The sequence below is a fragment of the Leptospira fluminis genome, from assembly GCF_004771275.1.
In the GTDB taxonomy this organism is placed as follows: domain Bacteria; phylum Spirochaetota; class Leptospiria; order Leptospirales; family Leptospiraceae; genus Leptospira_B; species Leptospira_B fluminis.
Genome location: NZ_RQEV01000007.1, coordinates 173,014 through 288,356, shown reverse-complemented (window position 1 = coordinate 288,356; position 115,343 = coordinate 173,014). Strand labels below are relative to the sequence as shown.

At 48.3% G+C, this 115,343-nt stretch carries 113 protein-coding genes and 4 pseudogenes (1 of these 117 running past the window's edge); 74 read left to right on the top strand and 43 right to left on the bottom strand.

Features of this window, described 5'->3' with window-relative positions; all coding sequences use genetic code 11:
- From hemB to EHO61_RS06635, 9 genes are all read left to right on the top strand, one after another.
- Nucleotides 1-638, top strand: partial view of a porphobilinogen synthase gene (gene hemB, locus EHO61_RS06675; RefSeq protein WP_167884823.1) — the 3' portion only. 310 nt of this gene lie to the left of the window's left edge; 638 of the gene's 948 nt are visible here — the last part of the coding sequence; its start codon lies beyond the left edge, outside the window; it ends in the stop codon at nt 636-638.
- Nucleotides 635-1,936 (top strand): glutamate-1-semialdehyde 2,1-aminomutase, encoded by a 1,302-nt coding sequence (gene hemL, locus EHO61_RS06670; protein WP_135812837.1) that lies wholly within the window; start codon nt 635-637, stop codon nt 1,934-1,936. The genes hemB and hemL overlap by 4 nt, the downstream gene beginning before the upstream one ends.
- 4 nt (nt 1,937-1,940) lie before the next feature.
- Entirely contained in the window at nt 1,941-2,867 is a 927-nt protein-coding gene (locus tag EHO61_RS06665; RefSeq protein ID WP_135812836.1) for a sensor histidine kinase, read from the top strand.
- Entirely contained in the window at nt 2,864-3,556 is a 693-nt protein-coding gene (locus EHO61_RS06660; protein ID WP_135812894.1) for a response regulator transcription factor, read from the top strand. Before EHO61_RS06665 ends, EHO61_RS06660 begins: the two co-directional genes overlap by 4 nt.
- The gene (locus tag EHO61_RS06655; protein ID WP_135812835.1) at nt 3,549-4,571 is read left to right on the top strand and encodes a uroporphyrinogen decarboxylase family protein; all 1,023 of its coding nucleotides are present in this window, start codon (nt 3,549-3,551) and stop codon (nt 4,569-4,571) included. Before EHO61_RS06660 ends, EHO61_RS06655 begins: the two co-directional genes overlap by 8 nt.
- Nucleotides 4,568-5,917, top strand: coding sequence for an oxygen-independent coproporphyrinogen III oxidase (gene hemN / locus EHO61_RS06650; protein ID WP_135812834.1), 1,350 nt, complete (start codon nt 4,568-4,570; stop codon nt 5,915-5,917). Before EHO61_RS06655 ends, hemN begins: the two co-directional genes overlap by 4 nt.
- Nucleotides 5,918-6,053: 136 nt before the next feature.
- On the top strand, nt 6,054-7,019 hold the full coding sequence (locus EHO61_RS06645; protein WP_135812833.1) for an LA_0442/LA_0875 N-terminal domain-containing protein: 966 nt from the start codon (nt 6,054-6,056) through the stop codon (nt 7,017-7,019).
- A gap of 99 nt (nt 7,020-7,118) precedes the next feature.
- Entirely contained in the window at nt 7,119-8,405 is a 1,287-nt protein-coding gene (gene hemG, locus EHO61_RS06640; RefSeq protein ID WP_135812832.1) for a protoporphyrinogen oxidase, read from the top strand.
- A gap of 22 nt (nt 8,406-8,427) precedes the next feature.
- Entirely contained in the window at nt 8,428-8,904 is a 477-nt protein-coding gene (locus EHO61_RS06635; RefSeq protein WP_135812831.1) for a DUF4870 domain-containing protein, read from the top strand.
- 16 nt (nt 8,905-8,920) lie between these two features.
- On the opposite strand, the gene hemH is transcribed toward EHO61_RS06635, so the two are convergent.
- Together hemH and EHO61_RS06625 are read right to left on the bottom strand one after the other, a co-directional pair.
- Nucleotides 8,921-10,030 carry a ferrochelatase gene (gene hemH, locus EHO61_RS06630; protein WP_135812893.1) on the bottom strand — a complete coding sequence of 370 codons (1,110 nt, stop codon included), beginning with the start codon at nt 10,028-10,030 and terminating at the stop codon, nt 8,921-8,923.
- Nucleotides 10,031-10,041: 11 nt separating this feature from the next.
- A complete protein-coding gene (locus EHO61_RS06625) occupies nt 10,042-11,169 on the bottom strand; it encodes a putative porin (RefSeq protein ID WP_135812830.1) in 1,128 nt (375 codons plus the stop codon).
- A 188-nt stretch (nt 11,170-11,357) separates the two neighbouring features.
- Here EHO61_RS06625 and EHO61_RS06620 point away from each other — a divergent pair, with 188 nt between their 5' ends.
- The 3 genes from EHO61_RS06620 to EHO61_RS06610 all read left to right on the top strand — a co-directional run bounded on the left by EHO61_RS06620 (nt 11,358) and on the right by EHO61_RS06610 (nt 13,689).
- Nucleotides 11,358-12,284: a ParA family protein gene (locus EHO61_RS06620; protein WP_135812829.1), complete on the top strand. Its 927-nt coding sequence runs from the start codon at nt 11,358-11,360 to the stop codon at nt 12,282-12,284.
- Nucleotides 12,268-12,969, top strand: coding sequence for a ParB/RepB/Spo0J family partition protein (locus EHO61_RS06615; RefSeq protein ID WP_135812828.1), 702 nt, complete (start codon nt 12,268-12,270; stop codon nt 12,967-12,969). The genes EHO61_RS06620 and EHO61_RS06615 overlap by 17 nt, the downstream gene beginning before the upstream one ends.
- Before the next feature lie 114 nt (nt 12,970-13,083).
- On the top strand, nt 13,084-13,689 hold the full coding sequence (locus EHO61_RS06610) for an NADPH-dependent FMN reductase (protein ID WP_135812827.1): 606 nt from the start codon (nt 13,084-13,086) through the stop codon (nt 13,687-13,689).
- Here EHO61_RS06610 and EHO61_RS06605 read toward each other — a convergent pair.
- Nucleotides 13,686-14,840, bottom strand: coding sequence for an acyltransferase family protein (locus EHO61_RS06605; RefSeq protein WP_135812826.1), 1,155 nt, complete (start codon nt 14,838-14,840; stop codon nt 13,686-13,688). The genes EHO61_RS06610 and EHO61_RS06605 overlap by 4 nt on opposite strands.
- 75 nt (nt 14,841-14,915) lie before the next feature.
- On the opposite strand from EHO61_RS06605, the gene EHO61_RS06600 reads away from it, so the two are divergent.
- Entirely contained in the window at nt 14,916-15,311 is a 396-nt protein-coding gene (locus EHO61_RS06600) for a Crp/Fnr family transcriptional regulator (protein ID WP_135768490.1), read from the top strand.
- Between the two features lie 40 nt (nt 15,312-15,351).
- On the opposite strand, the gene EHO61_RS06595 is transcribed toward EHO61_RS06600, so the two are convergent.
- Entirely contained in the window at nt 15,352-16,371 is a 1,020-nt protein-coding gene (locus tag EHO61_RS06595) for a GGDEF domain-containing protein (RefSeq protein WP_135812825.1), read from the bottom strand.
- Between the two features lie 143 nt (nt 16,372-16,514).
- On the opposite strand from EHO61_RS06595, the gene EHO61_RS06590 reads away from it, so the two are divergent.
- The 6 genes and pseudogenes from EHO61_RS06590 to EHO61_RS17395 form a co-directional block, all read left to right on the top strand.
- Entirely contained in the window at nt 16,515-17,279 is a 765-nt protein-coding gene (locus tag EHO61_RS06590) for an SDR family NAD(P)-dependent oxidoreductase (protein ID WP_135812824.1), read from the top strand.
- Nucleotides 17,280-17,291: 12 nt separating this feature from the next.
- Nucleotides 17,292-17,816, top strand: a complete 525-nt coding sequence (locus EHO61_RS06585) for a low molecular weight protein-tyrosine-phosphatase (RefSeq protein WP_135812823.1) — start codon at nt 17,292-17,294, stop codon at nt 17,814-17,816.
- Entirely contained in the window at nt 17,806-19,095 is a 1,290-nt protein-coding gene (locus tag EHO61_RS06580; protein ID WP_135812822.1) for an NAD(P)/FAD-dependent oxidoreductase, read from the top strand. The genes EHO61_RS06585 and EHO61_RS06580 overlap by 11 nt, the downstream gene beginning before the upstream one ends.
- 65 nt (nt 19,096-19,160) lie before the next feature.
- Complete coding sequence (locus EHO61_RS06575; protein WP_135812821.1) at nt 19,161-19,973, top strand: SDR family NAD(P)-dependent oxidoreductase; 813 nt, start codon at nt 19,161-19,163, stop codon at nt 19,971-19,973.
- Nucleotides 19,974-19,991: 18 nt separating this feature from the next.
- Nucleotides 19,992-20,414: an SRPBCC family protein gene (locus tag EHO61_RS06570; RefSeq protein ID WP_135812820.1), complete on the top strand. Its 423-nt coding sequence runs from the start codon at nt 19,992-19,994 to the stop codon at nt 20,412-20,414.
- 72 nt (nt 20,415-20,486) lie between these two features.
- A pseudogene (locus tag EHO61_RS17395) lies at nt 20,487-20,639 on the top strand (type II toxin-antitoxin system RelE/ParE family toxin); the annotation flags it as partial.
- Here the strand turns inward: EHO61_RS17395 and EHO61_RS06560 are convergent.
- On the bottom strand, nt 20,610-20,993 hold the full coding sequence (locus tag EHO61_RS06560; protein ID WP_210415310.1) for a helix-turn-helix domain-containing protein: 384 nt from the start codon (nt 20,991-20,993) through the stop codon (nt 20,610-20,612). The pseudogene EHO61_RS17395 and the gene EHO61_RS06560 overlap by 30 nt on opposite strands.
- An 83-nt stretch (nt 20,994-21,076) precedes the next feature.
- Nucleotides 21,077-21,148: a hypothetical protein gene (locus EHO61_RS17335; protein WP_246032041.1), complete on the bottom strand. Its 72-nt coding sequence runs from the start codon at nt 21,146-21,148 to the stop codon at nt 21,077-21,079.
- A gap of 105 nt (nt 21,149-21,253) precedes the next feature.
- On the opposite strand from EHO61_RS17335, the gene EHO61_RS17390 reads away from it, so the two are divergent.
- Together EHO61_RS17390 and EHO61_RS06550 are read left to right on the top strand one after the other, a co-directional pair.
- On the top strand, nt 21,254-21,388 hold the full coding sequence (locus EHO61_RS17390; protein ID WP_281276640.1) for a hypothetical protein: 135 nt from the start codon (nt 21,254-21,256) through the stop codon (nt 21,386-21,388).
- A gap of 124 nt (nt 21,389-21,512) precedes the next feature.
- Nucleotides 21,513-21,904: pseudogene (locus EHO61_RS06550) on the top strand (transposase); the annotation flags it as partial.
- Between the two features lie 241 nt (nt 21,905-22,145).
- On the opposite strand, the gene EHO61_RS06545 reads toward EHO61_RS06550, so the two are convergent.
- Both EHO61_RS06545 and EHO61_RS06540 read right to left on the bottom strand, forming a co-directional pair.
- The gene (locus EHO61_RS06545; protein WP_135812819.1) at nt 22,146-22,475 is read right to left on the bottom strand and encodes a type II toxin-antitoxin system RelE/ParE family toxin; all 330 of its coding nucleotides are present in this window, start codon (nt 22,473-22,475) and stop codon (nt 22,146-22,148) included.
- On the bottom strand, nt 22,465-22,674 hold the full coding sequence (locus EHO61_RS06540; protein WP_135812818.1) for a hypothetical protein: 210 nt from the start codon (nt 22,672-22,674) through the stop codon (nt 22,465-22,467). The genes EHO61_RS06545 and EHO61_RS06540 overlap by 11 nt, the downstream gene beginning before the upstream one ends.
- Nucleotides 22,675-22,905: 231 nt before the next feature.
- Here EHO61_RS06540 and EHO61_RS06535 point away from each other — a divergent pair, with 231 nt between their 5' ends.
- From EHO61_RS06535 to EHO61_RS06475, 13 genes are all read left to right on the top strand, one after another.
- Complete coding sequence (locus EHO61_RS06535) at nt 22,906-23,094, top strand: hypothetical protein (protein WP_135812817.1); 189 nt, start codon at nt 22,906-22,908, stop codon at nt 23,092-23,094.
- A 558-nt stretch (nt 23,095-23,652) separates the two neighbouring features.
- Nucleotides 23,653-24,018 carry a PLU-1-like domain protein gene (locus tag EHO61_RS06530; protein ID WP_135812816.1) on the top strand — a complete coding sequence of 122 codons (366 nt, stop codon included), beginning with the start codon at nt 23,653-23,655 and terminating at the stop codon, nt 24,016-24,018.
- A gap of 54 nt (nt 24,019-24,072) precedes the next feature.
- On the top strand, nt 24,073-25,167 hold the full coding sequence (locus EHO61_RS06525) for a DUF1574 domain-containing protein (protein WP_135812815.1): 1,095 nt from the start codon (nt 24,073-24,075) through the stop codon (nt 25,165-25,167).
- Nucleotides 25,168-25,404: 237 nt separating this feature from the next.
- Nucleotides 25,405-26,691: an LIC20035 family adhesin gene (locus EHO61_RS06520; RefSeq protein WP_135812814.1), complete on the top strand. Its 1,287-nt coding sequence runs from the start codon at nt 25,405-25,407 to the stop codon at nt 26,689-26,691.
- Nucleotides 26,692-26,710: 19 nt separating this feature from the next.
- Nucleotides 26,711-27,334: an LIC20036 family protein gene (locus EHO61_RS06515; protein WP_135812813.1), complete on the top strand. Its 624-nt coding sequence runs from the start codon at nt 26,711-26,713 to the stop codon at nt 27,332-27,334.
- Nucleotides 27,335-27,361: 27 nt separating this feature from the next.
- Nucleotides 27,362-28,372, top strand: coding sequence for an AAA family ATPase (locus EHO61_RS06510; RefSeq protein ID WP_135812812.1), 1,011 nt, complete (start codon nt 27,362-27,364; stop codon nt 28,370-28,372).
- A 1-nt stretch (nt 28,373) separates the two neighbouring features.
- Entirely contained in the window at nt 28,374-29,204 is an 831-nt protein-coding gene (locus tag EHO61_RS06505; protein WP_135812811.1) for a DUF58 domain-containing protein, read from the top strand.
- On the top strand, nt 29,201-30,067 hold the full coding sequence (locus EHO61_RS06500) for an LB_053 family protein (protein WP_246032035.1): 867 nt from the start codon (nt 29,201-29,203) through the stop codon (nt 30,065-30,067). The genes EHO61_RS06505 and EHO61_RS06500 overlap by 4 nt, the downstream gene beginning before the upstream one ends.
- On the top strand, nt 30,064-31,008 hold the full coding sequence (batA, locus tag EHO61_RS06495) for a VWA domain-containing protein BatA (RefSeq protein WP_135812810.1): 945 nt from the start codon (nt 30,064-30,066) through the stop codon (nt 31,006-31,008). Before EHO61_RS06500 ends, batA begins: the two co-directional genes overlap by 4 nt.
- Nucleotides 31,005-32,708 (top strand): VWA domain-containing protein BatB, encoded by a 1,704-nt coding sequence (batB, locus tag EHO61_RS06490; protein ID WP_135812809.1) that lies wholly within the window; start codon nt 31,005-31,007, stop codon nt 32,706-32,708. Before batA ends, batB begins: the two co-directional genes overlap by 4 nt.
- The gene (locus EHO61_RS06485) at nt 32,705-34,303 is read left to right on the top strand and encodes a BatD family protein (protein WP_135812808.1); all 1,599 of its coding nucleotides are present in this window, start codon (nt 32,705-32,707) and stop codon (nt 34,301-34,303) included. Before batB ends, EHO61_RS06485 begins: the two co-directional genes overlap by 4 nt.
- Nucleotides 34,300-36,129, top strand: coding sequence for a molecular chaperone HtpG (gene htpG, locus EHO61_RS06480; RefSeq protein WP_135812807.1), 1,830 nt, complete (start codon nt 34,300-34,302; stop codon nt 36,127-36,129). The genes EHO61_RS06485 and htpG overlap by 4 nt, the downstream gene beginning before the upstream one ends.
- Before the next feature lie 61 nt (nt 36,130-36,190).
- Nucleotides 36,191-36,715 (top strand): hypothetical protein, encoded by a 525-nt coding sequence (locus EHO61_RS06475; RefSeq protein WP_135812806.1) that lies wholly within the window; start codon nt 36,191-36,193, stop codon nt 36,713-36,715.
- On the opposite strand, the gene EHO61_RS06470 is transcribed toward EHO61_RS06475, so the two are convergent.
- The 4 genes from EHO61_RS06470 to EHO61_RS06455 all read right to left on the bottom strand — a co-directional run bounded on the left by EHO61_RS06470 (nt 36,696) and on the right by EHO61_RS06455 (nt 40,941).
- On the bottom strand, nt 36,696-37,193 hold the full coding sequence (locus EHO61_RS06470; protein ID WP_135812805.1) for a hypothetical protein: 498 nt from the start codon (nt 37,191-37,193) through the stop codon (nt 36,696-36,698). The two genes, EHO61_RS06475 and EHO61_RS06470, sit on opposite strands and share 20 nt — an antisense overlap.
- A 50-nt stretch (nt 37,194-37,243) precedes the next feature.
- Nucleotides 37,244-37,588, bottom strand: coding sequence for an STAS domain-containing protein (locus EHO61_RS06465; protein ID WP_135812804.1), 345 nt, complete (start codon nt 37,586-37,588; stop codon nt 37,244-37,246).
- The gene (locus EHO61_RS06460; protein ID WP_135812803.1) at nt 37,581-38,483 is read right to left on the bottom strand and encodes an NAD(+)/NADH kinase; all 903 of its coding nucleotides are present in this window, start codon (nt 38,481-38,483) and stop codon (nt 37,581-37,583) included. The genes EHO61_RS06465 and EHO61_RS06460 overlap by 8 nt, the downstream gene beginning before the upstream one ends.
- Nucleotides 38,484-38,559: 76 nt before the next feature.
- Complete coding sequence (locus tag EHO61_RS06455) at nt 38,560-40,941, bottom strand: SpoIIE family protein phosphatase (RefSeq protein ID WP_135812802.1); 2,382 nt, start codon at nt 40,939-40,941, stop codon at nt 38,560-38,562.
- Nucleotides 40,942-41,218: 277 nt separating this feature from the next.
- On the opposite strand from EHO61_RS06455, the gene EHO61_RS06450 reads away from it, so the two are divergent.
- Entirely contained in the window at nt 41,219-41,692 is a 474-nt protein-coding gene (locus EHO61_RS06450; RefSeq protein WP_135812801.1) for a hypothetical protein, read from the top strand.
- A 75-nt stretch (nt 41,693-41,767) separates the two neighbouring features.
- Here EHO61_RS06450 and EHO61_RS06445 read toward each other — a convergent pair whose 3' ends face one another.
- The 3 genes from EHO61_RS06445 to EHO61_RS06430 form a co-directional block, all read right to left on the bottom strand.
- Nucleotides 41,768-42,574 (bottom strand): acyl-CoA desaturase, encoded by an 807-nt coding sequence (locus EHO61_RS06445; RefSeq protein WP_135812800.1) that lies wholly within the window; start codon nt 42,572-42,574, stop codon nt 41,768-41,770.
- Nucleotides 42,575-43,165: 591 nt separating this feature from the next.
- Nucleotides 43,166-44,137: a P-loop NTPase family protein gene (locus EHO61_RS06435; RefSeq protein WP_167884822.1), complete on the bottom strand. Its 972-nt coding sequence runs from the start codon at nt 44,135-44,137 to the stop codon at nt 43,166-43,168.
- Between the two features lie 10 nt (nt 44,138-44,147).
- A complete protein-coding gene (locus EHO61_RS06430; protein WP_135812798.1) occupies nt 44,148-46,160 on the bottom strand; it encodes a protein meaA in 2,013 nt (670 codons plus the stop codon).
- Nucleotides 46,161-46,272: 112 nt separating this feature from the next.
- Here EHO61_RS06430 and EHO61_RS06425 point away from each other — a divergent pair, with 112 nt between their 5' ends.
- The 3 genes from EHO61_RS06425 to EHO61_RS06415 are packed head-to-tail and all read left to right on the top strand — an operon-like array spanning nt 46,273 to nt 49,785.
- Nucleotides 46,273-47,604: a hypothetical protein gene (locus EHO61_RS06425; protein ID WP_135812797.1), complete on the top strand. Its 1,332-nt coding sequence runs from the start codon at nt 46,273-46,275 to the stop codon at nt 47,602-47,604.
- Nucleotides 47,601-48,290 (top strand): class I SAM-dependent methyltransferase, encoded by a 690-nt coding sequence (locus EHO61_RS06420; protein ID WP_135812796.1) that lies wholly within the window; start codon nt 47,601-47,603, stop codon nt 48,288-48,290. Before EHO61_RS06425 ends, EHO61_RS06420 begins: the two co-directional genes overlap by 4 nt.
- Before the next feature lie 25 nt (nt 48,291-48,315).
- Entirely contained in the window at nt 48,316-49,785 is a 1,470-nt protein-coding gene (locus EHO61_RS06415; RefSeq protein ID WP_135812795.1) for a DUF2079 domain-containing protein, read from the top strand.
- Nucleotides 49,786-49,881: 96 nt separating this feature from the next.
- On the opposite strand, the gene EHO61_RS06410 is transcribed toward EHO61_RS06415, so the two are convergent.
- Nucleotides 49,882-50,313 carry a hypothetical protein gene (locus EHO61_RS06410; RefSeq protein WP_135812794.1) on the bottom strand — a complete coding sequence of 144 codons (432 nt, stop codon included), beginning with the start codon at nt 50,311-50,313 and terminating at the stop codon, nt 49,882-49,884.
- 855 nt (nt 50,314-51,168) lie between these two features.
- Between EHO61_RS06410 and EHO61_RS06405 the strand changes: the two genes are divergently transcribed.
- From EHO61_RS06405 to EHO61_RS06375, 7 genes are all read left to right on the top strand, one after another.
- Entirely contained in the window at nt 51,169-52,392 is a 1,224-nt protein-coding gene (locus EHO61_RS06405; RefSeq protein WP_246032034.1) for a sensor histidine kinase, read from the top strand.
- Between the two features lie 262 nt (nt 52,393-52,654).
- Nucleotides 52,655-55,156 (top strand): chemotaxis protein CheW, encoded by a 2,502-nt coding sequence (locus EHO61_RS06400; RefSeq protein ID WP_135812792.1) that lies wholly within the window; start codon nt 52,655-52,657, stop codon nt 55,154-55,156.
- A 5-nt stretch (nt 55,157-55,161) separates the two neighbouring features.
- Nucleotides 55,162-55,605, top strand: a complete 444-nt coding sequence (locus tag EHO61_RS06395) for a chemotaxis protein CheW (protein ID WP_135812791.1) — start codon at nt 55,162-55,164, stop codon at nt 55,603-55,605.
- Nucleotides 55,606-55,616: 11 nt separating this feature from the next.
- A complete protein-coding gene (locus tag EHO61_RS06390; protein ID WP_135812790.1) occupies nt 55,617-57,227 on the top strand; it encodes a methyl-accepting chemotaxis protein in 1,611 nt (536 codons plus the stop codon).
- Between the two features lie 22 nt (nt 57,228-57,249).
- Nucleotides 57,250-58,314 carry a chemotaxis-specific protein-glutamate methyltransferase CheB gene (gene cheB / locus EHO61_RS06385; RefSeq protein WP_135812789.1) on the top strand — a complete coding sequence of 355 codons (1,065 nt, stop codon included), beginning with the start codon at nt 57,250-57,252 and terminating at the stop codon, nt 58,312-58,314.
- Between the two features lie 11 nt (nt 58,315-58,325).
- Nucleotides 58,326-59,183, top strand: coding sequence for a CheR family methyltransferase (locus EHO61_RS06380; RefSeq protein ID WP_135812788.1), 858 nt, complete (start codon nt 58,326-58,328; stop codon nt 59,181-59,183).
- A gap of 1 nt (nt 59,184) precedes the next feature.
- Nucleotides 59,185-59,559 (top strand): response regulator, encoded by a 375-nt coding sequence (locus EHO61_RS06375; RefSeq protein ID WP_135768724.1) that lies wholly within the window; start codon nt 59,185-59,187, stop codon nt 59,557-59,559.
- A gap of 38 nt (nt 59,560-59,597) precedes the next feature.
- Here EHO61_RS06375 and EHO61_RS06370 read toward each other — a convergent pair whose 3' ends face one another.
- The 9 genes and pseudogenes from EHO61_RS06370 to EHO61_RS06335 form a co-directional block, all read right to left on the bottom strand.
- Nucleotides 59,598-60,401 (bottom strand): SDR family oxidoreductase, encoded by an 804-nt coding sequence (locus EHO61_RS06370; RefSeq protein WP_135812787.1) that lies wholly within the window; start codon nt 60,399-60,401, stop codon nt 59,598-59,600.
- Between the two features lie 26 nt (nt 60,402-60,427).
- Nucleotides 60,428-61,423 carry a catalase family protein gene (locus tag EHO61_RS06365; protein ID WP_135812786.1) on the bottom strand — a complete coding sequence of 332 codons (996 nt, stop codon included), beginning with the start codon at nt 61,421-61,423 and terminating at the stop codon, nt 60,428-60,430.
- A 127-nt stretch (nt 61,424-61,550) separates the two neighbouring features.
- Nucleotides 61,551-61,658 (bottom strand): annotated as a pseudogene (locus EHO61_RS17330) (DUF2283 domain-containing protein); the annotation flags it as partial.
- Nucleotides 61,659-61,671: 13 nt separating this feature from the next.
- A pseudogene (locus tag EHO61_RS06360) lies at nt 61,672-62,709 on the bottom strand (TIGR04388 family protein); the annotation flags it as partial.
- A 60-nt stretch (nt 62,710-62,769) separates the two neighbouring features.
- A complete protein-coding gene (locus EHO61_RS06355; RefSeq protein WP_135812785.1) occupies nt 62,770-63,327 on the bottom strand; it encodes a hypothetical protein in 558 nt (185 codons plus the stop codon).
- Entirely contained in the window at nt 63,302-68,065 is a 4,764-nt protein-coding gene (locus tag EHO61_RS06350) for a TIGR04388 family protein (protein WP_135812784.1), read from the bottom strand. The genes EHO61_RS06355 and EHO61_RS06350 overlap by 26 nt, the downstream gene beginning before the upstream one ends.
- Before the next feature lie 282 nt (nt 68,066-68,347).
- Nucleotides 68,348-68,818 (bottom strand): hypothetical protein, encoded by a 471-nt coding sequence (locus tag EHO61_RS06345; RefSeq protein WP_135812783.1) that lies wholly within the window; start codon nt 68,816-68,818, stop codon nt 68,348-68,350.
- Between the two features lie 103 nt (nt 68,819-68,921).
- Nucleotides 68,922-69,617 carry an MORN repeat-containing protein gene (locus EHO61_RS06340; RefSeq protein WP_246032033.1) on the bottom strand — a complete coding sequence of 232 codons (696 nt, stop codon included), beginning with the start codon at nt 69,615-69,617 and terminating at the stop codon, nt 68,922-68,924.
- Nucleotides 69,618-69,629: 12 nt separating this feature from the next.
- The gene (locus EHO61_RS06335) at nt 69,630-70,232 is read right to left on the bottom strand and encodes a tetratricopeptide repeat protein (protein WP_135812782.1); all 603 of its coding nucleotides are present in this window, start codon (nt 70,230-70,232) and stop codon (nt 69,630-69,632) included.
- 182 nt (nt 70,233-70,414) lie between these two features.
- Between EHO61_RS06335 and EHO61_RS06330 the strand changes: the two genes are divergently transcribed.
- The 5 genes from EHO61_RS06330 (at nt 70,415) to EHO61_RS17205 (ending at nt 73,548) form a co-directional block, all read left to right on the top strand.
- Complete coding sequence (locus EHO61_RS06330) at nt 70,415-71,098, top strand: hypothetical protein (RefSeq protein WP_135812781.1); 684 nt, start codon at nt 70,415-70,417, stop codon at nt 71,096-71,098.
- 8 nt (nt 71,099-71,106) lie between these two features.
- Entirely contained in the window at nt 71,107-71,709 is a 603-nt protein-coding gene (locus EHO61_RS06325; RefSeq protein ID WP_135812780.1) for a tetratricopeptide repeat protein, read from the top strand.
- Nucleotides 71,710-72,318: 609 nt separating this feature from the next.
- The gene (locus EHO61_RS06320; protein WP_135812779.1) at nt 72,319-72,579 is read left to right on the top strand and encodes a hypothetical protein; all 261 of its coding nucleotides are present in this window, start codon (nt 72,319-72,321) and stop codon (nt 72,577-72,579) included.
- Nucleotides 72,576-73,091 (top strand): hypothetical protein, encoded by a 516-nt coding sequence (locus EHO61_RS06315; RefSeq protein ID WP_135812778.1) that lies wholly within the window; start codon nt 72,576-72,578, stop codon nt 73,089-73,091. The genes EHO61_RS06320 and EHO61_RS06315 overlap by 4 nt, the downstream gene beginning before the upstream one ends.
- A gap of 28 nt (nt 73,092-73,119) precedes the next feature.
- Nucleotides 73,120-73,548 carry a hypothetical protein gene (locus EHO61_RS17205; protein ID WP_167884820.1) on the top strand — a complete coding sequence of 143 codons (429 nt, stop codon included), beginning with the start codon at nt 73,120-73,122 and terminating at the stop codon, nt 73,546-73,548.
- A 31-nt stretch (nt 73,549-73,579) separates the two neighbouring features.
- On the opposite strand, the gene EHO61_RS06310 is transcribed toward EHO61_RS17205, so the two are convergent.
- Both EHO61_RS06310 and EHO61_RS06305 read right to left on the bottom strand, forming a co-directional pair.
- A complete protein-coding gene (locus EHO61_RS06310; RefSeq protein ID WP_246032032.1) occupies nt 73,580-74,446 on the bottom strand; it encodes an Lp29 family lipoprotein in 867 nt (288 codons plus the stop codon).
- 141 nt (nt 74,447-74,587) lie between these two features.
- Nucleotides 74,588-75,832: a M48 family metallopeptidase gene (locus tag EHO61_RS06305; protein ID WP_135812777.1), complete on the bottom strand. Its 1,245-nt coding sequence runs from the start codon at nt 75,830-75,832 to the stop codon at nt 74,588-74,590.
- A gap of 95 nt (nt 75,833-75,927) precedes the next feature.
- Here EHO61_RS06305 and EHO61_RS06300 point away from each other — a divergent pair, with 95 nt between their 5' ends.
- The gene (locus EHO61_RS06300; RefSeq protein WP_246032031.1) at nt 75,928-76,632 is read left to right on the top strand and encodes an SOS response-associated peptidase; all 705 of its coding nucleotides are present in this window, start codon (nt 75,928-75,930) and stop codon (nt 76,630-76,632) included.
- 14 nt (nt 76,633-76,646) lie between these two features.
- On the opposite strand, the gene EHO61_RS06295 is transcribed toward EHO61_RS06300, so the two are convergent.
- On the bottom strand, nt 76,647-77,825 hold the full coding sequence (locus EHO61_RS06295; RefSeq protein WP_135812776.1) for an MFS transporter: 1,179 nt from the start codon (nt 77,823-77,825) through the stop codon (nt 76,647-76,649).
- Between the two features lie 145 nt (nt 77,826-77,970).
- Between EHO61_RS06295 and EHO61_RS06290 the strand changes: the two genes are divergently transcribed.
- Together EHO61_RS06290 and EHO61_RS06285 are read left to right on the top strand one after the other, a co-directional pair.
- The gene (locus EHO61_RS06290; protein WP_135812775.1) at nt 77,971-80,679 is read left to right on the top strand and encodes a hybrid sensor histidine kinase/response regulator; all 2,709 of its coding nucleotides are present in this window, start codon (nt 77,971-77,973) and stop codon (nt 80,677-80,679) included.
- 121 nt (nt 80,680-80,800) lie between these two features.
- Complete coding sequence (locus tag EHO61_RS06285; RefSeq protein ID WP_135812774.1) at nt 80,801-82,603, top strand: methyl-accepting chemotaxis protein; 1,803 nt, start codon at nt 80,801-80,803, stop codon at nt 82,601-82,603.
- Nucleotides 82,604-82,618: 15 nt separating this feature from the next.
- Here EHO61_RS06285 and EHO61_RS17200 read toward each other — a convergent pair whose 3' ends face one another.
- Nucleotides 82,619-82,795, bottom strand: a complete 177-nt coding sequence (locus EHO61_RS17200) for a hypothetical protein (RefSeq protein ID WP_167884819.1) — start codon at nt 82,793-82,795, stop codon at nt 82,619-82,621.
- Between the two features lie 191 nt (nt 82,796-82,986).
- Nucleotides 82,987-83,580 carry a TetR/AcrR family transcriptional regulator gene (locus tag EHO61_RS06280; RefSeq protein ID WP_425460337.1) on the bottom strand — a complete coding sequence of 198 codons (594 nt, stop codon included), beginning with the start codon at nt 83,578-83,580 and terminating at the stop codon, nt 82,987-82,989.
- Nucleotides 83,581-83,821: 241 nt separating this feature from the next.
- On the opposite strand from EHO61_RS06280, the gene EHO61_RS06275 reads away from it, so the two are divergent.
- Together EHO61_RS06275 and EHO61_RS06270 are read left to right on the top strand one after the other, a co-directional pair.
- Complete coding sequence (locus EHO61_RS06275) at nt 83,822-85,585, top strand: ArnT family glycosyltransferase (protein ID WP_135812772.1); 1,764 nt, start codon at nt 83,822-83,824, stop codon at nt 85,583-85,585.
- Nucleotides 85,582-85,923 (top strand): Cys-rich protein, encoded by a 342-nt coding sequence (locus EHO61_RS06270; RefSeq protein ID WP_135812771.1) that lies wholly within the window; start codon nt 85,582-85,584, stop codon nt 85,921-85,923. Before EHO61_RS06275 ends, EHO61_RS06270 begins: the two co-directional genes overlap by 4 nt.
- Before the next feature lie 32 nt (nt 85,924-85,955).
- Here the strand turns inward: EHO61_RS06270 and EHO61_RS06265 are convergent, their stop codons facing one another.
- Nucleotides 85,956-86,537 carry a lytic transglycosylase domain-containing protein gene (locus tag EHO61_RS06265; protein WP_135812770.1) on the bottom strand — a complete coding sequence of 194 codons (582 nt, stop codon included), beginning with the start codon at nt 86,535-86,537 and terminating at the stop codon, nt 85,956-85,958.
- Between the two features lie 147 nt (nt 86,538-86,684).
- Here EHO61_RS06265 and EHO61_RS06260 point away from each other — a divergent pair, with 147 nt between their 5' ends.
- Together EHO61_RS06260 and EHO61_RS06255 are read left to right on the top strand one after the other, a co-directional pair.
- The gene (locus EHO61_RS06260) at nt 86,685-88,994 is read left to right on the top strand and encodes a sensor histidine kinase (protein ID WP_135812769.1); all 2,310 of its coding nucleotides are present in this window, start codon (nt 86,685-86,687) and stop codon (nt 88,992-88,994) included.
- Nucleotides 88,991-89,659: an LIC_20245 family lipoprotein gene (locus tag EHO61_RS06255; RefSeq protein ID WP_135812768.1), complete on the top strand. Its 669-nt coding sequence runs from the start codon at nt 88,991-88,993 to the stop codon at nt 89,657-89,659. The genes EHO61_RS06260 and EHO61_RS06255 overlap by 4 nt, the downstream gene beginning before the upstream one ends.
- Here EHO61_RS06255 and EHO61_RS06250 read toward each other — a convergent pair.
- The 4 genes from EHO61_RS06250 to alr are packed head-to-tail and all read right to left on the bottom strand — an operon-like array spanning nt 89,656 to nt 93,611.
- A complete protein-coding gene (locus tag EHO61_RS06250) occupies nt 89,656-90,399 on the bottom strand; it encodes a hypothetical protein (RefSeq protein WP_246032040.1) in 744 nt (247 codons plus the stop codon). The genes EHO61_RS06255 and EHO61_RS06250 overlap by 4 nt on opposite strands.
- 5 nt (nt 90,400-90,404) lie before the next feature.
- Nucleotides 90,405-91,307 (bottom strand): DUF445 domain-containing protein, encoded by a 903-nt coding sequence (locus tag EHO61_RS06245; RefSeq protein ID WP_135812766.1) that lies wholly within the window; start codon nt 91,305-91,307, stop codon nt 90,405-90,407.
- Between the two features lie 10 nt (nt 91,308-91,317).
- Nucleotides 91,318-92,463 (bottom strand): lysophospholipid acyltransferase family protein, encoded by a 1,146-nt coding sequence (locus EHO61_RS06240; RefSeq protein ID WP_135812765.1) that lies wholly within the window; start codon nt 92,461-92,463, stop codon nt 91,318-91,320.
- A 14-nt stretch (nt 92,464-92,477) separates the two neighbouring features.
- Nucleotides 92,478-93,611, bottom strand: a complete 1,134-nt coding sequence (alr, locus tag EHO61_RS06235) for an alanine racemase (RefSeq protein WP_167884818.1) — start codon at nt 93,609-93,611, stop codon at nt 92,478-92,480.
- A 157-nt stretch (nt 93,612-93,768) separates the two neighbouring features.
- Here alr and EHO61_RS06230 point away from each other — a divergent pair, with 157 nt between their 5' ends.
- Complete coding sequence (locus EHO61_RS06230) at nt 93,769-94,269, top strand: DUF2505 family protein (protein WP_135812764.1); 501 nt, start codon at nt 93,769-93,771, stop codon at nt 94,267-94,269.
- A 29-nt stretch (nt 94,270-94,298) separates the two neighbouring features.
- On the opposite strand, the gene EHO61_RS06225 is transcribed toward EHO61_RS06230, so the two are convergent.
- Nucleotides 94,299-94,802 carry a hypothetical protein gene (locus tag EHO61_RS06225; protein WP_135812763.1) on the bottom strand — a complete coding sequence of 168 codons (504 nt, stop codon included), beginning with the start codon at nt 94,800-94,802 and terminating at the stop codon, nt 94,299-94,301.
- Nucleotides 94,803-94,991: 189 nt separating this feature from the next.
- On the opposite strand from EHO61_RS06225, the gene speD reads away from it, so the two are divergent.
- The 11 genes from speD to EHO61_RS06170 all read left to right on the top strand — a co-directional run bounded on the left by speD (nt 94,992) and on the right by EHO61_RS06170 (nt 104,305).
- Nucleotides 94,992-95,378, top strand: a complete 387-nt coding sequence (speD, locus tag EHO61_RS06220) for an adenosylmethionine decarboxylase (RefSeq protein ID WP_167884817.1) — start codon at nt 94,992-94,994, stop codon at nt 95,376-95,378.
- Between the two features lie 114 nt (nt 95,379-95,492).
- The gene (locus tag EHO61_RS06215) at nt 95,493-96,359 is read left to right on the top strand and encodes an S-adenosylmethionine decarboxylase (protein WP_135812762.1); all 867 of its coding nucleotides are present in this window, start codon (nt 95,493-95,495) and stop codon (nt 96,357-96,359) included.
- Nucleotides 96,360-96,368: 9 nt separating this feature from the next.
- Nucleotides 96,369-97,211, top strand: a complete 843-nt coding sequence (gene speE / locus EHO61_RS06210; protein ID WP_135812761.1) for a polyamine aminopropyltransferase — start codon at nt 96,369-96,371, stop codon at nt 97,209-97,211.
- Between the two features lie 2 nt (nt 97,212-97,213).
- Nucleotides 97,214-98,032 (top strand): orotidine-5'-phosphate decarboxylase, encoded by an 819-nt coding sequence (pyrF, locus tag EHO61_RS06205; RefSeq protein WP_135812760.1) that lies wholly within the window; start codon nt 97,214-97,216, stop codon nt 98,030-98,032.
- Between the two features lie 38 nt (nt 98,033-98,070).
- Nucleotides 98,071-98,532, top strand: a complete 462-nt coding sequence (locus EHO61_RS06200; RefSeq protein ID WP_210415309.1) for a YqaA family protein — start codon at nt 98,071-98,073, stop codon at nt 98,530-98,532.
- 73 nt (nt 98,533-98,605) lie between these two features.
- On the top strand, nt 98,606-99,898 hold the full coding sequence (locus EHO61_RS06195) for an NAD(P)/FAD-dependent oxidoreductase (RefSeq protein ID WP_135812759.1): 1,293 nt from the start codon (nt 98,606-98,608) through the stop codon (nt 99,896-99,898).
- A complete protein-coding gene (locus EHO61_RS06190) occupies nt 99,889-100,671 on the top strand; it encodes a DUF1365 domain-containing protein (RefSeq protein ID WP_135812758.1) in 783 nt (260 codons plus the stop codon). Before EHO61_RS06195 ends, EHO61_RS06190 begins: the two co-directional genes overlap by 10 nt.
- Nucleotides 100,658-101,956, top strand: coding sequence for an SAM-dependent methyltransferase (locus tag EHO61_RS06185; RefSeq protein WP_135812757.1), 1,299 nt, complete (start codon nt 100,658-100,660; stop codon nt 101,954-101,956). Before EHO61_RS06190 ends, EHO61_RS06185 begins: the two co-directional genes overlap by 14 nt.
- Nucleotides 101,953-102,450, top strand: a complete 498-nt coding sequence (locus EHO61_RS06180; protein WP_135812756.1) for a DUF2062 domain-containing protein — start codon at nt 101,953-101,955, stop codon at nt 102,448-102,450. The genes EHO61_RS06185 and EHO61_RS06180 overlap by 4 nt, the downstream gene beginning before the upstream one ends.
- 16 nt (nt 102,451-102,466) lie before the next feature.
- A complete protein-coding gene (locus tag EHO61_RS06175) occupies nt 102,467-103,258 on the top strand; it encodes a DUF1295 domain-containing protein (protein WP_135812755.1) in 792 nt (263 codons plus the stop codon).
- A gap of 15 nt (nt 103,259-103,273) precedes the next feature.
- The gene (locus EHO61_RS06170) at nt 103,274-104,305 is read left to right on the top strand and encodes an SAM-dependent methyltransferase (protein WP_135812754.1); all 1,032 of its coding nucleotides are present in this window, start codon (nt 103,274-103,276) and stop codon (nt 104,303-104,305) included.
- Nucleotides 104,306-104,340: 35 nt separating this feature from the next.
- Here EHO61_RS06170 and EHO61_RS06165 read toward each other — a convergent pair whose 3' ends face one another.
- The gene (locus EHO61_RS06165; protein ID WP_135812753.1) at nt 104,341-104,961 is read right to left on the bottom strand and encodes a TetR/AcrR family transcriptional regulator; all 621 of its coding nucleotides are present in this window, start codon (nt 104,959-104,961) and stop codon (nt 104,341-104,343) included.
- 90 nt (nt 104,962-105,051) lie between these two features.
- Between EHO61_RS06165 and EHO61_RS06160 the strand changes: the two genes are divergently transcribed.
- Entirely contained in the window at nt 105,052-106,635 is a 1,584-nt protein-coding gene (locus EHO61_RS06160; protein ID WP_135812752.1) for a phytoene desaturase family protein, read from the top strand.
- A gap of 51 nt (nt 106,636-106,686) precedes the next feature.
- Here EHO61_RS06160 and EHO61_RS06155 read toward each other — a convergent pair whose 3' ends face one another.
- The 5 genes from EHO61_RS06155 to EHO61_RS06135 form a co-directional block, all read right to left on the bottom strand.
- On the bottom strand, nt 106,687-107,442 hold the full coding sequence (locus tag EHO61_RS06155; RefSeq protein ID WP_135812885.1) for a hypothetical protein: 756 nt from the start codon (nt 107,440-107,442) through the stop codon (nt 106,687-106,689).
- 8 nt (nt 107,443-107,450) lie between these two features.
- Entirely contained in the window at nt 107,451-107,657 is a 207-nt protein-coding gene (locus EHO61_RS06150) for a hypothetical protein (RefSeq protein WP_135812751.1), read from the bottom strand.
- Nucleotides 107,658-107,762: 105 nt separating this feature from the next.
- Entirely contained in the window at nt 107,763-108,305 is a 543-nt protein-coding gene (locus tag EHO61_RS06145; protein ID WP_135812750.1) for a hypothetical protein, read from the bottom strand.
- A complete protein-coding gene (locus tag EHO61_RS06140) occupies nt 108,289-109,401 on the bottom strand; it encodes a KamA family radical SAM protein (protein WP_135812749.1) in 1,113 nt (370 codons plus the stop codon). Before EHO61_RS06140 ends, EHO61_RS06145 begins: the two co-directional genes overlap by 17 nt.
- A 274-nt stretch (nt 109,402-109,675) precedes the next feature.
- Nucleotides 109,676-109,996 carry a hypothetical protein gene (locus EHO61_RS06135; RefSeq protein ID WP_135812748.1) on the bottom strand — a complete coding sequence of 107 codons (321 nt, stop codon included), beginning with the start codon at nt 109,994-109,996 and terminating at the stop codon, nt 109,676-109,678.
- Nucleotides 109,997-110,156: 160 nt separating this feature from the next.
- On the opposite strand from EHO61_RS06135, the gene efp reads away from it, so the two are divergent.
- The 4 genes from efp (at nt 110,157) to EHO61_RS06115 (ending at nt 112,700) form a co-directional block, all read left to right on the top strand.
- The gene (gene efp, locus EHO61_RS06130) at nt 110,157-110,723 is read left to right on the top strand and encodes an elongation factor P (RefSeq protein ID WP_135812747.1); all 567 of its coding nucleotides are present in this window, start codon (nt 110,157-110,159) and stop codon (nt 110,721-110,723) included.
- Between the two features lie 116 nt (nt 110,724-110,839).
- Complete coding sequence (locus EHO61_RS06125) at nt 110,840-111,373, top strand: 1,2-dihydroxy-3-keto-5-methylthiopentene dioxygenase (protein ID WP_135812746.1); 534 nt, start codon at nt 110,840-110,842, stop codon at nt 111,371-111,373.
- Nucleotides 111,374-112,009: a methylthioribulose 1-phosphate dehydratase gene (gene mtnB, locus EHO61_RS06120; protein ID WP_135812745.1), complete on the top strand. Its 636-nt coding sequence runs from the start codon at nt 111,374-111,376 to the stop codon at nt 112,007-112,009. It abuts the gene before it with no gap.
- A gap of 7 nt (nt 112,010-112,016) precedes the next feature.
- Nucleotides 112,017-112,700, top strand: a complete 684-nt coding sequence (locus tag EHO61_RS06115; RefSeq protein ID WP_135812744.1) for an SDR family oxidoreductase — start codon at nt 112,017-112,019, stop codon at nt 112,698-112,700.
- Nucleotides 112,701-112,710: 10 nt separating this feature from the next.
- On the opposite strand, the gene EHO61_RS06110 is transcribed toward EHO61_RS06115, so the two are convergent.
- The gene (locus tag EHO61_RS06110; RefSeq protein WP_167884816.1) at nt 112,711-115,239 is read right to left on the bottom strand and encodes a histidine kinase N-terminal 7TM domain-containing protein; all 2,529 of its coding nucleotides are present in this window, start codon (nt 115,237-115,239) and stop codon (nt 112,711-112,713) included.
- Nucleotides 115,240-115,343: the final 104 nt, after the last annotated feature.

Genomic DNA, 115,343 nt, shown 5'->3' with positions numbered 1-115,343 from the left:
TATTTCTTTGGATAGACACCTGTCTTTGCTCGCTGACTAGCCACGGTCATTGCGGTTTGTTGGACAAGAAGGGCCGAATTGACAACGATAGTTCCGTTAAAAGGCTTTCGGAAATCGCACTTTGTTATGCGAATTCGGGAGCGGACGGAATTTCTCCTTCCGACATGATGGACGGAAGGGTCGCCAGTCATCGGAGAATTCTGGACTCGAACGGTTTCGAGCACGTTCCCGTCATGAGTTATTCCACCAAGTTCAAAAGCAATTTTTACGGCCCCTTCCGAGAAGCGGCAGAGTCGACTCCGGGGCACGGGGATCGTTCCTCCTACCAGATCGACGTACGTAACCGGGAGGATTCCCTTCTTTCCTCTCTCCGGGACGCGCAAGAAGGAGCCGATCTGCTCATGGTCAAACCGGGCATGACGGCGATTGACCTGATACGTCCCATCCGAGAGGCGACGGACCTTCCTGTCGGAGCCTACCAAGTCAGCGGGGAATACGCCTCACTGGCTCTTCTCGCGGAAAACGGTTTTTGTAAATTCGAGGACGCATTGCGGGAAACTTGGCAGGTATTTTCCAGGGCCGGGGCTTCCTACCTCATCACGTACGCGGCTAGACGCGGAAAGGAGATCCTCTCTTGAAATCATACGGTAGCTCGGAAGAGCTTTTTCTAAGGGCCAAGAAAGTGGTTCCCGGCGGAGTCCATTCGCCCGTCCGTTCCTTCCGATCCGTAGGGGGGACTCCGGTTTTTTTCCAAGCCGCAAAGGGTCCGTTGTTAACCGACGTTTCAGGTAAGGAATATTTGGATTATTGTCTGAGCTTCGGACCTCTTCTTTTGGGTCATAGGGATCCGGAAGTGGAGGAAGTCGTTCGGGAAACGGCATCTCTCGCTTGGAGTTTCGGAGCGGCGGAACCGTATTCCCTCGAACTCGCCGAGTGGATCGTCTCCCGGATTCCTTGGGTGGAGAAAATCCGCTTCGTAAATAGCGGAACGGAAGCCGTGATGAGCGCGTTACGCGTCGCTAGGGCCGCTACGGGAAGAAACAAGATCCTGAAGTTCGACGGTTGCTACCACGGGCATCTGGATTCTCTTTTGGTCAAAGCCGGTTCGGGCCTAGCGGGAGAGGCCTCTTCGGATAGCGCAGGCATCGGTTCCGAATTAATCGGCAATACGTTGGTTCTTCCTCTGGACGACGAGAGCGCCGTTGCGGAACTATTCGCCCGGGAAGGAAAAAACATAGCCGTCTTGGTTATAGAACCTTTGCCTGCGAATTACGGACTCTTAGTACAGAGGAAGGAATTCCTGCAAAAGATCGTGGAGATTGCCCGGAGTCACGGCGCCTTGGTTCTCTTCGACGAAGTGATCAGCGGATTTCGAGTGGGCTTAAGAGGTATGAGCGGCGAGCTGGGCATCCGACCCGATCTTGTCACTTACGGAAAAATCATCGGCGGGGGATTTCCCGTAGGCGCCTATGCGGGTCGCGCGGACTTATTGGATTTGGTCGCACCGCAAGGACCGGTATACCAAGCGGGGACTTTGAGCGCGAGTCCGTTCGGAATGAGAGCGGGATTGGCTACGTTGGTCAAATGCGAACGGGAAAACGTTTACTCCGTTCTGGAGGAGAGGACGAAACGATTGACGGACGGCTTGCTCGCGATCTTCCGAAAATACGATCCCGATAGCGACTGGTCCGTTACCGCGCACTCTTCCCTATTTTGGTTCCATCGGTCGACTCCTTCTCCGATCCGGACCGTCGATTCGATTCCGAACGGCCATAAGGAGGCCTTTGCGAACGTTTTTCATTTACTGTTGACTGAAGGAATTTATCTTGCGCCGTCCGGGTACGAGGTAGGCTTCACGAGTCTTGCTCATACGTCGGAGATTCTGGAAAAGACCTTCGATTTGGCGGAAAAGGCATTCAAAAAAAATAAAGTTTAATCCTATGTCCTTCTGGAAATACAAAAAAGTCGTACTGCCCGTAGCCTGGGTGCTCATTACCGTCTCTCTCGGGGCTTGGTGGCTTTTTTTGGGACTCCGTCAGAATCGAATGGCCACGGAATTCGCTGCCAGGCTCGGCAAGGAAGCCGAACGGGAAGTCCTGGATAAACTGGAACGTCAGAGTCTTATGATCAAGTTGGAAGGAACGTTCTTCCTTTTCATGCTCGTATCCGGAGGGCTGACCCTCGTTTGGTTGACGTTCCGCGAAGACAAACGTAACAAGTTGATCCACGACTTCTTCTCCACCGTGACCCATGAGATCAAGACTCCGCTGGCCAGTCTGCGTCTCCAAGTAGAGAGTCTCTTGGACGAGGGTTCCAAGACTGCCAGAGACAAATTGCTCCATCGTTTGCTCAAGGATTCGGTGAGAATAGAATCCCAGATGACCAAGGCGTTATACCTCGCTAGCTTGATGCGCTCGGAACGTCTGTATCTCGAAAGCACGGATTTAAACGATCTGGAACAAAGTCTTAGGGAAGACTGGACGGAATTGAAGTTGGTCACGGACTGGAAAGAAAAACGGGTCAGGGCCGATCGTAAGGCGTTGGAAAGCGTCTTTCGGAATCTTTTGGAAAATTCCCTCCAACACGGCCGAGCTACGGAGGTTCGTATCTCCTCCGAATCGGCTCCGAACGGAAGAGTGAGATTCATATTTGAGGATAATGGATCCGGATTTAAGGGGGATTCCAGATCGTTGGGACGTCCCTTCGTAAGGCACACATCCACCAGCGGAAGCGGAGTCGGTCTTTATATCGTCAAAAAACTGATAGAAAAGATGAGCGGAAATTTCGTATTGCGCCCCCGTCTTTCGGAAGGATTCCGTGCGGAATGGACCCTGCCCTCCACGGAAAAAAAGGTTCCGACGCAATGAGAGAGAAACTGTTACTCGTGGAAGACGATCGTTCTTTAGGAGAGACCCTAAAGGAGAGATTGGAAAAGGAAGGCTACGAGATCGTTTGGACCGTATCCGTCCAATCCGCGAAAGTATTGGCTATGGAAACGAAGCCGGATCTGGTGCTATTGGACGTGCGTTTGCCCGACGGAGACGGATTCGAATTGGCTGCGGAATTGCGGAGTCGCAAGGACTGCCCTCCTTTTCTTTTTCTTACGGCCCATTCCGGTGCGCCGGAAAGACTGCGCGGGTTCGAGCTCGGTGCCGAAGAGTTTATTCCGAAACCGTTCCATTTAAAAGAACTTTTGATCCGAGTGAGACACGTATTAGAATCTCATAAACATTCCTTTAGAGGAGCCAGATATTCCTACCGTGGCTACCTACTCGATTTTTCCGGATACGCGATCCGCTCCCCCGGAGGAGAGGAAGCCCGGCTCTCTAAAAGGGACTGCGCCCTTTTGAACCTCCTGGTGGAGGAAAGACATAGAACCGTGAGCAGAGATGAAATTTTAGACCGCCTTTGGGGAGAGGAAAAATTCCCCACGAATAGAACTATAGACAACTCCATTGTTCGTCTTAGACAAGCCTTCGAAGACCAGGGCGAAGACGCGATCCGGTCCGTAAGAGGAGTCGGTTACCAATGGACCGGAGATTTACAGGATGCCTAACCCGAAATTCGAAAATGCGTTGCGTTGCCTGCCCCAGACGGTGCCGCCGATCTGGATGATGAGGCAGGCGGGCCGTTACCATTCCCATTACCAGAATTTAAGAAAAAAGCACAGCTTCGAAGAGCTCTGTAAGGTCCCCGAGTTGGCCGCGGAGGTGGCCTTCGGTCCGGTCGACGATTTCGGTTTCGATACCGCCATTCTATTTTCCGATATTCTGTTTCCGTTGGAAGCTCTCGGGATGGGTCTAAAGTTTGGGGACGAAGGTCCCAAGCTGGGATGGCAACTCGTCGGTTTGGAAGATCTGAAACGGATGCATCCTCTGGAGCAGGCTGTGGATTTTATGGGATTCCAAAAAAAAGCGGTCTCCCTGACTAGAAAACGGATCCCGGAAGACCGATCCTTGATCGGATTCGTCGGCGGAGCATGGACCCTGTTTTGTTATGCGACCTTGGGAAAACACGACGGAAATCTGGTCCTTCCTAAAGTCTCTAAATCTTTGCGGGAAGGGTTCTACGAAAAAATCATCCCTTTATTGAAGGAAAATATTCGTCTGCAATTAGAGGGCGGTGCGGAAGTAGTGATGGTGTTCGATACTGCGGGTGGAGATTCTTCTCCGGGATTTTTCGACGAGGCGGTTTTGCCTCCTTTGAGTGAATTGGTGCGGGCCTTCCCCGGAAAAATCGGATATTACGCCAAGGCCCTACCCTCTCGGAGTCTTGAAGCTGTGAGGTCTCTTTCCGGGTTGCTTGGGTTCGGCGTGGATCACCGCTCGGACCTGACCGAACTGTTCGGAAACGGAAAACAATTCGTCCAAGGGAATTTCGACCAGGCTATGTTATTTCTGGATCCCGCGGACTTTAGGGCGTATCTTTTGGAATGGCTACGTCCTTTTCTGGATCTATCTCCGGAAAAAAGAGCCGGGTGGATCTGCGGTTTAGGTCACGGGGTCCTTCCCAAAACTCCGGAAGCGAATGTAAGAACCTTTGTAAAAACCGTGAGGGAGGTGTTTGCATGAAATCGCAAATCGACTTGATAGAAAAATACGACGTTCCGGCCCCACGCTATACCAGTTATCCGACGGTTCCTTATTGGGAATCCGATCCGAACCGGACGGAATGGTTGGAAGCGATACGCAGAAGGATCCTTCCGGAAGATTCGTCCATCGCGTTGTATCTGCACATTCCGTTTTGTGAAACCTTATGTTCTTTTTGCGGGTGTAACACATCCATTACGAAAAATCACGCGGTCGAAGAACCATATATAGCCACTTTGCTCGAGGAATTCCGCAACTATACCCGGGAAGTTCCCGAATTGACCAAAAGGGAATTGCGTGAACTTCACTTAGGCGGGGGCTCTCCCACCTATCTTTCCGAAGAGAATTTAAGAGTTTTATTAAATACAATTCTGGAATCCTGGAAGGTATCCTCGACTCCCGAATTTTCGTTGGAAGTGGACCCTAGACGGACACGTCTGACCCAGTTGGAACTACTGAAGGATTTCGGTTTCAAAAGAATCAGTCTGGGTGTTCAGGATTTCGACCCGGAAGTACAGAGGCTGGTCAATCGAATTCAACCCTTCGAGCTTACGGAAAAGATCACGAACGGAGCTAGAAAGTTGGGATACACGTCCGTGAATTTCGATCTTATTTACGGACTTCCCAGACAAACCAGCGAAAGCGTCCGCGCGACGATTTCCAAGACCTTGGAGCTACGCCCGGATCGTATCGCCTTTTATAGTTACGCTCATGTACCTTGGATCAAAGCCGCTCAAAGACTCTTTACCGAAGAGGATCTTCCGAAAGGTTCCGATAAAAGGGAACTCTACGAAATCGGTAGAGAGATGTTCCTGAATGCGGGATATAAGGAAATCGGGATGGATCATTTTGCCCTCGAATCCGATTCCCTATACTCCGCCTCCTTGGACGAAACGTTGCATCGCAATTTTATGGGATACACCACGAGACCGACGGATTTGCTTCTTGGCCTCGGGGTCTCGGCGATTTCGGATAGCTGGGATTGTTTCCATCAAAACGAAAAAATCCTGAAAAAATACCAACGCAGGATCCATGAAGACGGATTCGCACTTCTAAGAGGACATAAGTTGACTTCGGAGGATTTGGAACAAAGGGAGTTGATTCTCAAGCTTTCCACCGCCGGTCGTGTGACCGTTCCGGAAAAGATTTTCGACGAGGTGAAACTCTATTTGAGCGTCATGGAAGACGATAATCTAATCAGATGGGAAGGCTCCACCCTTGTGCTAACGGATTCGGGTAAGCCTTTTCTACGGAACGCGTGTACCGGTTTGGATTTGCGTTTGAGAAGAAAAGTTCCTGAAACGAAGGTTTTCTCTCAGTCCATCTGAACATTATCCGCCGCCCGATTGTCTTGTAAAATGGGGTTGGAATTGGCAATTTAGAGTTCGGAAATAAATTTTTTTCCGTCCAATATTCGGGGTTCCCGAATGCGAGATGCGCTTTTGCGGTTGCCAAGATTTTAGAATGGTTTTAATTACGTTTCGAAAAATTGTTTTCGTTTTGATCCTGCTTTTATTGCCGGCCGCGGCATTTCCGGTCACGATTCTTCTCCGGGAAGGCGGAAAAGTGCAAGGGGATTTGGTCACTCAAAACCAATCCACCGTGGTAATCCAGACGGAATCCGGCAAGAGAACGATTTATAAAAACCTTATACTCAAAGTTCTATATAGGAACGTCGGCGAGGACGAAGAGGAGAAAATCCGCATCGCCGAGGAAAAGAAAATCGCCACCGATAAAAGGGACGCGCAATTGCGCGAAGTCGCTAGGAAGCAACAGGTCCAGCAGCAGCTGGAGGACGCGGAACGACTAAAAAGGGAAGAAGCTCAGCGTCGTCAGGCCGAGGCGCCTGTGCAGGATGCCATAGATCCGAAAAAAGCGCTTTTTCGTTCCGCGATCCTTCCGGGTTGGGGTCAATTTTATAGTGATCGGAAAATGTTCGGAGTACTTTGGCCTACTTTGATGGCCGCTGCGGCTGTTGCCTCCTACGACAAATATAGAGTCTATCGGAACGCCATGAAGGACTACGGAACGATCGGAAATCCGTATTCCGAAACGGCACTCTTAGGAGGTGCGTTAGGAGTCACCACCTTCTACACTCCCCCTGTCCTTCCGGATCCGATCAGCCAGTATTACTTCGACCAGAACTACAACCTGATCCACCAGAAACGAGTGGAAGCCGATCGGGATTTTCAACATTATCAGGACGCTCTTTACGCTCTGGGTGCAATTTACGTTTTGAATCTTTTGGACGCGTATTTTTTGGCGGGGTATGGTAGGAATCTAGTCAAAGCATCCGATGGAAAAAGTTCCGGTATGATCCTATCCGCTCTTCCTTCCAATACGGGGATGTCGAATCTGGGATCCTCCGGTTCTTCCTCCACTTCCTTTTCGGAGACTAAATATACTTTCGGGTACCGCTTCACTTTTTGAGAAAAAGTTTGATATTTCTTAGTCTCCGATCCGGCGCTTTCCTCGAATCGGAGAGGGCAATGTTATTGCCAGAAGTTTCGAGGATTCTACCATGTATCCGTGGCGAAACAGATCCCAGATCAAGTCGTTATAGGAGCCGGATTTACCGGTCTTGTACACGCGTTCCTCGCATTGGAAAAAGGGGAATCCGTGTTGGTATTGGAAAAGAAGGATAGCACCGGCGGTTTGATCCATTCCGTCAGAACGGAATACGGAATCGTGGAGACTGCGGCGAACGGCATCCTGAATTCCTGGCAGTTGGAAAAATTGGCCGCACGTTTGGGTCTGGATCTACTCTTTCCGGATTCCGCAGCCCGAAAAAGATTCATTTTTGCGAACGGCAAACCCAGAAGGATGCCGTTGAGTTTTCCGGAAATATTGAGGATGTTATACGGATCTTTTTCCAAGCCTTCCAAACCGGAGCCGGGCGAATCCGTGCTCCATTGGGGCAAGCGGGTGTTAGGCGAAGCTGCCGTCGCTAAATTGCTGGAGCCGGCTCTCGGCGGCATCTATGCCGGAGATTTGGATGCGATGTCCGCGGAATTCGTCTTCGGGAAATTTCTACTCCAAGACCAAACCCTTTGGAAAAACATGATGGCCTATTCCAAGTCCATGAAGCTCCAACCGAAAGTATTGCCGGGAAGAAAAGGGACGGTCAGTTTTCGCGGAGGGATCGGCACTCTGATCGGAGCGTTGGAAGCGAGAGTGACCCAGGACGGGGAAATCCGCTACGACGAGGACGTGACAAACCTAAGAGATCTTCGGAAGAAATTCCCCGGATCTAAGATCACGATCGCTACGGGATTGAATTCCAGTCTGAGGATATTAAAGGGAGAATTTCCGGAACTAAAATCCTACCATGGAGTGCTGGAGCTCTTGCCCGTGGTTAGCGTGACTAGATTCGGAAAAGATTCCGTCCTCCAGGGAAAGAAAGGTTTCGGGATCCTCTTTCCTAAGGATCACAAGACGTTTTCCTCCGAATTGGGGGTGCGGGTGAGAGGGATTTTGTTGAACGATTTTATTTTCCCCAGCAGATCGGAAAAAGGGATACACTCCGAGACGTATATATACGGAGGAGCCGGAGACAGAGAGATTGCGACAAGGTCGGAGGACGACATCATCGGGATCGTAGAAGAGGATCGGAAAAAACTATTGCCGGAAAGTTCGGACCCCCTCAATCATTACGTGACCGTATGGAAGGAAGCTATCCCCGTTTACGGTCCTCAATTGTATTCTTTTAATAGGGAACTAGATCGCCTCCTGCCGCCGGAAATAAAAGTAGAAGGTAATTTCAGGCAGGGTATCGGTTTGAAATCGATTTTGGAACGGGCTTACGCCGTAACTTGAGGATGGGTCGGGGAAAAAACGGATGAAATACGACGAACTGGAAAAACTAAACGAGCTAAAACAGAAAGGCGCGATTTCCGAGGAAGAATACGAAGCCGAAAAGAAGAAAATCCTAGATTCCCCCTACCCTCGCGCTAACGAACGCCTCGGGATGACCGTAAACCAATATTGTATGGTACTGCATTTATCGCTCTATTCCGCTTTTCTGTTTCCGGGCGTAGGCTTGCTCGTCCCCTTGATTCTCTGGTTGATCGAAAAAGATTCGGATTCGGAAGTGGACGCTCAGGGAAAGATCGTGGTCAACTGGATGATCAGTTCCGTCGTTTACGGGGTCGTCTTCGGGATTCTCTGTTTACTCCTGATCGGAATTCCTTTCCTGATTTTGCTCGGCGCGTGCTATCTGATTTTTCCGATCATAGGCGCCATTAAAGCTGCCGACGGAATCCGATGGAAGTATCCGTTCAGCATCTCCTTCTTAAAGGACGAGCCGACGGCTTAAATATCGATCGCGATCCTTATCGCGTAGCGATGCATCGCGTATTTTCTTTTTCGGGGTCGTATCCGCCTCTCGTTAAACAGAGGCAAGATTCCCTCGTTCCTCCTCTTTCTACGGCGAGTTTTGCTTCGAATACGAATTTGCTTAGGGCTTCCAGAAAAGTAGGGTAGCATCCGAGCGCAGGAATCCTATAGTACTCGCGGATTCCGTTGGCTAAGGCGTGTTCTTTGATTTGCACGCCTATTTCTTCGAGCGTCTCGAGATGGTCGCTGACGAAGCTGATAGGATATACCGCTACTCTTTCGGTTTTTTTCGCTCCTAACTCCGCGATTTTGTCCAGAGTATTCGGACTCGTCCACTTCGAGGGGCCGACCCTACTTTGAAACGATAGGTGAATATTTCCCGCGAATCCTTTTTCCCTTAAGAGTCCTTCTAAGTCTCGTGCGTTCTTTTCGATTTCGTTTAAATACGAATCTCCCTTTCGGATCAATCTCAAGGGAATTCCGTGTGCACTGAAAATTAGATCGATATTTTGCCAGTTTGCGACCGGACTCGCTTCGAGATGTAGAAAGTCTTCCCGTTTCAATTTTCCTTGGAAATAATCCAGAATCAGGTCTCGGACGGATTCCAGATATTCGATTCTATCCGAAAACGGAAGGATCCAGCCGGGATGACCGGAGGGACAGTAGCCCAAGCTCTTTTTTAACAGCATGGCTGTGGATAGCACGGTCGATCTGGAGTATTGAGGGTATAAGGGCAAAATGATCGTTCCGGATTTCGGATCCGTCCAGTCGGGTCCGAGTTCGCGTAGATCGGGATACCCGCAACTCATGGCGATTTTTACTTCCCATTTTTCTCCGGATTCTTCCAATAATTTTTTGAGAGCTTCCGCTTGCTTTTCCGTCTCGGAAACGAGAGGGGAGCCGCCTCCGAATCCCATAGAAGCGTAAGTCTCCTGGACTTTTTCGGATCTGGACGACGCGACTTTCCTTGCTAAGGGCATTCTTAGGAATTCGGGCAAGGGCAGATCGAAAACGAAGGGATCTTCGAAGAGGTCCGATAGGAATTTCGGAATTTCGTCCGAGTTGCGCGGTCCGCCTAAATTGAGGATGAGTAACCTATTTTTCAAATTGCCTCTGTTTACTTTGAAATCCATTCCAGATAATTCGTGATCGAGAATTCCAGATCGTATTGTTTCGTACTTAAGTAATTACGGTAACTTCCTGCACTGTTCGATAGGATGTCGCTCGCGCTGATTCCTCCCGCCGTTCTGAAACTTCCCGCACCGTACAACCTGTTTTCGGTCAGGCGAAGGAAAAACAGCCAGGAATTCCAGATTCTCCCTCCTCCGATATTCGTTTCGATGCCGTACCCGGCGGCGTTACCGATGAAATTCAGATTTCTTTGGTAGTGATAATCCCGGAAATGGGAGAACCAAGTGCTCCCCATAAAGCTTCCTTCGAAAAGCCAGACTCCGTCGGAATATCTGTAACCGATTCCGACGGGCACTTCCCAGGTGCTGTTGGAAAAACTGAGCCCGATTCCGATCGGTCCATAAAAGATGGGGTTGGATGCGATCCACTGGTTCACGTCGTAGAGATAGTATTTGAAGTAAGTATAATGAATTCCGGCGGTCAGAAAAAGCCCCTTGCCTTCTTTTCTGCCGTCAGGATCGCTATCGCCGAGATAGCGCCGTACGGTGAGACTTATTCTGTCCTGTTTCATCTTAAGTCGCCCTCTCCCGTCGGCAAAGTTCTTAGTGCCGCTGAACGTATAAGGCGTATCGTAAAAGCTCCATTCCCTGAAGGAAAACTTGTTCCCTCTTTCGACAGAGAAGTTCGCCATCGCGAAGTCTTCGTCCCTCCCCTGCCCTACTCTTGTATTCCGTCCGTTGCTTCTATAACCGGCGGTTAATTCCCATTTCTGCCACCAATGCCTTAGTTCTATTCCGCCGTAGGAAAATTCGCGACTATACGTGATTCTGGACCCGGCCTCGGCCCCTGAAAGATTCGGGTATTTGGTGCCGGATTCGAAGATATGCTGCCCTCCGTTTTCTCCCGCGAGTACGGTCGCGGAAGAGCGGCTCCAAAAGCCTTTCCAGAACCCGATTTTCTCTTCGGAGAAAGATTCTTTTTCGGCCGCTTTGCCGTTTTGCGTCGCAAGCCGAGGTTCTTTTTTCGGTATCTCTTGGGAACGTATATTCGAGGAGACGGAGATTAGTAAAAAGGGGAGAAGTATCTTAAAAATGCGCGAGTATTTCTTTTTCATCGTTTTTCGGATCCGGGGAGGGTGAAACGATTTCACCCCAGTTCGAACCCGGTAAATGATTGTACTAGTCTCCTCCCCTACCCGCCTCCAAGCAATCTCGTTTTTTCGCCTTATCCGATAGAATGAGACATAGGTTTGATTGACAAAACGGATCAGTAAAGGGATCAAGAGGCAAAGGTTCTGGAAAAATGAAAGCTAGGGTGTTGGAAATTCGGGAGATTCTCTCGGTGTATGCGGTCTCTTCCGAAGAGGAATTTCGGCAAAAGGCGGAGGCTTGGAATATTCCGGTCCAGGGTAAGGGGAAATATAAAGAGGAAATTTTAGATAAATATTTCCGCAGGAAGCGGAAAAGCGGATACGAATCAATTGTGATCGCGGTTTCCAATCAAAAAGGCGGCGAAGGTAAGACCACCGTTTCCATCTGTCTGGCCGAAGCCTTGGCTAAATCGGGAAAAAAAGTCCTTCTGATCGATTGGGACGCCCAGGCGAATATCACGCAGTTGTACGTCGGCCAAGTCGAGAAATCGGTGTTCCATTCTTTGGGCTACCGTGGGGATTCGACGATTCCGATTTCCGAAATCGTTCTGAATCTTGCTCCCGGTTTGGATCTGATTCCTTCTTCCATTCATTTGGCGAATTTTACGACTCCTTACGAACGCGACGACTTCGAGTTGTTGAGGGACGCCTTGTTGCCCGTCAGATCCTCTTACGAATACGTTATCATAGACTGTCCGCCGTCCCTCGGTCTGATTTTGGAGAACGCGCTCATCGCCGCGGATCTGGTTCTGGTTCCCATTCAGACGAGAGCTTTTAGCGTCCAGGGATTGAAGGATTTGCACGGCACGATAGAAAAAATCCGTAAAAAAGCGAATCCCGACTTGGGGTTGCTGGGAGCGGTGTTGAACCAGTACGAGGATTCCCGGGCTTTATCCGGACTCGCGGACGCGATCCGGAAATATTTTCCGGTTTTCGATTCCGTCGTATACAGGAGAGAAGCGATTCCACAGTCGCAGGCGAAACGGAAACTGCTATCCGAATATGATCCGAAGGCGATGCAGATGTTTTCCGCCTTGGCGGAAGAAGTAATAAGGAGGGCGAATGGCCAAGAGAGCTGAGTTTGCCGGTATGGATCTGCTGACTGCGTTCGGCGGAGAAGAATCGTCCCGTAAAGAGATTTCCATCGGAGATATTCAACCGAATCCCGAGCAGCCCAGGATTTTCGGCAGGGAAGAGGTAAGCGATCTTACCGAATCTATGCGTCGTCTAGGCTTGATCGAGCCTATCGTGGTCCGGAAGGCGGGCAAAAAATTTCAGATCGTAGCGGGCGAAAGGCGCTACCAGGCCGCGAAGATTTTGGGATGGAAATCCATAGCGGCAGTGGAAACGGACGCGTCCGAGGACCGCTGTTACGAGATGGCTCTGGCGGAAAACGAAAAGAGGAAAAGTCTGAATCCCTGGGAAGTGGGTCGGGCGATCCAATACTTGCGTAAGGAAAAAAAGAAAACGGCCGAAGAGGTCGCCAAACTGCTCGGCTATACGGAAAGATACGTGAAACAGTTGAGCTCGATAGCCAGATTGGACCAGAAATCCGTCGGCGACATGCTCCGTTCCGGAAGGGAGGCATCCGTAAAAAATCTGGAAACTCTCCTCAAAAAAAAGGAAGGAAGGGGGGGTGAAACGATTTCACCCCGGAAGGCCCCGGATCGTGTGGTCCTGGATTTGAAATCTTTACCTTCGAAAACCAAGGATTTATTCCTAAGAGATCTTTCTACTTTAAAGAAAAAATACGGAATTCGCTGACCGTTATCGACAAGTTTTTGATCGTTCTTCCTTGGGAAAAATTTTTTTCATTGGATAAATTCGAGCGTTTGTAAGCCTTCCCAGAAAGGTAGGCGAAGTTCGTTTAAAGTGCAAATGAAAATAGGTATTATTGTGGGTTCGCATAGAAAAGAGTCCCAGTCCGCGAAGGTCGGGAATTTTCTAGCTCAGAAATTAAAGGACATGGCCGTCCAGACTTGGACACTGGATCTCGGCAAGACTCCGTTACCGATTTGGCAGGAAAGTTTTTGGGACGGCGGTCCGGAGTGGGATTCGATTTGGAAACCGATAGATTCCGAGCTTCGCGGTTGCGAAGGCTTTGTAACGATTTCCCCGGAATACGCAGGAATGGCAAGCCCGGCGTTGAAGAATTTTTTCCTTTATGCCGGAGTGGCTCAATTGGGTCATAAGCCTTCCCTTCTTGTCGGCGTTTCCGCCGGACGAGGAGGCGCTTTTCCCGTGGACGAATTGCGGGGAAGCAGCTATAAGAACAGCAAGCTTTGCCATATCCCGGAGCAGCTTTTGTTTCGCGACACGGAACATCTCTTAAATCCCGGGGATCCGGTTTCCCAAGAGGACTCCTATATTCGGGAACGTAGCGCCTACGCTCTTAGAGTTCTCTTAGGTTATGCCGAGGCTCTTTCGGAAGTTCGGGAATCCGGAGTAACGGACGACCCGAGATTTAAAAACGGTATGTCCTAAGGCTGTCGTCCTTTCTTTAAAATGCGACGTAATGCGGTGGAGAGTGCTTCCCATACGACCCAAGGGATAGCCAGATTCAGGATCCAAGTCGCGAAATAAAACGGTATTTGAGCCCACCCCGGTTCGAACGGGTTATGCGCGTGGAAGAAATGTATAAGGACCGGATGGAGGAGAAAGATTCCTAGACTCCCCCGTCCAAGAGCGCAAAAAATCCGATAGGGGAGGGGAGGGGGGGCCGCAGTCTCGATTTTTCGTCCCCAATAAAACAAGATCAGGAACATCCCGAGCGGATAAAAGATAAGGTGGTTCGATACTTCCATCGAAAAGCGGAACGTCAGAACCAATACGGTCAGTGAATAGATCGTCAAAGAAAACGTCAGGAATTTCCAAAAGCCGGAAGCATCCGTCGTTTTCGGCAGGAGGAGGGCTTCGAATTCCTCCGGATGTTTGAATTTTTCGGAGGAAAGGACTCCGACCGTAAAGAAAAACAGAAAATGGGTGAGCAGGATAGGCTCCCAGCCTTTGATTCCAAGATCGAAATACTCGAAAATATGGTTTGATACGACATTCAGGAAGAGAGTTTCCAGTAGCAGGGCCAGCCATGGGATTCGATTCGAGGCGGAACGTAAAAACGGGTACAAGACATAGGCCTGGACCATCAGCGGTACGAAATAATACGGGGCAAAAATCGCCCCCTGCGCGTAAGAAGTCAGCCACGTCTTCGAATCCGGCGGGAGCCCGTATTTTAGGCCCGCGGCGATCAAAAATACCATCGTATACGGCAGGATCAGTCCAGTAATCTTAGGTTTCGTATAGGAGGAAAAACTCGAGTACGAGAGGTAGATTCCCGATGATATAAGAAAAGCGGGTACGGAAAATCTGGATAGATTCGAAACCGCTAAGGCCCAATCGGAAAACGGTTCTTGGGGTCCGAAAAATCGATAATAGGAGGACAGATGTATGGCTACGATTCCGGAAATCGATACGCCTCTGATGAAGTCGACGACTGCGCTCCTGGTTTTCGTAGAGGAATGCGTCTTGTCGGCCGCGCGTCTTTCGAATAAACCTCGAAACCCGGGAAAGAGGAGTAATAGAAAGGCAAGGAAGATTAGTCCGAGCCCTTCTAGGCCCAAAGAAAGGATAGAATTCATCGAAACGTATAGTCTATTGTACTAGCGGGTTGGCAAGCTAGTTCGAAACGCCGAATTATTTTAACAGGGGGTGGAATGAATAAGATCGTAGTGCAGTCCGGACAAATCATTTTCAGGGAAGGGGACAATAATAATTCCATGTACATCGTTCTTTCGGGGATGGTGGAAGTCTTCTTCACTCATAAAAATACGGCCACCCGTCTGGCCTTGATGAAAAAAGGCGACTTTTTCGGGGAAATGGCCCTTTTCCGTGCAAAGCCTCGGAGCGCCACTGCGAGAGCGGTTATGAACACCGAGTTGGCAAGCATAGAAAGCAAGCAGCAACTGGAGAAATATCTTTTATCCAACCCAGAGTTCGCCGCAAAAATGGTCCGGATTTTAGCGGATCGCTTGGCGAATACGAACGAACTTTTGATTTCCAAGTTGAACGAAATTACCACCAAGGAAATAGAGTATCAGATTCAGGAATAAGAATCGGCTGACGAGAATTATGCGGAGAGGCTTGGACGGGTCAGTAAGTGATTTTATCTTTACCAGCGGATTTGGCTTCGTATAGGCGAGCGTCGGCGATGGAGTAAAGGTGTCCGCCTTCCTCCGAGTCGAGCGGATATTCGGATACTCCTCCGGATACGGTCACTTCGAGGCTGAAATCGTTTTTGGACGAATTTCTCAAGTACGTGCGGAATCTTTCTATCGCGACGCCTGAATTTTCGCGGGTGGTTTCCGGTAGTATTACCGCGAATTCCTCTCCCCCTACCCTGCAACTGATATCCTCGGTACGGAAGGCATACATGAGGGTCCCGGCTACAAGTTTTAGAATATCGTCCCCGAAGGAATGGCCTTTGGAATCGTTGATTCGCTTGAAATTGTCCAAGTCGAAAAGGAAGAGGCAGAAGTTTCTCTTATAGCGTCTGCTCCTATTGATCTCCTTGTTCAGTACCAGATTGAAGTAGCGACGGTTGTAGATTCCGGTGCCTTCGTCTATGACCGCGTTCAGGATGATCTCTTCGAAGGAATACATATCCACGATCTTGGGATTTTCGATCAGTCTGTTCTTTAGATATATGTAATCCAATAAAGCGACTACGAAATTCATGCTTCGGCCTAACTTACGGCTTACTTCCTCCGCGTGGGCGTAGATTTCCTTCCATAACGTCCTGGCTTCGGATTCCGGCAGATCCAGATTCGCGACGATTCTGAAAAAGTCCGAATAGAAGTAATCGTGTTTCTTGCCCATCTCCTCGAACTTGTTCGCCAAGCCGGAAAGAGACGTTTGTCTGTCGTTGACGATTTCGAGTATTGCGGTTTTGCGCTCCGAGGATGTCTGTCCTAATCCCTTGAATCGGTCCCGCATTTCGAGCAGTTCCGTTCGTGCGAGATTGGCCGCGGTTTCCTGCGCGCCTAGGATGCTCTCCGCCTCTTTGAGCTCCTCTTCCCCTAGGCGAGAAACACGTTCAGATAGGGCTAGGAGCTTCTTGAGTCTTTCGATCTCCTTGTCTTTCGTTTTGAGTTCGTCTTCGAAATTGCGCATCTGAATCGGCGGAGTCGTCTCGTATTTAGTTCTTTTTCCAGAGCTATTACGTCATTCTTTTATGAGGTATTTTACTGGTAAAATAATTCCTTTCCCGTCTAGCTGGTAAATCAATTTAATGAATAAAAAGGACCTTTATTATAATGTCGGAAAGTCGGGTCTCTAAAAAAGTTATTATTACGGGAGCAAGTTCCGGGATCGGTAGGGAACTCGCTTTGATTTACGGTAAAGCGGGTCACGATCTGGCCCTGACTTCCCGGAGAAAAAAGAGTCTGGACGACCTGGCAAAGGAAATTCGATCGGCCAGAGGAAAGGGCAAAATCGTTACAAAACCCTTGGACGTTTCGGACGCGGACCAGAACTTCAAGGTTCTTCCCGCCTTAGTAAAGGATCTCGGGGGTTTGGATCTGTTCATCGCGAATGCGGGTATTTCCACAACTTCTTCCTTCGGGCAAAAGAGCTTCGAAGCGGACCGGCAAGTGATAGAGACGAATTTGGTCGGTTTAATGGCGGGTGCGGCCGCGGTATTGGAAGTTTTTAAGAAGCAGAAAAGCGGTCAGATCGTGGGCATTTCTTCCGTGGCTTCCTTCCGAGGGATACCGGGCTCCTCGAGTTACAGCGCTTCCAAAGCAGGAGTGTCCACGTATCTCGAGGCTCTACGAGGCGAGGTTCGTAAATACGGTATTTCCGTTACGGTGATCCACCCGGGATTCATAGATACTCCCATCAACCAACAACTCAAGAGTCGTCCTTTCGTAGTGCCAGTTTCCGTAGGCGCCAAAAAAATCCATGATCGGATCGAGTCGAGAGTGCGCTCCGCGGTCGTGCCGTGGTTTCCTTGGGCTTTTATCGGAGCGCTGATGAAGGTAGTGCCCGAATTTCTTTGGGAGAAAATCGGGTTAAAATAGGCCGGATTTCTTATGGCTTCTCCGGAAGAACGTTCCCTCGATAGCAAAATCAAAGTTTTGTTCGTATGCCTAGGGAATATCTGTAGGTCCCCCGCGGCGGAAGGCGCCTTTCAGGATCTGGTTAGAAAGAAAGGAATCGAAAGTTTATTCGTAATAGATTCCTGCGGTACATCCAGATACCACCTCGGTGAACTCCCGGATTTGCGAACGCGTCAAGCAGCGAGGAAAAAAGGGATCGAACTGGTCCATCGTGCAAGGCAGTTTCAGAAATCGGATTTCGACGCGTTCGATCTCGTTCTTGCCATGGACCGTTCCAATCTAAAGGATCTATTGAGTCTCGCGTCGGGAGAAGAGGAGAGAAAGAAGATCCACCTTTTCAGGAAATTCCAAAAAGGGGAGGGCAAGGATCCCGACGTCCCCGATCCATATTATGGATCTTTAAAGGACTTCGAGGAAGTCCAGTCCATCGTTTCCGAGGCCGCCGAAGGTCTGCTGGAGTTCATCTTAAATAAAAACGGAGTCAAGTATGCCCCATAAAACGGTAAAAAAGAAGGTAGTGATCGTGGGAGCCGGTTTCGGCGGTTTGCAAGCGATCCAAAAACTTTCCCAAATCGAATCCGTAGAAATCATCGTTATAGACAAAAAAAACCATCACCTATTTCAGCCTTTGCTTTACCAGGTAGCGACCGCGGTGTTAAGCCCTGCGGACATCGCGATTCCGACGCGTTCCTTGGTAGGAGATCGAGAAAACGTCACAGTTTATCTGGGAGAGGTGGAGAAAATAGACGTCAAGTCCAGGAAGGTTTTCTTTCAAGGGCATTCGCAGGATTACGATTATCTTATTTTGGCTGCGGGAGCGAAATCCAGTTATTTCGGGAACGACCACTGGAAGAAATATACCACCGGTCTGAAGAACCTTAAGGACGCTCTCCAGATCCGCACGAAACTTTTGCTCTCGTTCGAGAGAGCAGAACTGGAGGAGGACAAGGACGCGGCTAAAGCGCTCTTGAACTACGTAATCATCGGCGGAGGTCCCACAGGTGTGGAATTGGCCGGTTCCATTGCGGAGCTTTCCCACGAGATCGTCAGGAACGAATTTCATACGATAGATCCGGCTTTATCCAAGATCACTTTGATCGAAGCTTCCCCCCGTTTGTTGGCGACATTTCATCCATCGTTAAGCGAATTTGCCAAGAAGCGCCTGGAAAAGAGGGGAGTCGAGGTCCTTGTCGGGACCAAGGTCACGAATATCGACTCGGAGGGGGTGCATTTGGAAGGTCGTGTGATCCGGTCTTCCAGCGTGATCTGGGCGGCGGGGGTTCAGGCGAACGAGATCAGCAAATCCTTGGGCACGGAGTTGGATCGTTCGGGAAGGGTGGTCGTGGACGAATTCTGCAATATTGAAGGACATCCGGAGGTGTTCGTGATCGGGGACATCTCTTCCTACTCCAAGGGTTTGGAGCGTCCTTTGCCGGGAGTTTCTCCGGTGGCGATGCAGCAAGGACGTTATGCGGCATCCCTGATCAAAGGGGACTTGAAGGGAAAGAAGCGGTCTCCTTTTAAATACGTGGACAAGGGTAGCATGGCCACCATCGGCCGGCAGGACGCAGTCGCCCAGGTGGGAGTGTGGAAGATGAAAGGTTTTTTCGGTTGGTTGGCTTGGCTCTTCGTGCATCTGTTTTATCAGGTAGGGTTCAAGAACAAGGTTTCCATCATGATCACTTGGGTTTGGTCGTACATGACTTTCCGTGCGGAAGCGAGATTGATCCAGGACGAGGTGGGCGCAGAAGGGATTTCCGATCCGGTTTCGAGATAGATCGTAACGATCCAAGACATAAAAAATTCTTGAATCAGATTTCGTAGATGGAAGGATAATCCGCAATGCATGTCGACGCTTGGCGCGGTAAAACCGTAGTAATTACGGGAGGTTCTTCCGGGATCGGGGAATCTCTTCTCGGAATCCTGTCTAAGATTCCTTGCAGGGTCATCAATCTTTCCAGATCCAAGCCGGATCTGATCGCGAAGGCGGAAAAGAAACTGGCTCAGGTATCCGCGGATCTATTTCATATTCCGGTCGATCTCTCCTCCGAAAAGGAAATCAATAAGGCGGCGAGTAAGCTGGCAAAGATCACGGACGGCGTGGATGTGCTCTTCAATAACGCGGGCATTACGGCGCACTCGCGTCTGGACCAGACGCAGATGGAGGCGTTTCGGAAGGCCTTCGAAGTGAATTTTTTCGGTCCGGTCCTTCTTACGTTACGCTTGCTTCCTTATATCAAAAAAAAGAAAGGTGTCGTAGTCGTGACTTCCACCGTCAGCGGTTTGTATGGTATTCCCGGTAGGAGCGCCTATTCCTCTTCCAAAGCAGCGTTGCACGCGGTCATGGAATCGGCTCGGATCGAGTTGGGAGAAGACGGACTTAGATTCGTGATTTTTTGTCCTCCGTACACCAAGACGAACCTTAGAGCAAACGGTTTGGACGGCGACGGAAATCGCTTGGGTGAATCCCATTTCCAGGGAAAGAGTAAATCCCCGGAAGAAGTGGCGAGAAGGATGATCCGCGCGGTGGAAGATCCGAATTCCAGGCTGGTGGTCATGGATAAGAGCGGGTTCTTTTTGAAATGGATGAGGAATATATCCCCTTCGTTTCTGGAGAAGGTTTTGTTTCAAAAGTTATACAAAGATTTTCATTGAAGGTAAGCCCTTTCGAGTATGGATACGAGAAGCATTGTCAAGGAGTTCCGGTATGATTTCCCTTTGGAAAAAGTCTGGAGTGCGGTTACGGTAAACGAAGAGTTGATCCATTGGTTGGCGGACAAGGTTACCGGTCGTCCGAAGATCGGAGCCAAGTTTTCCTGGACTTGGAACCTAGGTCCGGAAGGAGAGCTGACTTCCAACGGGATCTATAAGAAAATCATTCCGTTCGAGGAGTTGATCCTGGAATGGGAGGATCATCCCGCGGGGTCCATAGAACTGAAATTGGAATTCGAAAAAGACGGAGACGGGGCGACAATTCTTCGTTTAACGAATTCCGGTTATCCGAGCGGTGAGAAGTTCGATCATTGGATAGAGGCCGCTTCGGAAGGTTGGGACGAAGAAAGCATGAACCTTCTGGAATATCTGAGAAGGAATTGAGCTTGCGCCCGGAATGGCAGCAGCGCCCGAACTCGAGGCGGCTCCGAACAATGCTATCTTTCTAATAGATTCGAACATTTAAAAGGGAACTTAAAGAATTATTGTTCTATCAGGATCAATGACCAGTGGAGAATTACATTCAAATTCTCCGAGGGAAATTGCTTTGACGTCTCTATAGCCTGCGGCGTTGCGATTCTATTTCTTAGTCAAATATTTTTGGAGTAAAATATCTCCGGAGATTCCAAGAGCTTCTTTTATCTTCCTCATGGCATGGATAGAAAGAGGGATCTTCCGGTTTAGATATTCGGAAGCACGGTTTTTAGACCCTAGGATTTTCGCTAAGTCGGTTTGAGAAAGACCTTCCTGTTCCATTCTAAATTTGATCGCCTCTATAGGATCCGCGGATGGAAAAGGAAAATGTTCCTCCTCGTAGTTTTCTACCAGAATAAACAGAGTTTCCAGTTCCAAATCTTCGGTTTTGGATTTATTTTCAGAATCCATTAGGACTTCGATTCGTTTCATGGCGGAATGATAGTCACTTTTAGAAACTACGGGTTGGATTTTTATTACTTGAGACATTTTAGCGAACCTTAAAAAACAAAACGTAAGTCTTAGAAATTAAATCGTTTCAGCATCTATCTTATTTTACTCTTCGTGTGTTCCTACAAAGCGGATATATACCCCACCAAACCGATTTCCATTTTCACTATAAGTCGATAGTTATTCCCACCTATATTGAAAACGACCCGGTTTCCGGAAATTGGAACTAATTATTTCAAATAGGCGGTCACGTTAGCATTTTATTTTTTTAGGAAGATAGGGGATGGACGAGGAATGCTTTGGGGATTTTTAAGCGGGACTCTGCCCGTCCGGGCAGAGTGTTGCGAGATCCGATCCCTGTGGGAACGGATTATTGGATCTTGGCGGTGTTGTTGGTGGATTGGGTGCCGCCTTGTGAGAAGAGGACCACATAAGTCCCGGCATTTAGCGTCGTAAATGCTGAATTGACTGTCGGAGCAGATGGGTTAAAATCACTTACTAGCCTAGTGACGTAAACCCGGACACCTTTTTTGCTGAAAAAGAGGTAAAGGTAAAACGATGAGCAGACAAGGCAAATACTCTTCGGAGTTTAAAGAACAGGCAGTAAAAAGGGCCTTAACGGGATCCTTCACGATAAAAGAAGTAGCGAAGTCCTTGGGAATCAGCTATTTTGTATTGCGACAATGGAAGGCGGCTTACGTGAAGAAATCAGAAGAAGAACAAAACCCTCCGACAGATAAGCAGATCAAAGAAAGCGAAGAGCTGCGGAAACTTAGAAAAGAGATTCACCGGCTCAAAGAGGAGAATGCGATTTTAAAAAAGTATTCAGCCATGCTTTCGAAGGAACAAAATCTCGATTAGAGTTTATGGAGACGTACCGAGGTTTGTTTTCCGTAAAAAGCATGGCCAGATTCTATGAATATCTGAAGAGGAGAAAGAATGCAACAGAACCCCGGCTTTTGCCGGGTTTCTTCGTATTAGGGGGTAAGCTGTAAGTCAGTTTGCGGTGAAAGCGGGATGAGAATCATCGGATTAACAAGATCGGTACTTCAGATAACGCCGGGGTTAGAACTCGATGTAAAGATGTTCACATTCAAAACCGCGAAGGATCGAACCGTGGTCAACATTATTCATCGTTTTAGTAAATATTAGTTTTAAACAGATGGTCGATCTTTCCGTCTCGATGAGCGGTTAAGATTGGATGAGCTTTAATAAATCCTCTCGTTCTTTATCGGAGATGTTTTCTTTTTCGGATTTATTATAGATTGAGAGCAAATAGACTTTATTTCGAGCGAGATGGGCGTAAGTAATAATTCTTGCTCCGCCAGATTTACCCTTTCCTTTTGAGGAAAGGGCGAGTCGGATCTTGTAACAGTCTTTGCCAAGTGAAATGCCTTGGGTTGGATTTTTCTCTATAGAGGCGATAAGTTTCTTGAGATCGTATTTAATGGAGCGATATTTCTTAGATAGATTTTTAAGTTCCCGCTCAAAAAGACCAGTGTATACGATTTCAAATTTCATCAAGCAGGGAATGAATTGATTTGAGCTTGATCTTTCCTTTTTTATCTAGGTTGACTTGTTCAACGGCTTCTTTAAAATCTTTGAGGGCTTTGGTTCTTGGTTTGGAGAGAGTTTCCGTTTTTTTTACGAAAGAGAATCCTTTCAAAACTTCCATTAGGAAAAGAGCTTTTTCATCTTTTACATCGACTAGAATTTTCATGGTTTGAATTATCCTTACTTCAACTTTTGTCGCTGCTTCGAATACTTGGTGCCCGATTATTTCCAGGTTTATATACAAAATTATTCTTTATAGACTGAATCTACAAGCATTTTAGTAATAAAAATTTGTATTAGAGTGGGAATTCTTTTGAGGCTCATAAAAGGAATTATTGATAACAAAACCGCGAAGGATCGAACCGTGGTCAAGTTATTGGGGGGTAAAGGAGATCAGGTGACTAAACTTAAGTGCAATAACTTGACCGAAGGTGAGAGCCTGACCCGAGGCTACGAAGACAAAGGCATCATAAAAGAGAAAAAAGTGAGGGTCGCGGCCAAACACTCGTTAGGTGAATTCAGAAAAATGATTACGTTCGCTGTCACCTCTTCTTTTAGTTTTTCAGTATCGGGATTATTCCGGTAATGCAGGAACGTCGGACAGAATCGTTATTTCGCATCTATGATTCTAGATTGAAACTTGTGAAAGAAATCAAGACCAGGAATTCGCTTTGGATTTTTGATACGATTTGGGCTAGGCCTATTGATCGAAGGAAAATGATATAAGGATATTCATACGATCCTCCGGTATGGGAACGGATATGGAAGAACCGAATCAAAATTGGAAGTCCGAATAAAATCCGAGGGATGTGTATTGGAGAGAAAGATTTTCCCGGCTTAGAATCCCGCGAGGGATGCGCAGGGCTTGTCCGACACGAGAAGCAACCAAAGAAGCCGAGAGAGAAAAGAAGAATCGTGTCGGATGAGGGCGGCTGCCCGAACCCGAAGCAGCCCGGACCGCAGGTCGCGGCCGAAATCTTTCTTTCAATCGGGCTGAAAATTCGGTTGATGCCTTGAGCCTCTAAAAAAAGATGACATTAGCATCTGTTTTTGAACAGGTTTCGCGGTTCTCCGTGGATCATTGGGTATAGCCCGTTCTTAGGAAAGTCCGCGAAGGATTTTCTTTTCTGAGGTGGTAGTGCCGGTGGAATTTCAAGATTTAGACTCCTACTTTCAAAGTCTCACTGACATAACGGACACGATTTCCATCCTGAATTCCCCTTACGACTCCGACTTCGATGCCGACATCGATCGCATGGAAGATTTTTTCAAAGATATCCAATCCAGAGACTGGTTTGCTCACGGCAGGGAACACTTTAATTTATTCGCGAGTCATTTTTCCTTCCACACGAAAATCGTGGAGGAAATCATCCGTGAAGCCAGGGAAATTCTGGATCCGGAAAGAAGAGCGTACGTAAAGCGTTTGGTTTCGTACAACAAAAACGTTTTGGAATGGTTCGCGGAACTTCAAAAGAGACGCAAGTCTTCCGAGTCTCTCGCGACGGCCTGATCCTAACTTTCGTTTAGGATTGACACTCCTGTCCTTCAGGGGAGTCTTGCGTTCGTGTCCCAAAGCAATCAAAAATCGGAGGAAATCCAGAATTTCCTGACAAGGCCGTATCTATTCTATCCGATTCTTCTTTTTTTATTCGTCTTTCTCGTGGATAAACTTTTCTTTTTGGAAAAGGTTCGGGACTATCTTAAGACGGAATTCACGTACATTTACTACGATGTAAAGAAGGATCTCCTGAAGGAGCTCATTCAAAAGTACGGTTCCCAAGCGACCCATAAATCCCCCAAAAAACTCGTCATCCTTTTGGGGTCCTCCCGTTTACTTTATTTTAAGAACCAGGAGATCTTGGATTTTTATCCAGACTGGGATGTTTATAATTTTTCATCAGCCGTAACGACTCCGGCATATTATCTTTTCTTTTTGGAAAGAATGATGGAAGGCGGGGTCAAACCGGATTTTTTGGTGATGGAAGCCGACCCTTTCCAATTCAACGCGAACAGCACCACGTTTAAGAAATCCAATCTCGCGAACAGTTTCGATCTGCGATTCGTTCTTTCCTATGCATGGACCTTAGGCCGTGAGAATGTGAACTATTACCTAGGAAATACGATTTTCGGCGTCAGTAAAAACAAACCGTATCTTTCTAATGTGGTTAATCGTTTGACGAATAAGAAGTTCGAAATGGCCGAGCTCGTAAAGCAGATGACGATCGACACCTTGTATAAGGACCAGGGGAATGCGATTTCTCCGGCGGGCGCATTCTTCGAGAGGGACTTCGGCAGGTTAGAGGACAGTTCGATCCGAACGATCGGCTGGATTTATCCGAAATACGCTCCTTCGGAAATGCAATTCGAGTTTTACGAAAAGATCCTAAAGTTGGTCAAGGAGCGGCATATTCCTACGATCGTAGTGCGTCCGGAAGTTTCCTTGCCTTTGGAAAATCTTCTCGCTTCGATGAAGATCCCCGCTCCTTGGAAGGAGAGAATTCTTCCGATCAACCGGTCTTACGGAATTCCTCTTTTGGAACTTGCAGAGTCAAAAGATTACGAATGCAATTCCTTTGCGGATAGTGGACATATGGCGGTGGATTGCTACCGACCTTTCCTGCGTTTTTTGCGACTGCATTTTCCGCATTCCGTTCAATAATTTTTTTTTACAAGTTTTCTGCAGGAGCTCCTGCAGAATTCCTATCCGAAAAAAAGTTGTTAAAATCCGATTTTTCTGATATTCGAGCCGAATCGAGTGCTCGGGGGGATACGGGGGGTACCACCGCACCGGCCCCCACCCAGAGCAGGGTGGGGCCTCGCCCCTGAACCTAATAGAGTTGACGACTTTCCCGCAAAGCCTTAGGTTTGGGTCTTAGATTTTTCATAAGGCAATTTCATGAAACGCATCTTATTTCCAATTTGCGCCGTTGCGATTCTCGCAGGGTGCTCTTCTCTTAACATCGCGGAAAACAAGGGTAAGGATCAGGAGTACCAGATCATGGATCCGAACCTCAGGGTGGAAAAATTCAAGGAAACCTTCAATCTGAAGGCGGAAGGTCCGGTGGTCTTGGATTGTTCCGGTAAAACCTGTACTCCGGATCAGATCGGTACCCTAACTCCTGATCAGATCAAAAAATTCAAACGGAACGGAAGTTGGAAGGAATACGTGGAAAAAGAGGGCGCGGATCATAAGAAATTCAGCGTTCTCGTGCGTGTCGGCGATTATAAGGACGATAAAAGGGACGGAATCTGGAAAACTCTTTTTGAAACGGGAGAAACTTTAAGGGAAACTCCGTACGTCGCGGGCTTAAAGGAAGGAGAAGAGAAAAAACTTTCCAAAGACGGAACCCAGACCGAAAGCACCATGAACAAAGCGGATAAGAAGAACGGCCCGTATTGGTCCAAGTCCGAAAAAGGATTCCTCTTGGAGGAAGGTTCCTACGCAGACGACAAGAAGGTCGGAACCTGGAAGGAATATCACGCCGAGGATGGTGCCAAAAAATCCGTTACGGAATACAAAAACGGCTTAAAAAGCGGTCACGAAATCAATTACCAAAAGGACGGAACCACTCTCTCTTCCGAAGGAAATTACGCCGACGACCTGAAGACGGGCAATTGGAAGTCCTATTACGACAACGGCCAGATCCAAGCCGACGGAGCTTACGCTCCCAAAGGTACGGGAACGGATCGCAAGGCGCTCAGGACCGGACCTTGGAAAGAATATTATAAAAATGGAAAGGTTTTTGCCGAAGGCCAGAGGGATCATACCAGAAAAGGGGATTGGAAATTCTACTGGAGCAACGGAAACATCGCGTACAAAGGATCCATGCAGAACGAATTCATGATGTCCTCCGCCGAAGCCTACGATAAGGAAGGACAACTGGTCGGAAAGGGAAAGATGAGTTTCTCCATCCTGCTTATCGACGATAAGAACGACGAACTCAACGCTAAGTTCCGTCCGGACCTTCCGTTTACATATTACAAAAATGGAAAGAAAAGTTTCGATATCATAGACGAGAACCGTGCCATAGAATACGACGAATCGGGTGCGAAATTGGGCGAAGGTCCGATCATGGTCGGAACGAACGCCAAGAACGGATGCTGGTCCACTCCTCAAGGGAAAAAATATTATATCAACGGGAAGGAAAATTCTAAGATGGGCGAAATGCAAAATTGCAAATGATTTTGCCGCCGGGAGAAAAATGAACGAAACGAAGAATAAGTTTGAAATCTCCGGCCCCAAGGCGATCGCCTTGGGGTTCCTTTTGGCGGCCCCGATCTTTTTCCTACTCGGAACTTGGAGCAAAGGTTGCTCTTCCATCGGTCGTCAGGCCAAAGTCACGTATAGCGGCTCTTTTACGGAAGGAACCTTGGTCTTGTTGGACCAAAACAAATTAGTCCTAAAAGATCCCGATTTCACGATCCCTCTGGAAACCGTCGAAAAAATCGAATTTTTAGAGGATGCGAAGACCGTGGACCCGGGTCAGGTTCCGTTAAGCGACTCCGAAAAAGCATTTATCGGAACCTACAAATTGCAGGTGGGAATGCACAAGGGGGTTCTTATCCTCTTCCCCAGAAAAACGGGAGGCATGGGAGGAACCCTTCGATTCACGAATTGGGGAAAAGGGGCCAACGAATTTCTCTCTCAAGTGAGAATTACCGGCAAGTCGATCCGGTTCGTACGTTCCTGTACCGGAGTCCGTTGTTCCGAAATCGGAAGTAATGTCCCGTTCCAGCAGACCTATACCGGAGATTTGGACGGTAAAAAAATCCAAGGACCGTACCAAGGAACTAATAGTTCTGGCCGTTGGACGGCGGAGCGTTAAACTAGGATCGAAACCGAACGAGACCAGATGGAACCAAAATCCTTGCCCACGGAACATACTTCCTTGACCGAACTCGACTTGGCCTTTGCCAAAGAAACTCTGGATAAGATCCGAAACGAACTCGCCCGGGAAATCACGGGACAGGATTCCGTCGTCAAAAGTCTCTTGGTCTCCTTGGCTTGCCAAGGACATGTTCTGTTGGAAGGGATGCCGGGTTTGGCTAAGACCTTGCTTGCCAAATCCCTTTCCGCGGCTTTGGAACTGGATTACAAAAGAGTACAGTTTACACCGGATCTTCTCCCGGCGGATTTGGTCGGAACCGTCGTATTCAATCCTAAGGAAGGGGATTTTCGTACGAGAAAAGGTCCCATCTTCACCGGAGTACTTTTGGCCGACGAAATCAACCGTGCTCCCGCCAAAGTGCAATCCGCATTACTCGAATGCATGGAGGAACGTACCGTTACGATCGGGGAAAACACCTTTCCTCTCGAACGACCTTTTCTCGTTCTCGCGACGGAAAATCCGATCGACCAGGACGGGACTTATCCTTTACCCGAGGCTCAGACGGATCGTTTCTTTATGAAAATACTCGTGGATTACCCGGCTTTGGGGGAAGAACTGGAAATTCTGGAACAGCATGGTCGTTTATCACCGGGGCAAAAACGAATTCGAAAAGTGGCAGGTTCCAAAGAGATCCTGCGTATATCCTCTTTGGTGGACAAGGTGCATGTGGAACCGAAGTTGAAAAGTTATATTGTGCGTCTGGTTCGGAACACTCGTCCGGAGGAAAAGACGATTCCGGATCTTCTACCGTACGTCAAACACGGGGCTTCTCCCAGAGCCAGCTTGAGTCTGCTCAAAGCGGCAAAAGCCAAAGCCTTATGGGAAGGCAGGGACTACGTGATTCCGGAGGACGTTAAAGGCTCCTTGCCCGAAATCCTAAGGCATAGGATCCTACTTACGTTCGAAGCGATTTCGGAGGAAGTGGAAATCGAATCCGTCATCCAAACCGTTTCGGAGGCCACTCAGGTTTTGTAAAATGCTTCGCAAGGAGTACCAAAATCTGGTCCGACTCCTGGAATTCAAGGAGAAGGGATTTTCCAGAAAGGAAAGACAAGGTTCCGCTTCGAGTCAGAGAAAGGGCAGAGGACTGGACTTCAAGGATGTCCGCCCGTACTCGATCGGAGACGACACTCGCTTGATCGATTGGAACGTGACTTCCAGATTGGGAGAACTCCACGTCCGGGAGTTTTACGAGGAAAAGGAAAGATCGGGAGTCTTCTTTCTGGATGTATCCGAGTCGATGAACTGGAGCTCCGGGGAATGGACCAAATCGGAGAACGCCTTTCAGGTTCTCGCCTTGCTTGTCCTGCTCTACGTCCGAAAAGGGAATTTGGCTAAGGTGCTATCGTATTCCGACGTTCTGGAACACGAAACGGGATATCTTAGGACCCTGGACGAAGCTCTCCCTGCCTTGGAAAAGATCCGAACGAGAGTCGGACGAAGTTCGAAGACGAATCCGGACCTACCGTTTTCCGTATTGAAAAATAAGATCCAAAAATATACCGACTCGTACATTCTCTCCGATTTCATCAATGTTTCTCCTCTTCGCAAATTACGGGGTTTAAGAAAATTCCACAATCTCCATGCCATCCGTTTCGTCGATCCTCTGGAGACCAGACCTCCGAGAGGATTATTTTCGTTCTTTCTTGCAAAAGATCCTGAAACGGGAAACTCATTGGAGGCGGGAAGAACGTCCTCCCGAACCAAAGAGAATCTAGAACAGTTATTCCAGAATCGGATTTTGGATCTGGAAGGCGGACCGGACGATCCTTCTAGAATCCTATCTTACTGGTGGAAAACGAGATGAGAAGATTTTGCATCGGTGCATTTCTATCCTGTAGTATCTTCTTCGTTTCTTCCTTGGAGGCGTTTACGGAAGAGTGGGCGCCGAACGCCGTGCAGATCGGACAAAAAGCGGTCTATACTTTGGAATTTTCGGAAGGAGAAATCCTCTCTCCGGAGATTCCTTCCCTAGGAATATATCCGGACCCGGAGTCTCCGGATCTTCCTTTGTTCGAAGTATTCGTTTCCAATAAGGACGGGGGAAGGATCCGTCTGGAAGTCGCTTATTATTCCGTAGGGACGTTCGTACTTCCTCTGAACTGGACGGACAGTGCGGGGGCGAAAATCGTTTCGAAAGCCGCATTAAAGGTGGAAAGCTCCCTACAGGAAAAAGACAAATCCCCGGAGGATATCCTCCCTCCGGATACGTTTTCCGGACCGTACGGATGGAGACTCGCGGGTTTCATTGCGGGGATTGTTGCCTTGCTCGTCGGCGCACTCTACGCCTATTATCTTCACAAGACGCGTTCCAAGGCTCCTATGGATGCGATCCTACAAGCGGATCCTTGGATTACGAAGATTCTCCGCTATGAAAGTATGATAAGCGAACTGATGGAAAACGACCCGATTTCCGCCAGGGACTTTTACCGTTGCCTCTCCGGATGGATCCGGGAAGCAGTTTCGCAAAAATTATCCGCTCCTACGGCCCACCTAACGGAGTCGGAGTTGTTCTCGCGTATTTACGACTCCTTTCCTTTAAACGGAGACGAAGCGGTAGCCTGGGAACGTCTCCTGAAGAAGGCTCAGTATTCTCCGCAGGAATCCACCGTTTCCAGAGAAGAGGCGATCGTCGCCTTGGATTTCTGGAAAGAGGCTTTGCAGAAATGAAGGAATGGGAATCACCGCTTTATCTTTTTCTGTTGGTTCCGATATGGCTTTGGACCGCATTTTCCTATTGGAACGGAAGACCCGCGTTACGCGCGGAACTAAGAATGCCGGGAGATACGGTGCGGAGAAAAAAAGGGATTTCGAAATTCCTTTCCCAAACGTTTCCTCTTCTTCGACCGATCGCTTTGAGTCTGCTCGTGATCGCCTTGGCGGGTCCCGGAAAGACGTATCGCTTTCTGCCCAACGAAACCAAGGGTGTGGATATCATGCTCGCCTTGGATGTTTCCGGCTCCATGTCCCGAAGCCGAGACTTTCTGCCGGATACTCGTTTGGGAGTTTCCAAAAAATTATTGAGAGAGTTTATACGAAAGAGGGAAAACGATCGCGTGGGTCTGGTCGTTTTTGCGGGCGGTGCATACCTGCAATCCCCTCTTACCAGCGATCGCGCGACTTTGGAGGAAATCCTAGGAGTGGTCGAAGAGGAAACGGTCCCCGAGCAAGGAACAGCCATCGGAGACGCGGTGATCCTGTCTTCGTATCGCCTCAGAAAGTCCCCGGCAAGGTCGCGGGTCATCGTTCTGATCACGGACGGAGTCTCCAACACGGGTAGGATCGATCCGGTCACAGCCACCGAAATCGCGGACGGAATCGGAATCAAGATCTATTGCATAGGGATCGGAAAAGAGGACCAATCTTACGAGATCAATTTCGATATCCTCTCCGAACTCTCCTCCAAGACGGGAGGCATCTTTTATCGGGCGGAGGATACGAGCCAACTTAGGGAAGTGCTTGCCGCGATAGACGCGCTGGAAAAGGATCCGCTTTCTCTTCCACCGGAGGAAGTACGGGAGACGGATGCGCTTTATTATCTGCTCTGCGCTCTCGCGGTCCTTTCTTTGGATCTGTTTTGTAGGACTTGGATCCTGAGGTATTACGTATGACCGAAACGGTTCTGCATCGTTTTTTCCTTTTGATCGCCGTCGTCTATGCCTCCTATGTTTTCGTCCGTTTTCTCTTCCTATTTTTATGGAAAAAGTGGATCCGAGCCCTACCTGGTTTGGGTCGGGAAGCCGAGATGCCTCCGGTTCCTCTGGTGGCCCTCCGGATAGTTTGCATAGGTCTCGCCCTATTTCTTTGTTCTTTAAGTTTTCAACCGAACTCGGGTCCCAAGTCTAAGGAGGAGGAGACACTGTACGGAGTGGACTTTCTCTTTCTAACGGACGTAAGTCTTTCCATGCAATCCGTCGATACGTTTCCGACCAGACTCGTACGGGCAAAGGAAACGATATTGCGGGTCTTGCCGGGATTGACCGGGAACCGCTTCGGAATGATCGTCTTTGCGGCATCTCCTTTCGTTTATTGTCCTATGACATCCGACATAGGGACTTTTTCGGACTTCGTTCGCGGATTGGATGTGGATATGGTGGGAGACAGGGGTACCGATTTGGAAGCCGCTTTCCGTAAGGCGGAAGAGATGCTGGAATCCAACCGAGTCTTTCGGAATCGAGTAGTGGTACTGGTTACGGATGGAGAAGACGCGCAGGATCCGGGGCCGTTCCGTTTTCCGGCCGATCTCATCGTTTGGTCCGTGGGAACGACCGAAGGCGGACCCATCGCGTACAAAGACGAAGGCGCCGTCCTGAGCGGATATTTGACTCGAGACGGATCCTTGGCACCTTACGAACACTCCCCCGGCGTGGTCCGGACCAAAGCCAACGAAGATTTTTTAAAGTCATTGGCCGAAGCCAATCACGGAGACTTTCTCTCCTTGAATCGAACTAGTCCGAGCGCGGAGGACCTGAAGTCGAGGATACGAAATATGGATCGGAATGCTACGAAAAGAATCGCGAATCTAAGGCGGTCGGAAGGAGTCCGGAAACTTCTTCTTCCCGCGGTCCTCCTTTTGCTCTTCGATTTCTTTTTCTTGGAAGCCTGGGGACGATACGGAAAGTATCTTTCTCGGAAATTCGCCGCGCTTCTTCTAGTCGGATTTTTCTACCTATCGTTTCCGGCCGGAGTATCGGCCGTGGAATTGGATCCGGGAGGCAATCGGATCCAGGAAGGCAAGCAGGCGTACGAACAAGGGAATTTTCCGAATGCCTTGGAAAAATACAAGGAGGCGGAATCCTATTTTCCGGGAGATCCCAGATTGGAATACAATCGAGGATCCTCCAGATACAAGGCCGGAGATCTGGAGCAATCCCTACGGAATTTCGAAAAAGCGCTGGAGTCCAAGGACAATTCTTTACGCTCCAAAGCGTATTACAATTTAGGAAACATCTATCTACAGTTAGGCGATCGAAAGCGGGCTGCGGAGAATTATATGCGTTCTCTCAAAGAGAACCCGAAGCAGGAAGTCGCCAGAAAAAATTTGGAATGGCTACGAAAACTTCCTCCACCGCCGCAAAAGAACGGACAAGCGGATCTTACGAAGGACAAAACCGGAGAATCCAGGCAAACGGAAGGGCAGGGCGGCCCGTCGGCAAGCTCGGAAACGAAGGAACAACCGCAGGGTAACGGGAAGGAAGGAAACAAGAATTCCAAGTCCGAGTCCGAATTGGAAAAGATGATGGATTCACTGGACTTAAACGCGGTCAAACGGAAGAGCATAGGCTCCAGAAACCGGGAGGTCTTTTGGTGAATCGAAAGGGCCTTCTTTTTCTTCTTCTACTATTGTCCGTTCCGGTCGTCGCGGGCGAGCCCAAATTTTATCTCAGCCAGTCCAGAGCGGAATTGGGGGATCCCGTCTTCGCGGTTTTCGAATTGGAAGGCGCCACTCAGGTCCGACTGCTCGAAAAGGAATTTCACGGAAAGGGAATCAAAGCGGTGTATTGGGGGATGGAAGACAACACGACCATCCTGAACTATAAAGCGTATCGAAAGAAAATGCTGAAATATAGGCTAGTGGTTTCCGGGCCGGGAAAATACGAGGTTCCGGAAATCTCCCTCGAATTGGACGGCAAACGGATTCGTTCCGCCTCCTTGGTCATAGAGTTCGGAGCAAAACCTTCCAATCCGAAAGGTCCAGGTTCGATTTGGAGCAGATTTTTCTCCAACGAGAGCGAGGAGGGACCGGCGGACGGGGACCTGAAAGTGGTCTTTCAATTGGATAAAAAGGAAGTCTGGACGGGGCAACCGATGCTCGGATTCTATGCGCTATATTATAGAAATTCGATACGTCCGTATTTCGACCGTGATCCGTCCAGCTCCATAGAATTCCCGTATTTCAGGAGCGAAATCCTCTCCGGCATGAGTCTGAATATTCCGGAAACCGTACTTTACGACGGAGTGCCGTACGAAACCTTTCCCTATAACAAGGAATTCTTCGTGCTGACCCCTTTAAAGCCGGGAGAGTATTCCTTAGGATCCACCTCCTTTCATCTGGAAGGACAGTTACAATCCTATTTTCATATGCGGACCATGCGTAGTATTCCGGGAAAAATCCGAGTAAAACCTTTGCCTTTAGCTCCCTCGAATTTTAGCGGAGCGGTAGGCCGGTTCAAAATCGAGACGGGGGGTTCGCCCGTCGATTCCAGGTTAGGCGAACCCTTTCTACTCAAATTGACCTTGCAAGGAAAAGGAAATTTGGCTCCCGTCCAGGATCCGATCCGATCTTCCTGCGGGTCCCCGGATTGTTTTCCGGAGATCACCTTGGTGCAATCCGTTCCACAGCGCGAATTCAAGGAATTGGATCCAGGAGAATACGGTTTCCGGCTGAATTATTCCTACACGTATTCCGTCCTGCCGCAAAAGCAAGGCAACTGGAACCGTGGGCCGCTTTCCTTCGTATATTTTGATCCTTACCAAGGGAACTATTCTCGGCTTTCCATTTCCCTTCCTACGGTAAAAGTCGGGCCACCGGCGCCGGCGCTTTCCGAGTACAGTGCGGAAAAACGGGAAGGCTCCGGCTGGAAATGGTGGTTTGCAGGTTTTGGGGCGTTGACGGTTTTGTGTGCGGTTTACCTGGGTCTGTATCGATGGAAGAAGATCGGAAAGCGTGCGGAGACTTTGAAACGACTTGACGAATGGATCGGATCCAAAAGAGGTTTGGTATTGAAGCATTCGGTTCTCGCCAAAGGGCTTTCCGAGGACGAAGCGGCCTTATTGGCCGATTGTAAATCAAGGGAAAAGGCTCTAACCGAGATGTATTCCAAACTGGATCCGGTCTCTAAAATCCGACTCCTCGGATCCGCGGAAAGGATTTTAGGCGACCTAAGGCAAAACGAAACTATATGAGCGAAGAAATTAAAGGCAGAATCTCCGTAGAAACGGAGAATATTTTTCCAATCATTAAAAAATGGTTATATTCCGAAAAAGACATCTTTCTAAGGGAATTGGTTTCCAACGCATCGGATGCGATCTCCAAACTTAGAAAGATTTCCCTTAACGAGGAGTTCGACGGAGGAACCGACTACCGGATCGATATAGATTTCGATCAGACCGCGCGGACCTTAACGATCGAGGATAACGGAATCGGGATGACCGAGGAAGAAGTCCGAAAATACATCAACCAGATCGCTTTTTCCGGAGCCGAGGAATTCGTAAAGAAATACCAAGGCGAGGGGGAAAAACCCGAGATCATCGGACATTTCGGGCTGGGATTCTACTCCTCTTTCATGGTTTCCGCCAAGGTTCGGATCGAAACGAAGTCCTATCGAAAAGGATCCGTCGGAGTCGTTTGGGAAAGCGAATCGGGCACCGAATTTACGCTGAAAACGGAGGAAAAGGAATCCCGAGGTACAAAGATCGTTCTGTTTTTGGATCCGGATTCCGGAGAGTACTTGGACGCTTGGAAATTGAAGGAACTGGTGCGCAAGTACTGCGATTTTCTTCCGGTTTCCATTTTCGTCAAAGGGGAACAAGCCAATAAGAAGAATCCGCTTTGGAGCGCGGCTCCTTCCTCCTTGAAAAAAGAGGACTATGAGGAGTTTTACCGGTATCTGTTTCCGTTTGCGGGAGAACCCCTCTTTCACGTTCATCTCAATGTGGATTATCCGTTTCGACTCCAGGGAATCCTGTACTTTCCGAAATTGCGTCACGAGCTGGACGCGAATCGGATGGGAATCAAGTTGTACTGCAATCACGTATTCGTTTCCGACGAGGCGAAGGAGCTGGTGCCTCAGTTCCTAACCGTTCTGCAGGGTACCTTGGATATACCCGATTTACCTCTCAACGTTTCGCGTTCCTATCTGCAAAATGATCCGCTGGTAAAAAAGATATCCGCGCATATCGTCAAAAAGGTCGCGGATAAGATCCAGGAGGAATTCAAAAAGGATTCCGAGGCCTTCCGAAAAAACTGGGACGAAATTTCCCTATTCGTGAAGTACGGACTGATGACGGACGAAAAATTCTACGAGGCCGCCAAGGATCTGGTTTTCTTCCGTTCCTCTAACGACGAATTGATTCGATTAGAGGATTACGTACTCCGCAATCAGGAAAAGAATTTGGGAAAGATCTATTACGCGAACGAAACGGAATTGTCCTCCGTTTATATGGATCTTTTGAAAACCCAGGGTTTGGAGGCCATCTTGGTGGATTCCAGGATAGACAACCATTTCCTACAATTTTTGGAGAGTAAGAATCCTGACTGGAAATTCCAAAGAGTGGATTCCGAACTCGCGGAACAAACCTTGGACAAGGATTCCTCTCCCGGCTTAGCGGATGCGGATAACAAAACGGAAGCCGATCGAATCCAGGAAATCTTCGGCAAGGCTGTAGGAAGAGAAGGTCTGGAGATACGCTCGGAAGCCCTCAAGTCCGAGGAGGTTCCGGCCGTAATCCTCTTGCCGGAACACCTGCGCCGGTTGGCGGAAATGGGCCAGATTTACGGACAGAAATCCAACGACCTGCTAAGAAACCATACGTTGCTGGTCAATCGTCGGTCCAAACTCGTCCGGAATCTTTTGAATCTCAGCAAAGGTCTCCGGCCGGAGCGAGCGGAAAAGATCGCAAAGTCGGTGTACGATATGGCCTTGCTGGGAGCCAAATTGTTAGGCGAAGACGAGGTCTCGGCCATGCTGCGCCGGGAAAGGGAACTTTTGGAAGAGCTTTCCGAGGGATAAAACCGCGAAAAAAAGGGGGGAAAACCCGAACCCTGCCGATATCTCTTTTAATGGTACCGGTATGCGGATTCCACTCCAATTGATCTGCTTTTCCATTCTGATTTTAGGGATCGTTCCCGGCTTCGCACAGACGGCGGGATCCGATCCCAAACCCTTGCAGGAAGAAGGGGAGAGCCATCGCGACGGAAAGTCCCTGGACCGTGAATACTACGAGTACTATTTTAAGACCCTTCCGAATCCGGACATCGTAGAAAAGGCCAAGCTGGAATACAATCTCATCCGCCATTTAAAATTGGAGATGCGTAAGAGGGATCCGGATAAGATGACTCCGGAAGAACTGAAGAAAGTGACTTCCGCCTCCGTGAAGTATGAAAGAGTCTTCGAAGACTCCATCTGGATGAGAGGAATCCGATCCCAGATGAAATATCTGAAATTCAAGGAATACATGTACATAGTGGTCTATGAGAAATACTATTGTTTTGTTTCCTATGAAGTGAATCCCGCTAGGTACATCCAGGAACCGTTTCAAGTCCAGTTGGTCTTTCAGAAGGAAAGTATCTTCAACACTACTCTGCCTTCGCCTTGAAGGCGCGATAATACGCTCCCATTCCGACCAAGAACAAGGAATAGACGATTCCCGCCGCAAAAAGACCTTCCAGAAAATGAAAGCTCGGAGCAGGGGCCCGATTTCCGACGATTCTAGAAAGGATCCTATTCTTGCCCAGACTTACCCAAGTCTGGCGTCTCACAAGGATCGTATCTCCGACTCTCATTCTTCTTTGGGTAAGGTCGTCAACTTCCTCGGTAACCTCGTGTTTCTTGCCCGTTTCGTCGGGTACTAGATACGTGTAGAGGTGCACGGGACGTCCGAATTTCTCCAGTCGAGAGTTCTCCATCAACACCCCGAACTCTTTCGGGCCTGAGGAGGAAAGGCCGTCGTACACGGATTGTAAGTTCCGATTTTCCCAGTACGCCACTCCGAAGAGAGGCAGAAAAAACGCCAAGGATCCCCAACCTAGGGCGAAGAGGATTTTATAAAAGGGAGTGCGTGGGGTTCGGTCCATTCGATTCAATAGGTTGGCTTCGTGGTATCGTGAAGGGTGGGGGCCGGAAATTACTTCAGACAGGCCGCGATCGCATCTTCCTCCTTTTCAAAATGGGAGAACGGTTTCCACAGCCCGAGCAGGTTGAAGATTTGAATCACTTTTTCTCCCGCCTCCGTGAGGACCAGACGTTTCCCCTCTTGAGTAAGGCGGTTCTTTAGTTCGAAGATGGCACGAATGCCGGAACTAGAGATATATTTCAGATCGGAAAGGTTCAACACGGTGCTGTTCGCGTGGGAGACGTCCAAGACCTGCTCTTTAAAAATCGGGAAAGTGGATTCGTCCAGTCTTCCGGATACCAGATAGACTATGATATTGCTCCCTGCTTCCTGCTCTAGGACGGTTAAACTATCCATTGTTTTTTACTACCACTTGCAATCGTTTGGGGGAAACGGAAAAATCGGCCCTAGCTCCGGGAGGAAAATCGTAGATTCTTTCCGCTAAGGAATCGATCGAAATTCCACCCCACATTTCGGATATTAGACGAAACGATTCTTTTACAGTAAAATGATCCAATTTATATTTTACGTTTTCTTTCTTACGAAGTTCCCTACAGTACACTTTGAAATAGGGCTTCTGCTTGTCAAAACTTACGTCTCTGTTTTCGCAAGACATAACCCAGCCTGTCGAGCCGGCTCCGGTATATACGAGTAAGCCGGAGCATTTCTGCTCTTCCGCTTTCCCCTGATGGGAAATCAGAAAGCGACTCGTTAGATCCGGACTATTGTTCCGGATGGAAATCTCGCTGACTCCCTGGAAGGTTTTTACCGTTCTGCCGTCCGGGTATTCGATTCTGACGTTGATCAGAGGCCATTTTTCGATTTTGGCGTCCGTCCAGCCGTTCTTTAAGGAAGTCTCTATATCTTCGACGTGAAAGGAGAGCAGGGCGCCTACGGAAGTCGCAGGGTCGGAATTGCAACCGAGTACCAGATTCTCGACTGCGTGGTGTGCCACATATGTGAAATGATTGTCCCCTCCCAGGGCGATGATCAAATCGAAGGAGGCGATGTCCACTTCCTCCAACCCCTCCCGAAAAATGAGGACTGCGTTCGGAAAAATTTCCTGGATTCGTTTCCTACTTTCCAATTGTCGAAGGTGGGATTCGTAAACCCGACGGAAGGAATTGTTTTGCAGTGCCGCTATTCGTTCGTATTCCTCAACGGAGCCGTACGTCTCCACATCCAATTCGTACTTGGTACGTTTTACGACCACCAGAACGGATTGCAGGTTCTGTAGCTTTTCCGACGGCATGGATTACCAATAAGAAACCTGTTTCCGCCGGACGGATACGAAAAAAAGAGCCGAGAAAGAAATATCAGAAAGACTTTTAGGCCAGCACCGGTTCTCCGCTATCCGTTCTCTCCGAATTTCTACGCGCCAGAATCGCCTTTAAATAGGAGATCGTGTTTCGGAACTGAGTGCGGCTACCGGTTAATCGGTAAAGCGCGACTAGATGTTTTAGGTTTCGGATGTTTTCCGGCTCCCGGGAACGTAACTTCTCTGCGAACTCCAGGGACCTCCAATAGTCCTTCGTTTTTCTGAGTGCGTAGGAAGTGTAAAAAATGTACTCGTTGTCGAACGGCACTCTTGCCAGATAATTCTCGCAGTGTTTCACTCCATCTTCGTATTCCTTGGAGTTGATACAGATCCGGGCCAACTGTTTATGCAAAGCAGGGTCCGTATCGTCGAGGGCTATGGCTTTTTGGAACAAGGACTTGGTGGTTTCGAAGTTTCCTTTTTTGTATTCCCGGATTCCTTCCTGCAACAGGCGATTGTATTCTTCCGGAAGATTTTTGGCGGCTACAGGTACGGAGGATTCCTTATAACCGATACGCATCAGACTCAAATCGTCCGAAATTTCTCCCGCCGCGGAGATGAGTCTCTCGAGGTCCTCCAGGTTTCCTTTGGAAAGTTCTACGAAGCGAAGAAATAGATATTCGTCCTCGTTCATCGCCGATTCTTTTTTGGAAGGATCCGAAAGAATGATATCGTCCTTTCCGTCGGAACCGAGAAATAGCACGTCTCCTTTTTCCAGTTTGTACACCCGCACCAACGGCTCGGTGGTATTTTCGGAAAAGCCCAATTTTCGGAGCGCCATCTCAGGATCCAGGAAGGTTGCCTTCGCGTCCCGATACAGGACCATATTCGGGTGCTCCGCGTTCAAAGAATAAAGGGCCCCCGTTTCCTCGTCCAAAAGACAGATCAGGGCAGAGACGAGCATGGTGCCGTCGAAGGTTTCGAATACGTTCTGTAACTCCGTATAACAATCCTTGAGCCATTTCTCCGGAGTTTTGCGTTGGTTCCTTCGGGAGAGTTGGGTCCGAGTAAGAATCGCCTTGAATACGGTCCCCATCACAAGCGCTCCACCGGCGCCCTGAATGGATTTCCCCATCGCGTCCGAGTTCATAAACACCAGATATTTGATTCCGTAAAGATTGATTTCGCTGATGGAAACCAAGTCCCCGCCTATATCCGCTTCCCGCTTCCGGAACGTGAAAGTCTTCTTCTGCTTGAGTACCGCGTGGATCTTGGTGGAGGGTCCGTCGTATTTCAGATTCGCTAAAGGTCGGAGAAGGAGGGAAGTCAGATAATAATCCCCGTCCTGTTTCTCTTTCAGGGCTTGCACCTCCGTCAGAGTCTCCTGCAGTTCGTGGGTTTTTTCCTCCACTTTCTTTTCCAGGAAAAGTTGGTGGTCCAGAAGATCCTTCTTCATGTTTACGAAGACTTCTCCCATTTCTCCCAACTCGTCGGAGCGTTCCAGGTCGACGATCTTGGATTCGTCCTCGGCCGGGTTTTTCATCGCGAAATTCAACGCCTTGACCGCGTGAATGATATCTCTGGAGAAGAGATAGGAAGCGACTAGAATACCGCCAAATACCAATAAGGCGATGATTCCGCAATAGATCCAAAGATTACGTGTCGACTCGTGTAATTCCGTCTCGTCTATCATGAGTACGAATTTCAGATCCAATTTGCTGAGACCCTGGTTTTCGTACGAAATCTTGGTAAGATAGAAATATTTCCCTGCGTGTTGGAGTCTCGATCCCACTTTGAGAGAGTCCAACTTCTTTCCTTCCAGAAATTTGGAGATGGTTTCGTCGGAAGAGGAGACGAATTTGCCCTTATCGAATACCGCCATGTGAACGTCCGGAGAACCTACGATCCCTTGCAGGAATTTGGAATCCACTACCTGACCGACCATTACCAAGCCTCCGTTGTGAAGAGGCGCCGTTACCCTGAGTCCTAGGCCGCTATGACCCATCTCCAAAGTGGAAGCGTTCTTACCTTGCAGGGCCTCCTGCACGATTTTCTGAGAGGACTTGTCGTCCCCGAAATCCGCGGGACGGTGGAATCTGAAAAAGACGATCCCTTTCGAGTCGTGCAGCTCGAAGATGGAAAGTCCGTATTGGGACATGATCCCCTTTACATAGTCCATGTTCGCCAAAAGAAGAGGACGGTTGTTTCTCATCCCGTTTTCCAACAAGGAACGGGTTTTTTGATTTCTATCGATTTCTTTCAAAAGGAGAAGAATGACTTCCTCTCTGTGCCTCAGTTCCTTTTGGAATTCCGAGGATCTGTCCAAGGCCCTTTTGTTTTGAGGTTCGTTCTTTACCCGATCGATCATTTGGATAAAGGTAATGGCCAGGATGAGAACCAGCAAAAGTTGGCTGGCTCCGAGAATGAGGAAGATTTTTTGTCTGAAACTCATAAAAACCGTCAGGAGAGTTGGATTGGATTCTGAAAATCGGGTCGAAGCACGCTTAAAATTTTGGCCTGGGAAACTTTCATGGTAGAAAGAGCCTTAAATCTACGATTCTAGGATCCCAATGGTACTAAGGAATCGTGAAAAAACGGTTACAAAACCGAGATCGGACCGTATTCTTGCATTAGGCGAAGGTCTAGATTCTTGACAGAAATCAAGGGAAATTCCGAATTCCAATCGTTCCTTTCCTACGGATCGGAACAAAATTCGGTCGGGAGAAATCATGCAGTCTGAAGGTCCTCAAAAGTCCGGTTTTCCTTTTCATCCCTTGGAGGATTCCGTTTTGGGAGAGGTATTCGCTCGGGCCCTGGAACGGTCCGGGATTTCAAAACAGGAAGCGAATTCCGCGATTTTATCCCATTTAAAACAAGAGGAAGAGTTTCGGTTCACTCCCAACTCCAAAAAGCAGGTATTGCTCCAGAGTATGCCCAGTATATTACGGGTACTTTTGGAGCAAGAGAAGAACACGGAAATCCTGGAAACCTTTCGGAAGGAAATCCGGGAAGAAGGACGTCTCGACCTTGCGCTGGAGCTCCTGGAATGGATCTTTACCGGATACGAAAAGGAATCCTTGGTCGTCGCTCTTTTCGAACTCCTTCTCAACGGTAAAGTCCGGCTTCCGGAAGGATTTTACGGAAAGATGATGGAGGAATACGAAAGGGAGATGAGAGGGGACTTGGATCGGCTCCGCGAATAGGGTCGATCCGCTTCTAGATCGATCGCAGCTTCTCCTTTTGTTCGGATTCCGCTGCGACCGAGAAAAAAAAGAAACCTAGGCTACGTCTGCCAGAGGAGAGCGAGGGGTACCGGGAAGTTCCTTTCTTCCTTTTTCCGTCCAGACGGCCCTTTGGATTTGGATGATCCTCAGAAAATGTAGAACCTTCATCACTTGGTAGGTCAGGTCGATTTCGAACCAACGGAACGCGAAGTTCGGGGAATTCGGATGAGCATGGTGGTTGTTCTGGTACAGTTCGCCCAAAATCAGGAAATCCACAGGCAGGGTGTTTTTGGAATTGTCCGGATTCTTGGGATGGTTGCGATACCCGTACATGTGTCCGCACCAGTTCACGATAGCTCCATGGACCGGTCCCATTAGGTAATGAAAGGGCAGAAGTGCATACAGCCAAAGTGCGTCTCCTGGAACGAAGGCCATGTAAAAGAGAGTGTACCCGGTTCCGAAGAAGAGACGGACGAACCAGGAATCGGCGAATCTGTCAAAGAAAGGCATTTCGGGATAATTTCCCCTAAAATCTTTTTCCACCTCGGTCTTACGATTCAGGATATCTTCGTAAACGACGGCAGTGGTCCACATCATATCCAAAAATCCCTTGGATGCGACGGGGGAGTGGGGGTCTTTGATCGTATCGCTGTAAGCGTGGTGTTGGCGATGAAGGATAGCGTAAGCCCGGGGATTTAAATAGGAAGATCCTTGGACAAAGAAAGTGAAGAAATAAAAGAACTTTTCCCAGAAACGGTTCAGTTTGAACATTTGGTGGGCGGAATATCTGTGCAGGTAAAAAGATTGTGCAAAGGCCGCCAAAAACCAATGTCCTAAGAAAAAGCTAAGAATGATCGCCATGAAGGGCTCCTCGATTCGGTTTCATACCTTTTTCTTAATCCGAGTTGGAAACCCCGGTTTTGTTGCAAAAAAACCGGCTCTCCGGATTTTTTTCCGCTTTTTTCGGGGGTTGGTACCGGGAATAACGGGGTCCCCTCTATATTCCGACGACCGGAAATCCCCGGATTTTCCGAAAATCCGGAAGTTTTTTGCCCGAAATTCAGGGTCCTTGGATAAGGCAAACGGGTTATTCGATTTGGATTTCCCCCTTCCCGTTAATAAAATGTTGACTAAAGGGGAAAGAAAGAATAGGTTCTTGGCCCATGGATCCGCAAAACGAACAAATTCCTCCGGGTTTTCCACCGGAGTCCTGGAAGGCACTCACACCGGAACAGCAAAAACAGTACAGGGATGCGATGGCCCAGTCTCCCCAAGCCGGAAACCCCGGGGCAACCGCAACCGGGCCGTTCCTTCGCAAGGGCAGATCTATGCCGAAGTCGGAAAGCAGATGCTAATCGGCACCCTATGGAGTTTTTTAAGAGGATTGCTGTATAGATTGTTCCGATTTTGATCGGCTAGGGACGGAATAACGGGAACGAAAACCCTTTTCGCTTATTCCGAACGGGTCGCGGATCCGTCTTTGAATCTTTTTCCGATTTCCGTTTCGGCCAATGCTTCGTAGGTTTCGTAGTCGGCGTTTTTCGGAAAGTGAATTTCGGATAGGATCCTTAGTCCGAAATTTCCGTACTCGTTTTTGACCCATTTCCGGATCTGCAAAAGGGTTTCCTCTTCTCGCTTATCGCCGGGCTTTTCCGAGACGATGTATTCCAGAAGATCCGGGATTCCTCTCTTGGTTTTGACGCTTGTCATAAATACAGGCGGAACGGAACCTCCGGGGGAGAGATCCCTCAAAAATTCCAGAGTATGAGTCAAAGTATGATAGCTCGCCTTTGCCAAGGCTTCTTCGTCGCATTTGTTCAGAATAAACGCATCCGGGACTTCCATGATTCCGCTCTTCATGAATTGGATCTGGTCCCCTCCCAACGGAACCATCACCAAAAAGGAAAGATCGGCCAGTTTGGACACTTCGATCTCGTTTTGTCCTATCCCTACGGTCTCCACGAAGACGAAATCGAAAAAGCAACGTAACAGACGGATCACATGATACGTGTAGGGATTGACTCCGCCGAGCTCCAGTTGGCTAGGTTGGGAACGGAAATAGATCCTTTTTTCCCGTGTAGGCAAGGAAAGTCTGGTCCTGTCCCCCAAAAAGGAACCTCCGCTGATATGACTCGAAGGATCGACGGCAACCACCGCCATCTTTCTTTCCGGAAATCGTTTCAGGAATTCGGAGGAAAATTCCCCGAGTAAGGACGATTTCCCCGCTCCCGGAGTACCTGTCAGTCCTACCGTGAGGGAGGAATTTCCGGAGAATCCGGATTTTTCTAATTCATCAAATAATAATTTACGAAATTCGAATGAATTCGGTTTTTCCAGTTCCGTGATCAGTTTTGCCAAAGGGAATTTTTCCCCGTCGGCTGCGTTGCGGATGAGTTCTTTGAGTTCTTCCGGGCTAAACTTCACCGCCATGGATTCAGGCGGCGACCGGAGCCTTGGAAAGAATATCGATGATCTTTTCCATAACGTCCATCAGATCGTAATCTTTGGGAGTGAAGATGGCTTTTACTCCGATTTTTTTCAGTGTGTCGAAATCGGAGGCGGGGATGATTCCTCCGAATACGACCGGAATCTCGGCCTTGTAGTGCTTTAATTCCTGGAAGATCTGTTCCGCGAGTTCGATATGGGAACCGGAAAGAATGGATACTCCGATGACGTTCGCGTTTTCTTCCACCGCCGACTGGACGATATCTTCGGGAGTCAGACGGATTCCGGAATAAATGACGTCGAATCCGGCGTGTTTGGCGGAGACTGCGATCATCTCCGCTCCATTCGAGTGTCCGTCCAATCCGGGTTTTCCGACCACGATTTTCGGGCGAGCCCCCGTATCCTTCAGAAATTTCTCCACCTTGGAACGGACGATTGCGACCTTCTCCGTTTCCAAATTCAGTTTTTGACCTTCCACTCCGGTGGCAGGTCTGTATTCTCCGAACACTTTTCGGAGAACGTCGGCCCATTCTCCCGTGGAAACGAGGGCCTTGGCGCATTCGATGGACGCATACATCAGGTTCTTGCCGTTCTTTGCGTCTTCTTCCAGCCTTGCCAAGGATTCCGCTGCCCGTTTCGGGTCCCGCTTCGCTTTCACTTCCGCTAGAACCTTCAGGGTTTGTTCCGCGGATTTGGGATCCACCTTGAAGATTCCTCCGTCGGGATCGTTCGTGAGAGGGGAGGGGATTCCTTCCTTCCACTTGTTCTTCCCTACGATCACGAGTTCGTTATTGTTGATCTTGGCCAATCTTTCCGCCTGGGATTTGACCAATTGGGACTTCATATAACCGTTGTCGATGGCACGGATCGCTCCACCCATCTCCTTGATTTTTTGGATTTCTTTGTTCGCGTTTTCTATGAGCTCTTTGACTTTGCTCTCTATTACCTTGGAACCTTCGAACAGGTCGGGATATTCCAGCAGGTCGGTTTCGTAAGCTAGAACCTGCTGTAGGCGCAAAGACCACTGTTGGTCCCAAGGGCGGGGAAGGGAGAGAGCCTCGTTCCATGCGGGAAGCTGCAAGGCGCGACAGCGTGCATCCTTGCTTAACGTGACTCCCAGGGCCTCGATCAGGATCCTCCAGGCGTTATTTTCGGGTTGTTCCTCCGTCAATCCCAGGGAGTTGACCTGCACTCCGTACCGGAAACGGCGGAATTTCTCGCTCTTCACCTCGTATTGTTTGGCGGTAATATCGTCCCACATTTCCGTGAAAGAACGCATTTTGCACATCTCTTCGATGAAACGGATTCCAGCGTTCACGAAAAAGGAGATCCTACCTACGCACTGCTCGAATTCTTCGTGGGTAAAACAATTTCTTTCTTTGATCGCGTCCAGGATGGCCATGGCGGTGGCTAAGGCAAAGGCGAGCTCTTGCACCGGAGTGGCGCCCGCTTCCTGTAGGTGATAGGAGCAGATATTGGAAGGGTTCCATTTCGGAATCTTTTTGAGACAGTACTCGTACATATCCACGATGACTCGTATGGAATGCTCGGGAGGAAAAATATAGGTTCCCCGAGCCAGATATTCTTTGATTATGTCGTTTTGTGTCGTTCCCTGTAGCTTGGAAACGTCCTCACCTCTTTCTTCCGCCAGGGCCACATAAAGTGAAAGGAGCCACATGGAAGTCCCGTTGATCGTCATGGAGGTGTTCATCTCTTCGATGGGGATTTGATCGAAGAGGATACGGAAGTCCTCCAGAGTGTTGATAGGAACCCCTACTTTCCCGATTTCCGGCCTCGCGATGGAATGGTCGGAGCTGTAGCCGCATTGGGTAGGAAGGTCAAAGGCGATGGAGAGACCGGTCTGGCCTTTGGCGAGGTTCTTTCGGAATAATTCGTTGGATTCTTTCGCGTTCGTATGCCCCGCGTAGGTGCGGAAAATCCAAGCGGGTTCCTTACTAGGGTTCCCGCTTTTATCGTAAAGGATGTGATCTTTTTTTTCCATCTCGTAGGTCCCCCGGGAATATGCCTCTTAGTTTAGTTCAAAATGTGTTGGTATAATTTCACCTAAATTTTTAACGTTGCTCCGAAATCCGGAAGTGCAAAATACCGAGAACATGGACTTAGAACGAAACAAAAAAGCAAACCCTTTCCTTATTTTGGTCTCCGTTCTTTTTCTTACAAGCGTATTGACGATTCTCCAATCCTGGCATGGGGAACCGGAAAATGCCGAATCGTACAGGGTTCTGGCGGAACTCCGTTCCATTCAGGAAGAGGGAAAATTCTTCAGTCCTCAGGAGCCGTTGGCTTTTTTATTGCTCTCCTTCTGGAAATCCCTTGCCGGATTGAATTACGTTCCCGCTTATCTTTCCTTCGGAGCCTTTTTTCTAAGCCTCGCAGTACACCTCTGCGCATACTTGATGGAAAGAGGGACTTGGAAACCGAACCAATATCTGCTCTGCTATTTGGCGGCGATCAATCCGCTTTCGTACAACGTTCCCTTGCACCATCTTTCCGAGTCGGTCAGCTTGATCTTCGTATTATTACTCTTCCTCTCGTTCCGGATGGAAACGATCCTGGACCTGCTCGTTTTGGTTTCCTGTACTTTACTGGGTTTGTTTTCCCATTTTACCTTTTTTCTGATCGGTTTCACCCTATTCGTGATCAAGGCCGGTACCGTAGGCTTACGAGAAAAGAAGAAGAACCAATCGGTGTTTTTTAAACGTAGGAATCTCCCGAAATTATTCCTGTACGGTTATCTTTCCGTTTTCGTTTTAGCCGTGTTTCTGTTTGGAAGTCTGGGGTTTTACGGGGAAGAGTCCTTCTCTTATATGGGAAAAAGGGCCTGGGAATATCTTCTAGGATTCGGATCCTTCGTAATTCTGTTAGCGGCGGGAACCTTCCTGCTACGCTCCGAAAAGGAGCTCAACTCGGTGGCGGCTTCCATCGCGGTCTTCGTTCTACTTGTCGTGTCCGGATATTTTACCGTGAGGCCGATCCGCGGAATGGACACGGTTAAATTGAATTCCCTATCCAAAGATATCGTATCTCTGCGTGGAAGAGCGGTGATCGATCCCAAGGAGAGGATCTTTGCGGACAGACCTACCGCCGAGTATCTGTATTTTCATACGAAGCAGCAACTATTCTTTCGGGAAAAGGACAACTTTGGCGAACGCGATTATATTCTAATTTCCGAAATCTGGCCCGTGGACAAAAAGCTTCTGCAAAGGGAGGTCCGAGCTAAATCGGCTCAATATCTCTTCCTGTCCGGAGAAAGGATTCTGATCAACGGAATACTCTGGAAAAGGATTCAATCCGACGGCAGCCTGAAAACCTTAAAGCCGAAATCCTCGGTGGCGAGAAAAGGATTGGAAAAGGACTCGGGCTACGACAGGATCCGTCTTTTGCTACTCGAGGTACTCGCGCCTTCCAAGAGCTCCCGGGTATGATTTCCGGTAAAAGGAAAAAACCGGAGAGCGATTATCTAGCGTACGGAGCGAACGGTCAACCGTTCGAAACCTCGTATTGGAAGGAGATATACGGCACCGGTGTCGACGTAGATGCGTCGTTTAATGCTAGAGAACATGCGAAGTACATTAAGTCCCTGATGGACTTAATGCAGATACCGGTGCATAGTCTTGCGGACTTCGGGTTCGGCAAGGCGATCCTACTCAAAGAGACCGTAAAGGCTTTCGATCCCGGAAGAATTTTTGCGATCGACCCTTCGGAGGAAATGATAGACTCGATCGCGGGGCAAAAGTGGATCCGGGGATATAACCTTTCCTTTCTTCATAGCACGATCCAGGATCTGGATCCGAAATATTTCGTCGGCGCCCCTTTCGATCTGGGGATCTGCAACTCCGTTGTCCAATATATAGATAAGCGCGAATTAAAGGGAATTTTCCGAAAGCTGCATTCGATCGTGCGGTATCTTTATTTTACGGTTCCGACCAAGAACGACTACGAAAGGATGAAGAAAGAGATCTATTTCACGGATCCTTACGCTCACGCCCGCAGCAAGAGTACTTACGAGAAGCTCGTTCGGCCGTATTTCCGACGGGTGGCGTTCAATTTGCTGGAGAGCAGGATCGTGGAAAATTCCCAATTCAGCGACGAGTTCTTTACGGATCCGTAAAGAACTCGAGGATCGATAGCGACTCGTGAGAACGCGACCGGCCGAGCAAAAGCGCAGCTTCGAAAAAAGACGGGTCGTCGTTTTTTCCGTGAGTCTCTTGTATTCCGGCGCTCTGTCTTTTTTACAGTATGCAACCCTAGGGTTAGGGTGGCATGACGCGGGAATGCAACTGCAAGTATTGTCTTCCTGTTCTACTGCGATGGGGTGTCTGTGGTCCTACGATTGGGGGGCGAATTTCCTCTCCGTCCATGCTTCTCCGATCTTATTCGCGATTTCTCCGTTCGTTACTCCGCTGCCTTACATTGAATGGTTGCTTTTTCTAGGATGTCTGGGTTTCGCTTGCGGAGCCACGCTTCTGGATTTGTTTTTCGAAAGAATTTGCGGGAAAGAAAGCGTTTCCCTTCTGCTTACGTTCTCCTTCCTTTCGAACCCCTACGTAACCGCTACGCTTTTGTATTTACATTACGAAATTATTTTGCTTCCCCTTACGGCTCTGTTCGCTCTGTCGCTGCTGGACAGGAGGAAAATCCCCGCTCTGTTGTCTTTCCTCGGATTGCTCCTTTTGAAGGAGGACGGATGGATGTATGCGATTTCCGTGCTTTTTCTATTAGTCGGGATCGGGAGGGTAGGGCGGAAGGATTTGGTCTTATACGCGGTTTTAGCGCTGGCTTATCTATTCGGGGCAGTCCTATTCTTACTTCCTAAAATAGATCCTCCCTTGTTGCCCTTATTTCGGGAACATTGGGGATCGGAACCGATCGAATTTTTAAAAAGGACCTTCATACACCCGCAAACCGTTTTTGTGAAAATCTTTACGGGACCCGGAAAATTCCTTTGGTTTAGCGTTCTCGCTCTTCCGTTCCTGACCTGGAGATCTTTACCGGGTTTTGCGATCGGCTTTTTATGGCTGAGCGCAGCTTCTCCCGATCGGGCCGGACTTGCCTACTTTTACGGCTTCGGTCCTACTCTACTTTTATTCTTGAGTCTTCCCTTCGCGTATCGCACTTGCCGCAAAATATCGGATCGTTTTTCCTTTCCGAGATTTTTTCCGGTGATTCCATTCGTGGCCTTGGTCTTCGTCTCGGTATTATGCACGATCTTTCCGAATTCTAGTCTTTCCAGAAGTCCGAATTTGCCGACGGTCTTGTCTGCGGCGGATCGGATGGACCGAAATTCGGCGATCCTAAAAAAGCTACGAGAATTTCGGTCTTCAGAAAAGAAGAACATGTTCGCTTCCTTCAAAATTGCGACCTATCTTTTCCGAGGGCAAGAACTGAAAATTCCGTACAAAGACTGGATCGGAGTCCGCGACGGGATTTGGGATCCCGATTTGGTGGTACTGGATTCGTTTGGGGAAGAACCTCTCATGCCACCGCAAAGTCTGGAGGAGATGAGCCGTTATTTCGATCGAAATGAAACGTACGAAAGGCTTTCGGACACGCCTCCAGGTATACAAGCCTGGAAAAGAATCCGGCCGATACGTCCGAGGAACTAGAATGATTTGATCACAAACGAACGAAACGCGTCCGTTTGCTCTTTGATCGAACCGGAAATTACGCCTTACAAAGGTTTGACGGGGAAGTGGGGAAGTTTATTTTTGATTCGACTCTGAGATCGCCTTGATGAGACCGATCAAGGCTCTTTGCGTATTTGGATTTAGAGACAGAAACCCTTCCATCGCTTCCGAAAAACCTTTTTTTCCTTTTAGCTCGGCCAGGAGTCTTTTCTCATTCTCAAGATCAGAATTCATTTCATAGGCTTGTCGGTTCTGAGGAGAGGAGTAGAGTACCGGTAGGACCGGAATTGTGTCGTCGATCAGATAAAAAAGATCGGCTTCGTACTGTTCGGCGAGAAGTAACAGCACAGTATACGAAGATTCCTTTACATTTCCTTGGACAATGCTCTTCAAGCCGTTGATTCCGAGACGTAATTTCCGAGCCGATTCCGTTCTCACTTCTCCGGAACGATCTAAGATCGCCTTTACCTTGTTACCGAATAGAGTCTCCGATTTTTTAGCAGTCATCTTGAGGGTGCCAACAAAATTAATATTGACAGTTGGATGTTGTTAGCATACCTTTGGAACTCGCGAAACCAAATGCGAAATAGTAGTCTCTAAGCGTCATCCCTAACTGTGAAGTAAAAAAGAGGAAAAAATCATTCAGAATAAGCGTCGGGATTGCTTGCATAAACCCGGCATCTATGCGAACTCGGTCGTTTTACCGCTGTTCTACGAACCTTTTTCTCCTTTGTTTACTTTTTAAAAAATAATTCTCTTTGTATCTGTTTAAGAAAGCTTCCCTTGCTCTCTGAGAACAAGCGGTAGGAGGTAAAAATGTCGTTACTGATCGGACATTCGATTTGTTTGTGTTTTTTTCCTCTCCAGCCTCGATTTTTCGGAAACCCCTCGCTTGAGGAATATCTTCCGAAAAAGACCGGATCGTTTTCGAAGGCTTTCTCATGCCAGATTTTTCAAGATTAGGCTACGGTCGAAAGTTTTCCGGAAGGAAAAGCGCATGGGTTATCGTTTATTTTGCTATAAAAATGACAAATTTGTCCCAATTCCGAGGACAGTCTGCGCCGAACCTCCGAAAAGCCCGGGTAGAATTACAATAGTTGAAACGGAATCGACGCAAAGCGGAGATTTCGGTCGATGACTTTCGTGTTACAATCTATATTAGGTAATTATTATATTGTAACATGTTTTATAATCTAACTATTGTAGGGAAGAAGGAAATCTTTTCGTCTTTTTTCCTGTATAAAGAAATTCATTAATGATCGGACCGTCTACGGGCGATTTAGATCTTCGGTAATAAGAATCGTGTTAAGATATATGAGATCAGATTCATTCGAAGGTTCTGCGGCAGGAATATCGTCGGCGGTGTCCAGAAAATCGATATTATACGTGGACAGCGACGAGGAGTTCCGAAAAAACTTCGCCTCCCGTTTTTCTCCGGGGAGCTACGAAGTTTTCGTTACTTCCAGCATTTCCGAGACCTTGGAAAAAGCGCTTTTGGAACTTCCGAGTGCGATCGTAGTGGATCCGAATTTTCCGGATCTGGAAGGGATTAAATTACTTCGGGCATTGAGAAAGATTTCGCCGGGAAGTATCTTCATTCTTCACTCCAGGTTAAACGAAATGGATCCGAGTTTGCGGAGCTTGGATTGGATCTATGCGAGCTTCGAGAAATCGAACCAAACCTCGCTGCTCGTCGGAACCGTCTGCAGAGCGATAGAGGAAAAAAACGTCAGTCTGAACGATTTTCACAGAAAAGCTCTCCAGGAGGAGAATTTAATCTCGGAGATATCCTGGCTGCAATGGAAGGAAAACAATAGGAATTCGGAGCAGCTCAGCATCGGGAAAAATATCCTGGATAATCTTACCCACAGTATTTCTCAAGGGTTGGGTATCGGCTCGTTGATTACCCGCCTGGATATGGTGGAAGCGATCGCGAAGAAAAAGGAAGGCCATTACGAAATTCCGGTCGAGCTTATGGATTCCATTCTGGAAAATAAGAACATATTGAGAGACTGGACGGAAAAGCTGGAAAAATTCCGGAGTCTGTTCGATCTTAACGTGGCTAAGGAACGTACTCATTTCGATCTAGTCCAGTCGTCCATTCTGGACTCCATGGCGGAGTTGGGAGAAATCGCACGGATCAAAAACCAGAAAATCATCTACGAAGAACGCTTGTTCAATAGTTATGTCTTTTCAAGTCCTGCCTTCCTCAAATTTGCGTGCAAAGAATTGCTGGTAAACGCGATGAAGTTTTCCCCGAGCGGTTCGAGGATCCCTATTTTGTTCTATTCTACGAATAAATACGTTTGTCTTACGATTCTGAATGATATAGAATTCGCCTACAACGGAATCTGCGGCATTCCGGAAGAATACTATTTTAAGGTTTTTGAACCTTTTTTCCGTCTAAATCACGTTTATGACGAACGATTCAATGCACACGATTTCGGGTTCGGGATCGGTTTGAATCTCGCCCAAAATCTGGCAAGGCAATCGGATTGCAAAGTCTCCGTCTACGAATTGACGGACTACACGGAAGATGTTCCGACTCGCAAAGTTGCGGCTGAGATTCAATTCCCACTTTGTTAACAAAAAATCAGGAAACCGTATTTTTCTTGCCGTCTCGACTGCGGAAATCGTATGCTCATCCGCATTTCGGCTTATAGGCGGGAGGAATACGCAGAGTTTTCATAAAATTAAAAAATTATTTAAGATTCAATCGTATTAAAGTATGAAAATTAAATTATATTGACTGTATTCTGTATGTATTATATAAAAAAATTAGTAAATAATAAGTGGGAAATCGCCTTGCGGCGGTCCTGTTTCACGAGCAATTGATTGGGAGGTCGCAATGGAAGTGGATTATGAAAATCTGCTGAAAGATTTCGTCGCGGAATCGTTGGAATTGCTCGACGTTTCCGAACAAACAAGTCTGGAACTCGAAAAGGAATACAGGCCGGAACAGGTAAATACCTTATTTCGGGCGATCCATACCATCAAGGGAAATTCGGCGATTTTCGACCTGCCCTCCATCTCCAAGGTCTCTCACTTACTGGAAAATCTTCTCAATCATAGGAGAAAGACGGAAACCCGACCCTCCGACGAGGAGGTAGCGTTGATTTTCGTTTGCATAGACGAAATCCGCAAAATGTTATCTGATTTGAACAAATACAAGGAGTATGATATAACCGGACTTTCCGATCGGATCAATTCCTTCGTTTCCCTATTGGAAGGAGGCGGCGAGGAACGGCAGCAGCCGGAATCCAAGCCTGTATTCGGATTTACTCCTATCGTTAAAAAACCGACGCAAAACGAATCCTCTAAGGAAAAAGTAAGCATTCCTAAAAAATTCCTAGATAGGGCGCGGCAGGAAGGGAAAGGCTTATTTTTTTTGAAATACGAATTAAAACAGGAATCGGACCCGGAAAAAAACGGGGAAATCCTGCAAGTAGTCAGACCGATCGGTGAAATTCTCCTGTCCGGAATTCTGAACGGAAACGGCGCCCATACGAACGGGAAGGTTCGACATTACGTCCTTCTTTTATCCGGACTTTCGAAGAACGAAGTCTCGAGCATCGTCCATATTCCGGAAAGTTCCGTAATGGAGATCGTTAAACGAGAAGTTTCCGACGAAGTCGAGCCTGCTCCGGCGACGGATCGGCAGGAACAAGTCCCGCTCAAAACGGACAGCTCCAGCGGGAGTCTACAGACGGATTCCTACCTCAGAATTCCTCTTCCGGTACTGGATCACATGATCAATCTCGCCGGGGAGACGATCGTAGTCCGCAATCAGTTGTTGCAAAAAGTGGAATCTTATCAGGACCATTCCCTTTTGTCCATCGTTCGGAACCTAAGCCAGCTCATCACCTTATCGCAAGAAAGCATCATGAGGACCAGATTGCAAAAATTGGATTCCTTCTATAAGAAGGTACCTCGTCTTGTAAGGGATCTGGAAAAAATCACGGGTAAGGAAGTGGAACTCCATCTGGAAGGCGGGGAGGTGGAGCTGGACAAGAATATCATCGATACCATCTCCGATCCGATAACTCACATGATCCGCAACTCCGTCGACCATGGAATCGAATCTGCGGCGGAACGTGCAGCAGCGGGAAAACCCGCAAAAGGAAACCTCTATCTTTCCGCTTCCTTGAGAGGCGGGAACGTAATCCTGAAGGTCAGCGACGACGGTAGAGGATTGAATATAGGAAGAATCAAGGAGAAAGCGATCGAGAGAGGCCTCTTGACTCCGGAGGAAGTAGAACGGAAATCCCAGGAAGAATTGGCGGAATTGGTTTTTCTCCCCGGCTTTAGTACTTCGCAAACGGTATCATCCACGTCCGGACGGGGAGTAGGGATGGATGTGGTGAAGATGAATTTCCAAAAGGCGGGTGGATCCGTTTCGATCGCGTCGAACCCCGGAAAAGGAACGGTGATCAGCGCGACTCTTCCCCAGACCTTATCCATCATCAATTGTCAAATGGTGTTATCCGCCGGAATGCTCTTCGCGATTCCGCAGCCGAATATCAGCGAACTCATCTTATTGGACAGGAAGCAAGTATCGACCATCGAAGGAAAAGAGGTGTATCAACTTCGAGGCCATCTCCTTCCTTTATTGAATGTTCGGAACGTTCTTCGTCTCTCGGCGGATTCGGATGAGGATTCCGGCAGATACATCGTAGTGGTTCATACGGAAAGACATAGATTCGGACTGATCGTGGACGAGATCGATAATTCCGAAGAGATCGTGGTCAAGCCGCTTACCAAGGATCTGTCGAGGTTGAATCTTTATACCGGAGCCGCCATACTCGGCGATGGAAGTGTCGGTCTGATATTGGATATTTCCGGCATCGCTAAGTTCCTCGGTCTACAGGCGAACCTTCTGGAGGAATTGAAGATCTCCGCCAAAAAAGAGGAGAAAGCTTCCGAACAATACCTGCTCTTTACGGTACGAGGCCAATTGTTCGGGCTGAACTCCAAGGAAGTGCAACGTATAGAACTGATCGATTCCGAGAAAGTGGAACGGATTATGAATCGGGAAGTGATTCAATATAAGGAAGAGGTGGTGGAGCTCTGTCGTCTCGAATCCTATTTCAACCTGAAAGCGGATCGGATTCACCCTCAGAATACCATGATCCTCCTCCAGTCTATGGACGGTAAGAAAGGGATCTTAGTCGAGGAAATTCTGAACGTCGCCGAGGATATATCGGCCTTCACGAAGTCGGAGGACTCCGAAACCGGAATCGTAGGCAGCGGGATTATGTTCGGACAGACGATCGTCGTCATCGACGGTCGGATCGTGTTGAGTAAGGTCAGTAAGAACCTGACCTTACTCGGAACCGAGCAGGGGGATTGAAATCCATGGACGAAAAAGCGCGAAGGAAGCAGTTCTTATCTTTTCTTCTCGGCTCCGAGATCTACGGAGTACCGTTGGGAGAATGTAAAGAAGTGGACCACAATAAGAAAATATTGAAGGTGCCATGTTCACCCGCACATGTGGAAGGGATCGTGAATCTGCGCGGAGACGTGGTGACGATACTGAATCTCAGATCCTTATTCGGTAGAATGCAGAATAGGGAGGAAGATAAGTATTCCATAATACGATTGAAGGGAAAAAAGGAATCTTTTGCGATCATGGCGGACGAAGTCTCGGATATTATCGAAGTGGAAGAGAAGAATTTCGAACCCTGCCCGTCGCATATAGACGAGAGGGAAGGAAGATTCATCCGGAACGTCGCTCTGTTTAAAGGCGAAACTCTAATAATATTGAATCACGAAGAATTACTGCGTTTGGAAGACGTATAAGAGGGAAGTAGATGTTTGGTTTTGTATCCCAGAAAAAAAGCTTAGAGAACGAAAGGAAACAGATGTCCGTTTCCGTGACCGACCAAGAAGTCGCGATGACGGAGGGGACCACTCTCGTTTCCATGACGGATCTGAAGGGAAAAGTGACTTACGCGAATAAGGAATTCCTTGAGATCGCCGGTCTGACGCAGGAGGAACTGGTCGGAAAGCCGCATAACGTTGTCCGTCACCCCGATATACCTAGAAGCGTATTCGCGGATTTCTGGGATACGATCCAAAAGGGAAAGCCTTGGCGAGGAATCGTAAAAAACAGGAGTAAGAACGGGGACCACTATTGGGTGGATGCGAACGTCGCTCCTCGTTTCGAGAACGGAAATATCGTCGGATACATGTCCGTTCGGAGAAAGCCCACTCGCGAGCAGGTGGAAGCCGCCGGTCAACTGTATAAGGATATTCTCACCGGCAATACGAAACTCCGTGCGACTAACTCCAAAAAACTTTCCATCCGTTTCAAGCTGGGAATGTATATCGGTTTTAGCTTACTCGGTTTAGCTTTGCTTTCCGGATTCCAATTCCTGGGATTAGGTACCACGTATTCCTACGGGATAGCCTCGGTTTTCGGGGTGATTCAAATAATTTGGGGATGGATGAACATAGGATACATCCTGAAACCGCTCAAAGAATCCACAAGGATCGCGAACAAGATAGCATCGGGCGACCTTTCGGTCGACGTGGTCCATAATAGGAACGACGAAATAGGAGAACTGGATAAGGCGATCCTAAACATGCTGATCAACACGGCCGCATTGATCGCCCGTTTGAAAGAGAACGGGGATATTCTGTTCCAATCCTCTACGGATTTATCGGGAGCCAGCTTGAATCTTTCCTCCGGAATCGAGCAGATGTCGCAACAATCCCAAACCATAGCCGTTGCCGCCACTCAGATGAACCAAAATCTGAATATGGTGTCCAGCTCCATCGAAGAGATGTCCGTATCGGTAGGAGAGGTCGCCAAAAAAGCGGCCGATTCCGCAAAGATCGCCCGGGAGGCGAATACTACCGCGATCGAGACCGGAGACGTGGTCAAGGAATTAGGGCAAAACGCGAAAGAGATCGGAAACGTAATCGAAAGCATTTCTAATATAGCTTCGCAAACGAAGTTGCTCGCCCTAAACGCTGCCATAGAGGCCGCAGGAGCGGGGGAAGCGGGAAAAGGATTCGCCGTGGTCGCCTCGGAAGTCAAGGAATTGGCCCGACAATCCGCGGAATCCTCCGAGGAAATCAAAGGTAAGATTTCCGCGATCCAAAAAAGTACGGAACGTGTCATCGAATCCATCGGAAAGATCACGAGTGTGATCGCCGAAGTGAACCAGATCAGCGGTAGTATCGCTTCCGCAGTGGAGGAACAATCCATTACAACGAAAGAGATTGCGACGAACATCAGTCAGACGACCCTTGCTTCCAACGATGTCACCAAGAACATCAACGGAGTGTCGACGGCTTCTTTGGACGGAGCCAAGGAGTCGGGAAATGTTTCCAAACTTTCCCAATCGTTGCAGGAACTGGCCGCCGGAATCACTACTTTGGTGAATCAGTTCAAGATTTCGAATTCCAAGGCCTGACTCCGGGTTCGAAGGCTTTCCATTGGAGGATTCTCTGGAAAAAAAAAGGATAACGGTTTTAGCGGTGGACGATTCCCTCGTTTATCGCAATCTGTTAAGGTCCGCTTTTAGCCAAGATCCGGAGATCGAATTTTTAGGCGCCGCAATCGACGGAAAGTTTGCGCTGCCTAAGATCGCGCATCTCAAACCGGATTTCGTGGTTTTGGACGTGGAAATGCCCGAGATGGACGGACTGACCACGCTTAGGGAGATCAGGATCCAATTTCCCGAAACCAAGGTCATTATGCTGAGTTCCCTCACTATGGATGGGGCAAAAGTGACCTTAAAGGCGATGGAGATGGGCGCGTTGGATTTCGTTTCCAAGCCGGACGGAGTGACCGCCGGAGCGGAAAAAATATCGGAAGCCTTGAGTTCTTTGATCGAAAAAGTCAAGGCATTGCATTCAAAAAATGGAATCAACAAACCGGTCCATGTAGTTCACCGACAAAACGAGATCTCCTTCAGACCCCCGAAACGGAAATATTCCATTTGTGCCGTCGGTATTTCCACCGGTGGTCCCATTGCATTGCGGGAACTGCTCTCAAAAATCCCTTCCGATCTGAACGGAACGATCGTGATCGCCCAACATATGCCTCCGGTTTTCACGAATTATCTCGCGGAAAATCTAAGTTCGTGCACTGCGTTAGGGATCAAGGAAGTCGAGGACGGGGAATTATTGAAGAAAAGGGCGGTGTATATTGCACCGGGAGGAAAACAGCTCGAGATCATGCAGAGCCCGGAAGGTCCGGTCGCTAAAGTGACCGCGGGACCTCAGGAAGAACTCTGCAAGCCTTCCGTAAATATACTTTTCAATTCGATTGCCAAGAATTTTTCGAACGAATCCATCGGAGTGATCATGACGGGAATGGGCGAAGACGGCTACCTGGGTTTGAAAGCGATGCGGGAGAAAGGGAGTTTTCTTTTAGCTCAAAACCAGGAGAGCTGTCTGGTATTCGGGATGCCTAGCCGTCCGATTAAGGAAGGATTGATAGATGAAATTTCCGATATCACCGGAATAGCCGAAAAAATATCCGCTTTGATGGGTTAGGGGTCCGTGTTATGAGCAAAGAAATACTGGAATTTATGAACGTATTAAAAAAGGTAACCGGACTTTCTCTGACCGACGAAAAGACGTATCTCTTGGAGAGCCGGCTATCAGGTCTCATGTCGGATCATAAGATCGCGTCTTTTTACGAATTTTCAAAGAAGTTCGAAAATTCCCACGAGGTGGATTTTAGGGAAAAGGTAATCGAGCGGATTACCACCCACGAAACGAAATTCTTTCGGGACGAAAGTATTTTCGAGACGATTCTGGACCGGATCATTCCGGAAATCATAGATCGTAAAAACGAACTGTACAAAGGCTGGAAAAACCATCCCATTCGCATTTGGTCGGCTGCCTGTTCTACGGGACAGGAGCCTTATTCGGTCGCAATAGCGATTCGGGAACGATTGCCTCACGTATTCAAGAATATAAAAATTTTGGCGACCGATATCGCAAAAGAGACGATCGAAAAAGCCAGATCCGGATGTTATACTTCCTTCGAGATAGGAAGAGGCTTGGAGGAATATCATCTGGGAAGATATTTCGATAAACTGCCCGACGGGACTTTTCGAATCAACGACGAGATCCGCTCGGTCGTGGAATTCAAGCAGCACAATCTGATTTCCTCCGAATTTCCGACAGGGTTCGATTTAGTGCTTTGTAGGAACGTATCCTACTATTTCGACTCGAACGAGCGCCGGAATTTATTCGATAAGATCGCAAAGACGCTGAACCAGGATAGTTTTTTGATCATCGGTTCGGCGGAATCCGTTTCGGACTTCTCCAGCAAGTTTCTGCTGAGGGAATTCGGGTTGTGCAGATATTACGAAGTGAATTCTTCCAACGTAACACTTTTTTCAAGAGGAACTTAAAATGGCAACGGCAAGGATATTGGCTGTGGACGACTCCGCTACGATGAGGAGCCTCGTTCAGCAAACGTTAGGGATGGGAGGATACGAGGTGGTGCTCGCTCAGGACGGCAAGGACGGAATAGAAAAGTTTTCCCTCGGGCCGGTCGATCTTGTGATCACCGACATCAACATGCCGATCATGGATGGGATTACTTTCATCAAGGAACTGAGAAAAATAGATCAGAACGTTCCTATCCTGACGCTGACCACGGAATCGGAAGACAGCATGAAACAGAGCGGAGCTGCAGCCGGCGCAAACGGTTGGATCATCAAACCCTTTCGGCCGGTTCAGTTTTTGGACATCATCAAACAGGTCTTGAATTCCAGCGCGGCCTAGGAATCTTCAGAGCTATCTGATTCCGTCGTCGCTTTTTCTTAGGTGACTTTCGCCCTCGCTAAAAATTTGGCGAATATACTAGGAAAATACTTATGGAGTCGGATCGCAAAGTTCTCTCTCGGTCCGGCAAAGACGACTGTCAACTTTTCCGAAGCGATTCCGTCCAGGATTCTTCTCGCGCACTCGTTTGCGTCTAATCCTTGATTGATGATCTGATCCATTTTCCCCTGTTTTCTTCCGTCCCCTTTTAAAGCGTTGTTGGAAATCTGGGTTTTTACGAAACCCGGATAAACCAAAGTGACCTTGATGCTTCGATCGATGTTCTCGATCCGTAAGGCTTCGAAGAAACCCGTCAACGCCGCTTTTGTGGCAGAATAACCGGTACGTAGAGGTACGCCGAACATTCCGGCCACGCTGGAAATGGAAGAGATCCAACCGGATCCTTTCTCTCTCATGATCGGCAATACCGCGAGAGTCAAAGCTATATTCCCGAAGAAATTCACATTCATTAAGGATTCGTAAGTCGCGATGGAGGTCTCATGAGCGTAGGAACGTTGGCTGATTCCTCCGTTATTGATCAGTACGTCTATGGATCCGAATTTCTTCATTACCTTAGTCGGAAGTTTGTCCAAGCCTCGGTATTTTTCCAAATCCATCGGTAGAATCATGCTGTTGTAATCGTCTAGTTTGTTTTGCTTTCTGACCCTCTGCAATTCCTTCTCTCTTCTGGCGGAGAGGACGATCTTGCAGCCTGTGCCGGCCAGTTCCTGCACCAACGCTTCTCCGATTCCGGATGATGCACCGGTAATCCATACCACTTTGTCTTTATAAAAGGACTTCATTCGATACCTCCTGAAACGGATCGGCCTTATTGGACGGCGTTTCTTCCTTTTTGGCTGGCAAAATAAACATGCTTCCGAGCCCGCATAACGTCCCCTAAAGGTTTATGCTCCAGAAGAGCTTCCCAAGGATCGAAGATCGCCTGCTCCACATTCTTTTGGAATTCTTCCCAAGAGGGGGAATTCCAGTCCTGGGCCGGGATCGTGAGTTTCGCCACGGTAACGTACGGAGCTTCGGATTCGGGCCAATTCACGGAGGCATCCTCTATCGGGGTCACGTTTTCCGACACGAAAAATTGGACCTGGAAGTCGTAACTTAGAGAGCCTTGCTCCAAATGAAGCTTCATGTCGTTTCCCAAGTCCGAGGAAGAGCCGTTGCTTCCCGACCGATTTTGTGAAGGAACAAGTCGGACTCTTCCGGCGTACGGTCCCCATGAGATCGGAGCCGCACTGTGGAATTTTTCAGTTGCGAATCCTGAAAAGGGTTTGTTAAACGCAGCGGCCGTTTTCCGGATTTTGGAGAGAGCTCCGAAAAATCCGTACCTTCCCACAAGATATTTCAATAGGGACAAACCGCCGTCCGCAACGGCGGTCACAAGACCTACGAACTCCTCGCTCTTGGGAGAGGAAAACGCCTCCAGATTGATCAATAAAAAATCTTGGGCTTTTACGTTGCCTGATTGCAAGGCGCCGGGACCTTCCACTCCCTTCACTTTGATGGCAAAGCCTCGGATGTCTCCTTTCGAATCAGATTGGATCTGCATGCTTCCGTTGGAAAGTCGGATCCAACTTTCGAATTTACCGGGCTTGCGAAAGATTCCCTGTTTTGCGTGTTCCGGAATCTGGGATAAAACTTCGAACTCCGCTTTGAGTCCTAGGAGTTGTTTCCTATGAAGGATTCTACCTTTGCCGAAGAGTTTGGAATTCTTCTCTTGGATTGCGCGGAATTTTTCCACATAACCCGCAAATCTCTGTTCCTCGTCGGCGGTGATTTCCTCTTTCCAATCGGTGCTCGCAGGCTTCATGCTTTGTCTCCCGGAACCCCTTTTGAAAGTTCCTACCAATTGGGCAGAGTAGCGTTTTTTCGGAAGACGGGAAACAAAATATTTGGAAACCCAATGCCTTTGTCCTAGGCCGGGGAAGGGATCTTATTTAAGCGACTCCGCTCCGGAGAAGGACGGAAACAGGTTCTTTCTGGAAGGAACTTACTTTGAGAATGGAAAAGCCTATCACGTTTCCTAACGTATCTACCTTTTCCATCGATGGTAAAGGATCCACCATCTCTGCTATATGCTACGTTTACAGACACTCCGACTGTTCTGGCATACGCCCCTACAGCTCCAGAGGCCGCCCCGACTAACGCTCCTTCTACTCCACCATTCTGGTATCCTTGCACTGCTTGGAGAGCTGCCTGTCCCAAGGCCAACATTTCTGGTCCAGCGACAAAGGACAGTGCGATCGATCCTACAACCTCTAATCCTGTCGTGATCTCTTGTTGCTGCGCTTTTGCCTTAGCTTTCTTCTCTGCTTGGTTCTTCTCGAACATCTGGACAAGCTGTTGCGCTAATGCCGGGTCCATTCCTGTAGCGTTTGCTATCGCTTGGGCGACTGCGGAGTTTACCTTGTCTTGGATTTGTCCTTTCACCCAAGATTCGAAGGTTCCTCCTTGCAACATTGCTTTTGCCAAGCTTTGTACGTCACTTGCGTAGCTTGCTTCTGCTTGCGCTTCTTTCTGGAACATCGAATCGTTTTTAGCGTTCTGAGCGTTTAGGTCCGATATCTGTTTGTTTAGCGTAGTTAATGCAGTGTTATACGAATTGTTAAAGGAACTCTCACTCGTCTGGAAGGAGCTTGTGATAGCATTCGTATCCCAGCTTTGGAATAGATCCTGAGGGGCTGCATTTGCAATGGAGATGGTAGCAGGAGCTCCTACATACACGTGCTCATTCGTAGTAGTTGCCACGTAGTCGCTAAAGTTCGTGGCATCTCCCCCGTCTTTGAGTTTTGCATGTCCGTCTTCGATGGCAGTCGTGTACGTGATATTTCCATAGTCGTCTACGACTGCGTTTTTGCCGAGAGAGTTTGCGATTTGCTGTACCGCAGCATTCTTCTCATCGATGGCTCTTTGGTTGATTTGGTTTTCTAAGGCCAGGTTGCTGGAAGCCATGAGCGATTGTAATATAGGAGATATTAAGGGGGTATAAGTAAAGGTAAGTAGGAGGAATAGGGCCGCGCCCTTCGGTCCGGGCTGCTTCGGGTTCGCGGAGTCCCGCTCATCCAACACGCTTTTGCTTTGATCTTTTCGCTTCATTGGTTAATCCTCTCGTGTCGGACAAGCCCTGCGCATCCCTCGCGGGTTCTAAGCGGGGAATTAAGTTTTATTAAATACCTTCATTTTATTAAATTCTTGAATTTCAGAGAATATCTTCAGATCACCATCAAATATCCGCTTTCCGTTTTCTTTTAAATTTTCAACAAGATTATCTAATATTCCCGATAAATTATTACTAAGTAATTCCTGTCTTTTTTTTATCATCCGTACGCTTATATTATCCGGGCTCTTGAGCACAAAGAACGGGAGGGGATCTGATTTTTTAATAAATTCTACCAAATCGTAAATGTCAAAAATATTAATCTCTTTATCTGAACTAATGGGAAACCTACCTTCCTTTAATTCGAAAAAAGTAATATCAATTAATCCTTCTGGAAAAAACCAACTAATCTCTATGCCGATTTTTGAGGATGAATACTTCAATTTTGCATTTGCATCCCGATAATAAGTAGGACTAAATAATCCTGATTCAACTAAATGATAATTATTATCTTTGCATAAAAAATTAAACTTTTCCCCGGCTTCTCGTAGAAAAGATTCATATCCCTTATAAATTCGATGAAAATCATCTCTATTCGATGGAATATTTTGTGACATTGGGATATTTGTTTTCTCCGTAAATGCTCCGTACTTCTACGCCGTAAAATGCGCTACGTCGTTTCCTCAAAGGATCTCTTCCTATATCAATTATGTTTGCACCTTTCTCTTTCGTCCAATACTTAATCCAAGATCTATTTGCCTCAACGTCTTTTGGGTTTAAATTTTCTATACTTCTAAAATTTCTAGGTTCGTAAGTTCGAACATTGAATCCCTTTCCAACTAATGCATCTCGAACTTGATTTACTCTAGTCTCCATGCTCTCGCCTATAACAACTACAGGTTTATCTTTAGGTAAGCGATTTGCTAAATTCTCAATTCCCGAGACCACATCTCCGGTCGGATCATGAGTAAAATTTCGGGAAAGAACGTTTTCGCGTTCCACACCTTGTAATAATCCTTCATTAAGTTTTCCTGCGGTCCTAGCTATCCCTTCGCTCGCCGTGCCAGCTTCCCCAGCTCCCAGCCAACCCTTGACCTTACTAGCAACCTTGACACCGGCTTCGGTACCCAGGAACATCTCAGTTCCCTTGATTAATCCCTTGCCAGCAAAATGAAGTAATCTCTCTCCGCTATACCAAAGAGCAGCTTCTTTCCCTACTTCTACGTGCATCTTACCGGTTTCGTAGTAGGCATCGAATTCTTTCTGGTTCTTAGCCTGTTCTCTTAAAGCAGCAGCTTCGGCTTTTGCTTCCGCAACCGTCTGTCCGCCTAAAAGCTCTCCACCTTTGGCAGCGATCGCTTCCTTCAATCCGGAAACATACCCCGGACCACAACTGGAATCATTGTGTACCAGAACTCCGTTTTTCCCCACGAAATACGTATGGTCGTCCTCTACTTCGAAGTTATAAACGATGGTCTTTTCGTAGATTTCTTCTACTTTGTGAATTTCCGCCGTTCCTCGGATCTCTTCCTTCCAAGAAGCTGAGTTTGAAGTAGCGGCACTCGTTCTTAAGGCCGCTAGAGATGCCCCGATCTGGATTCCGTAACTTCTGTTAACACTACTTGAATTCCGAACACTCGCTACCGTAACAGAGCGGTCATGCTCTTTGATGTCTTTAACTTCCTGAAATCCCTTGCCACGGATATAGAAAGGGTGGTTCCAAGTCGTGTTGATGATCTCTCCATTCGTATACGTGATTCTATGAATGAGAGGAGTTTCTTTGGAAAATAACCGTAATACCTTTTTGTAAGATACTTCTCCGGTTTCAGGATTTAAGGACAGTACCAAGTCCCCAGTTGCAATCTTCTCAATCGGTTTTAGACCCTCTTTCGTACGAATGAGAGTCCCGGCAGTAAAGCAAGTCCTCTGAACATAGTCCCCGTTTTTATCAATAAACCCGTTGGAGTCACTTGCCTTCAACCCCAAGCTACCGGCAATATTCCCAGCTAAATCCTGAGCTGTCCTTCCGAGCCAGCTAGACGCCGAACTTGCATCGGTAGCTGCACCCTCTGCCTTCGCTAAGGTCGCCAAAACATTGTGCTTGTCTTGTGCACTCGCATTCGGGTCGTTTAGGATCTCGAGCTGAGCCTCGTTCGCATTCTTAGTGAGATCCGCTCTTCCAGCAGATAATTTCCCGGTCGCTTTCTCCAGATTCGCATCCGCTTTCTCCATAGCCAGGTTTTGGTTCAGGTCGTTGTTGAAGTTATCATTCAACGTTAAACCCCCGATCTTCCCAGGGTTATGTAAATTTCCGGAGACAGTGGCGACGGTAGCATTTCCGTATGTGGCGGAGGCGGACACATCTCCTTTCCCATCTATGGTAAAGGATCCTCCGGCTCCTGTAGGAGTTCCTAGTTTGTCAGTATTTGCTTGGTAGGTGAGGCTAGGCCCGGAGTGCTGCCCGATATTCAACATGGCCCCGTTCAGGTTTTCGTTTCCCATTCCCAAGTTTACGGATCCGCTAAATCCCGTTGTTGGGTTATAGCTTAAATTTCCAGCTCTCGAACCTACATTAAACCCGGCGGCTCCGTGTTGGGAAAAGGTGAGTCCTGCGTTTAGCGAGGAACTCCCCACTCCTAATCCTGCGGAAAATCCACCATCTCTGCTATATGCTACGTTTACGTTAACTCCAACAGTTCTGGCGTATGCACCCACGGCTCCACTCGCTGCTCCAACCAGTGCTCCTTCCACTCCACCATTCTGGTATCCTTGTACTGCTTGGAGAGCTGCTTGTCCAAGCGCGAGCATTTCAGGTCCTGCGACAAACGACAATGCAATGGATCCCACGACTTCCAATCCTGTCGTGATCTCTTGTTGCTGCGCTTTTGCCTTAGCTTTCTTCTCTGCTTGGTTCTTCTCGAACATCTGGACCAGTTGTTGCGCGAGAGCGGGATCCATTCCAGTTGCATTTGCAATCGCTTGAGCAACGGCGGAGTTTACCTTGTCCTGGATCTGACTCTTGACCCAAGAAGTGAAATTCCCGCCTTGTAATAATGTTTGTGCTAAACTTTTTTGATCGGACGCAAAACTCGCTTCCGCCTGAGCTTCCTTCTGGAACAGCGTGTCGTTCTTAGCGTTTAATGCGTTTAAGTCACTGATCTGTTTGTTAAGCGTAGTTAATGCAGTGTTATACGAATTGTTAAAGGAACTCTCACTCGTCTGGAAGGAGGTTGTGACAGCATTCGTATCCCAGCTTTGGAATAGATCCTGAGGGGCTGCATTTGCAATGGAGATGGTAGCAGGAGCTCCTACATACACGTGCTCATTCGTAGTAGTTGCCACGTAGTCGCTAAAGTTCGTGGCATCTCCCCCGTCTTTGAGTTTTGCATGTCCGTCTTCGATGGCAGTCGTGTACGTGATATTTCCATAGTCGTCTACGACTGCGTTTTTGCCGAGAGAGTTTGCGATTTGCTGTACCGCAGCATTCTTCTCATCGATGGCTCTTTGGTTGATTTGGTTTTCTAAGGCCAGGTTGCTGGAAGCCATCAAGCTTTGTTGGAAGATGGAGAGTACGTTATTCAGTCCTGAATTTTCGAGCGAAGGAGCCGAGGCCACCGGCCCCAGATCATTGTTTGCATTTGGCAGTAAAATCGAAGTGATCTTTGGCAAATTCGGATCTAGACTTGTATGGTGCTCATCGTCATCTTCACCTTTGGATCCGGAACTAGTCGCCGATGCATTCGATTGCATGCTTACTAAACTCGCAATCCAGGAAGTCTTTTCCGTATCTAAGGTTTGTGCTCCGTTAGTGTAGGCAATCTGCAATTGGTTTTCTTCCGCCATTGCCTTTGCATGCCAAGCTGCATATTGCGCTTGGTAGGCGGAGACTTGCGATTCCCAATTTGTGATCGCCGGTGTGAGAGTATTCCAGGATCCGAGCTCGCTATTCAAGCCCGTTGCAAATCCGTTCCAGGTTTGTGCGTTTCCTGCTGCGGTTAGGTCTTTGACTTGGAAATTGATGGTGTAATTGAATGTATCTTCGGTAAACGCGGCCGTAACGGGTATAAAGAATGCAAATGCCCAAAGACCGGTTGCCGTAAAATCGAATGCGTTTAACCCACTAGAAGAATAAGTCAAACGGTCTCCAGAATGCCCTAATGTGACTGGAAAGGGACTATAGTTTGAATAGCCCATGTTGGAACCAGTAAAATCGGCACTATTAATTCCTACGATTTGCGTCTTAGTCGGATCATACCCATACGTGGAATACAAAAAACTCAATAGGGTAGGGTCCTGAGAATTGCTCCCCCCATCAATGTACGACATGATTGCATTGATCGCACTGCTGGAGGACCGGACTGTATTTGCATAATTGAGTAAGTCCTGGGTTCCGTTCAATTGGTAATCTGCAAAACCGACTGCCGCATTCGCATTGGTCAAACTGTGAGGTTGCGCCTGTTGGGTCCAATACGTCGCATTCTGTGCCGCTTGGGTCTCCTGCGCCTGTAGATAACTCGTCATCTCCGAAGCCAAGACGGAAAGGGAAGTTCCGTTTTGCAGTCCCAGGTTCAGCTCTGCAATCAAAGTCTGCAACTGTTGCCCCGAGGCGTTCAAAGAGGTCCAATCTGTGGAACCGTCCACCTTGGTATTGTAAAACAGCGCCGTATTTTGGAGGGAACCGTTCAATTGGGTGACTGCGGACTGGAGATTTGTTCGGATTCCAGTTTCATAATTTTGTAATTGTTGCAGGTTCTGTTGGTACTGAGCATCCTGCTGGCTGATCGACGCCAACTGGTCCTGGTAATTTTTTTGGAGAGTGGACAAGGAATCTGCAAAGCTCTGTAGACCGTTGGAAAGCGTCGCCTGGTAATTGGAATTCGAATCTTTACCCGACAAGACACCTTGGGTTGGCAAGCTCGCCAAAAAAGCGTTTTGGTCGTTCATGACCTGAGATTCGATTTGATTCAACCAAGCCTGCTCCGATTGGCTCGCTTGGGATTCGATCATCCGATCGATATAAGCGGCAGTTGCCGGGTCGTTTGCATATTGGGAGTTCACGGAACTTTCCAGCGCCTGGATCTCCAGGTTCGCCTGCGCTTCCCAAGACGATTTGATCACACCGAAACCTTGGTTTACGATCTGGTTCCATGCGTCCAGAGAATGCGATTGGTTCGCCAACGTTTCGTACTGATGCAGGGTTTGGTTTTGAACTTGGGGAGGGAGAAAGTTCGGAACAGTCACCGCTTGGGAAAAAACGAAAGAAGAAGGTAGGACAAGCAACCAAAGATAACTGGCAAGAAGAACACCGGACCAAACACGATCCTTCCACCCGAAAGACCTGACCGGAACAATCATTCTCTTATCCAACGAATCCATACCGAAAACCCCAAAATCTCTATATTTAAGCCAAAAAATAAGATTTCTTAGACAGGCGTCCAGAAGAAAAGGCAAGAATGGACCTAAGATTGCCACAATATCCCAAAAAAGGATAAAAAAAGAGACGAAACACCTAGAGCAAAAGAGGAAAACTAGACCAATAGGAGTATGACGCGTCCCTTAAGGGGCAAGGAGAAAAAGAAGGAAAAAAGACACCCCTCCCCAGAGAAGAGGAGCGTCCGAAGGAAGGAAGAAAAATGTTCAGTTAATCGACAGCGAGTAAGAGGAACCGGAAGCTGGAACTTGAACCACAAGACATCTAAAATTTCCGGCGCTAGTAGTCACAGAACTATTCGTATAGGGAGCAACGGCTCCGAAGGCATCATAATTGGCGGAAGCAGTTACGTTATTTGCAGCTATCAAAATGTTAGATTTTCCAATGCTCACAACGTTTCCGGCACCACCGGATGGAGTAGAAGAGAACGTAACCGTGTCTGTCGTCCCAGCCAAGCTTACATAATAATAATAGAAGTACCCTGCCGTGCTACCACCGGTGACCGCACTTCCGCCTTTCGTAATCGTGAGACCCTTGGGGGAGCAACCTTGGCCGTTCTGTGCAAGAGCCAAAGCAAGAATGGTTGACGAGTCGTCGCTATTGGAAGACTTCTTGCAACCGGACACGAATGCAAACAATACGAATGCCAAAATAAGAATTCTGTAAATCGATTTCATCGAATGAGTTTCTCCTGTGAGACCGGGTTTCCCCGTACATTCGCGAGTTAGTGCCGACTCCTGCGTTTCGTCAATCCACTTTTTTGCGGAAAACAAACGACGATTAGGAAGGGGTCCTTCCCTTCGAGGGAGCCGATCCCAATGGATGGTCGTTTACCCATTGGCCCGAATACAAAATCCTCCCGGCGGAATCCAATTGGATCCCGAACCCGTTTCTCCTTCCTTCCTTCCACTCTCCTACGTACCTTGTGCCGTCGTCGTAGACGTACATTCCTTTTCCGTTATAAATGATTCCCTTACGGTATTCCCCATCCAGGCTCGTCGTACCGTCTTCCAAAAGGAGCTTGCCCGGGCCGGACGGTTCCCCGTCTTCCCATCTCCCTACGTACTTCAAACCTCCTTTCCAGGAAAACGAACCGAATCCGACTTTGACGTTGGAGGAAAATTGGCCCTCGTACACGTCGCCGTTACCGTAATAATAAATCCCGTACCCGTGTTTTTTGCCCCAGGACCATTCCCCAAAATACCGATCTTTCTTCCGGCTCACAAACTCACCGTACCCGTTTGCCTTGCGTAACAAAAGAGACCCACGGTAGATGTTCCCGTCGGAATACTTCATCACTCCCAGGCCGAACCAACAGTTCCCCGCTTGGCAAACGCCGGAACCCACGGAAAGCAAAAAGGAAACAACGACCGCCAAAGCCGAAACGGAAAAGACGACCAACAAAACTCGCCTCCGTTTTTGGGAAGGCAAAACAAGAAAATCTTTCAAGTCGGAAAAAAGTACCCGTAAGTTCACGAAAAAACCTTCCTACTTCTCTTTGTAGCCCAAGGCTCTCGCTTTCACTTCGTAAGCGTCCGCACGCTCCGACAATCCTATTTTACGAAATACCTTTGACAGTCTGAAGTTGACCAAAGCGATACGATCGGATTCCTCCGCCGCTTTCAGATAACTCTGGAGCGCCTCCGAAGGTTTCCCCAGTTTTTCCTCGATCATACCGCGTAAAATCCAACCTTCCGAAAGTTCCGGATCGACTTCCAAAAGGGACACCACGCCGGAAAGGATTTCCTTAGGATCTTCTCCCAATAAAAATCTGGTGCGATACCACCAAATACCGGAATGCAAACGGTTCCGGTTGGAATCGTAATCTTCACCGAAAAACTCTTTCGCCTTTTGGAAATTCTTGGAATAGAAGTAACACTTCCCGAGCATAAACCGAGTGGAAAGATAATTCGGATCCTCTGAATATACGTTTTGAAACTGGACGATGGCCTCTTTCAGATTTTTCGCATCGTAAAAAGCTACGCCTGCCGCATACCGGTCCTTCGTATCTTTCGAAACGCCGCCGCAACCCCAAGCGACCAAAACAAAAAGAAGAAAGGAGGCAAAACGACTCTGTTTTAGAATTTGCATGAGCCTACAAAACCGACCCGAACGAATGATTGTTAAAAAACTCGAACAACCGCTTCAAAGTCAAATGAAAACCGGATTTCCGGAGTATTTCTCTCGACACAGGCCGGATACTAACGCTATTTGATCATAAAAATTTGAAACGACAACCGATTCTGTCGCGTGAACAAAGGGACCAAAAACAAATGCTCGATTCGATTCCTTTAAAACTAAAGAATATTTTCCAAAAGGAAAAGTTAGACATCCTGTCCTTGATCCGAGACAAGACTCCGATCCTGGAGTGGACAAACCCGGCTTTAAAATCCGGATTCATGCGTTATACGTACGTTTTCGAGTTCGCAGGGCTACTCAACACGGTCAATATCCTGATCGATTTCTTTTACAAAGGGACGACTACGAACACGATGGTGGAAGACCTGTATGCCCAAAAGGAAATCGGAGGCCTTCTCTATTTCTTCTCGCATTTTCCCCAAAACATTTTCGGATTTTTTCTCTTCTGGACCTTCCTACCCGTCTTCACGGCGGCGATTTGGAATCTCGCATTCTGGATCTTAAACGGCAAGGAAAAGGAGGCCCAAAAACCTTTCTTGGCCCTATTATCCTTAAACACCCTGTTTTTTCCGATGGTTGGAATCGCCATCCAACAGATCACCACGCTTCTCAAGCTCGTCCTCATTCCGAACCGATTCTTCCAAATCGGAATCACCGTTTTTTGGGCCGTCTTTACGATCGGAATCCTAGGAACGAGCATCGTGTATTCCGTAAAAGCCTTCCATAACAGATACGACCAACCGATCGGCAGGGCCGTCATCCTGACACTATCGCCGATACTTCTTTTTATAGCGTTGATTTCTTACTTTGCGCGCTAGGAGTGGCAATGAGAACGCTTCCGAAAACGACCTTTTCTCTCATACTTCTCTGCGTATTTCTGACCGTTTGCAATGGCGAAACAACCGCAGCCAAAGCGTTGCAACACAACGAACAAGGAATTCGAACGCTTGACACGGATCCGGAAAAGGCGCTCTACCAATTCCTAAAGGCGGCGGAGCTGGATCCTAAAGTGCCGGATTACATCGCAAACGCGGGCATTGCGCTCATGACTCTGAATCGTAACGAGGAAGCATTACAAAAATTTAAAGAAGTGATCTCAATCGATCCGGAATACGCGCAAGCCTACTACAATCTAGGAGTCCTATTGTCCGCAAAAGGACAGAACTCCGAGGCGATCCGAAATTACGAAATTGCGCTCCGACTTAACCCGAACATGCCCGAAATCGTGTACAACCTCGCACTCGCCTATGAAAACTCCGGCAACAACAAACTCGCCGCCGCAAACTACGCGAATTTCCTAAAAATCGCACCCAAAAACAGGCAATCCGCTATCCAAGAAGCCAAGAATCGACTCACAAAATTGCAGGGCCCAAAAACCAAAGGGGAAAAGACCGCCCGCCCGGAGCGAAAACGAAAAAAGCGGGGATGAACGAACTATGCTTGCGACCGATCTTCTAAATGCAATAAGTAATACTGTAAAAGAGTGAGGAGAACGAATTTCGAATCCCTTCATCCTATCTTTTTTATTTACGTTTGCTTTTCAGAATTGGTGGTTTTTTATCTTTTATCAAAATCAGATTCGGATGTAATCGAAATTATGACGTACATCAAAGTTTTGGAATGAATTGCCTTCTATTTACCGTTTCGTTGATTCTTTTGAGCAAGAGATAGGTAAATTTTCTTCTCTTGTTCGGAGACCTTGATTTGTCTAGATAATGTGGAATCTGCCTTCTGGACAAAATCCTTTGCGTGCTTGCCCTTTAGGGGAGGAATTTTCTTTATACTTTGTATAGCCATTGTGGATACTTCTAATTTCATTGCATAGACTTGGGAATAATGATTATCGTAAGCGTCTCTTACATACACCGAAAAATGACTAAACAAATATTTATCAAATGTCCGATGTAATTTGTTTTCAAGTTACTTGACTACTGATTATAATATAGGTTTATTTAAAAAATAACCGAAAATTAAACCTGTAAGTAAAATTATTTTCTTTAAATATGACTCGATGGGTCTTTTAGTTACGGAAATTTAAATGTCAAATAAAATAACTGTTCCAGTTCAAACGCCTAACGGACCTGTTAATAAAGAAGGTACGATAGTCGAGATCAGGAAGTCTGATGAGCCTTGGTCTACGTATGAATTATCTGATGGTACTGTGGTTAAAGTAAAACAGAACCTTGCCCAAGTAATAAGAATTGATGGAGAGTATGACCAAGCGGGGAATCCGCTATACGTTACTCATCTTATACCGATCCTTCTCGTCGAGACTCCGGAATCGTTGAGAAAAAAATGAGCGAAATTCTCACAGTAACGAATTCTTTTGATTACTATTTATCTTCCGATAATGATAATGCTGAAAGATGGATAGGTGCGGATGCAATATCTTCCCTTTTTTCTAAAAGTTTATCAAAAACGGAACAAACTCAGATAACAACGTCAGCAATTGGAAACATCTTTCTATATTTGAAAAAACTTGCTGCTCCGATTGGGTATCCAGAAATTAGCGATTCTGTTAAAGATAATTCTATAAGAATAATAAACAAAATCAAAGAAGATTTTCATATTATCCCTTTACGCGTTGCTCCTTCTATTGAAGGAGGGATAGCGATTGTGTATAAGAAAATTAGAAAAAAACTATTTTCAAATAAAGAAATTGAAGTCTTCATTGAAGTTTATAATCATGGAAATATAGTAATTGCTTTAATAAAAAACTCAAATTTAATAGAATTAGACGAATTAGATCTCGATAATGACTCCTCTTATAGCACGTATTTTAAGAATCTGCAATTCGATAAAGTCACCTAAAAGGTTAGAAATAAATAATAGACACAGATTGTCTTCGGCTTCAATAAGAAGTTGGGAATGCTTATACCGAAGCTTTAAATCTTCCGATCTCGATGAAAATAAAAAAATCAAATTAGAAACAATCAAGTTTCCAGACATATCTTGTAATTGGTCTCGGTTTTCTTACCCTTGGGACATTTGGTATCGGCGGAATGGCAGCCTTAAGGATGGTTGTTATTCATTTTCGATAAAGACGGCTCGATTTAAGAAAATCGCAAATCCGGTTCATGATCCGTTAAAAAAGACAGACGATCAAATTGAAAATTATAGTCATATTGAGATACGTGTTATGGAAGAAGGAAAGGATTTTGATTTTGAACCGCCGAAGAATAAGAAATTAAATAGTGATAAAAAAAAGTTGGAGTATCGTCAAAATATTCAAAAGCGATTAAGAATAAAATTTAATGCATTACATTAATTAAGTGAATCGTTTAAGCATACAAAGCGATTTACTCCGGCTTCCAACTACGATCCAATTCTTCTACGTCTTTTTCCCATGCCGGCGCATCGTAGGAATAACCTTCTATCAGCTTCCGCCTGTCGCTCGGCATGGCCCAGATCGCATCCAAGGTCCAAAACGAATTCTCCGCTTTGACTTCCTTCACGAGTTCCAATTTGGAATCATATATCCGGAAAACTGATTCGGTCCGCCTCTGTTGCATGGTCGGAAGAATTCCGATGCTAAAGATGCTCAAAGGCAAAGTGACCCCGAAGGTAATCGCTCCTAACACCGTCGGACGGGAAAAAACCGGAGTAAAAAAACCGACCGCATAAAAGTCCACATCCCGCTTCTGCATTTTGAATGTTTTGGAACCCGCATCCCACGAAAGAACCGCACACAAATCAGGAAGAGCGCCTGCTCCCATGAGGGAATAGGAAAATTCCATAAATCGGAAAATATTCTCTTCCGAAACACTCTCGTCTGGCCCCGCTGCCGGAAACTTGGAAATCGAATCCCCCCAAGAAAGAGGACCCACTACCTGGGTCCGCAGCGGATACGCCGCCCGGTGGTCCGAAGGAACATTCCGACGACCCTTAAAGAAAGCGGACTTCAGATTGGTACCGTACTTTTGGGAGATCTCCGACTTACAAGGAGTATCGATCCAACCGTCCAACTTCACACCGATGGTTTCGGTGGAGTAGGGGTGAAAACCCACAAGAGCCACCTTTTTCATCGAAGCCACCCTTTGTTTCATCGGAGGATCCGAATCCACCAGATTCATCGAAGTACAGGAAGGAAAGAAAAACGCGATCGAAATGGAAGCAAAGACGCCGAGCCTGAGCGCCCTATGCAAAACAAAAAGGAAAACGGACATGACTATCGAATCGTCGAATCCGGAAAATGAGTCGATTCTTTTTTTAAGAGTTGGAAAAACCGCACTTCCGAAATTCCGGTACACGAAGTTTCCGGTCGCGACCTTCGTGTCGGACAAGCCTTACGCATGCTGCGCGGGACTTCACTCTCCGGAAAAACCCTCCGCCATATGAATCCTTTCTAAAGTGGTGGGATGAGAATGTTCTAGAAGCACTTCCCAGCGATTCGGATTCAATCGGGACCGATTGTCTTTGGCCAGTTTTTTCTCCGCTTCTATAAACGCTTCCTTGTCCTTTGTCAGAACGAGCGCTTCCAAATCCGCCTGAGATTCCTGCATTCTGCTGAGCGTACTCCAAACCGGCCTCGTCACGGTACCGACCAGGGAAAGAACCAAAAAAAGAAAGGGCAGGCTGGAAGGGGAAGAAAACTCTTTCAGAGGAAGACGATTTTCTTCCTTAGTCTTGCGGAAGAGATAGGCCAAAACGAAACAGAGTAAAAAAGTTTCCGCGGTCCCTATAAGGATATCCTTGGTCTGGTGGTTGTGCACCCAATGACCGATCTCGTGCCCCAAAACGCTGATCACTTCGGCTTCCGTATGTTTTTGGATGAGAGTGTCGTAGAGAAAGATTTTCCGGTTTGTACCCCAGCCGGTAAAATAAGCGTTCGTGTGCCCGGAATATTTGCTTTCGTTGATCACATAAACGTCCGAGACCTCTATCTTCGCCCGATGACAAAGATCCACGATCTTCGACTTCAGACTTCCTTCTTCGATCGGATGGTATTCGTAAAACAGGGGAGTGATGAAGATCGGAAAGAGAACGGAAAACGCCAGACCCAGAACCAAGGACCCCGCCGTAATGATGTACTTCCAAGAAGATGTAAATTTTCTTAATATAAAAATGGAACCCAACCCCAAAGGTAAGGAGATCGCTGTCCCGACCAGCAGAGACTTAGTCGTGTACAAAATCCAATCCCACAGGGTCATGGCCGAGAATCCGAAACGGTGTTCCAAAACGTAACCGAAATAATAATGAAAAGGCAAACCGATCAGAAACTTGAAAAATCCCAGCGCCAAAAGGAATAAGGCGGCGGCAAAATAGAATCTTTGCCCCGTTTTTCTCAAAAGAAAATCCTCTATTTTCACGGAAAACGGAGTGAATACCAGGAGGCCCGTCAGAAAAACATCGATCCATTCCGAGGCTAAAGAGGCAAAAAAGCCTCTACGATCGTATTCGATTCCCTTCCGCAAATCCTCTTCCGTAAAATACTTTAAAATTGCTTCATGTGTTTCGGAGGAGGTGTCTCCTAAAAAGGAGAGGTATTTTAAGAGCATTGCGAAGCCGAATTGGAGAAGATAAACGAATAAAAAAGATGTACGGATGGACATGGTTGAAAAGAAGCCTGTTGCGGCCACGTAAGCATTGCCAAGAGGAGGAACAGGTCAATCACAATTCCGGTAAGCTAGCCTAACGAAGGAAAACGGTGATCGTTACGCCTCTCACGGAACGATCCGGAAAATCGATTGCTTTTCTCCACTCCAAAGATGAAAATTGGGCAATGTGCGATTCGTACAGGCTCCCGTCCGACGCGGACCAAATCGTCTCTCAATTCCGGATCGAGAACGAAAAAGCGGAAATCGTAGAGAAGTACAGATTGGATCGGGAAGTGTTTCCCGGAGATGTGGCCCCCGTCCTGATCCTCCAATCCGAGGAAAGGGTTCTGAAGAATTACAAATGGGGAGTCTGGAACAGCAAAACCCAAAAGTACGAAACGGTCGCCAGAATCGAAAGTTTCAAAACTTCCCCTTTATGGAAGGACGCGGTCAAAAGTTCCCGCTGTCTCATCCCTGCCAGTTCCTTTTACGAATGGAAAACCCTCTCCGATACGGAAAAAATCAACGTAGAGATCAATCCTAAATCCACGGAACTCTTCGCGTTTGCGGGACTTCATGTGCATTATCACGAAGGCGGCCAGATCATTCCCGGCTTTGCGATCGTTACCGTACCTGCTTCCTTGGAAATGACTCCCGTCGGAGAAAGACAACCCGGAGTGATCGCCCAAGAGGATTACTCGTCCTGGTTGGATGGGGCTGCGGATCCGATATCGCTGGTTCGGAGCGAGCGTAGCATCGTATTCGAGATCAAAAAGGACCCTCCTCCGGAAGACGAGCACACCGGTTCCGGATAACGTGGCCTATGATTTTATTTAAGAACCGAGTCCCTTCGTTCCAGCTTCAAAACGGATAAGTAAACGACTACGACCAGGCAAACCCCTGCGGAAGTCAGGAAGAGGGTTTTTGGACCTAGGGAAAACCAAACGACGCCGGCTAAAGAACTGGCGAGCAGCGAAGCGATGCTGTTCCATCCCGCAAAACTTCCGATCGCGGTTGCCGCATCACTAGGATCCGAGATGTTCGTGATCAGAGCTTTGGAGATCCCTTCCGTGGTCGCCGAATAGAATCCGTAAAGAATAAATAAACCGTAAAACATTTCCCTGCTTGTCGCAAACGCCATCCCGAAGTAGACTCCGCTGAAAAGAAACAAACCTACCGCCAAGACTCGTTTCAATCCGAACCGGTCGGAAAGGATTCCTACCGGAAAGGAAGCGAGCGCGTAGGTCAGGTTGTACAGAATGTACATCCAGATCACTTCCGTATCTTCCAGCCCTTTGCTCTTTGCGAACATAAGCAAAAAAACGTCCGAACTGTTGATCAATCCGAAGACCAATAAACCCGCAGTCAATCTGCGGTAAGCGATCGGACTTTTTTTCCAATAGCCTACGAAACCGAAGAAGTCCTCCTTTTGAGGGGAAGGGCTTTTTTCCTTCTCCTTTAGGAATCGGGATACGATCACTGCCGCGAGACCGGGAAAGAATGCGATATAAAAAAGAAGAACATAACGTTCCGGATAAAAATACAAAAAGCAAAGCGCCAAAAAAGGACCGATCACCGCGCCTAAAGTGTCCATAGAGCGATGAAAACCGAAAACCGCCCCCTTTGTCTCCGGAGTCGCCTCTTCGGATAACAACGCGTCCCTTGCGCCTGTTCGGAGACCTTTCCCGAACCGATCCAGGGTCCTTGCGGAAAAGACCCAGGCAGCATTCGAAAAAATCCCCATCATTGGTTTAGATAAGGCGCTGAATAGGTACCCCCATTGCACAAAAGGCACTCTTTTGGCATTTGTGTCGGAAAGTTTTCCGAAATAGCCTTTGCTAAGTCCTGCCACCGCCTCCGCGACTCCTTCCAGGACGCCGATGAGAAGGACGGAAAAACCGATACTTTTCAAGTACAAAGGTAGGATAGGATAGAGCATTTCGCTTGCCACATCCGTAAATAAGCTAACTAAAGATAGGATCCAAATCGATTTGGTGATGACTTTCATGCGAATACTCGTATTGCTTGTCCACTCCCGGAGGACTTTTCGAAAATTCGAAAAACCGATTCGACGGGAACATACCAGTACGAAAGAGTATGGAAGAAAGGAAAGCGGTTTTTAGAGTAGGTTGCCCGTTGAAAGGCTGCGAAGTATGATGGACGAGAGAGAGAAAGGCAAGGATCGAACGGAGACTGATTCTCTAAAAGGGACCGAGTTCTTGTACAAGACTCTGGCAAAGAATTTCCCCAACGGAGCGATCGCCATCTTCGACGAAGATCTGCGTTACCGCCTGATCGACGGCGCCGGCCTCGCGGAGGTCGGATTATCATCCGAGCAGATGACCGGCAGGACCATCTGGGAAGTGTTCCCCCAGGAAACCTGCGATGTGATAGAACCCTATTACCGTACCGTCTTGGCCGGGGAATCCGTGGAAGCGGAGGTTCCGTTCCGGAACAATATATTCAAAGTTCATCATATTCCGATTTTTGGGGACGACGGGTCGGTGATCTTCGGGATGGTGATGACTCAGAACGTCACCGAAAAGAAAAGACAAGAGGCTGCCCTTCGCGAAAGCGAATATAGATACAGGGAAATATTCGAAAAGACTTCGGATTGTATGTTTGTCTTGGAAGTCTTCCCGGAAAATCGCTTTCGGATTCTGGATTTCAATCCGGCTGAGGAAAAAGCGACCGGAATGAAAATCGCGGACGTCGCGGGAAAGTACATCGATGAACTCGTTCCTCCGGATGTCGCAGTCAAACTCGCGGAGAATTACCGGAGGTGCGTGGATGAGGAAGTCCCCATCGGTTACGATGAGGTTTTGGAATTCGATTCTATATTACGTTCCTTTCATACTGTGTTGATTCCTCTCAGGGACGAAAACGGCGCGATCACCAAAATCGTGGGAGTCGCCCGCGATCTAACCGAAATCAAGCACCAAGAGGAATTGGTCCAAAAAAGCGAACGTCACCTTCGCAGAATCATAGACGGTCTAGGGCCCTACATGTTCGTGGGATTGATCCGGCCTGACGGAACCGTGGTGGAGGCGAACCATGCGGCCTTGACGCTCGCAGGATTAAAGCTGGAGGACGTGGTCGGCAAAAAATTCGAGGAGACGTATTACTGGTCCTATTCCGTGGACGTGCAACGGAAACTCAGGGAAGCCATCAATACGGCCGCCTCCGGAAAATCCGTCAGATACGACATACAGTCCAGAATTTCGGATCGGCAATTCATTTCCTTGGATTTTTCCATACAACCGATTCTGGACGAGAGAGGGAAGGTGGAATACCTCATACCTTCCGGCGTGGTCATCACGGAGAGAAAGCTGGTCGAAGACGCCTTACGGGAATCCCAGCGTATGTACAGCGAGTTGATGGAGAACATCAACGACGTCATCTTTTCCCTGGATACCCGAGGGCGGATCACGTTCATCAGTCCCGCGGTTCGTTCCGTGATCGGATACCTACCGGAAGAATTGATCGGAAAAACCTTCGAGGAATTCGTATTCGAAGAGGATCGAGAAAGCGCTTCCCGATCCTATAAGAGGGCTCTTGCGGGAAGCAGGCAATTGTCGGAATACAGGATGAATACCAAGGACGGAAGGCAGATTTGGGTGCAGACTTCCGGGCGTCCTTTGGCCAGGGAAGGAAAGACCGTCGGGGTGGCGGGGATTGCCACCGATATTACGCAACGGAGACATTTGGAGCAGCAACTCTTCCAGTCCCAAAAGCTGGAAAGCTTGGGAACCCTAGCGGGAGGACTCGCCCATGATTTTAACAACCTACTGGGGATCATTCTCGGCAACTTATCCATATTGGAAAAAAATTTCGGAGACGCCGGACGGATTGCTCGAAGCGTGGAGACGATCGGTAGAGCCGTCGACAGGGGGGCCGCACTCGTCCGCCAGCTACTGACCTTCGCCCGCAAATCCGATCCGTCCTTTCACGCGATCCGGATCGAAACGATCGTGCAGGAGATTCTTCCGTTGATGAGGGAGACGTTTCCCAAATGGATTTCGGTGGAGACAAAAATCGATCCTAACCTACCCGCCGTGATCGCGGATCGAACGCAAATCCAACAGGTACTCCTGAACCTTTGCCTGAACAGTAGGGATGCAATGCCCGAAGGAGGAGATCTAGTGATCCGTATCGGAGCGGTTTCCGGAGACCTCGTTCGTACCATGTTTCCGAAGGCGGAAGCGGAGGAATACGTGAGAATCCAGGTATCCGACACGGGATACGGAATGGACGAAGAGACTCAAAACCGTATTTTCGAACCTTTCTTTACGACCAAACAATCCGGAGCGGGGAGCGGACTGGGATTGGCTATGGTCTACGGAATCGTGGAGCGACACGGAGGACATATCTCCGTGGAGAGCGCCCCGGAATCCGGAGCGACCTTTCAGATATTTTTACCCGCCGGCTTCCGCGAAGTACAGGAAGAGACGGGAGAACTCGGAATACCGGAGGATCCGATCGGAGGAAACGAAACCGTTCTGATCATAGAAGACGAGGAGATGCTGCGGGAAACGATCAAGATTCTTCTGGAGGAAAAAGGGTACACGGTTCTTGCGGCAAAGGACGGGAAGAGCGCCTTGGAAATCTATTCGGAAAACGCAAAGGAAATCTCTCTCGTGCTTTCCGATGTGGGACTTCCCGAGCTGTCCGGGGACCGGATCTTTTTCGAGTTGCGTAAAATCAATCCTAGGCTTCAAGTCATCCTCTTCAGCGGATTTTTGGAACCGGATCGCAAAGTGGAACTCCTGAAAGCGGGAGTGTATGACGTACTTCAAAAACCGTACAAGGCCAACGAAATATTGGCGAAGATCAGGGGAGCTCTGGATCGAACGGAGCCCTAGACGAACCGATACGGAAAGAAACTTCGCAGCGAAGGAATTCGAACCGGAGAGTATTCGGGATCCGATTCGGTTCGTCTTATAACTTTAGGCACAATGAAATAGGGGAAATGGACGAAAAGACATGGATAAAAGGGAATCCTGGAAAGTACGGTGGAAAATAACGATCGGAATGGAAGTGATGACTTCCGTTTTGGCCGTACCATTGGCCGTCCTCTTCATCATCGCGGCCGGGGCTTACGACTTCGGGAAAGCTTTGGCATTGATCATCTGTGCCGGGGTTTCCCTATTCACCTCTTTCGTGGTTCCTACCGTACGGTTTCTCTATCTGGGACGCGTCTTCCGATCGCTGGAAACGGAACGATGGACCAAATTGAACGCGGCGGGTAAGTCTCGGATCAAGGAGAAACTCCTGAATTTTCCGCTCTATAATACCGGATTTTACGTCGTGCAATGGAGTTACGGAATCTTTTCGGCTTGGAATTACATGCACTACTTCTTCCGGCCTACCTTTCTGGAATCCATGCCTTTCGCTTTCCTTCCCGCGATCATTTATCCCATCTTGGGAGTTTCCCATTTCTTCATGACGGAGTCCATCCTATCCCAAGTCCTGGAATCGGACCAGTTGATCGGAATTCAGGTCCACGAAACCAACGTGAGAAAAGTTCCGATTTTCGCGAGGATCTTCGCTACCATCGTCGCTATCTCTTTAATGCCGGTGATTATTTTCGGATATCTTCTGTTCGAGGAAACGGCCGGTTGGGTCAAATTAGGGAATATTACCGTTCCTCTTCTACTCACCGGATTCTTCATGTTGGTCACCGTGGCGGTCGCATCCTACCTTCTCGCGGCTAGCATCCGTAAAAATTCGGGAAATATGGTGGATATTTTCGCGGGAATGTCCAACGGGGATCTAATTTCGGAGTTGCCGATGATTTCGACGGACGAACTTGGACGCAGCGGTAAAGCGTTAAACGAATTCGTCAAGCGACTCCGGGTCATCGTAAAAAGCGTGATACGGGAAGCAGATCGACTTTCCGAGAGCTCCAAGAAACTGGAGGAAAACACCAAGGAATTATCCCGAAAGATGCAGGACCAAGCCGCCGCGACGGAACAGATGAGCGCCGGAGTGGAGGAAATCGCCGCTTCCATTACTTCCACGGCGTCTCGTGCGGACGGTCAGGCGGAGATCGCCAAAAAAGCGACGGAATCCTTGGCCGAGCTCGAAGGTCGTATTCGACAAGTCCACCTTGCGTTATCCGAAACCAAAGCGGACGCCGATCGAATGAAGTCCGAAACATCCAAAGGAACTCATGCCTTACAGGGAACGACCCGCGCAATGGCGGAAATAGAGGAAAGCACCACTAGGATGGGAAGCACCGTAAACGTGATCCATGAGATCACGGATCGAATCGGTCTACTCTCCTTGAACGCGGCCATAGAGGCGGCGAGAGCGGGGGAAGCAGGGAAGGGGTTCGCCGTAGTCGCTCAGGAAATTTCCAAGTTGGGAGAACAAACCCAGGAAAACGCCAAGAGGATCCGCTCCGCCATCAAGGACGCGTTGAGTGCCACTAAGAGCGGTAGGGAAGTGATAGAATCCACTCAGGTAGTATTCGAGAAAATAGGACATACCGTCACCACCACCTTGAATCGGGTTTCGGAAGTAGCTGAGTTATCCGATTACCAGCTTTCCGCCAGCGCCGCAGTCCGTTCCGCATTCGGGGACTTGACTCATTCGGCGGAAGAGATCAGAAATCATACGCAGGAACAGGCGCAAACTTCGGGGGAATTCTCCAAAACGATCGTGGCGATTTCGGAAACGACGGAACTATTGAATCGTGTGGTGGAAGAGATAGACTCGTTGGCGGAAAGACTCGCGACCCAATCCACCGCACTAAAAGGCGACGTCGCATTTTTCCAAACGTAATCGAGACGGAGGATATTACTGGAAGCGATCGAAATCATTTTCCAAAATTTCACCGAAACATTCCGCGTCGTAAAAGTTGTCCCGCTCCAGGATTTGGCAGGCAGCAGCCCATTTCGAAACGAAGTACATCGTATCCACGGCGGTCGGCTCGATTTGAGAAGAAGGTATATTCGATTCTGTCTGAATACTCATGGGACCGCCTGCGAATCTTTTTAGGAACGTTTCATTAATAGACGTCGAATTTTACTTCGACATCCAGGATAAGTCCGCATAAATTTCCGATTTTCTAAAAAAAAGAGAAATTATAAAACGATAATGCACAATTTTGCGGGTTATAGTATCAACGGATTAGACTTTCCGAAACGGAATGGGACAAAAACCGTTCAGTCCGGTTTGAGACCTTTGTTCATGAGTCGGACGATTTCTCGGATCGTAGCCTTGATCTCGTTTTCCGGGACTTTGTATACGATCTGCGCCATAAAACCCAACGCGAAGGTGAGAGAGGAGATGCCGAACGCGACGGATTTCAAATCCACCTTGGAATCGATCTCTCCCGCCTTTTTGAATTTCTCGAGTTCCTGCACCATTTCCGGAATCGCTTTTTCGTAGATCTTGGCCTGTATGATCTTACTCACGTCGGAATCCAGAATGATTCTGCTCACTGCGACCTTCATGAAGTCGGAATAGTTCCTGAATTCGTCGCAACGAGCGCTGATGGAATCCTCCAAGGCCTCGTCCAAATGAGTGTAATCCTTAGGCAGGTTTTTTTTACGCAAAAGAGTGTTCCCGTCATCATCCAGTTCTTCCGCTCTGGTGAGAATGGATTCCAACAATCCTTTTTTCCCGCCGAAATAGCGCATGATTAAGGCTTCGTTCGCCCCTGCCAGGCTGGCTATATCCTTGGTAGTCGCTGCGTCGTACCCTTTTTGGGCAAAAACCTGAATCGCCGCTTTCATAAGAGCGTTTTCCGTCCCCATTCGATCCCGTTTTTTGGGATCCGATCGAAGCGCTGGGGAAGCCGGAATTTTCCGGATCTTTTTTTTGGTCTTCTTTTTCGCAGGTTTTGCCATGGACGCTTTCCAGAGAATTGTATCCCGACCGACGACTAATCAGCCAAGCGGATTTTTATTTTCGATTCGGTTTTCGCGCTTGCTCGCACTTTCGGGGGTAGAAAAAAATGTAAAATGTAAGTAATCAATTACATAGTAGACGAGACGCATGTTGGAAAATCGACTCAATTTTTCGGAAAATTCGCAGGAGCTTCCCGAAACGCAGCCCATTCCCCGTAGAAACGAACTCTCCTCCTTTTGGTCGAAAATAGGGGACAAAACGTTTCTTCCCCTTCTCCTCTTGATCGGGATTACCGTGTTACTTCCCGGTTTGGGCAGCAGTCAAATTCTGACCCAAGGCGACGAGGAAATGCATATTGCGACCATACGCGAAAGTTTGTCGGAGTCCTCCTATCTGTTTCCGAAGTTCGAAGGGGTGATGAATCTATACAAACCGCCCGCTCTTTTCTGGTCGGGGATGCTTTCCGACTCCCTTTTAGGGACCAGCATATTTGCCGAAAGATTCCCTTCTCTGCTACTTTTTTTGGGGACCTCCCTTTTTCTGTACTTCGGGTTGAGGACGGTCCGGGCAAAACCCTTCGTCGCGTTCTTCATTTCGGGAAGTTTTCTTTTCACTCTCGGTGCGTTTAAGTTTTCCAGGTTGGTAATGATGGAGAGCTTTTTGGTGTTCTTTCTCGCCGCCACGTCCTCCTTATTCCTGAAATACCGCGTTTCCGGAAAACGGATCTGGTTACTTGCGGCGGGTCTCCTTTCCGGATCTGCCTTTCTGGTAAAGGGTCCGGTGTTCCAAGTATACTCGGGGATCGTTTTGGCTTCCCTGTCCTGCACTAGCGTATTCGTAATGGACCAGGTTCGGGGATGGACAGGATGGAAACGAATCGGTAAAGAAATTGTGAATAATGGTTTGTTCCATGTGTTCTCCCTTGTGATCCCGTTCGTATGGGTGCTCAGTCTTCTCCTTTTTTCCGAAGCGGGGAGAGCCTTCCTGAATTTCTTTTTCGTTACGGAAAATCTGGGCAAGTATTCGAGTGCTACCGTCAACCAGGAGGAGTGGATCCTTCCGATCGGCTGGCTCTTGTACAGCCTTCCTTTTTCTTTTCTACTGATTTTTGCGAACGGATTGGTTCTGGCTTCCAAACCCAAGAACGCAGCACAAGCGTATGGGAAGGCGCTTGTCTGGGCCTCGGTGGCCATTCTACTCGTCCACCTGACTCCGAACCGTAAGGACTACTATTACGCATTGCCGATCCTTCCTTTGGCATTTTTGGGAGCGGGCGTTTTCTTTTCCCGGACAAAGTCTTCCGACTGGAAAAAGCCTCTTTACTACAACCTGATCTTCCTTTTAGGATTCTGGACGGTTCTCGCCCTAGTCAAAACCGTCACACAAAAATTGACGGAAGCTCCTTTCCTGCCCGATTTTCTTTTGTCATTGTTTCTAATCGGAATTCTTGCCGCGCTCGTTTTGGGCGTCTTTCGAAAAGCGGAAGTCCCGTCCGTCTTCGCCTTGGGAAATCTGATCGTGGCCGGTTCCTTGATGGCATACGTGCAATTCTCCCTGATTCCTAGTTTGAGTTTACCCGATCTTCCGGAGACCGGATCCGTATGGAATGCCAGACAGGTCTGCGTGATTTCCGAGAACCCATGGACGGCACTTACCTATAGGAACGCGCTCGCGGGAGCGGAGATAGCGCACTCCATTCCCGGTTCGGAAAGGAACTGCGTGGATGGACGAAGAGCGGTCTTGGATTACGTTACGAATTGGGAACCCAAAGTGGATTACAGATTGGTACAATCCTGGCCGATCCGCAAGAGGGATCTTTCCTGGAAGGAATTCGTCGGTCCGGGACACGGCTTGGAATACGTCCGCCTATACGAACCGACCGGCGAATCCAAAAATTCGGAGGTCAAATGATCTCCGCTAAATTGTTTCGGTATCTTCCGATTTTGATTCTAGGCGCCGTCGTGGGAGTGTTTATCGCGATAAAGTACGCGAAGCTCCCCGGAACCTCCGGAACGGGAGAATGGGAAGGAAAGGAAATTTGTTTAGAATATTGTGATTCTCTAACAAAGTGTACGAAGGATGCCGTACCTTTGGCCACCGAGGACCAGCTGTACAAAATGGAGAATTCCTGTCTCAGGGGTTGCAGAAAGCATTTCGATAAAATGCAGGTATGCTTGGTTCCGGAGAAGATGAGTTCCTGCACTCATCTCACTTCCTGTCTTTTCCAGGAGATGAAAAAATACTATTGAGTGTCTTAAGGTAGATCGTCTAAAACTCGGATTCAGCCTTTCCAGTAACGATTCACTTTTTTGACGTAATCCTTGGTCTCCCGATAAGGAGGGATTCCTTTGTATTTTTCCACGGCGCCCGGTCCCGCATTGTAAGCGGCCAATGCGAGATCGGTGTTTCCGAATTTCCGCACCAGATCCCCCAAAAATTTCGTTCCGCCCGCGATATTTTCGGCGGGATCGAGAGGGTCTTCCACACCTAGGAGTTCGGCCGTGCTCGGCATCAATTGCATCAGTCCCTGCGCTCCCTTGGAGGAAACCGCGTCCTTCTTAAAACCGGATTCGGCACGGATCACGGACCGCACCAAGTTCGGATCCAACCCGTTGATTTCGGCTTGTTGCCGGATAAAACCGGAAAGCCCTAGATTTTCCCAATCCTCTTTCAGATTTTCCCGGGCTGTCGCCGCAGGCTTTTGGCGATCCAGCAGTTCCGAAAAACTTTCCGATACCTCGGACTTGTTTTCCCGTTCCGGTTTGGAAGTCGTCTCTCGGGGAGAGAACTTTTCCGAGATGGATCTGATTTCCTCAATTCTACCTAGAATGGTTTGGAAGGCGGGTAAATCCGTAAGTTTCATTCGAACCTCCCTGGGACGACTGGTCGGGCCCACAGTTATTATGTCTCTCGGCGGATTTTGGGGACTTCTGAAGCCTTTTTTGGGTCTTTTGTGGTTCGGAACAAAAGGGATTGTTGAAAAAAGAAGAATAGATGGAAGGATAGGCCGGTGATTGAAATCGAAATCGTCACTACGCCGAGGTTGACTGCCTTTCCCGTCTTTCTGGCTTTTAGCAGGGGATATTTTGAGGAGGAAGGGGTAAAGGTCCGAGTCCGGGTACTGAAAAGTTACGAGGCTGTCTTTGCTCATCTCCGCGAAGGAAGGGCCGAGGGAGGGGAAGTTCCTTTTACCGCTTGGCTGGACCAGCAATTACGTAGGACCTCCCCTAGTTGGACGTTTTGTCGGGGAGCGATCCTTTCCTCCCTGGTCCATGGATTTTACTCCGCTTCCTACATGGAAGCGGAAGCGATCCGGGATTCCTATCATAGCTTTCTTCCCATACTTCATCCTCTCTCGCTGGATCGATTCATTTCTGAGGAATTTTTCCGCTCGGAAAACTACCATAGAAGGAAGCCGGTCCCTTACATAGTTACCCGGCCGACTCTCTTGGTGAACGAATTTATACGAGCGGAATGCCTCGGAGTCGCGGCTTCCTTGCAGGAAATCCCCTTCTTGGGGGAAAAAGGATATTGTCTCACGGTAGCAAACGAGATCCCGCCTTACTATCTCCCGACTAACATGTTGGTTTTTACGGGAAGGTTCGCTTCTAAATTTCCGGAAGAGGCCAATTCCGTATCCCGTGCGATCCGGAAAGCCATGGAGGATTTGGCGAACCATGTGGCCTATGAAGGAGATTCCTACGTTTCGGATTGGGTAGGTCCTTGTCCCTGGAAACCGCCGGAATTGGACGGCTTCTACACGCGTTCGATGCCCGAGCTCGGCAAGATCCTTTCCGGAGCTCCTTCTCTGGAAGACGTCCGTTTCGTGGTGGATATCTATCGCAAAACGTTTTCCAGGAACGATCAGGCTGCCGACCTTTTGGACGAAGCTGCGCGAAGCGTGGCCGACGATCCGTTTCCGAAATTTCCGGCGGCGTTCCGGTTCAAAAAAACCGAGCTCCATCTGGACTATTACTCGACTCTTCCTCCGCTCAGGAGAGAGAACCCAAAGGAATTATCCAAATCTCCCGTCAGGAATATCGTCACCGAGCTGAAGGACTTGGCGTTAAGTCTACTCTCGGGAAGAAGGGAATTGTCCCTAGATACCACCTCCGTGCCGACAGGACCGTACATGTTCATTCGATCGGCGGTGAATTCCGTATTAGATTATTTGAATCAAGAATTGCGCGATATGGAGGAGAAAAACAAACGACTCACGGAGGACAATTATCTGCTCGAGACTCGTCTGGATATCAGCGACTTGAAGAGACAGACTACGGAAGAACGTTATCGTTATATGTTCGAGTTCGCTACGGATGCGATGATTATCGCTAACGCCGACACTCGGACGATCGTGGATGCCAACCGCAAATTCCGCGAAATCTCGGGGTATCTCGCTTCGGAAATCAGAAATACCAGGCTGGCAAGAATCCTTCCCGATATATTGGAGCAAAGCGAATTCAAGACTCCTCTAGGCAAAGAACAGCACATGACTTTTATTCCCGAGACGCAACTGATCCTGAAGGACGGCACCAAATTCAGGGTCGGCCTCAGCGTCACCGGATTCAGCGCGGAGACGAAGCGATTTTATCAGATACAGGTAAGCGACAACGCGCTTATCTTGGAATCCGAGCGGATCAAGCACGAGTTCATATCCAATATCTCCCACGAACTCAGGTCTCCGATGACGAATATACAGGGTTATTTCGACCTTCTACTTTCGGATCCCGTCCTCACTCTGAACGAAGAGCAAAAGGAAATGGCGGACGTGATCCGTAAAAACGTCAGAAGGCTCAACTTTCTGATCGAAAATCTTTTGCAATTGGAAAAGAAAGAGGCCCAAAGTGCGGAGGAAATGACCGAAATCTTCGACCCGGCTACGGTGATCGAGGAGGTGCTCTACATCAATTCCCCTCCTGCGGTGGAAAAAGGATTGGAAGTTGTCACGAATCTTTCCAAGGGACTTCGGGTTAGAGGGGTCCGATTCGAATTTTCCCAGATCGTCACGAATCTATTCGTCAACGCAGTCAAATATACGGAAAAAGGAAACGTGGAGGTCACTCTGCAGAAGATATCTCCCGGCAAAGCGGAACTCCGCATCATCGATACGGGAGTGGGAATCGATCCTAAGTACAAGGAATTGATCTTCGAAAGATTTTTCCGAGTTCCGGACCACAGAAATCGAACCGTGGGTGGAACGGGTTTGGGATTGTCTATCAGTAGGGTGTTGATCAATAAGATCGGCGGCGAGGTTTTCGTGGAACCCAATCTTAAGGGCGGGAGCGTCTTTCGGGTCGTCTTGCCCCTTTATATCTCATGAATCGCCGTATTCTTTTTCTATCTCTGATATCTTTCCTCGTTCTCGCTCTCGTCTATTTCGGCTTTTTTTGGATTCCTGCCGAGGCCGAAAAGGAGGAGACCGTTCTACAAGGAGGTCTTTCCCGGCGAACCGTATCTTCCGGAGAAGGTTCTCTCTTCGATGGATCCTCCGACTTCGTTCACTTCCAGGAACCGACGGAGGAAACGGAAACCGATCACGACGGTAAAACGGCGGCCGCAGGAACGTCCTCGGAATCCGATCGAAACGAGGAAGAAAGAGCGAAATTGCTCGAGCAATCTTACGAAAGATTCAAACCTCTAGCGGATCGTTTTCCGAACAATCGAATGATACCGAAAAAGCTCTCGCCGGAAGAGACGGCAAAACGCCGCGAAGAAGAGACGAGGTACGATTCGATCCAAAGTGATCTGCTGGAAAAAAGGGAAGTCCTAAAGGAGGATTTGAGCTTTTATCTGAACGAGAAGTTGAAACGCTCGGATGATATGCTGGAGATTCTGAAATACGGTTTGGAATCGGTTCAAAAATCCTTACCGATCGCGACGGATACGAATGCGGAATATCTCAAGATCGTCCGGGAACGTATCGAGAATATCGAAAAGAATCGATCCGAGGTCCTATCCGCGAAGAAGAATATCGAGGACCCCTAACGTCTGGTTTTGCCTTTTTTCTTTCCGGAAGAGAGTTTCTTTTTTTGGAGAGGCTTTTTGCCTCTGGGAAGTTTCATTTCGGAAAGTAGGGTAGCCAATGCGAGGAGCTCTTCCAGACCGAAAAGTTCGAGTAAAGGAAGAACCTTGGAAAAGCCGATCTTCTTCAGCAAGTGCAGCGCATTCTTAGTGCCGAATTCCTTTAAGAGCAAAGGAATTTCCATTACCCCTCTCTTTTTGACCCAAGTAGCGCATTCTTCCGGACTTAAGGCCTTCGCTAACGGAATAAAATCCTTGGAAGGTAAGGACTTGGCCAGATCCAAAAACGGATCTAACCCGACCGAGTTCAGATATTCCAAGGATTCCCGGGATCCTAAACCTTGCAGAATCTCGACGATTACCTTGGAACCTAACGCCTGGTTGATCCGTTTCACGTCTTCCGCAGGTAGGGCGTGAGCCAATATCGTTAATTCCGATAACCCTAGATGTTTTACGAAAAAGACCAGATCCGCAGGATCGGATTCCCCGATCAACTGGACCAGGATGGGCTCGGAAATGGATTGGATCAACGAGACGATTTCCTTTTCCGTGAGATGCTGGCTAAGATACAGTAGTTTCTTGTGATCCACCTTTTCGGAAATGGAAAATAGAGCCTCGTATCCCAGATTCCGGAACAATTGAAACGACTTTTGAGGACCTAACTTATCTAGGTATTCCAAAGCGTTTTGGATTGTGGAAATCACCTTTTTCAATTCAGGATATCTCCCAGTATATCCTCGATCAAAGGAGTCAGGTCTCGTTTTTTATGAACTTCTCTCAGATTATGGGCGACGTCCGAAGTGACCTTGCTTACCCAAAGCTCCAGCTCGGTGGCGGAAAGTCCTAGGAATTCCCGGACGGTTTCCTTACGGTATCGGTTCAGCAGAGTATCCCTTCCGTTACCGTATAAATTTTCCAGAGAGGCTTGTATCTTCGGGTCGGAAGCCAGCGCCCTTCTGAGACGATCCGCTTTAGGACCGATCTTGCCCCCGTCCACTCTTCCCATTTCCGTAAACGCGGTTTTGAAAAGTAGGCGCAAGGTGTTCCGAAGGGCGGATTGCACCTCTTCCGCTCCGCCGCCTAAGGAAACGAAATCCGCGATCCGTTCCGTAAACGCAGGGAGTAGGGAAGAAAGAAACTGGGAAACCTGCTTTTCCAACCCCGCAGCCTGAAAGACTCCGTGAAGAGGATTGATCTTTTTATGGAATTCGGTGAGTACCTTCTCGAGTCCTTGCGATAAGATGTCCTGTATCTCGGGTAAATTCAGGATTCCTAAAATTAGATTTTTGGAAGGCGCGGCTTGCGTACCTGCGATCAATTCCACCAAGGCTTCGCGGCTTTCTTCGGACAGAAAATCATCCAGAGAGGAATGGGGAAGAGCCTTTTCGATCGGAAATTCCTCCGACAGTACCTTGATTTTCTCTTCGGGAAGCCGGAGGAGACCTATGGCGGAAGGGGAGATCCGCACGTTCTCCGGCAACAGTTCCTCGAGAGTGGAATCGAAAAGAAAAAACAGACTCCGTCCCAGAGTCCGTTCCATCCTTCCGGGTTCGGTCAACCAGGACGAAACCCTGGATTTCCTGGATCGAAATAAACCGATTCTGAATGCCAATCGATTTTCCTTAAGCGGTCTGAAGGCCGGACCAAGCCGCTTCCAGTTTCGGTAAATGGAACGTAAGCTGGTTTCTATGATAAAGAATCAGATTCTTTTTCTTTAAATTATGGATTTCTTTAGGAGGATGGAACAGTTTTTCGTCAAAGACGACGTATTCTCCGTCCAGTTTCAGATATCCTTTTTCTTTGGACTTATGCAGAAAGGAATCGAAAGCTGCGGCCAAACCGTCCTCGAAAAATCTCCGGGAAATATAGATTTCCGGGTGTTTGGCCCGGATCGTCTCCGCGAGTGCCTTCAACGCTCCGAGCAGCTTGGTTTTGCTCTCTTTCGCTTTGCCTTCGCACTTCAACAGTAAATAGGAGGCCAAATTACCCGTGGTGACCGCGTATCCTTTTCCCAGTTTTTCGCGGACGATTCCGGCAACCTCGTCCGCACCGGCCTCTTCCGGAATCGGAAAGAGATCTCCGTAACCGATATGAAGCTCGGCCTTTTTGGACGAGAAATAATCGTATGTAAAGGTAAAGGAATTGAAATGAAGTCCTTTGAACTTGGATCGGAGGAAATAGATTCCTTTCTTGATCTGATTCAAATAACCGTCATGATTAAACGTCCCTTCCGGAAATAGGAAAAGCGTGCGTCCCTGGGCGATTTTTTCGGAAAGAAAACTCCATTCCTGTTCCACCATATCCCTTAGTTCCCCTTTTTTCAGGAGTTCCCTCGCATTATCCCGGAACGGGCGTTTTATAGGGACGCAGCCGATATAATCCATGAACTTAGGAATCAACATGGTCGCATCCACCATCTTCAGGAACAGCTTCATGATTCCCTTCGGTCTCAGTTCGTTCACTAAAAACCCCTTTCCGAGCATATCCTCCCGGGCAGGAATCGCGAATTTGATCTTGGGCCAAACATGACGGTACACGGCGGCCAGTGCCGGTATGTCGGCTTCCGAGACGTGGTTTGCCATGAGCACGGAGGGGTAGGGCGCGTGAAGTTTTTCCTCCGAACTGCCTGCGGGAAAGTATTCCTCGAAGGAGTCGAAAGCGACCCCGCGGATCTTGTATACTAGGTCGATCAGCCAATTGTAAAATCTGGTCGTGCGGACCGGCTGCACTTGATTGATAGGTACGGTTTCTTGGGAAACGGAGTTCATCAAATTTTCCTTATTTAATCCACGATGTACTTTGGTACTGATTCGCTGATTCGTGTAGTAGTTTCATAATTGATCGTATTAGTCCAATTGGCGTGATCGTCGGCGGAAACTTCTTCGTCGGCATCCTTTCCTATAATCGTGACGATATCCCCGATTTTAGGATCGGAGATATGAGTCACATCCAGCATCGCCATATTCATGCAGATCCTTCCTAGGATTTTTGCCCTTTTTCCTTTTACCAGCATCACGCCGTTGTTGGAAAGTTTTCGGTCCAAGCCCTCGTAATAACCTACCGGGACCACGGCGATTCGAGTCGGCGCGCTGGTTTGATAAGTGGAACCGTAGCCGACGTAGGTGTTCGCATCCAGGTCCTGTAAATGGACGATTTTCGTTTTCCATTGCATTACCGGCTGTAGTTGGAATTCGGTTCTACCGGTCAAATGCAAGGATAACCTGGTTTGTAAACTAGGCCAGAGACCGTAAAGGGAAATCCCGATCCGGACCAAATCATAATGTGCGTCTGGAAAAAGCATGGTGGACGCGGATGCGCATGCATGCCGGACCAGATCTCCGTAACCGAGCGATCGAGCTTCGGAGATCGCTTTGGAAAATTTTTGGATTTGCTCCTTGGAATACCTTTGCTCGATCACGTCTTCCGTACTGGCAAAATGGGTCGCTACTCCCTCCAAAGGGAGATTTTCTTTTTTCCAGGTGGAAAGAGTGGATTCCAATCTGCTACCGGAGGTCCCGAGTCTCCCCATACCGGTATCCACTTTTAAGTGGATCCTAGGGCGCGGCAAACAGGAAGCCAGTAACTTCCCTTCGTCCACCCTGGATACCACTGTCCAAAAATCCGGATCGGAGAATTCTTCCTTTCTTTTTTCCAGGTCGGGGGTGGCTCCCATAATCAGAATGCGCACCGAACGAAACGATTCGCGCAATTTCCTTGCTTCCTCCAGGGAATTGACCGCGAGCAAATCCGCCCCGCCGTTTAGGGCAAGCTCCGCCATTTCCAAAAGTCCGTGCCCGTATGCGTTGGATTTGATGACTGCGCTTAAAAGAGTTTCCGGCCGGAGGAGGGAACGGAAACTGTTCAGGTTCTGAGTCACTGCTTTTTGAGAAAGTTCGATCCAGGTTCTGTCGTTCAAGGGTCGTCTCTTCCGTTTCTCCTACTATTGAGTTCTCCCGGATTCTTCCCAATAGTTTTTTCCGAATCGATCCCGGAAAAAAAAGGGTTTCCCGAGGGGGGAAAAACACGCAGACTGCCCGAGAAAACGCTTACCAACCACCCCAGGAAATAGCCGGATGAAGCAATATAAAGTAGTGCAAACCTTCCCCGTACCCCTCCAAGACCTGCTCAAAGCAAGGGAAGATCGTTACAAGTACCTGGATCAGTTTCCGGAACTGAAAAATGTGGAGCTTTTGGAGGAGAAAAAGGAGGGAAACAAGGTTTTTCAAAAGAGAAAAGTAAAACTGGCGGATTCCTTACCCAAAGTCCTGGCTACTTTGCTCTCAGATCCGTCCCTGTTGGAAAATTCCGTCTTCGACCTTTCCACGAACACCCACGAATTTACCATCGCCCCTCCTGGAAACGACTCCATCGTAACGATCAAAGGATTTTCCATCTACAAGGAGTTGGGTCCGGGCGAATCAGAGCGCAGTTACGACGTACAAGTGATTTCCGGAGTCTTCCTAATGGGAAGCGTGATCGAAACTGTGATCGAGGAAATTCACAGGCATTCCCTCGAAAAGGACAAGAATTCGATCTCCGAGTTCCTAAAAAGAGGCCAAAACTCGGGCGCCTAGCGCTTTTCTCCACAGCGAGCCTAAAAGTTTCAGAGAGCCGATTGCGGCTCTACTATGCAAGCAGGAAGTCCCGAATACGGACTCTTTTGCTCTAGGTATTTGTCGCTTACGCAAGTCTCTCCCAGATAAAGCAACTCCTCTCCGAGGTTCCAGGCGCCCCATACAGGTTTGCCTGCACTGAGGGAAGGGAGTTTTTCGGAGAATCGATCGTCCGCCAGGAGACGTTCGTACTCCGACGAATCCGGAAGAATGAGAAGGAACTCCCAACCTTGCGCCTCGAAGCTCTTGAGCTGGTCCGACATTTTCAGGCAAGACCTGCAGTTCCGAGGCTCCACCAGGAAGAGAACTCCTTTGCTTCCTTTTTTTTCCGCTCTGGCAAACACTGCTTCCTTGGTTTCCGCCTGATTCGGAACGTTTCCGGAAAGAATTTTTCCGAAATCGAAATTTACGACTATACTTAAAATCAGGCAAAAGAGCCCGAAAAGAACCAAAAGGGCACGTTTTTTAAAAATGAATTTCGTCCAATCCTTCAAAGGTACGGATCCTCGCTTCTTGTATTTCCACAGAATTGTAATATAATGGGATTTCTGTTTTTTCCGATTCTAGGAAAAAGAAACGGAAAAAATAAATATAAATTTACGTAGAGAGTTGACAAAAAAACATAGTCATACGCATGCTCGGTTTCTAACCGAGAAACCAATTTCGGAGGTGTCAGGCAGTAGATGAACGCATTGGGAAAGCACGTAATTGCAGAGTTTTACGAGTGTGATTACGAGACCATCAACAATCACGAATTGGTAGAAGATATCATGTTGAAGGCAGCCGATCTTTCCGGCGCCACGACGATTAAGTCCGTGTTTCACCGATTTAGTCCGTTTGGCGTGAGTGGAGTGGTCGTCGTGAGCGAATCCCATTTCGCGATCCATACCTGGCCCGAATACGGTTATTGTGCCATAGACGTCTTCACGTGCGGAGACATCATCGATAACCAGGCTGCTCTGGAATATCTCAAGGAACGCTTCGGTGCGAAAAGCATCTCCGTAGTGGAAATGAAGCGTGGTTTGTTGCAACTAGGCGTAGGCCTACCACACAAACCAATTGGGAATTAAGTACTTTCTATCCGGCAGTGCCGGACAACCCCCCATCGCTAAGAACGAATTCCCTTCCCCCGGAGGGAGGAAGGTTTTCTCTTATTTTATCAACACGAGGAGAGGTATCAAAGTATGAACCTAGAGATTAAAGAAACATCCAAAATCGTAAGTCGTTTTTCTTATTTGAGAAATTCCATCGAATTGAGTCAGACTAACGCCGGAGAAACCTTCCTCTTGACCAGGGAGGCGATTCCTGCCGGCGGTGTCGTTGCGGTATGGGGAGGTAAGGCAGTTCATAAAGACGAACTGGCCGGGCTTTCCGGACTGGCGACCCCCCATCGCGTGCACGAGGACTTTTACCTTGTGTCTCCTTTGCACGACGACGGAGTCGATTCCGTACATTACATCCGTCAAAGTGCGGAACCGAATTGCGGTTTCCAAGGAGATATCACCTTGGTCGCTCTCCGGGACATCGCGGTAGGCGAGGAAATCACGTACCACCCTGCGATGAAAAACCCGGAATTGGCATGGGCAAGAACGGAAGAAGCCGAGATCGTTAGAAAGAGATTCAACGGGAACTTCCCGTCCTATATCCAATCCAAGATCGAAACCGATCCGGAGTTGAAAGTATATGAGCCTTTCAAAAACGGAGCTTGGGGTCTTTTGACTTCCATCGATCTGGAAAATTGTGATGCGGCTCTGATCCGGGATGCGGACGCGATCAAACGTTACGTTTTAGAACTCTGCGATCTGATCGAAATGAAACGCTTCGGCGAAACCGTAGTGGTTCACTTCGGAGAGGATGAAAGAGTGGCCGGATACTCTATGTTCCAGCTCATCGAGACTTCCTGTATCTCCGCGCATTTTGCGAACGAGAGTAACACTTCCTATATCGATATCTTTTCCTGCAAAGGGTACGATCCGAAAGTGGCGGCGGAATTCACTCGCAACTTCTTTAAAGGCGATGCGATGCGCCTTACGGTAACGAACCGCTTCTAAGGAGGCAGATTGGAACTTTGGCTGGACGAAGCGCTCGAACTACCGAACGGGCGCGCGCTCAAGATTAAGGTAAAGGAGTTCTTGCACAGTCGCAAGACCCCTTTCCAGCAGATAGACGTATTCGAGTCCCAGGGCTTCGGTCGTATGTTCACCTTAGATGGTGTGGTCATGATGACCGAGGCGGACGAATACGCGTATCACGAAATGATCGTCCACGTTCCGATGATGAGCCATCCGAACCCCGAGAAGGTTCTTGTGATCGGCGGAGGGGACGGAGGAACGGTCCGCGAGGTGCTGAAACATCCTTCCGTCAAGGAAGTGCATCTCTGCGAGATCGACAAAGGAGTCGTGGACGTCTGCTACGAGTATTTTCCCGGGATCGCGAATGCGATGAAAGACCCTCGGGTCAAACACGTGTATGCGGACGGAGCCAAATACGTCGAGGACTACAAAGAGTACTTCGACGTGATCTGCGTGGACTCCTCCGACCCGGTGGGGCCGGCGGCGGTCCTTTTTAAAAGGCCCTTCTATGAGACCATGGCGGCTTCCTTAAAGGAAGGCGGGATCTGTACGACCCAGGCGGAAAGTTTTTACTATCACGGAAAAGTGATCCGAGAGTTGTTTCAGTTCATTCCCGATATTTTTAGGCATTGCGGGTATTACTTCACGGTGGTTCCTACCTATCCGTCCGGGATCATAGGGTTCAGCTATTGTTCCAAAGGACCGGATCCTTACAAGGTCGAACCGGATCCGAAACGGGTTCCCAAGGGATTAAAGTACTATTCCGCGGAGATGCATAAGGCGGCCTTTGTTCTCCCGCCTTTCGCGCAGGAATACATCGTCCGTAAGTAACCTTGGATTTTTATTCTAAATTCGTACGACGCAGAGAAAACCTAGATTCTCTTTTGTGCGTCGGAATCGATCCGGATGCTTCCAAGCTTCCTTCTTCCCTGGATGGAAACCAAGATAAGCTGTTTCTATTCTCCAGAGAGATCGTGGATGCCACTGCGGATTACGCGGTGGCCTACAAACCGAACGTCGCGTTTTTCGAAGCGTTCGGTTCCCAAGGGATCTCCCAATTCGAAAAGTTGATCCGTCATATCAAGATTCATTATCCCGGGATTCCGATCGTCGCGGATGCGAAGAGGGGAGACCTGGACAACACGGCGCGCCAATATGCCGCATTCTTTTTTAAGGACCTGGGAGTGGATTCGCTGACGCTTTCCCCGTATATGGGCGCGGATACCGTCCGTCCTTTTATAGAGGATGCGTCTAAGATGGTATTTTTACTTTGCCTGACTTCCAACCCGGACTCGGCACAGTTCCAAAAAAAGACCTTCTCGGAAACCGGGAGAAGGTTGTACGAGGAAGTCGCTGTCGTGAGCGAATCCTTTTCTCCCAGAAATGTGGGATTGGTAGTCGGAGCCACCCATCCGGGCGAAATGGGCGAACTTAGAAAATCGCATAGGGACCGGGTCTTTTTGATTCCGGGGTACGGGGCGCAAGGAGCGTCGTTAAAAGACGTACTGGCCGTCTGCGGGGAAAACTCCCTGGTGAACTCCTCTAGAAGCATTATTTTTTCTTCTCCCGGGCCCGACTTTGCCGAGGCCGCGGGTAAGGCCGCGAAAAAGATCTCCGAAGAAATGCGGATCCTGCTGAAAGATAAGAAATGACTCGACTTTATTAAAGAAAGCTGATCTCTTATTCGGGCTTGGACCTGGATTTTACGAAATTCGGATCGGAACTGATCGGTTCTTACGGCGGCTTGGGGCTCGCTCTGGTTTCCTTTGCGGCCGCGACGATATTGCCCTTCAGTTCCGAGGCCGCACTGCTTCTGGCGATTTTTTCGGGGATGCCTTCCGACAAGGCGGTGTTCTGGGCCTCCGTCGGAAATTGCAGCGCTTGCTCTTTCAATTACGGGATCGGTTTTTGGTTCCGCGGGAAAGTGCAAAAGAAAATCTCGGAGTCCAAACTCTACGCCCTCTGGGCATCCAGGATCGAAAGACACGGAATTCCCGTTTTGTTCCTTTCCTTTTTGCCGATCATCGGAGATCCGATTACGATACTCTCGGGTTTTTTCAGACAAAGTCTTTGGATTTTCGTCCCGATCGTATTTTCCCTTAGAATTTTAAGATACCTGCTTCTTTCGGCGGGGGTATTTCCGGGCATGTAAGGGGAGTGGAAATTTTTTTCGGCCGGAACCCTTCGCACCGAGTCTATTAAGGAAAGATTTTTCGGAGAGTACTTTGAAGCGATCCTCCCAAAAGAAAACGGATCGGCGTTTGGCCATCGTCGGGACAGGCATCGCCGGAATGGGTTGTGCCCATTTTCTAAAAGACGAATACGAGCTCACAGTATTCGATAAAGCGGATTATATCGGAGGACATTCCAATACCGTCATGGTGGACGACGGTGGAGAACATATTCCAATCGATACCGGATTTATCGTGTTCAATCATGTGACCTATCCGAACCTGAAACGGTTGTTCGAGGAACTGGACGTACCGACTCAAAAGACGAGTATGTCCTTCAGCGTACAGCATGTTCCGGAGGATCTGGTATTCTGCGGTTCCGGACTGAGCGGCCTCTTTGCCCAAAGGAGGAACGTATTCAACGGAAATTTTATTCGTTTATTATTGAATATTCATAGATTCAATTCGGAGGCTCCTTCGATACTCGAGGATCGTCGGTACGAGGATTATTCCCTCGGGAGGTACGTAAAGGAAGCCGGATACCATCCTGATATTCTAAAATACTATCTGGTGCCCATGAGTTCCGCGGTTTGGTCCACTCCCGAGGATTTGATGTCGGAGTTCCCCGCGATCTCCTTGGTCCGATTCTTTTTGAACCACGGGTTTCTCGGCTTAAACACGCAACACCAATGGTACACCGTAAAAGGAGGGTCCCGGGAATACGTAAAACGTCTCACCGCTCCCATCTCCGATTCGTTCCGACTCAAGACTCCGATTTCGGGAGTGGAAGTCGTTTCGGAGAAAAAAGTAAGACTCCATTTAAAGGGGGGCAAGGCGGAAACCTTCGACAAAGTGATTCTCGCCACGCACGGCGACCTCTCCTTACGGTTATTGAAAAAACCTTCCCCCTTACAAAAGGAATTACTCTCTCAATTCGAGTACCAAAAAAACACGGCGACTCTTCATACCGACGATTCGGTCATGCCTAGGATCAAATCCGCCTGGTCCTCTTGGAACTATAGGATGGATGGAATCGAAGGAAGGATCCGACCGCACACGATCTACTGGATGAACAGTCTGCAGGAAGTTTCGAAAAAGAGGAATTATTACGTTTCTATCGGAGATCCGGGAAAGGTGGATCGGAGAAAAATCATAAAAGAGATCCTATACGAACATCCTTTGTTTCACGTCGGATCTCTTCGGGCACAACGAAGGCTTTCCGAACTGAATCGGGACGGCCCGTTGTATTTCTGCGGAAGTTATTTCCGTTACGGATTCCACGAGGACGCATTATGGTCCGCCAAAAACCTTTCTGAAACGCTTTTAGGAAGGAAAATATGGAGCTGAACTCTAAAATCGTGGAAGCCAAGGTGATGCACCATCGGCTCCTTCCCAAGCGGAACCGATTCCGATACGGGATTTTTACGTTTCAACTGGATCTGGACGAACTCGATCGCCTGGGAAAATCCCTTTTTCTTCTAGGAAGAAACCGAAGGCGTTTGTTTTCTTTTAACGATTCCGATCATCTGAATTACGGTTATTCCGATATAAAGGAGAATTTTCTGGAGTATATCCGGAGCCAAGGAGTCAAAGAAAACGTAGGGAAGGTCGTCCTCGTAACGAACCTACGAGTGCTAGGGTACGCTTTCAATCCGGTTTCCTTTTATTTTGCGGAGGACGAATCCGGTTCTCCTATCTGCGCGGTCGCGGAAGTGGGAAATACGTTCGGTGAAATGAAACTTTACTTTTTGGGAAAAGAGACGTCGGACGGGAAAGGGTTTCGTAAGAAGGAAGGGAAATATTTCTACGTGTCTCCCTTTGTGACCCTGGATTCCGTTTTCGATTTTCGCCTTTTTCCTCCGAAAGACGGGGAGTTGCATGTGCGCATAGACGCCTTGGAGAGGGGAAACACCACCATGGTGACCACGTACACCGGAAGAGCGAGGAAGCTGAGCGATCTGAATCTGCTCTGGATGTTTTTGAAATATCCTCTAGTCACGTTGAAAATCATCGGCCTGATCCATTGGCAGGCGTTCAAATTGTATCTTTACAAGGTCCCTTTTATCCGAAAGAAGGAAGACACAAGCCTACAGATAGGAGTTCACCTTGGAAAGCGATAACCTTGCCAAAGTCTCTGCCGCAGATTCCCGTTCTGCCTTATCTTCGAACGGCACAGAATTTTATAAGCGTCTTTTTTGGACGGCGCTCTCCCGAATGAAGAGAGGGTCTCTGCGAATCTTACTCTCCGACGGAGGGCAAACCCACTTAGGCGATCCCGAATCGGGGGAGCCGGCGGAATTCCATCGCGCTCTCATCCAAGTTCGGAGTCCTTCCTTCTTTAAAAAGTTGGTTTTACACGGAGACCTCGGTTTGGCGGAATCCTATATGGACGGGGACTGGGATACGGACGATATCAGGTCCATCATCTGCTGGTTTTTGCTGAATTTGGACGAGACTCCTTCCATAAGCGGCTCCAAAAAGGAGTATTTCCATCTCTCCATGATGAATCTAGGAAATAAGCTATTGCATATTTTCCGGCGGAACTCTTTAAAAGGAAGCAAGAAGAACATCGTCGAGCACTACGATCTAGGGAACGAATTTTACGGAAAGTTTTTGGATCCCACGATGACTTATTCCTGCGCGACTTTCGGGGATCCCAAGGATTCCCTTGAAGCCGCCCAAATCGCGAAAATGGAAAGTCTATGCAAGAAATTGCGCTTAAGACCTTCCGATCGGATTTTGGAGATCGGGACCGGGTGGGCCGGGTTTTCCACGTATGCAGCTTCCCGTTACGGATGTAACGTAGTAACCTATACGATTTCCGAGGAACAGTTCCGGTACGCGAGAGAAAAAATCCGAGGCATGGGCTTGGAGGATAAAATCGAAGTCCGCTTAAAAGACTATAGACTTGTGGAGGGCATGTACGATAAGATCGTCACCGTGGAAATGCTCGAAGCGGTAGGACATCGATATTTCGAGGATTTTTTTTCCATGTGCAACCGGGTCCTGAAAAAGGACGGCTTGATGGTCCATCAAATCATCACCTGCCCGGATTCCCGTTACGAGTCCTTTCGGAAAGGGGTGGATTTCATCCAAAAGCATATTTTTCCCGGATCGCTACTCCCTTCCATCGCCAGGATCAACCGGGCCGTCAATCGGACAGGAAATATGTTTCTGCACGAGATGGAGGATATAGGACACAATTACGATCGGACACTTCTTTCCTGGCTGCATTCCTTCGAAAAAAATCTTCCGGCTATCCGCGCGCTAGGCCATGACGAAAGGTTCGTCCGAAAATGGAGATACTATTTTTCCTATTGCGCGGCCGCTTTTTATATGCGGAATATCAGCGTCGTCCAAGTCGTCTATACCCGTCCGAATAATCTGAGTCTGAATTCAGCGTGAGTACGAACGAAAATCCAAAAACTGCAACGAAGCCTTCCTTTGTCGGAAAGCTGAAAGAGGCCATCGTCAAGGAACTGAAGACGGGAATCAGTCCGGAAAAAATCGCGCTTTCCCTCGTTCTCGGAGGAGCGATCGGAGTCTTTCCTTTGATCGGTACTACGATGGCTCTCGCGGCCGTATTCGGATTTCTTCTTAGGTTGAATCCGATCTCCGTACAGCTTGCGAATTATGCGATGTATCCTCTGCAGATTTTTTTGCTGATCCCTTTCCTGGAATTCGGGGCGAGATTGTCCGGCACCCGCTTGGATCTGGAATGGGCGTATCGGTTCGTGGACGGAGATCCATCCTTACTGTGGAAAGGATTGCGCGATTCCGCCCTCTACGCCGTAGTCGGTTGGGGGGCGACGGTACCTGCTTTGGCTTTCGCATCTTATTTCGTAGTATTACCTCTCGTGAAAAAAATCGATCGGATCGTCCGCAAAGATTCCCTTTAAGATATAGGAGAACCGAATGTACGAAAACGCGTTGTTTTTGATGTTGGTCGCATGGCTCTTTGTCTTCGTGCTGATGAGCCTGCTTTGGCTTGTAGGAAGGGTTTTAGGGAACTACGCCATCGTGGATTTGGGCTGGGGTCTCTGTATTTCCTCGGCCGCGATCGTATATTTCATCCTCGGTACCGGAGATCCGATTCATAAGACCGTTTTCGCGTTTATGGCGACGGTTTGGGGCTGGAGACTTTCCTATTTTATACTGACGACCCGCATTCTGACCGGACACGAAGACCGGAGATACACCGCCTTTCGGAAGGAATACGGAGACCGGGTACACCGCAAATTCTTTACGAACGTTTTCCAATTCCAAGGATTGCTCGGAACCGTCCTAAGCTTGCCGTTCGTTTTTCCCGCGCTGAATCCTTCCGGTACCATCCATCCGTTGGAGATTCTCGGACTATCGCTCTTTGCCGTCGGGATCGTGGGGGAGTCCGTCGCGGACTTTCAACTTTCCGAATTCAAAAGAATGCCGGAGAACCTGCAAAAAGTCTGCGACACCGGGCTTTGGAAATACAGCAGGCATCCGAATTATTTTTTCGAATGGGTGATCTGGGTGTCCTTCGGTTTGGTGTCGTTGGCTTCTCCTTGGGGTTGGATCGGACTCGTTTCTCCGATCGTCATGTTCGTATTATTGACGCAAGTTACCGGAATTCCGTTAAACGAACAGGGGCAGTTGGAATTGAAGGGGGAAGCTTACCTGGAATACAGTCGTAAAACCAGTGCGTTCGTACCTTGGTTCCCCAAAGAATAAGCGGACGAAAAAAGGATGAGCCTCCTGTACCGACTTCTGGAAAAGGATTTCTTTCCCGATTGGTTGATCCGGATTCGGATCCGCCGATTGCTGAAGGTCCGTCTCCGCCAAGAAAACCGAGGAACCCGAGAAAAAGACCAAGAACATCTGATCGAGTATGTCCGAAAACTGAAGGAATCTCCGATCGCGATCCATACGAATGCCGCCAACGAGCAGCATTACGAAGTGCCTTCCGATTTTTTCCGATTGGTCATGGGAAGATACATGAAATACAGTTCCGGATTTTGGGCATCTCCCGACGTAGGAATCGACGAATCGGAACGAGCCATGCTGGAACTTACTTGCAAACGTGCCGGGTTGAAGGATGGAATGACCGTCTTGGATCTAGGTTGCGGTTGGGGTTCTCTTTCCTTATACGTAGCCGAAACATATCCGAAATGCAAAATTCTAGGAGTCTCCAATTCCGGGAGCCAAAAGAAATATATAGATGCGGAAGCCGGAAGACGGGGACTCCGAAATCTTACGATCCAAACCGCCGACGCGAACGTTTTTAAAACGAACATCAAGTTCGATCGAATCCTTTCGGTGGAAATGCTGGAGCATGTCAGGAATTACGAGGCCCTGTTTGAAAGATTGGCCGGCTTCCTAAAAAAGGACGGTTTGTTTTTCATACATATCTTCACTCATAAGACGTATGCGTATGCGTTCGAAGTGGTGGACGATACGGACTGGATGGCGAAGTATTTTTTCACCGGCGGACAAATGCCTTCCCACGATCTTCTTCTATACTTCCAAAAGGATTTTCTAATAGAAGACCAGTGGGTAATCGACGGAAAGCATTACTCTCTAACTTCCGAGGCCTGGCTTCGGAACATGTACTCCGATCGAATGAAAATTCTAGGAATATTGGAAAGGACGTACGGAAAAGAAAACGCGTTGAAATGGTTCGTATATTGGAAGGTCTTCTTTCTTTCCTGTGCGGAACTCTGGAAATTCCGCAACGGAGAAGAATGGGCCGTTTCCCATTATCTGTTCCGAAAGAGGTGACCGATTCGACCCGAGCGGCGCGACCTTCCTGCGCTTTAGGCCTTCATCCCGTTGTACAGGAAAGAGATCAGTTCCTTCGTGACCTTTCTCGCCTTTTGAAGATCCACGGAACGGAACATCACCTGCTTTCCCGCGAGTAGCACCGCGATCCCGTGTACCATCGTCCAGGCAGCAGTTGCGGATTTTTCCACGCTATCCGTTCGGATCAGCCCCGCGTTCTTACAATCTTGGATGATTTCCACGATGATTCGAAAGGAATCGTTCTCCGCGAGGACCAAGGTTTCGTATCGTGAATGGCTTTCGATCTGGTTCCCGTACATGATCCGGAATAGATCCGGATGTTCCAGGGCGAATTCCACATAGGTCACTCCGGACTCCCGGAATAACAATAAGGGCCTTTTTTTGTACCTGCTTTGGAAGTTCTTGAGCCTTTCCGACAAGAGCCTGAATCCCTCCTCGGCGATGTCCGCGTACAGGGATTCCAAATCCGCATAATGTCTGTACGGGGCGGATTGGCTGACTCCGGCCGTTAAGGCGGCCTTTCTCAAACTCAACGCTTTGTAACCTTCTTCCTTTAGGATGCGGATCGAGGCGTCTAGAAGGGCGCGTTTTAGGTCCCCGTGGTGGTAAGAATTTTTGTCCTGCTTCATTTTCATGTTGACATATATTACATTGTTTACGAGTATTACATCTAATCGACTTATGTAATAAGTGTTAACATTATTCGAGACGAGGGGATATTGTCAATGGAAAACGAAACGATAAGCGACACATACGACGTCATTTTTATCGGCTCCGGAATGGGAAGCCTTACTGCGGCAAGCCTGCTAACCCAATTTGCGGGAAAAAAGGTTCTGATTCTCGAAAAGCATTTCCAACCCGGGGGCTTCACGCACGAGTTCCAAAGAAAGCAGGGAAAATTCCATTGGGATGTGGGAATCCATTACGTGGGAGATATGCACGAAGAGGGCCTCTGCAAAAAAATCTCCGATAAGGTCACGGGTAAGAAAGTGATCTGGAAGCGTATGCCGGACCCTTTCGAGCGATTGGTCTTTCCGAATAGTACGTTCGACATTTACGGCGATCCCGCTAAATTCCAAGCCGACCTGATCCGGAGATTTCCGGAAGAACAACCCGCGATCGAAAAGTATTTGAAGGACATCAAAAAAACTTCCGCTTTGTTCGGAAAATCCCTGATGCTCCGTCTTTCTCCTCCTCCCTTGGAATCGTTTTCCGAATTATTGGGAGAGGGCGGGATCCGGACCTTAAAGGAATATTTCGACGCGAATTTCAAGAGCGAAGAATTGAAGGGGATTTTGGCGGCCCAATGGGGGGATCACGGACTTCCACCTTCCAAGGTGGCATTTGCCATGCACGCTTCTCTGGTACAGCATTATATCAACGGGGGATATTATCCTGTCGGCGGAGCCGGCCGAATCTTCGATGCCGTGGAAGAAATCGTAGTCAAAGGCGGAGGAACGGTACTTTCCTCCACCGAGGTATTGGAAATTTTGGTCCAGGACGGAAAAGCAGTAGGCGTCAGGACCAAAGCTCTTCGAGGAGAAGGGTTGGAGCGGGAATTTCGGGCTCCTGTAGTGGTCTCTTGCGCGGGGGCATATCCCACGTACACCAAGCTTGTTCCGGAATCCGTTCCGGTTCCTTTCCGGAATTCCCTCTTAGACTTTTACGATCGGGAAAGGATGACCACCAGTCTTTGTTTGTACTTAGGACTCTCCGATAGCCCTGCGAAGTTGGGATTCAAAGGGGAGAACTATTGGATTTTTTCTTCCCCCGATCATGATCGTAACTTCTCCCGGAGGAACGATTGGATCGAGGGTTCGGGAGAAATTCCAAACATTTACGTTTCCTTTCCTAGTCTCAAGAACCCGGAGGCGAAACACCATACAGCCGACGTGATCACGTTCACGGATTACGATCATTTCGCTAAATGGAAATCCTTGCCTTGGAAAAAGCGTGGAGAAGATTATAAATCTTTAAAGGAAAAGATCACGAACAGGATGCTTATGACTTTGGAACGTCGCTTTCCCGGATTCGGAAAACTCGTGGAATATTCGGAACTGTCCACTCCGATTACGAACGAACATTTTACCTCCCACCCGGACGGAGCGATTTACGGTCTTGCCTGCGTGGCGGAACGGTACGACAAGGAGAAATGTCCTTGGTTCGACGTCCGCACTCCGGTCTCCGGATTGTATCTCACCGGAGCGGATGCCGGCTCCCCCGGAATCGCGGGCGCAATGATGGCTGGATTGGCGGCGGCGACCGCAGTGGTCGGAGATTCTAGGATGTTGAAATTGCTTCGGAACTAAGTACTTTCTTTCGTTCCCGCCGCGGGGAGGAAAGTGCGATCCGGATCAATATCAATAGTTCAGCTTTAGGATCCGGATCTCTTTCTCCTCGAATCTGAGGGTATCCTTGATCTGTTGGAAACGCTGTGCCGAAAAAGGCGATTCCGGAGTCCGAAGTTCCGTCTTTAATTTTACGATTTCGTGATAGAGTTCCACGAGTTCCAATATGTTCCCTTTCGCTTCTTTGGAGTAGAGAATCCGGAACATGGGTCCGATCCGGGACGGGATGTCGGAATGTATGATTTCCCCTACGCCCAGATCGCCGATATAACGGAACATCCAGTTCTGGAGATAGATCGCCAAAAGCCTCTCCATCCGGATCACGTCTTCTTTCGTATTCCTAGGAACGATCCCTTTAAAAAAACGGTATCTTTTGCGAAGGTACTTTCCTGCGGAGACCCCGTCCACCGGTTCCAACTTGGTCTTATCCCATTCTTCCTTGATGATGGGAAAATATTCGGAACCGAAATAGGGTTCTCCCAATTCGCAGATGTGAACCGCGCCCGGATCGAAACTTTTCATTCTCAATCGGAAGCTATCCCAATCCCCGGAAATTAGGTTCACCGGACCTTGTTCCTGCAAAGGCTCGAGAGCCTTGTTGATTTCGCGGATGAAGTTGCTCTTGAGTTGGTCGGAAGGATCCGCCAAGAGAAAGAAATTAAAGTCGGAGGAAGGATTTGCGTCCCCCCTCTGACGGGAACCGTAAAAAATAAGTTCGAACGGTTTCAGGGAGGATACGCTCGAGAGATTTTCCTTAATCTTTTCCATCTTCTCTATCACTCGAAAAAAAGCCGCATCCGCGAAAGGTTTTCTAAAATCGCTTTGTATGCTTTGTCCCTGGTTTCCGCATCTCCGAAAGGCAGGGATTTTACGTGATTGAAGTCGTGATAGGTAATTTCTATCGTGTTCCCCGCCGAATTCTTCCGGATAGAGGAAATAAAGTCCAAATTAATGACTTCCGTATCCCCTAATTTCAACCACATATACGCTCAAAAACCCCGGGGCGGAACCCCTCGACGGATAGGGTAGTTGTCGGAACGGATTTGGTCAAGAAAATACGAAAATATGGGAAAAAGGCATTTCCGGCATTAAAAGGCCCGAATCCGACGGCTTACGAAATCATGGAATTCCTTCCCCAGTTCCAGAGTGCTAAGCCCCTTCTTGTTTTCCATTTCGGTTTCGAATACGAAGATAAAATTCCCCCTTTGCCATTCCCAGCGAACGTAACAGGATTCGAATGAGGAGGAGGAATTTCTACAACCGGAAAAGACAGTCGACCTGGTGTCTTCCTTCATGGGAAAATATTGGAACTGCCGACCGTTCATTTTGGCCTGCTCCGATTCGGAAACCAAATAGCGGAAGTCGTTCGCGTTGTCCTCGGTATAAGAAGAGGCCCGAAATCGATCGAAGTTGGAGGCGGTATCGGTGATCTTGCAGTCGTAATACAATCCTCTCGCGAACAAACGACCGAAATCCAATACCACGGCGTTTCCCTGCGCGTAATAGACCACGTCATAATTCAGTCGGAGCACCGCGGGATTTTCCACCGTGCTCGCCTTTCCTTCTCCCCCCGGAGTTTTGCAATTCCAAGCCAATGCGACGACGAACAGAAATCTAATAACCGATTTCATACAGATCTCCTCTGTAATTTCGGAATACGTAAGAGGAGGATTTTTCCTCTTCCAAGTATTCCGCGGGAAGAGGAACCTTGCCTCCTCCTCCCGTAAGGTCCACGACATACAGCGGAACGCATAGCCCGCTAATCCTGCCTCGGATCGACTTCATCAATTCCACTCCCTTCGAGATCGGAACCCGAAAATGGGCGGAACCGTACACCTCGTCGCAATGGTGCAGGTAATACGGTTTAATTCCGGCCGATGTCAAACCGTAGAACAACTCCACGAGAGTCTCCACGGAGTCGTTGATGCCCTTCAGCAGCACGGATTGGTTCAGCACGGTCGCGGATCCGTCCTGGACTAACATCCGGATCTTTTCCCTGGAAAAGTCCGTCAACTCCTTGGGGTGATTGAAATGGGTCACGATGAAGACGGGGAAATGCCTACGGAGTACGGCGCAAAATTCCGGAGTGATTCGCATGGGAAGAGTGACGGGATAACGGGTATGAATCCGGACCTGATTGATATGAGGGATGCGCTTTAGTTCGCTTAACAAAAAATCCAATTTGGAATCGGATAAATTCAGCGGGTCCCCTCCGGAAAGGATCACTTCGCGGATCTCCGGACGGCTTTTGAAATATTCCAGCGCCTGTTTCCAATCTTCTCCGTCCGGAGTCTGGGAAGATTGGGATACCTTGCGCTTTCGGGTGCAAAAACGACAATACACGGCGCAAACATGGGACAGATACCAGAGAGCGCGGTCCGGATATCGGTGCGTGACACCTTTGACCGGCATATAGGATTCCTCCGCCAGAGGGTCCGGCCTGTCCCAGATGCGAGGGATCCATTCCTCTTTTCTAGGAACGACTTGGAGTCGGATCGGGCAGTCGTCGTTCTTGGGGTCCGCAAGACCGAGATAGTAAGGCGTAACGGAAAAGGAAAAGAGTTCCTCGCATTTCTTCAGGGATTCCCGTTCGTCGGAGGTGAGTTCTAGATGACGGGAAAGTCCTTCTTCGTCCCGGATTCGATTCTGAATCTGCCATTTCCAATTTTCCCATTCGGGATCTGTGGAAACCGGAGTAAGTTCGCGATGGTCGGACGAAGTTCCCAGAGTTTTTTCCCCTCAACACTCTTGTTTTGGCGAATCGGGGGGAAGTCAATCGAAGATCCTTCAAAAAAAATCGGAAACCGGTACGGTTTCCGACGGAAATTTATATTTATATAAAACCTCAGGGAGATGGACTCATCGATTTCGGTTGGAGACTTAGGAGAAGGATGAGCGGGTTCCCGCTTTTTTATGGACGGCGCATTTTTTGCCCAAATCCGCCGCCGCTTCTCTCCCGGGAACAACCTCCCTGAGGGACTTACAGAACTGGATTTCCGATTCAAGCCGGAGGAGGAAGAAAAAGATAACGATAGGATAGAGTATGATGAGAACCGAAAATTTCTTTGATTCTAAAATCCGTATGGGAGAGGTCCTGCTCTCCGTAGCCCGCTTGGGGGCGGATGCTGGAGAGGACTCCTTTGTCGTCTTCTCCCGAAGATAGAGGAGGGTGATGAGAAGAAACGATTTCTTTGAATTCTTGGGTCCGGGCTTTTTTGGAAAGAACACGCATCTTTCCGCCGGAGAAATCCTGTCCCAACAATTCGAAAACGAAGAGCAGGGAGAGAAGCGAAGCCAGTAGATTTAGGCTGAACCGTTTCATAGGTCTATATAACAATAGACGGGTAAAAAACGAATCGGCAACCTTTTTCCTGCAAAAAAACCTCAAAAAAGAGGGCTTTGGGAAAACCGGTTCTTTTTCCTTGACACCTCGCTTTCCCGCTCGGATATAGAAGGAGCGCAATCCTTTTTTTAGGTCGTTTATGAACTTAGGAATCACCGAAGTCAAGAAAGGCATGGTCCTTAAAGTAGAAGGGGAACTCTACTCCGTAGTCAGAAGCGAATTCGTCAATCCCGGCAAGGGATCGGCTTTCATCAGAACCAAATTGAAGAACCTGGTCCGCAACAGCTCCATAGAGCGCACGTTCAAAGCCGCGGAGAAATTGGAATCCGTGGACTTGGAAAAAAGACAGATGACCATCTGTTACTCCGACGGAGACGACATCATCTTCATGGATACCAACGATTTCGAGCAGCTTCCCGTCTCCAAAGAATACTTGGAGGACATTCTTCCTTTTCTCAAGGAAGAGACCGCGATGGAGGTATCCTTTTACGAAGGAAAACCGATCGGAGTGATTCCTCCGAATTTCGCGATTTTGGAAGTAACTTACGCGGAAGAAGGTCTAAAAGGAGATACTTCCGGAACCGCTTTGAAACGCGTCACAGTGGAAACCGGCGGAGAAATCAACGTACCGATCTTCGTAAAACAAGGGGACGTGATTAAAATAGACCTACGGGACTTGACATACGTAGAAAGAGTGAATAAGTAAATAGAAGGCGAATATAAGTATCTTCGACAATGCTCGGAGTTTCGAGCGAGAAAGAAGGTCTGTTCGGGTCGGGGACTTTTTTAGGGAAAAAGAACGACACCCAAGGAGATAAGGTAATGGCAACCATCGTCCAAAAACCCGGATTACCGGAAATCAAAGAGAAGCAGGAAGTCCAATCCTTCCTGAAAAAACGCGGAATCGAGTACGACCATTGGATCGTTCCGACTTCTTCCACCAACTTGACGGATAGAGAAGTACTTTCGGAAGACGATAAGGAAACTCTCCTGAAAAATCTGGACAATCGCTTCGAAACCCTGAAGCAGGAAGAAGGATACCAGTCCAGGGATCTCATCGTGTTACACCCCAATGTTCCCGGCCTTGCCGAAATGCTAGCGAAGTTCGATAAAGTGCACTACCACACGGATGCCGAAGTGAGATACATCGTGGACGGATCCGGAGTCTTCGGATTCGCATTGCCCGGAGAGAAATTCCTGGTAAAGGTAGAGAAGAACGATTTTATCTCCGTTCCGAAGAACACCAATCATTGGTTCACTCTAGACGAGAAGAAAAGAATCAAAGCGGTTCGGTATTTCCAAGACATGAGCGGTTGGGTTCCCAACTACGTGGAAGAAACGACGGCTCTCGTCTAAATGTCCCGCCCTAAAGAACTCTCCCGACTGGCCAAGTCGGGAGTTCTGTACCATTCCAAAGGCTGGATGCCCGGGACCGCAGGAAATCTTTCCCTTCGAGATCCTAAGGACGGAAACCTATTTTGGGTGAGTGGAAGCGGTTTGGACAAGAATCGCCTCGACAAAAAGGATTTTTTGCCCGTCCGATTGGAAACCGGGTCCGTGCCGGAGAATTGGAAAGGGAAAGAAGGATTAAAACCTTCCGCGGAGACTTCCATCCATCGTGCCGTTTATAAAGCCTTTCCGGAAATGGGATGTTCTCTCCATGTTCATACTCCCGAGTCCAATCTGATCCGTACGGGTGTGAACCGGGAAAAGCCGGTTTTGGAATGGAATCTGCCTTCCTTGGAAATCATCAAGGCCTTCGGCATCTGGGATGAGAATCCCCAAGTTTCCGCGCCCGTGATTTATAATTTTCCGGTCGTCCAGGAGATTTCGGACGTTTTGCAGAAGTACCTGGAGGAAAAGAAACCTAGAGTACCGATGTGCGTTATCGAGAACCACGGAATCACCGTCTGGGGAAAAGACCTGACCCAGGCAAACCGCCATCTGGAAGCGGCGGACTTCATCCTGAAGGTCTGGCTCCTTTCCCGCTAAAATCGTCATGGGTTCCAGGCAGATACTAGTGGCCGGAGCGGGTTCCGGAATCGGAGAATCCATATTCAAAAAACTGAAATTTTCTTCCGGAGTCGAAGTGATCGGCGCATCCCGGAGGGGAAACGATTTGTCGGAAGGGATTCGTGCCGGCCGAAACCATTTTTGCGACTTTTCGGAAGAACAAAGTATATTTGAATTTTGTAAATTGCTCAAATCTTCTTGGACTAGGCTGGACGCGATCTATTTCACATTCGGCGACGGGCTTTTTTCGACCCTCGAAAATTTGGATCCGGAGAGTTGGAAGAAACACCTCTTTCTGAATCTGACTGCGCCCTTTCTTTTGACCCGGGAATTGACTCCTTTATTGCAAAAAGGGTCCTTTCTCTGTTATCTTTCCTCTACCGCAGGCAGGCAGGGTTTTCCGGAATCCTCCGCGTACTGCGCTTCCAAGCACGGGCTCGCGGGATTCGCCAAGGCCCTCCGGGAAGAATGGAAGGATCGGGAAATCAGAGTCAGTGTGGTGTATGCCGGTGCGATCGACACGCCGATTTGGGACGGAAGGGAAGGCTTCGATCGGAAAGACATGATTCCTGTGGAAGACGTCGCCGAATTTCTCGCGTCATTATCGGATCAAAAACCCTCCTTCAATCTGGACGAGATCGTTCTTCTCCCTAAGAAAGGGATTCTGTGACGTCGCAAACTTACGCCGGTTGGTACGGTAGCGCAACGTAAAAAACCGTTTTGCCCGGCTCGGATTCGAACCAAATGCGGCCCTCGTGTTTTTCCACGATCCTCTTGGCGATATCCAACCCCAATCCGGAACCTTCTCCCGGCGCTTTGGTGGTAAAGAACGCGTCGAACACTTTGCCTTTTACGTCCGAAAGAATTCCCGGGCCGTTGTCCTCTACCGAAACCAGGACTTCCCGCTCGGAAGAAAGCTTCCCTCGGATCGCAAGCTTCCCTTTGTAGTTCATCGCTTGGACGGAGTTCATGATTAGATTCGTCCAAAGATGCATGAGGTCGTCCGGGAAACCGAGGAGGGACGGAACTTCCGTCAGATCGGTGGAAACTTCCACCCCGTGTTTGAAAAGGTTTTGGTAAAGAGTCAAAACCGTATCCACATTGTCTTTAAGGGAAAAAGGACGTTTTCTATGGGAAGACTCGAAATGCGCAAAACTTCGGAGCGCGTAAACGATTTTGGAAGAACGTTCCACGGCGGTGCGGATCGTGCCGACACTCTGTTCCGGACCCAATAAATCCAAAAAGAAAGGGAGCAATTCCCTTGTTTTTGAAAGAGTCAGAAGCGGAAGGAATTCTTTCCATCTGGAAACGATCCCGTGATCCACGAACAATTCCGCGGTCTCCTCCGGGAAGAGAACTCCGGATTCGATCATTTCCTCTTTTATCTGCGAAAGAAGTCTTCTACGTTCCAGTCCGATCGTCATCTCTCTGGAACCGATTCCCAGGTGGATAAACTTTTCGAAAAGATCCCATTCCAGAGGAGTCAACGTGCATAATGCTTCCAGATGGGATCGGATTCCCTCGCGGATCCTTCCCAAATAGGAAAGAATATTGTGGCCCGCCGCTTGGATGGCTCCGATCGGATTGTTGATTTCATGCGCGATTCCGGCCGCCAGTTGTCCCAAGTCCGCCAATTTGGAGGTCTGGATCAGTTTTGCCTGCGTTTGTCTCAGGTTTTGCAGGGTTTTTTCCAACTCTTTCTTTTGCTCTTCTATGATGGAACTTTTGGAAGAGATTTCCTCGTTCGCGGTTTGGAGAGTGTGGATCCTACCTTCCGCTTCCTCCAGACCGGTAACGTCCGCGCCCGTGGAAATGACATACAATAGGTTTCCCTTTCCGTCTCGGACTTCCTTGTGTTCCCAGGTCGTGTACCTGGATTTTTCGTCCTGACGTTTCAAACGGATATTCGTTCTATGAGGAAAACGTTTCGGACCGAACCTTTGGCGGAAGACCCGCATGACCCTCTCTTTGTCCTTGGGAAAGAGGACCTGCTCCCAAAAGGAGCGACCCTCCAATTGGGAAAGCTCATAGCCCGTAATTTCCAAGCAAGCCTTGTTCAGAAGAATCAGCCTACCTTCCCCGTCCAAAACCAAGAAGAGTATTTTCGTAGAATCTAATATACTTTGTAGAATGTCCCTTCTTTCCGAAATTTTCTGTTCCGCAAGGACCCTTTCCGTCATGTCTCTTAGGGTTACGATACGATATGAGGAATTGAATTCTCCCAACGGTTTGATCGAAACGTCGAAGTGGCAATGGGATTTGGCGCATCTCCATACCGCTTTATTCTTTTCCTCCGCGGAACTTTGGTCCAAAACCTCGGTTAGATCGGGAAGGAATTCGGAAAGCTTTGCGTCCCCGTACAGACGTCGGGCTTTGAGTAGATCCAAGGCCGCTTGGTTGCAATCCAGAATGGAGTTTTCTCGATTGAGCACGAAGACCACGTCTTCGATCCATTCGAAGACTCGGTCTCTCGCGAGAGGAATCAGGTCGAGGATGCGGAAATAAAAAAGACCGTACAACCAGATCAGGCAGGAGATGCTGGCAGCAACGGGAAAGATGTCCAACTTGGAATGAACGAAAGGCATGAATTTGCCGATGGTCATGATTTGGGTGAAGAAGGGGATGCAGAGTCCGATCAGGATGATGGAACTGCGGATTCGGGAAAACCCTCTCTGAAAGATTGCGCCGACAAGAAGACCGAGGAGGCAAATGGAGAAGACGCCTAGAAAATTATAGACGTAGACGTTCATCCAAGGGCCGTACTCGTATACTAGAGCGCGCCAAGGCGCGGACTCGTCGAAGAAATAGCTAGGTCGGATCCATTCCGGCTTTCCGAACCATACGGAATACTCCACGGCGGCCGGGACGAGTGCGAAGAAGACCATGGTGATCGGCTTTACGAATTTGTCCAGATTTAGGATCCTCATCACCAAGAGAGGGAGAGAGACGACCATGATGTCCGGGCCCAAAAACTGGAAGTTATCCCAAAAAATGATATCCTGATCGCGAACCGAGACCATTTCCCAGAAATAACCGAAGTTGTAAAGAGTCATTCCGAAGGAGAGAGCCATGAACTCTTTTGCGCCGGAATTGTTTCTGTTCCGGATCGAAAGTAAGAGGGTCAGAGTGGAAAGACAGAAACTAAAAACGGGAAGAATAGCAAAGGGGGTCCAACGAAACCAAATCGAAATTTGAGCGTCTGCATCCATGCGAAAATGAAGAGGATCTCCTACCGGCCAAAAGAAGGCGAGGGACCGGATAAGATAAATGGAACCATGCAAACGGAAACTTGCAAGGAAAGTATTCTTACGCC

Bases quoted from the DNA above. Each gene is read 5' to 3' on its own strand.
- EHO61_RS06665 (WP_135812836.1), top strand. From the start codon at position 1,941: ATGTCCTTCTGGAAATACAAAAAAGTCGTACTGCCCGTAGCCTGGGTG.
- EHO61_RS06660 (WP_135812894.1), top strand. From the start codon at position 2,864: ATGAGAGAGAAACTGTTACTCGTGGAAGACGATCGTTCTTTAGGAGAG.
- EHO61_RS06655 (WP_135812835.1), top strand. From the start codon at position 3,549: ATGCCTAACCCGAAATTCGAAAATGCGTTGCGTTGCCTGCCCCAGACG.
- hemN (WP_135812834.1), top strand. From the start codon at position 4,568: ATGAAATCGCAAATCGACTTGATAGAAAAATACGACGTTCCGGCCCCA.
- EHO61_RS06645 (WP_135812833.1), top strand. From the start codon at position 6,054: ATGGTTTTAATTACGTTTCGAAAAATTGTTTTCGTTTTGATCCTGCTT.
- EHO61_RS06635 (WP_135812831.1), top strand. From the start codon at position 8,428: ATGAAATACGACGAACTGGAAAAACTAAACGAGCTAAAACAGAAAGGC.
- EHO61_RS06625 (WP_135812830.1), bottom strand. From the start codon at position 11,169: ATGAAAAAGAAATACTCGCGCATTTTTAAGATACTTCTCCCCTTTTTA.
- EHO61_RS06620 (WP_135812829.1), top strand. From the start codon at position 11,358: ATGAAAGCTAGGGTGTTGGAAATTCGGGAGATTCTCTCGGTGTATGCG.
- EHO61_RS06615 (WP_135812828.1), top strand. From the start codon at position 12,268: ATGGCCAAGAGAGCTGAGTTTGCCGGTATGGATCTGCTGACTGCGTTC.
- EHO61_RS06610 (WP_135812827.1), top strand. From the start codon at position 13,084: ATGAAAATAGGTATTATTGTGGGTTCGCATAGAAAAGAGTCCCAGTCC.
- EHO61_RS06605 (WP_135812826.1), bottom strand. From the start codon at position 14,840: ATGAATTCTATCCTTTCTTTGGGCCTAGAAGGGCTCGGACTAATCTTC.
- EHO61_RS06600 (WP_135768490.1), top strand. From the start codon at position 14,916: ATGAATAAGATCGTAGTGCAGTCCGGACAAATCATTTTCAGGGAAGGG.
- EHO61_RS06595 (WP_135812825.1), bottom strand. From the start codon at position 16,371: ATGCGCAATTTCGAAGACGAACTCAAAACGAAAGACAAGGAGATCGAA.
- EHO61_RS06590 (WP_135812824.1), top strand. From the start codon at position 16,515: ATGTCGGAAAGTCGGGTCTCTAAAAAAGTTATTATTACGGGAGCAAGT.
- EHO61_RS06585 (WP_135812823.1), top strand. From the start codon at position 17,292: ATGGCTTCTCCGGAAGAACGTTCCCTCGATAGCAAAATCAAAGTTTTG.
- EHO61_RS06580 (WP_135812822.1), top strand. From the start codon at position 17,806: ATGCCCCATAAAACGGTAAAAAAGAAGGTAGTGATCGTGGGAGCCGGT.
- EHO61_RS06575 (WP_135812821.1), top strand. From the start codon at position 19,161: ATGCATGTCGACGCTTGGCGCGGTAAAACCGTAGTAATTACGGGAGGT.
- EHO61_RS06570 (WP_135812820.1), top strand. From the start codon at position 19,992: ATGGATACGAGAAGCATTGTCAAGGAGTTCCGGTATGATTTCCCTTTG.
- EHO61_RS06560 (WP_210415310.1), bottom strand. From the start codon at position 20,993: ATGTCTCAAGTAATAAAAATCCAACCCGTAGTTTCTAAAAGTGACTAT.
- EHO61_RS06545 (WP_135812819.1), bottom strand. From the start codon at position 22,475: ATGAAATTTGAAATCGTATACACTGGTCTTTTTGAGCGGGAACTTAAA.
- EHO61_RS06540 (WP_135812818.1), bottom strand. From the start codon at position 22,674: ATGAAAATTCTAGTCGATGTAAAAGATGAAAAAGCTCTTTTCCTAATG.
- EHO61_RS06520 (WP_135812814.1), top strand. From the start codon at position 25,405: ATGAAACGCATCTTATTTCCAATTTGCGCCGTTGCGATTCTCGCAGGG.
- EHO61_RS06515 (WP_135812813.1), top strand. From the start codon at position 26,711: ATGAACGAAACGAAGAATAAGTTTGAAATCTCCGGCCCCAAGGCGATC.
- EHO61_RS06510 (WP_135812812.1), top strand. From the start codon at position 27,362: ATGGAACCAAAATCCTTGCCCACGGAACATACTTCCTTGACCGAACTC.
- EHO61_RS06505 (WP_135812811.1), top strand. From the start codon at position 28,374: ATGCTTCGCAAGGAGTACCAAAATCTGGTCCGACTCCTGGAATTCAAG.
- EHO61_RS06500 (WP_246032035.1), top strand. From the start codon at position 29,201: ATGAGAAGATTTTGCATCGGTGCATTTCTATCCTGTAGTATCTTCTTC.
- batA (WP_135812810.1), top strand. From the start codon at position 30,064: ATGAAGGAATGGGAATCACCGCTTTATCTTTTTCTGTTGGTTCCGATA.
- batB (WP_135812809.1), top strand. From the start codon at position 31,005: ATGACCGAAACGGTTCTGCATCGTTTTTTCCTTTTGATCGCCGTCGTC.
- htpG (WP_135812807.1), top strand. From the start codon at position 34,300: ATGAGCGAAGAAATTAAAGGCAGAATCTCCGTAGAAACGGAGAATATT.
- EHO61_RS06475 (WP_135812806.1), top strand. From the start codon at position 36,191: ATGCGGATTCCACTCCAATTGATCTGCTTTTCCATTCTGATTTTAGGG.
- EHO61_RS06470 (WP_135812805.1), bottom strand. From the start codon at position 37,193: ATGGACCGAACCCCACGCACTCCCTTTTATAAAATCCTCTTCGCCCTA.
- EHO61_RS06465 (WP_135812804.1), bottom strand. From the start codon at position 37,588: ATGGATAGTTTAACCGTCCTAGAGCAGGAAGCAGGGAGCAATATCATA.
- EHO61_RS06460 (WP_135812803.1), bottom strand. From the start codon at position 38,483: ATGCCGTCGGAAAAGCTACAGAACCTGCAATCCGTTCTGGTGGTCGTA.
- EHO61_RS06455 (WP_135812802.1), bottom strand. From the start codon at position 40,941: ATGAGTTTCAGACAAAAAATCTTCCTCATTCTCGGAGCCAGCCAACTT.
- EHO61_RS06450 (WP_135812801.1), top strand. From the start codon at position 41,219: ATGCAGTCTGAAGGTCCTCAAAAGTCCGGTTTTCCTTTTCATCCCTTG.
- EHO61_RS06445 (WP_135812800.1), bottom strand. From the start codon at position 42,574: ATGGCGATCATTCTTAGCTTTTTCTTAGGACATTGGTTTTTGGCGGCC.
- EHO61_RS06430 (WP_135812798.1), bottom strand. From the start codon at position 46,160: ATGGAAAAAAAAGATCACATCCTTTACGATAAAAGCGGGAACCCTAGT.
- EHO61_RS06425 (WP_135812797.1), top strand. From the start codon at position 46,273: ATGGACTTAGAACGAAACAAAAAAGCAAACCCTTTCCTTATTTTGGTC.
- EHO61_RS06420 (WP_135812796.1), top strand. From the start codon at position 47,601: ATGATTTCCGGTAAAAGGAAAAAACCGGAGAGCGATTATCTAGCGTAC.
- EHO61_RS06410 (WP_135812794.1), bottom strand. From the start codon at position 50,313: ATGACTGCTAAAAAATCGGAGACTCTATTCGGTAACAAGGTAAAGGCG.
- EHO61_RS06400 (WP_135812792.1), top strand. From the start codon at position 52,655: ATGGAAGTGGATTATGAAAATCTGCTGAAAGATTTCGTCGCGGAATCG.
- EHO61_RS06395 (WP_135812791.1), top strand. From the start codon at position 55,162: ATGGACGAAAAAGCGCGAAGGAAGCAGTTCTTATCTTTTCTTCTCGGC.
- EHO61_RS06390 (WP_135812790.1), top strand. From the start codon at position 55,617: ATGTTTGGTTTTGTATCCCAGAAAAAAAGCTTAGAGAACGAAAGGAAA.
- EHO61_RS06380 (WP_135812788.1), top strand. From the start codon at position 58,326: ATGAGCAAAGAAATACTGGAATTTATGAACGTATTAAAAAAGGTAACC.
- EHO61_RS06375 (WP_135768724.1), top strand. From the start codon at position 59,185: ATGGCAACGGCAAGGATATTGGCTGTGGACGACTCCGCTACGATGAGG.
- EHO61_RS06370 (WP_135812787.1), bottom strand. From the start codon at position 60,401: ATGAAGTCCTTTTATAAAGACAAAGTGGTATGGATTACCGGTGCATCA.
- EHO61_RS06365 (WP_135812786.1), bottom strand. From the start codon at position 61,423: ATGAAGCCTGCGAGCACCGATTGGAAAGAGGAAATCACCGCCGACGAG.
- EHO61_RS06355 (WP_135812785.1), bottom strand. From the start codon at position 63,327: ATGTCACAAAATATTCCATCGAATAGAGATGATTTTCATCGAATTTAT.
- EHO61_RS06350 (WP_135812784.1), bottom strand. From the start codon at position 68,065: ATGATTGTTCCGGTCAGGTCTTTCGGGTGGAAGGATCGTGTTTGGTCC.
- EHO61_RS06345 (WP_135812783.1), bottom strand. From the start codon at position 68,818: ATGAAATCGATTTACAGAATTCTTATTTTGGCATTCGTATTGTTTGCA.
- EHO61_RS06335 (WP_135812782.1), bottom strand. From the start codon at position 70,232: ATGCAAATTCTAAAACAGAGTCGTTTTGCCTCCTTTCTTCTTTTTGTT.
- EHO61_RS06330 (WP_135812781.1), top strand. From the start codon at position 70,415: ATGCTCGATTCGATTCCTTTAAAACTAAAGAATATTTTCCAAAAGGAA.
- EHO61_RS06325 (WP_135812780.1), top strand. From the start codon at position 71,107: ATGAGAACGCTTCCGAAAACGACCTTTTCTCTCATACTTCTCTGCGTA.
- EHO61_RS06320 (WP_135812779.1), top strand. From the start codon at position 72,319: ATGTCAAATAAAATAACTGTTCCAGTTCAAACGCCTAACGGACCTGTT.
- EHO61_RS06315 (WP_135812778.1), top strand. From the start codon at position 72,576: ATGAGCGAAATTCTCACAGTAACGAATTCTTTTGATTACTATTTATCT.
- EHO61_RS06310 (WP_246032032.1), bottom strand. From the start codon at position 74,446: ATGTCCGTTTTCCTTTTTGTTTTGCATAGGGCGCTCAGGCTCGGCGTC.
- EHO61_RS06305 (WP_135812777.1), bottom strand. From the start codon at position 75,832: ATGTCCATCCGTACATCTTTTTTATTCGTTTATCTTCTCCAATTCGGC.
- EHO61_RS06295 (WP_135812776.1), bottom strand. From the start codon at position 77,825: ATGAAAGTCATCACCAAATCGATTTGGATCCTATCTTTAGTTAGCTTA.
- EHO61_RS06290 (WP_135812775.1), top strand. From the start codon at position 77,971: ATGATGGACGAGAGAGAGAAAGGCAAGGATCGAACGGAGACTGATTCT.
- EHO61_RS06285 (WP_135812774.1), top strand. From the start codon at position 80,801: ATGGATAAAAGGGAATCCTGGAAAGTACGGTGGAAAATAACGATCGGA.
- EHO61_RS17200 (WP_167884819.1), bottom strand. From the start codon at position 82,795: ATGAGTATTCAGACAGAATCGAATATACCTTCTTCTCAAATCGAGCCG.
- EHO61_RS06280 (WP_425460337.1), bottom strand. From the start codon at position 83,580: ATGGGGACGGAAAACGCTCTTATGAAAGCGGCGATTCAGGTTTTTGCC.
- EHO61_RS06275 (WP_135812772.1), top strand. From the start codon at position 83,822: ATGTTGGAAAATCGACTCAATTTTTCGGAAAATTCGCAGGAGCTTCCC.
- EHO61_RS06270 (WP_135812771.1), top strand. From the start codon at position 85,582: ATGATCTCCGCTAAATTGTTTCGGTATCTTCCGATTTTGATTCTAGGC.
- EHO61_RS06265 (WP_135812770.1), bottom strand. From the start codon at position 86,537: ATGAAACTTACGGATTTACCCGCCTTCCAAACCATTCTAGGTAGAATT.
- EHO61_RS06255 (WP_135812768.1), top strand. From the start codon at position 88,991: ATGAATCGCCGTATTCTTTTTCTATCTCTGATATCTTTCCTCGTTCTC.
- EHO61_RS06240 (WP_135812765.1), bottom strand. From the start codon at position 92,463: ATGAACTCCGTTTCCCAAGAAACCGTACCTATCAATCAAGTGCAGCCG.
- EHO61_RS06230 (WP_135812764.1), top strand. From the start codon at position 93,769: ATGAAGCAATATAAAGTAGTGCAAACCTTCCCCGTACCCCTCCAAGAC.
- speD (WP_167884817.1), top strand. From the start codon at position 94,992: ATGAACGCATTGGGAAAGCACGTAATTGCAGAGTTTTACGAGTGTGAT.
- EHO61_RS06215 (WP_135812762.1), top strand. From the start codon at position 95,493: ATGAACCTAGAGATTAAAGAAACATCCAAAATCGTAAGTCGTTTTTCT.
- EHO61_RS06190 (WP_135812758.1), top strand. From the start codon at position 99,889: ATGGAGCTGAACTCTAAAATCGTGGAAGCCAAGGTGATGCACCATCGG.
- EHO61_RS06175 (WP_135812755.1), top strand. From the start codon at position 102,467: ATGTACGAAAACGCGTTGTTTTTGATGTTGGTCGCATGGCTCTTTGTC.
- EHO61_RS06170 (WP_135812754.1), top strand. From the start codon at position 103,274: ATGAGCCTCCTGTACCGACTTCTGGAAAAGGATTTCTTTCCCGATTGG.
- EHO61_RS06165 (WP_135812753.1), bottom strand. From the start codon at position 104,961: ATGAAAATGAAGCAGGACAAAAATTCTTACCACCACGGGGACCTAAAA.
- EHO61_RS06160 (WP_135812752.1), top strand. From the start codon at position 105,052: ATGGAAAACGAAACGATAAGCGACACATACGACGTCATTTTTATCGGC.
- EHO61_RS06155 (WP_135812885.1), bottom strand. From the start codon at position 107,442: ATGGAAAAGATTAAGGAAAATCTCTCGAGCGTATCCTCCCTGAAACCG.
- EHO61_RS06150 (WP_135812751.1), bottom strand. From the start codon at position 107,657: ATGTGGTTGAAATTAGGGGATACGGAAGTCATTAATTTGGACTTTATT.
- EHO61_RS06145 (WP_135812750.1), bottom strand. From the start codon at position 108,305: ATGAAATCGGTTATTAGATTTCTGTTCGTCGTCGCATTGGCTTGGAAT.
- EHO61_RS06135 (WP_135812748.1), bottom strand. From the start codon at position 109,996: ATGAAACGGTTCAGCCTAAATCTACTGGCTTCGCTTCTCTCCCTGCTC.
- efp (WP_135812747.1), top strand. From the start codon at position 110,157: ATGAACTTAGGAATCACCGAAGTCAAGAAAGGCATGGTCCTTAAAGTA.
- EHO61_RS06125 (WP_135812746.1), top strand. From the start codon at position 110,840: ATGGCAACCATCGTCCAAAAACCCGGATTACCGGAAATCAAAGAGAAG.
- mtnB (WP_135812745.1), top strand. From the start codon at position 111,374: ATGTCCCGCCCTAAAGAACTCTCCCGACTGGCCAAGTCGGGAGTTCTG.
- EHO61_RS06115 (WP_135812744.1), top strand. From the start codon at position 112,017: ATGGGTTCCAGGCAGATACTAGTGGCCGGAGCGGGTTCCGGAATCGGA.
- EHO61_RS06110 (WP_167884816.1), bottom strand. From the start codon at position 115,239: ATGGATGCAGACGCTCAAATTTCGATTTGGTTTCGTTGGACCCCCTTT.